Source organism: Caldimonas brevitalea (assembly GCF_001017435.1).
Taxonomy (GTDB): Bacteria; Pseudomonadota; Gammaproteobacteria; order Burkholderiales; family Burkholderiaceae_C; genus Caldimonas; species Caldimonas brevitalea.
The window spans coordinates 4009365-4124707 of sequence record NZ_CP011371.1; the positions used below are offsets into that span (position 1 = coordinate 4009365).

Genomic DNA, 115343 nt, shown 5'->3' on the forward strand with positions numbered 1-115343 from the left:
GCAAGCGCTCGGCACGCCCTTGCAGATGGGCCGCCACTTCCTCGAGCACGATGTCCAGCGACACGTGGTCGTTGACGATGTGGTGCAGCTGCAGCAGCACCAGCCAGCGCCCGCGCGCCGGGTCGGCCGCCGCTTCCAGCCGCACCAGTGGCGCCTGCTGCAGGTCGAGGTACAGCTCGCCTCGCTCCAAGCGCCCTTGCAGCACCTGCTGCGCATCCTCGCCTGCCTGCAGCTGCAGCGTCTGCACGCTCACGTCGGCCTGCCGCCACACCACTTGCACCGGCTGGCTCAGCCCGCGCCACACCACCGCGGTGCGCATCACGTCATGCCGATCGATCACCGACTGGAGCGCTCGCGCGAAGGCGTCCAACCGCTCCCGGCTGTCGAACGACAGCAACGCCGGCAGCACATACACGTCCTGGTGCCCGTTGAGCATGTGGTGGAACCAGATGCCTTCCTGCAGCGGCGCCAGCGGATAGATGTCCTGTACGTTGCGGGCCCCGCCCGGCACGCTCGCCACGATGGTGTCGATCTCCGACTGCTCCAGCGCCACCAGCGTCAACAGCTCCGGTGTGATGTGTTCGCACCCCGCCTCGATCAGGCACGGTGCCACGCGGGCCACCGTGGCCCCGTCGCGCGCCAGGCGGGCTGCGAGGTCGACCAGCACCGGGTGATTGAAGACCGTTGCCACCTCGGCCTGCCACCCCGCCTGTCGCAGCCGTTCGATCAACTGCACCGCCAGCAGCGAGTGCCCGCCCAGCGCGAAGAAGCTGTCGTGCCGCCCCACGCGCTCGATCTGCAGCACCTCCTGCCAGATCGCCGCCAGTGCCTGCTCGGCAGCGCCTCGAGGGGCTTCAAATTGCTGGGTTTGCAGCGAGTTCCAGTCCGGCGCCGGCAGTGCCTGGCGGTCCACTTTTCCGCTGGGCGTCAACGGTGGGTTGTCCAACACCACGAAGGCACTGGGCACCATGTACTCGGGCAACACCGCCTTGAGGTGGGCGCGCAGCGCATCGACGAGCACCGCGCCTGGCTCCTGGGCGATCACGTAGGCCACCAGCCGCTTGTCGCCCGGTGTGTCCTCGCGGGCGATCACGACGGCGTCCTTGACCTGCGGCTGCGTGTTCAACTGGGTTTCGATCTCCCCCAACTCGATGCGAAAGCCCCGGATCTTGACCTGATGGTCGTTGCGGCCCAGGTACTCGATGTTGCCGTCGGAGCGCCAGCGCCCGAGGTCGCCGGTCCGATACATGCGTGCCTGTGCATGAGAGCTGAACGGGTCGGCAATGAAACGCTCGGCCGTCAACTCCGGCCGCCCCAGATAGCCACGCGCCACCCCGACGCCGCCGATGTAAAGCTCCCCCGTCACGCCGACGGGCACCGGCCGGCGTTGCTCGTCGAGGATGTAGATGCGGGTGTTGGCGATCGGTCGCCCGATCGGCGGCATGCGCGGGTCTTGCGGGTCGCACAAGTAGGTCGTCGCGCAGACCGTCGTCTCCGTCGGCCCATAGGCGTTGAAGAAGCGCCGCTGCTGCCCCCATTGTTGCGGCAACACCGCGGGACAAACGTCGCCGCCGACCACCAGGGCGACGAGACTGTCCAGAACACCGCCGCGCGGCAAGGCCGCGGCAGCCGCCGGCGGCAGGATCACGTGGGTGATCTGCTCCGTTCTGAGGGTGTCCAGCAGCGCTTGCCCGGGCAACAGACGTTCGCGTGAGGCGAGGTGCAAACTGGCACCGTTGGCCCAGGCCATCGTGTATTCCCAGACCGAGGTGTCGAAGCTCAGCGAGGAGAACTGCAGCACGCGCCGATGAGGACCGAAGTCGAACTCGCGGATCTGCATCGCCGCCAGATTGCACACACCGCGGTGCTCGACCATCACGCCCTTGGGCTTGCCGGTCGAGCCCGAGGTATAGATCACATAGGCGAGATGATGCGGCTGCAAACCGATGGCGGCGGGCTCCAGGTCGGCGTCGTCCTGATCGAAGATGGCCGGCCAGTCGGCGTCGAGCGCAACCACGGGCGCCTGCGTCCTGAGGCCACCGCGCAGCCGCTGCTGCGTGACCAGCACACGCGGCGCTGCGTCGTCCAGCATGAACTGCAGGCGCTCGCTCGGATACGCTGGGTCCAGCGGTACGTAGGCGCCGCCCGCCTTCAGGATGCCCAGCACACCTACCACCATTTCCAGCGAGCGTTCCACGCAGAGCGCCACCAGGGTGTCAGGGCCCACGCCGAAGGTGCGGAGATGGCGCGCGAGTTGATTGGCCCGCGCGTTCAGCTCGGCATAGCTCAGGCGCTCTCCTTCGAAGACGGCCGCTGTTGCCGTCGGCCTGTGCCGCACCTGCGCTTCGAACAACTCGTGGATGAGGCTGTCATCGGGGTAGGGATGGGCGGTCGCATTGAAGCCGTGCAACACCAGCTGACGCTCCTCCGCGGTCATGAACGGCAGGTCCTTCAGGGCCGCTGTTGCACCGTCGAGGACAGCCTGCGCCATCAAGGACATGCGCTCCCGCATCCGCTCGACCTCGGCTCGAGGCAAACCGCGCTCGTCGTGATGAAACTCGACTCGCACATCGCCCATCTGGTGGGTGTCACGCACCACGATCTCCAGCGGTGTGCGCGAAAACTGCAGGCCGCTGCAATATTGCCGAGCCGGGCCGAACTGGCCGCCGCCCTCGACCGGCTCGAACGACACGCTCACATCGAACAAGCGTGAGCGGCGGTCCTGCCCCAGCCCCAACTGCCGCTTGATCTCGGCGACCGGGCAACGTTGGTGGCGGTAGCAGCGCCGCAGCTCCTCGGCCACCGCATGCATCAACGCCACAAAGCCCGCCTGCCGGTCGACCCGAATGCCGACCGGTATGACGGAGGAAAACGTCCCGAGCGTCTGGCGCTGCGCGGCACCGCTGCGGTTGTGGACCGGCACACCGATGACCGCTTCCTCCACGTCGGTGGTGCGGGCGAAATAGGCATAGACGAGGCCGAACATGAAATGCGCGGTCGAGCAGCCGTGGCGGGCCGAGAATTCGGCGATCCGCTCGAACAGGCTGCGCTCGAGGGGCCATTCCACCGCGTCGCGACCGCGAACCTCGGGCGCCCCCTCCAGCACACCGCACGGCAGCAGAGGGGCAGGCAAGGTCGGGAAGCGTTGACGCCAGAAGCTCAGGTCCCGCTCGTGCCGCGCAGAGGCCAGATAGGCCTGATCCTCAACCACGAAATCGACGTAGGAAGGACCCGTTTGCGCAGCGCCTGCCTCCCCCGCGACGATACGGCTGTATTCGCTGCGCACGGACTGAAAAGCCAGGGCAGTGCCGTATCCGTCCATGATCAGGTGATGGAAGAAGTGCAGCCAATAGAACCGGGCCGGGCCGACCTGGACGATACGGGCGTCCCACAGCAGATGGTCGGTCAACGGGAAACGTTTGCCGAATGCCTGTCGCACGTAATCTTCGGCGAGATTTTCGGCGTCCGGCTCGTGGGAGAAATCGACGATGGTGAGTGGAAGTTCAACCTGCCGAAGCACTTCCTGTTCCGGGATAGCGCCCTTGCTACGAAGCACCGTCCTCAACACATCGTGCTGTTCGACCACTTGTCGAAGCGCTTGAGCCAGCGCTTCGATATGCACCGGGCCGTCAATCCGCGACAAACAGCCAATATTGTAGTGAGGCAATTCCGGCGCGAGGATTTGGTCGAACCAAATCGCCTGTTGCACCGAGGACAGTGGAAGAGCGGTAGGCGCCCGCGACGGGCGCTTCTCGGCATCCGCCGATTCGACTGCGTGGGTGTACATGGTCAATTCAGGTGAGCGGGAATATTTGTTTGATCCACTCGGGAGTCAACAAGCAAATACTGCCTGCTTTCTGTTCACCACCAACCGGATCGATTCAAGCCATGCGGGCGCACGGCCTCCTCTCTGTAATAGAGACGGACCCCATCACCACAAAAGCCGCATGAAAACGATTCGCCTTCTGCCACAGCTCCTGACAGGGTTGCCGCTATTACCTTCAACGGTACCGGCACACGACGGCCGAAAGAAAACCGGTGAAAGGCGTCTCCTCTCTTTTATTAATAAGTTCCGGCAAAGTCTAGGAATGGCGCCTTACGAATGGCTTACCGCGCCACGCCGTTTCCTTTTATAACGTAATGGACCGGCAGCCCTTATCACAGCTGAGAATTAGCAATCCTCAGCAATCTTCATTAATGGCAACAAAATGCGCCGGAGATATAGCGAATGGGGTGCTGCCAGGCAATACTTATTTGACGATTTCCGATACTGGCTTGCCGGTTACCTGCACGGTATTGACGATCACCGCGACAGCTGGGCCGCCGGTAGCAATCGAACGTGCATCGAGCGCATTGGCGCGCTTTCGCCCCGGGGCAGGAACGGCTGACCGGATCTGTACTCAGGGGAATGGCGGGCAGGGCCGCCGCGCCGGCCGCCTCAGTCCTGCAGCTGTTTGTAGAGGTCGTGCGTGGAACTGCCCGGCTGCCGGGCCACTGCCGCGAGGTTTCTCTCGACGGGCGGGTCGGTTTCGCGGAACTGCAAACATTTGCCGCGCTCCAGGACACGGACGCGGCACTCGGCGATGCGCGAGTGCTGTTCGTCAGCGAGACCGTGTGGGTTCGTCACGCGGACCAGGGCTGAGAGCCCCGCGCTCCCGCGCGCCGCAGTCGGCCTGTCCGTCCCGGTGGCCGGTGCCGCGCGGTCGTGACGTCACCAGCCGGCGCGCTGCAACTGCTGCAACTTCGACTCGATGCGGCTCACCGCTTCTTCCGGTTTGATGCGACGCTCCAGCGCCTCGTGCACGGTGGTGAAAAACTCGGCGCTGACGTCGTTGTACTTCGACCCCGTCGCACTGGAGGGGCGCGCCACGGTGGCGAAGAAGCTGCGCATCAGCGCGCCGAGGTAGGGGTTGGACGCCTTCACGTCGGGGTCGCGGTACAGGTCGTTGAGCGTGGGGTTATAGGACGCCTTGACGGCCCGTTGCTTCTGCACCTCGGCGCTCGTCAGGTACAGCAACAGGTCGGCGGCGAGTGCCGGGTTCTTGGAGTACTTCGACGCCGCCAGCTGCTGTCCGCCCAGGGTCGAGGCATGGCGCGCGGCGTCGCCGCTGCCTTTCGGCAGGATCGCGATGCCGACTTTGCCCTTGATCGGGCTGTCGGCGGCTTCGGCCAGTGCCCAGGCGTAGGGCCAGTTGCGCATGAACACCGCGTGGCCGTTCTGGAACACTCGCCGCGATTCCTCTTCGCTGAAGGTGAGCACCTCCGGCGGGGAGATGGTGCCGACCCAGGAGACGGCCGTGGTCAACGCATTGACTGCCGCCGTGCCGCCCAAGGTCACCTTGCCTGTCTCGTCGACCAGCGTGCCGCCTCCGAAGCTGCTCAGCCACTCCAGCGCGTCGCAGGTCAGGCCTTCGTAAGCACGGCCCTGCCACACGTATCCCCACAGTTCCTTTTGTCCGGCGGCGCGTTCGGCGCGTTGGATGTGCTCGGCGACCTTGGTCAGCTGCTCCCAGGTTTTCGGAAGGTCCTGCTGGTATTTTTCAAGCAGATCCTTGCGGTAGAACAGCAGCCCCGCGTCGATGAACCAGGGCATGGCGATCAGTTTGTCGCCCACCGTGCCGTTGGCCACCATCCCCGCGAAGTGCTGCTTCTCGACGCCTTTGCTGTAGGGCTTGAGATCCAGCAGATGGTCCCGCAGCGAGCCGACCTGCACGACATCCAGCTGCACCACGTCGATCTTGTCCGACTTCGCGTCCAGCATCTTCTGCAGCCACGCCAGGCGCGCGCTGCCCTCACTCGGCACGGGCACCAGTTCGACCGTGTTGCCGGTCTTCGCAGCCCAGACTTCGGTGGCCGTCCTGCACAGCTCGAGTTCCACGCCGATGCCGCTGCAAGCCGCACGGATGGTGGCGGCCCCCGCGGAGCCACTGGCGAACGCCAGCGGCGCCAGCAGCGCGAGCGCTGCGGTGGATCGCACCAGGCGCGACCACGTGATCCGACTCATCCTTGTTCTCCTCGATCGATCTTCGGTGGCCGGACGCCGCTGGCGCCGGCCGCAAGCCCCGGTGTCAGCGCAGCGCGCTGGTCCGTTCTTCCTGCAGGCGGAAGGTGGACACCAGGCCGCTGAGCCGCCCCGCCTGCTCCCGCAGGCTGGCGGCCGCGGCGGCCGACTGCTCGACCAGTGCCGCGTTCTGCTGGGTCATCTGCTCGAGCTGGTTCACCGACTGGTTGACCTGCCCGATCCCCCCGGACTGCTCGTTCGAGGCAGCGGTGATCTCCGCGATGATGTCCGTGACCCGCTGGACGCTGGTCACGATCTCGTGCATGGTCGTGCCGGCGTCCTGCACCAGGCGTGAGCCGGTTTCGACCTTCTCGACCGAGCTGCCGATGAGGACCTTGATCTCTCTCGCCGCCTCGGCCGAGCGCTGCGCCAGCGAGCGCACCTCACCCGCGACCACCGCAAACCCCCGCCCCTGCTCGCCCGCTCGCGCCGACTCGACGGCGGCATTCAGGGCCAGGATGTTGGTCTGGAAGGCGATGCCGTCGATCACCGCGATGATGTCGTTGATCCGCTTGGAGCTGGCATCGATGTCGTCCATCGTCGACACCACCTGCCCCACCACCTCTCCGCCGCGCACCGCCACGGCAGAGGCGGACATGGCCAGCTGGTTCGCCTGCTTCGCAGCATCGGCGTTCTGGCGCACCGTGGCCGTCAGTTGCTCGACCGAAGACGCCGTCACCTGCAGGCCGCTGGCGGCACGTTCGGTGCGCGTGCTCAAGTCCTGGTTGCCGCTCGCCACTTCGGCGCTGGCCAGCTCGATGCTGTCCGCTGACAGCCGGATCTCGCCCACCAGACCGCGCAGTTGATCCTGCATCGTCGCAATCGCGGCGAGCAGGCGGCCGATCTCGTCCGCCGACTCCACCTGCACCGAGGAACTGAGGTCGCCCTTCGCGATGCGCTCGGCCACGCGGATGGCACGGTCCACCGGCCCCTTGACACTGCGGGTGATCCCCCAGGCCAGGAAACTGCCGGCCAGCACCGCGAGCACGACCACCAGGCCGGCGACCGCTTGCGCACGTTGCTGGCTGTCCAGCGCGGACTGATAGGCTTGTTGGTTGAGCTCGGCTTCGAGCGCGATCAGCTCGGCCACCTTGCGTCGCCACACGGCTTCACTCGGCCTGACCTCGTTGAGCAGTGTGGCGGTGGCGGCGGCGCTGGCACCGTCCTCACCTTCCTTGGCGGCACGCAACACCAGCGGCAGCGTCTGCTTCGCCGACTCGCGCAGCGCCTGCATCAGCTGGCGCTCTGCGTCCGACCCGCTGGCCTCGATCCGCTCACCCAGCGCCTGCTCGGCCTTCACGTACTGAGCGTGCGCCTGCTTCAACACGGCCACCTCGGCCTCGAGCTCCTTCACGTCGATGATGAGCGTGATGGTGCGCGCCTGCACCGCCAGCACGTTGATCTGGTTGAGCATCTCGTGGGCCAGAGCCGTCTTGGGGTCGTTCACCTCGTTGGTCTCGCGCAAGCGTGACGCAATGCTGCGAAATTCAGCACTGTTCATGGCTGCGACCCCGATCAGCATCAAGATGACACTCGCGAACCCGAAGGCGAGACGTCGACCGATCGACAGTTGATTCAGCTTAAGAAATGACATCGCGATCCTGATTTGTTGCGCACCTTGGCCCGGGCGCTGGGCCTACGTGCCCTTCGCAAGGCAGGAATATCGGCAGTTTGTGCCCCTACTTGAGGGCTGCCGTCTTTCCCGGTTGCCAAGGTGAACTCGGCGGCTCCAGTTGGGCTGACGCCCGGATCGGCGGCGGGCCGGACCATCGACGCCGGTGTGCCGTGCTCAGCCCCCTGCGCCGGTCAGCGGCGGCGGCACTTCCTCTTTGGCCTGACGATGACGGAAGACCGCGGCGCGCGCCAACAGGACGGTCGTGACCGGGGCCGTGATCGCCAGCAAGATGGCGATCAACCAGGCATGCAGCGACAGCACCCCCTCGTGAGCCGAGAAGTGGACGATGGTCGCCACCGCCACGGACCAGCTGCCCAGGGTGTAGGCCAGCGCAGGCGCGTGCATGCGAACGAAGAAGTCGGGCAACCGCACCAGCCCGAGCGCCGCCACGACCACCGCGATGCCACTGACCAGCAGCAGCACGGCCACGACGACATCGGCGAACGACGTCATTCGATCACCTCGCCGCGCAGCAGGAACTTGGCCATGGCGAACGAACCGACGAAGCCGAACAACGCGATCAGCAATGCACCTTCGAAGTACATGCGGCTGTCGTAACGGATCGCGAGCACCATCATCACGAGCAGGACAACGATGAACATGAAGTCGAGCGCCAGCACGCGGTCCTGGGCGCGCGGGCCACGCAACACACGCACCAGGGCCAGCAGCATGGCCACGGCATACAGCCCGAGGGTGACGGCGACGGCGCCGGAAAGCAAAGGGCTCATTCGAAGATCTCCTTCAGCGGTTGCTCGTAACGCGCCTTGAAGTGGCGTATGAATTCCTCGTCATGCTGCAGGTCGAAGACATGCAGCAGCAGCTCGCTACGATCGCGCGCCAACTCGGTCCAGACGGTGCCGGGAACCACCGTCGTGATGACGGCCAGTGCCGCCAGCCCGAACGGATCGCGCAGGTCCAGCGGCACCACGACAAAACGAGCGCGTGGTGGGCTGCGGCCCGCCTTCAGCACACCAAGGCCGACCTCGACGGCCGAGCGGATCACATCGGCGCCAACCGCCAGCACCAGGCGGGCCAGCACTTTCGGCCGTCGCAGCGGGCCGGCGGGCGGCCGCAGCGGTGCCATCAGCAAGGGCATCCACCAGCCGACCAGCACGCCCAGCAGCAGATGGCCTGGCGAGAGCGAGCGGTTGAGCAGCAACCACATGGCAAGCAGCGCCAGCGACAGCACGGGCGACGGGAACCAGCGTTTCATCGGCTGCCTCCGAACCGCGGCAAGGTGCCTCTTTCGGTGGGGGTCGGCACCGGCCGGGCGGCCATCACGGCACCGATGTACCCTTGCGGATCGTGCAGCGACGCCGCGGTGGCGCGCATATAGCGCAGCCCGGACTCGCCGCCGATGACGAGCACGACACACAGCCCGAGCAGCGCCGCGACCGGCAGCGACTCGGCCACTCTCAGCTCGGGAGCACCCCGCTGCTCGGGACTCCAGAACACGCGCAGGCCCACGCGAGAGAGCGCGATGACGGCGAACAGCCCGGAGAGGATCTGCAGCGCGAACAGCACCACCCCGGCACTGGCGGTGCCGATCTGAGCCGGCATCGCGAGCACCGCCGAGAGCATGGCCAGCTTCGCGACGAAGCCCGAGAGCGGCGGCAGCCCCGCCAGCACGAGCGTTCCCACCAGGAAGGCCAGCCCGAGGAAGGTGACGGCCGCCGGGATGGCCCGGCCGATCAGCGGCACCGCGAGGTCGTCGAGGTTGGCGTCGGCCGGCACAGGTTCTGCGTCCGGCTCGGCAAAACCGGGCAGACGGCCGTCGACCACCGGCATGGACGGCGGGTCGGCCTCGAGCCTGCGGGCCCTGTCCAGCAGTTCCACGAGCAGGAACATCGCGGCGCCGGCCAGCGTGGCACTGGCCAGGTAGAACAGTGCGCCGGCTGTCAGCGCAGGATCATCGAAGCCGGTGGCGGCCACCAAGGTGCCGGAGGAAGCGATGATGCTGAACGAAACCACCCGCGCGAAGCTGTGCGAAGCGAGCATGCCGATGGTGCCGAAACCCAGCGTGACGAGGCCACCCCACACCAGCGCCTCACTGCCGAACAGAGCCGAATCTCCGGCCGTCGCGGGAAAGCACAGGGTCCACAAGCGCAGCACCGCATAGACACCCACCTTGGTCATGACGGCGAACAGCGCTGCCACGGGCGTGCTCGCGGCCGCATAGGCCGGCGGCAGCCAGAAGTTCATCGGCCAGATCGCCGCCTTGGCGAGGAATGCCACCGCCAGCAACGCGGCGCCGGCATGCAGCAAGCCGCGGTCGCTGTCCGGCACCGCGGCCAGCTTGGCCGCCATGTCCGCCATGTTCAACGTGCCGGTCACGCCATACAGCAAGGACACGCCCACCAGGAACAGCAGTGACGCGAACAGATTGATGGCGATGTAGTGCAGCCCGGCGCGCACCCGGTTGCCGCCGCCGCCGTGCAGCAGCAGGCCATAGGACGCCGCCAGCAGCACCTCGAAGAACACAAAGAGATTGAACAGATCCGCGGTGAGAAAGGCGCCGTTCAGGCCCATCAGCTGCAACTGCAGCAGCGGGTGGAAGTGCGTGCCCGCGCGGTGCCAGCGCGACAGCGAGAACAGCAGACTGCACAACCCGGTGACGGCACTCAGCAGCAGCATCAGCGCTGCAAGACGATCGACCGCCAGCACAATGCCGAACGGCACCGGCCAGTTGCCGGGCAGATAGACACCGAACGCACGCGGCGCGTGCTGGCCATCCACCCACAGCAGCAGCGTGACCGCCGCGACGACCATCGCGGTGCAGGAAAGCAGCCCGAGAGCAGCATGGGCGCGGCGGCGCTGCACGCCAAGGCCCACCATCAGGCCTGCGGCTGCGAGCGGCAGCAGCACCGGCAGCAGGATCACCTGCGCCATCGACCAGCCGGAACTGTCCAATCCGCTCATGGCCGCTCTTCCTGGCCATCGACGTGGTCGCTGCCGGTCAGCCCCCGCAGCGCCAGCAAGACCACCAGGAACAGTGCCGTGGTGGCGAAGCCGATCACGATGGCCGTCAGCACCAGGGACTGCGGCAATGGGTCGGTGTAATCGACCAGGTTCGGCTGCAACCCGGCCTTGACGATCGGCTCGCGGTCGATCGCGAGACTGCCCACGCTGAAGATGAACAGGTTGACGGCGTAAGACAGCATCGACAGGCCCATCAGCACCTGGAAGGTCCGCGGCCGCAGCACCAGCCACACGCCCGCGGCGGTCAGCACACCGATGGCCAGCGAGATCACGACTTCCATCAGGGCGTTCCTTTCTTCTGAGGTACGACACGTTCCGGGCGGCGCTGCGCCCGCAAAGACTGGTGGGCAATCGCCGTCAGCAGCAGCAGCGTCGCGCCGACCACGACAGCGAACACGCCCAGGTCGAAGAAAAATGCGCTCGGCAGGTGAAGCTCCCCGATGACGGGCAGGCTGAAATGCGCGGTATGGCTGGTGAGGAAGGGATACCCGACGATGAGCGAGCCCAACCCGGTGGCGAGGGCGAGCAGCAGGCCGACGGCGATCCAGCGTGAGGGTCGCAAGTTCGTGCGTGCCTCCACCCACTGCGTGCCGCCCACCATGTACTGGGCCGTCAGCGCCACCGCCATGACCAGACCTGCCACAAAACCGCCGCCCGGTTCGTTGTGCCCGCGCAGGAACAGGTGCAGCGCCAGCACGCCCGCCACCGGCAACAGCAGTCGCACCAGCACGGCGGGCACCATCAGGTAGCCCCGCTCGTCGTCACCGTCAGCTCGGGGCTGGACCAGATCTGAGCGCACGCCGGTCGGCACGGCACGTTGCTGCGGCGGCAGCTCAACCGTCTCGCGCGGCGGCCGAAAGCGCCTCAGCAGGGAAAACACGGCGAGGGCCACCACCGCGAGCACGGTGATCTCGCCCAGCGTGTCGAAGGCACGAAAGTCCACCAGCATCACATTGACCACGTTGGTGCCGCCCCCGGCCGGCAGCGCGTTCTGCAGGAAGAATGGCGAGATGCTCTGGGGCGCAGTGCGCGTCAGCATGGCGTACGACAGCGCTGCCAGGCCGGTGCCCACGCACACGGCCAGCGCGAGGTCGCGGCGGCGCCTCCATGCGGCCCGCGGTGCGGTGCGCGGGTCGTCCTGCTCGATACGACGGGGCAACCAGCGCAGCCCCAACAGGAACAGCACCGTGGTCACGGCCTCCACCGCGAGCTGCGTCAAGGCCAGGTCGGGCGCCGAGAACCACGCGAACGTGATGCACACCACCAATCCGACGCCGCTCAACAGGATCAACGCCACCAGCCGGTGAAACTTGGCTTGGTAGGCGGCGCCCACCGCACACGCCGCGCCTGCCACCCACAGAAGGACGAAATCGGCATCGGCCGGCACCCGCTCGCGGTCGCCCCATTCCAGCGGCACGATGAGCGCCGATCCCAGCCCCGCGGCCCCGGCGACGACGACCAGCGCCAGCATTTGCGCTTGCAGCTGCCGCGTGCCCAGGAGCCTCAGCAGCGAGCGCGCCAACAGGTTGACGCGGGCCAGCCCGTTCTCGAAGATCTGCTGCCCCTCGAACCGCCGCAGCAGCGGCACACCCCGGTGCCCGCGACGCTTGAACCACGCGGCGCACGGCAAGTACAACAGCACACCGCCGGCCAGCGCCACGACGCTCATCGCCAGCGGCGCACTGAAGCCGTGCCAGACGGCCAGGTTGTAGACCGGCAATGTGCCGCCCACCACCGGTCGGGCCGCGGCTTCGAGCGCGGGGCCGATCGCCCACTGCGGCGCGATGCCCACCACCAAACAGGTCAGCACCAGCCACTCGATCGGCGCGCGCATCCACCGATGGGGCTCATGGGGAGCGCGCGGCAACCCGACCGGCGCCGGGCCAAAGAACACGTCGTGCCCGAAACGCAGCGAATACACCACGGCGAACACGCCGTAGAGGGTTGCCAGCGCAGGCAGCCCGTACTCGAGCCAGGGCCGGCCGGTGATGAACACCGTCTCCGCGAAGAACATTTCCTTGGACAGAAAGCCGTTGAGCAGCGGCACACCGGCCATCGCCGCGCAGGCCACCATGGCGAGCGCGCCGGTGTAGGGCATGAAGCGAAGCAGGCCGTCCAGGCGTCGCATGTCGCGGGTGCCGGTCTCGTGGTCGATGATGCCCACCGACATGAACAGCGACGCCTTGAACGTGGCGTGGTTCATCATGTGGAACACCGCCGCGACGGCCGCGAGGTCGCTGTTGAGCCCCAGCAGCAGCGTGATCAACCCCAGGTGGCTGACGGTAGAGTACGCCAGCAAGGCCTTGAGGTCGTTCTGAAACATCGCGGCGTAGGCGCCCAGCAGCAGCGTCGCGGCACCCGCACCAGCGACACTCCAGAACCACAGGTCGGTGCCCGACAGCACCGGCCACAGCCGCGCGAGCAGGAACACGCCCGCCTTGACCAAAGTGGCCGAGTGTAGATAAGCGGACACCGGCGTGGGCGCGGCCATCGCCCGCGGCAGCCAGAAGTGGAACGGAAACTGCGCGCTCTTCGTCAGCGCTCCGAGCAGCACCAGCACCAGCACCAGCGGATACAGCGGGTGGGTGCGAACCAGGTCACCGGCGGCGAGCACGTCGCCGAGGTCGTTGCTGCCCACGATGTGACCCAGGATCAGCACCCCGGCCAACAGCGCCAAACCTCCCGCGGCCGTCACCGTGAACGCCATGCGGGCGCCCCGGCGCGCATCCTTGCGGTGGTACCAGTAGCCGATCAGCAGAAAGGAGAACAGGCTGGTGAGTTCCCAAAACAGGACCAGCTGCACCAGGTTGCCCGACACCACCACACCGAGCATGGCCCCCATGAAGCCGAGGAGCAGCGAGTAGAAGCGGGCCGCCGGATCGTCTTCGGACAGGTAGTAGCGGGCGTACAGCACGACCAGGCTGCCGATGACCGTCACCAGCATCGCAAACATCCAGGCGAAACCGTCGATGCGCACGACGAGGTCGAGGTCGAGGCTGGGCAGCCAGCGCACCCGCTCGACCATCACGCCACCCTCGCTTATGGTGGGAAACAACGACGCCACCGATGCCACGCTGGCCAGCATCACAAGGCCGGTCCAGGCGGACTCCACGTTACGAGCTCTGGTGGGGAGCAGCGCCGCGACCAGCGCGCCGGCAAACGGCAATAGAAGCAGCAACAACAACGACATGGGCCGAGTCTATGTCCGCGGAAGCAACGAGGTGAGCAAGACCACCCTCATTGCGTAGCGCCCGTCGCAGTTCCCGCACATCGCCGGGCCGCTGCGCGATGCCGCGCACGCCGCCGCAGTACCTGCCGTGTTCAACACTGAAACCCGTGGATGGCCACCGTCCGGCAGGAGCAGGAGCACGACTGCGATCTGATCGTCATCGGCAAGCACGGCCGCGGTGCTCTGGAGGAGTTTCTGCTGGGCAGCGTGACGAACACGGTGATCGCCGCGTCAGCGGGAAACGTCCTCATTGCGACGCGCAGCGAGGCGGCGAGTGCGCCGTAGCGGCTGCACGCACGACGGCACTTCGACGGCGAGGCGCGACAAGAACGTCGCAGCCAGCGTTGCAGATGACCGGCGCCGCCACACGACCGAGCAAGAAGTTGCCGAGCGTGGCGCTGCCGTCTCGCCCGACGGCCACCAGACCGAAGTTCCCCGACTTCTGCCTGGCAAGACACGCCTCCGAGGGCACGCCGTGCGCAATGCTTGTCGTGAAGCCTGCGCTCGCCGGTAGCGCCAACGCAAGACGCTGCAGACGACACAGCGCGGTGGTCTCGTCACGGTCCTGTTGCGCGACGATGTGCTCGCGCGGAGCCGCCGCTGCACGCTCCGGCGACTCGCATTGAGGACCGACCACATGGAGCAGTTCGACCTTGGCGTCCGGCGCCAATTCGCGTGCGGCCTGTGCAGCGGCCAGCGAGCCGGCCTCGAAGTCCACGGGCACGAGAACTGTTTTGTACCGGTCGCTCGTCTGGTTCCTGACGAGCAGAACAGGCTTGGGGAACAGCCGGACGATACGTTCGGTTGCGGTGCCGAGCACTCTGTCCGCAAGCGCCCTCTTGCCGCGCACGCCGACGACAAGCAAGTCGCAGGTGTCGGCAAGGCCTAGCAGCAGGTCGATGCAGTTCCCGACCGCGACGAACGTGTCCGTGTCGATTCCGAGATCGGTCCGTAGCTTCCTGGCGGTATCGCTCATCATCGCGTTGGCGGTGTCGATCGCCGCCTGGACCGACCTGCTGCTGCCCGGCAGCTCCTGAAACGGTGACCCGGGTAAAGCCGGTATCGCGTGAAACAGCGTCAGTGGCTTTCGCAGCTGGCTGGCAACCGAAGCCCCGCGACGGATGGCATGGCTGACTCCCTGCGGCGACTCGCACGCGACCAGAACGGACGAAGGGCGCTTCGTCATTTCAGTGTCCTTTCAGTGAGTTTGCAATCGGCAGGCACTGCTGCACTGCCGTACTTGAGCGCACTCGCAGTCGGCTCAACGCGTCAACTCGCCGTTCGCTTCCGGCTGGAAGAGGACTTCTTCCAGCCTCGAGGACAGGAACGACCCATGAGGCGTTGCCCACTCCACGACGTCGCCCTCGCGCAGGCCGAGCAATGCAAGTCCGAGCGGAGAGAACACGGAGATGAACCCATGTGCCGCATCGACGGCCGCGGGATGGCACAACGTCACGACATGACGCGGCAGCCCTGCCCCACTCGACAGACGCGCCTGCGCATGCAGGGTCACGACGTCGGCGGGCACGCGCGCCGACGGCACGACAGTGGCGGTGTCGAGCAGAAGCTCAACTGTCTCGCAGATGCCGGCGGGCGGTTGGAGCCTTCGCAGCAGCCGTCGTATGCGAACGGCGTCCAGCTCGGTGAGGATACGTTCGGTCTGGGAAGAGGACATGAACTTGTGCATGACAAGTTCGTTGGGCTTGGCCGACATGGCAGCGCTCCTTCAAATGTTGCCGCTAAGGCAACGAACTGCGCTCGGACCAGGGCCCGGCGGTCGAAGGTTTGCGCTTGAGGGAGGGAGAGAGAAAGGCGACCGCCGGGCTTAAGGATGTGCGGCCGGCGGTCGGCCTGCACGGCTGTCGATGCCCACAGCGAGCGCGAGCGAAAGCTCGTACCTGCGGGATGACATTGCGTTGAAGGTCGCCATGCAGGTCAGTGTAACGGGTTGGGCTGCAGCGTCAACCGAGACAGCCCCGTGGAGAGCTGCGGTGCGGCGGACCTTCGGGTATCCGAGAGGTCGCGACGAGTCGCGGGCCTCGCATGACGGGGGTGCATCTCGGTCGTGGCCGCAGCCGTCGATGGGCATCTCGACCGCGCCGCGATGCAGCTGCAACCTGTTTTGGGAATGGACGACGGGGCCCGTCAGCCGCGCAAAGCGGCTTCGATCGCAGCGATGTCGATCTTCGTCATCTCCATCATGGCCTCGAACGCACGCTTGGCCGCGGCGGGATCCGGATCGGCGATGGCGGCCATCAAGGCGCGCGGCGTGATCTGCCACGACAGTCCCCACTTGTCCTTGCACCAGCCGCAGGCGCTTTCCTGGCCGCCGTTGCCGACAATCGCGTTCCACAAGCGGTCCGTTTCGGCCTGGTCGTCGGTCGCCACCTGGAACGAGAAAGCCTCGTTGTGCTTGAACGCGGGGCCTCCGTTCAAGCCGAGACAAGGGATGCCCATGACCGTGAACTCGACCGTCAAGACATCGCCCTGCTTGCCCGCGGGGTAGTCGCCAGGCGCGCGATAGACAGTGCCCACCGTGCTGTCGGGGAACGTCTCGGCGTAGAACTTGGCGGCGTCCAATGCGGTGCCGTCGTACCAAAGACAAATCGTGTTCTTGCTGACCATCTGGTTCTCCTGAGTTGGACAGACGTGCATACAAGCCCCGCGGGTGCCGGACGACTTCACCAACTTGCGTCCCGCAGGGCGGCGCGTGCGCGATCGGCCGCCACGGCGGCGGCGATCCATGGGCATCGTATGCGCAATGGGATCGAGCTGATGAAGGGTCTGGCGCGGAGTTGAGGGAATGCCGCCGCGTGAGCTTCGACGCTCTCTCAGCAGAGCGCGAGGCCCTGTTGGAAGAGCGCAAGATGCCTCTGCTGTCTCTTCATCCTCGCCTTGCTCCCGATCCGGGAGGCCGAGCCCGACCTTGCGCGGGCGGCTGGCACGGGCGGACCCCGCCGCGGCCACTCCCTCTCTTGGGGGAGATTCAGGGGGAGATCAGATGCGCTTCGGCCCGGCACTGGGTCCGTTTTGATTCGATGTTGACAACAAGGGGTACCTTCCGCCGCCTCCCTGCGACTCGCGACGCCTCCCGACGGCAAGACCTTGCCCGCTGCTTCAGCAGGCATCCGTGTCCGTTCGAGTTCACATACGGCCAAATGGAGTTGTTGAGCGTCAACCACCCAGCGTCGACACACCGCCGGGCACCTGTATGACGCCCGCATGAATAATTGCGGAAATCGATAGAAATTTGATTCGCATCGAAATCTACATTTCGATAGTCGACCCTCTTTCTGTCAGGTCTGCCAGCTGGTAAAGCACCTTCTAAAACCGTACCGTTACGTCAACAGTCGCGTTTCAAAAAAATTTCCAAGCAAGCCGGGGACAAAAGTCGCCACGCCGCTTTCGCTTGGCCGCGACGTATTCCGGCAGTACAGGCCCGCCTGTAGCAGTACAGGACCCACCGGTCATCGTTACTTTTTCAAGTCTCCGGTCGATCATTTTCGATCACCGGGCCCGGCCAGCTTTGGCCTTGTCGGAGGACCGCATATGCTCGGCGAATGCACGCCTCGGGATGACACCACGGATTCGTGGTACGCAAAAGCGACCGTCCGCCATACGCCGAGGATTTTCGCGCCCTCCGGGACGAACACTGAACTTGTCTATCCCACGGCACGCAGCTTTATCGTCGACCATCCGATCGTGCGATCGAAAGGCCCGGACGTTCGCTCCTTCATCCTCGCGCAGGCCGCCTACCAATTTCTGTACAACATCGCGTTGATGGAGACCAAGCTGGTCATTCGGGCGAGCCTGGCCGTCCTGCACCGGAACGCCGACGGCATCGACGATCAGCACAAGCTGGACGCGCTCACGGTGGTCATCGACGAGGGGTACCACGCGCACGTCGCGCTCGACTACATCCTGCAGTTCAAACAGCAAAGCGGTATTGCGCCAGTGCACCCGCCGGAGAGCACTCAAAAAATCGATGCGGTCGAAAGGGCTGCCGCTGTACTGCCCGTCGAACTCCATCCCGATTTCGAGTTGTTGGCCGTCACCCTCGCTGAAAACGTCGTGACCGAAGAAGTGGCCAACATGGGCCGGGAAAAAGACGTGGTCAAGTCGTTCGCGACCGTGATGAAAGATCACGTACGCGACGAGGGGCGCCATTCGAGTTATTTCGCCGAGCTGATGAAAGCACGGTGGCCACATTTATCGGAAGACACCCAAATGCAATTGGGCGCGGCACTCCCACATTTTCTGGAAGACTATCTCCACGTCGATCCGGAGCGACACGCCGAGAGACAGGTTCTGCAGGCTTGCGGTTTATTGCCGGATGAAATCGGCCCTGTCCTGGCGGATTCAGAGCAGGCGTTCACCGATTACCACACACAAGCCAGGCAAAAAACAACGTCGCGACTGCTTCGCCTGATTCGGCAGATCGGCGTTCTTGACGTCGAAACCAACCGGCAGCTGTTTGCCGAACGCGGTTACGCCATTTGACGATGCCGGGAGAACAGTATGTGCAAAACGCTGATTGTCGATAACTTCGACTCCTTCACCTACAACCTGTACCAATACATGGGAGAGGTGTGCGGCAGAGAACCGACCGTGGTCTTGAACACGGTGCCGCGCGCCAGTCTTGATCTCGACGACTACGACTGCATCATCATCTCGCCCGGCCCCGGCACACCTGCGCGGGCACAGGATGTGGGCCTCAGCGTGGCCCTGATCAAGGAAGCGCAGGTGCCCGTGCTCGGTGTCTGCCTCGGGCACCAATGTATGGCACATGTGCACGACATGGACATCGTTCATGCACCCGAGCCCGTGCACGGCCGGGTCAGCGCCATCCAGCACGACAACGACGGTGTATTCAAAGGGCTGCCGCAGAACCTGCGCGTGGTTCGCTACCACTCGTTGGTGGTCAAGCAGGTGAAGCCGCCCTTCAAGCTCACCGCATGGGGCGCTGACGGCATCGTGCATGGCATTCGGCATACAGAACGGCCCCTCCACGGCGTGCAGTTCCATCCCGAGTCGGTCTACACCGCTGCGGGCCTCGATCTGCTCCGCAACTTCCGCGACATCGCCGTCACGCACAAGCAGCAAGCCGCATTGAACGCGTGATGCTGCAAGACGGCGAACGTGCCCCACCCAGCAAGGAGCGAGCAGCGTGAACACGTTTCGACTCGAGTGCCGATCACTCGACGCATTTCCCGATCGCCCCGCGGTCTTTCGTGAACTGTTTCTTTCTTCACCACACAAGTTCTTTTTGGAGACCGGCGTCGCCAAGCCAGGCTTCGCGCGGTTCTCTTTCATGGGCGACGCGAGCGGCCCTTGGGCAGAGGTGCTGACCTACAACGCGACGAGCCGCGAGGTGACCGTGCTCAAAGGGCAGCACCGTGCCACCTCGACCATCGACAACATCTTCACGTTCCTCGATGAGCGACTGAAGAAACACAAGGTGGCAAGCCCGGAGCACCTGCCGTTCTCGTTCAACCTCGGCTATGTCGGCACCTTCGGCTATGAGCTGAAGAGCGAAACCATCGGCGCTCAAGCCTATCCCTCGCGCAGTCCGGATGCCGCGTTCCTGTTCGCGACCCGGATGGTGGTGTTCGATCACGAGGAACGCCGCTGCCACCTGCTTCATCTGGTCGCCAACGAAGGTGATCTCGACCAGGCGACGGCCTGGTTCGATTCGGTCGAAGCGCGGCTGAGATGCCTGCCCGAGAAAGGCATGCCGCCGCCCGTCTCGACCGCGGCGCAGCGCCCGCGCATGACACTCGCCGACGTCGAGCAATGGATCGCTCTCAGCGCGACGATGCGCCATGCGCGGCACGCCTACATCGAAAAGATCGCAGAAGCGCAGCGCGAGATCGTCGACGGTGAAAGCTACGAGATCTGCCTGACCAACATCGTCGAGTTTCCGTTCGACGGCTCGCCGTTCGATCTCTACTGTGTGATGCGCGAGCTGACGCCCGCCCCTCACGCCGGCTATTTCCATGTCGCGGATCTCCACCTGGCCTGTGCGTCGCCTGAGCGCTTCCTGAGCGTCGACCGTGGCGGCCGGGTTCAGGCCAAGCCGATCAAGGGAACCCGTCCTCGAGGGCGCAGCGTAGAAGAAGATGCCCGACTGATCGCCGACTTGTCAGGTGACGAGAAGGACCGGGCGGAAAACCTGATGATCGTCGACCTGCTGCGCAACGACCTGGGTCAGGTGTGCGAGCTTGCATCGGTGCAGGTGTCCAAGCTGTTCGACGTCGAAAGCTACTCGCACGTCCATCAACTGGTCTCGACGATCGAAGGGCAGTTGCGCCCGAAGGTCTCCGCCGTTCAATGTGTGCGCGCCGCGTTTCCCGGCGGCTCGATGACCGGTGCACCGAAGAAGCGCACGATGGACATCATCGATCGGCTCGAGGAGGGACCACGCGGCATCTACTCGGGCGCGCTCGGCTGGTTCGGCCTGTGCGGCGCGTGCGACTTCAACATCGTCATCCGCTCCGTCGTGGTCGACGCCCACGGTGCTTACTTCGGTGTCGGCGGCGCCATCATCGCCCTGTCCGACGCCGAGAACGAGTTCAGGGAAACCCTGGTGAAAGCGCGCGGTGTGGTCGAAGCCATCGAATGGTTGCAGGCGGCGCCCGCCCGCATGACCGCACGCGGAGAGCGCAGCGCCGGCGACGTCTCGCCGGTGCCTTCCCTCATCCCCTGAAAGAGAGCATTTGATGAGCATCGTGGATCCGCGAGGACTGAACGAGCATTTCAACGATCTGTTCCGGCAAGGCCAGCTCGACAGCATGACCGCGCTGTACGAGCCGAACGCTGTCATCCGCCTTCCGGACGGCAGCGAGATCACCGGACACGAACAGATCAAGGGCTACATCGGGCAGCTGCTGACGCTGCGCGGAGAACTCGTCGCCTCCACACCCACCTGCACGCGGCAAGGAGATCTGGCCCTCTTGACGGCCGAGTGGAGCTTCCAAGGCCGGGACGCCGAGGACCGTCCGGTGAAGCTCGAGGGCCGCTCGTCGAAAGTCGCAAGGCAAGACACGGACGGCATCTGGCGCTACGTCATCGACGCCTGACCGATCCGATCTCACCCACCCCTATCGCACTCAGCCGACCCAAGGAGGCCACATGGCTCAACACAGCAGCTATTCAGATCCCATCCTCGATTGCCCAGCCACTGAGACACCGCGTCCGGAGGAACTGATCGAGGCCGCGATGAAGTGGCACTTCAGCCCGCAGACGGGCTCGCCCTATTGGCTCGAGCGGGCCAAGTCCTTGCCCTTCGATCCCATCCGGGACGTGCGCACCTTCGAAGATCTGAAGCTGTTCCCCAACGTCGCCAACGAGCTCCGCGACGTGCGCGCGGAGGACCTGATCCCGCGCGGCTACGCATCGCTCAGCGACTTGTATGGCGTCTACGAGAGCGGCGGCACCACCGGTGCCCCCAAGCGTGTCGTGTGTATGGTCGACTGGATGGACCGTTGGCTGGCGTTCAGCCAGCGGCACCTGGACGCGCGCGGCGTGCCGCGCGGCCTCAACTGGCTGGCCCTGATGCCCGATGGGCCTCACATCTTCGGCGCGGCCCTGCGCGAAGGTGCGCGCCGGTCAAGCGGCATCCTGTTCACCATCGACATGGACCCGCGCTGGGTGAAGAAGTGCATCGCCGAGGGGCGCGCAGAAGACGCCGGTCGCTATGCCGAGCACCTGATCCACCAAGCCAGGTTCTTGTTGCAAACGCAGGATGCCGGCGTGCTCATCACGACGCCCCCGCTGCTGGAGCGCATCGCCAAATACGACGATCTGGTCGAGTTGATCAACCGGAAGATCAAGATCATCCAATGGGGCGGAGCGCACATGGATGCCGACACGCGGCGCCTGTTCCAGACCGAGGTGTTCCCCGGCATCCAGATGCAAGGTGGCTATGGCAGCACGATGGTGTTGGGCGGATCGCTCGAGCGCACCGATGCCGGTGGGACCGACTGGTGCATCTTCGATCCGCTCTCTCCCTATATCTCGTTCTCGGTGGTCGACCCCGCCACCGGCCACCCCGTGCCCTACGGCCAACGCGGCCAGGTGGTGATGAACCACATCAGCAAAGGCATGTTGCTGGTCAACAACCTGGAGCGCGACACCGCGGTGCGGGTCGAGCCGCCGCCCGGACAAATGGGTGACTCGGTCGCCGACGTGAAGCCCGTCGCGAGCTTCGACAACCAGCAGGTCATCGAGGGAGTCTATTGATGCCCGGCCACCACCAGGTCGACGCCCTGGGTCATGCCGGACCGTACCGCGCGGTCCACCGGGAGGCCGTGCCCGACGTCACCGGGGCCTGCGCGGCGGAGCTGTCCATCGTTCCGCGGCTGTTCGTGCAACGCAGCCTCGCGGCGCTGCGCCGCGGCGTCAGCCTGCCCGCCGAGGCGCGTGGCAAAGCGCTGAGCCGCGCCGCGGAGCTGTTCGCCACCGGCAACTTCGGCGGCTTGTCCGCCGAGGCCTACCAACACTGCGTCAGCCGTGTGTCGGGCCTGCCCCTCCCGGTGGTCCGGGCGGCCGCGAGCATCATCGCCGACACGGCCCGGCAAGCGCAGACGAGCGCTTACGCCGCCCTGCCGCGCGGTGCCGTGACGTCCTGGTCCGATCGCGCGACGCGCGAAGGCGCGGCGGTCTGGACCCGGCGTGGCGAGGTGTTCGCCGTCAACGCGGCCGGCAACCATCCCGGCGTGCATGCGCTGTGGCTCGAAGCGCTGGCACTCGGCTACCGGCTGGCCGTCAGGCCCTCGCGGAAAGAGCCGTTCACGCCTTATCGATTGGTTGCCGCACTGCACGAGGCCGGTTTCGGCACCGACCAGATCGTGCTGTTGCCGACCGATCACAGCGTGGCCGACGACATCGTCAACCAGGCCGACCTGGCGCTGGCGTATGGCGGCGATGACGTGGTAGCCAAGTATGCCAACAACACCCGGGTGCTGACGCAGGGGCCGGGCCGCTCGAAGATCTTGTTGGCCGGCGCCGACTGGCAGGACCACCTCGACATGATCGTCGACTCGGTGAGCAACGAAGGCGGCACCGCTTGCGTCAACGCGACCGCGGTGCTGGTTCACGGCGACCCTGCGCCGGTGGCACAGGCCATCGCCGAACGACTGCGTGCCCTGCCCAGCCTGCCGCCCGAAGACGAGCGTGCCCGTCTGCCGGTGCAACCGGTCGCCGCGGCGCGTGCGCTGGAGCAGTTTCTGCTGCGCCACGCCGAGGGCACCACCGCCTGGCTGGGCAAGGATGGCGTGGTCGAAGAACTGGGCGACGGCAGCGCGGCATTGCGCCCGGCCGTCTTTCAGGTCGGCCGCGCCGATGCACCGCAGACCGGCATCGAGCTGGGGTTTCCGTGTGTCTGGGTCGCCCCCTGGTCGCCCTCGGACGGCATCGCACCCTTGCGCCATTCGCTGGTGGTGACCGTCGTCGGCGGTGACGACACCTTGATCGACTCGCTGGTGCAAGAGCCGACGATCCGCAATGTTTATGTCGGCAACCACCCCACCTACTGGATGCGCCCCGGTGTCCCGCACGACGCCTATCTGGGGGAGTTCCTGATGAAGACGAAAGCGGTGCTCAGCAGTTGACGCGCCAACACCGAGGTGCACTGAGGCGAAGGATGACCACATGGTATTGAACCGAAATTTCACCGGGCGGTCGCACGGGCCCACCCCTGTCTATGAAGTGAGCCGGGAAAAGATCCGCGACTACGCGATCGCGACCGGTGACCTGCATCCGGCTTATCTCGATCCCGCCGTGGCCCGGCAGCTCGGCTACCGGGACGTCATCGCCCCACCTTCGTTCGCGGTCATGTTGTTCTTCCGTTTCGGTGGATGGCCGCTGTACGACCCCGAATTCGGCAAGAAGAAGGACCCGGTGTGCGTGCACCGCGCACAGCGCGCCACACACCAGCGTCCGATCGTGGCGGGTGACCGACTCGTGCAGACCACGTTCGTGAACGAGGTGGTGGAACGTGGCGAGCATGAGCAGTGGACGATGACCCACACGATCACCACGCCCGAGGGAGAACCCGTTTGCGTCGTCGTCAACACCATCGTTTCGCGTGGCACCGCTCACGAACCGGGATCGACAGCATCATGACATCGCGCATCCGCTATGCCGACGTGCAGGTCGGCACCCCCATCCCGGAGCAGACCTTCGTGCTCAAGCGCGTCGACTTGTTGCGCTATTGCGGAGGTTGCTCCGATTTCACGGCCACCCACTGGAATGAGCGTGTCGCCAAGGCGGTCGGCCTGCCCGACGTGATCGCCCACGGCACCTTGATCATCGCGGAGGCGGTTCGCATCGTGTCCGACTGGGTCGGCGATCCGGGTGCGGTCGTGGAATACAGCGTCAGTCGCTTTGCGCACCCGGTGGTCGTTCCCGACGACGACGTCGGCGCCCAGTTGCGCGTCAGCGGCCGGGTCGAACAGAAGCTGGACGCCGAGTGCGTCGTGGCCCGGCTGAGCGTCCATTGCGGCGGTCGCGAGGTGGTGGCCGGTGCACGCGCCGTGGTACGACTTGCCTGACCTCCTCACCCCCGGGGCGCCCATCGCCCTCGCTCTTTCCTCGATCCATTCGTCTCACACTGGAGTTGACATGAACCTGACCGAGTCCCAACGCAGCAAGATCCACGAGATCATCGCCGACGCCCTGGAGATTTCTCCCGAAGAACTGAAGCCGACGTTGCGTTTCAAAGAGGATTACGACGCCGACTCTCTGCTCGCCATCGACATCCTCGCCACGCTGGAGAAGACCTTCAAGATCTCCATTCCGCAAAGCGAGCTGAACCGCATGGTCAGCCTCGAGGCTGTGTACGCGGTGGTGCTGGACGCCCAGCCGCAGGTGGCCTGAGATGCAGCGCGCGTCAGCCGGCGTGCGGCGCCGAGTGGTGGTCACCGGCATCGGCGCGGTGACCAGCATCGGGATCGGTGTGTCCAACTTTCTGACCGGCCTGCGCGAAGGCCGCAGCGGTGCCAGCCAGATCACGGCCTTCGACGTCAAAGGGTTCGATCACTCGCTCGGCTGTGAAGTCAAGAACTTCGATGCCGCGCAACTGATACGCGACCTGCCGTTGGAGGAGTTCGGACGGGCCAGCCAATTCACGGCGGCCGCGGCGCGGATGGCCGTCGAGGACGCCGCCTTGCCGCTCGACCGGCTGCGCGAGATGCGCTCGATGGTCGTGGTCGGCACCACCGACGGCGAGTCGCGTGACATCGATCATCTGACGCAACTCGAGGTCACCCACGGCTGGCGCGGCCTCGACCCGGTGCTCGCAGGCCGGGTGTCCGCCGGGCGATTGTCGGTCGCGGCCGCCCGCGAACTCGGCCTGCAGGATGTGGAAGCCGTCACGCTGCCCACCGCCTGTGCCGCGGGCAACTACGCGATCGGCTACGGCTGCGACGCGGTACGCAGCGGCGAGGTCGACATCGCGCTGTGCGGCGGCGCAGACGCGGTTTGTCTGAAGACCTTCGCCGGCTTCTACCGCCTCGGCACCATAGCCCCTGTTCACTGCCAGCCCTTCGACATCGACCGCAAGGGCATCCTCACCGGCGAAGGCGCGGGCATGCTCGTGCTGGAGAGTCTTGAATCGGCACAGGCGCGCGGCGCACGCATCTACGCGGAAGTGCTCGGCTACGGGCTCAACTGCGACGCCGACCACCCAGTCGCGCCCAACGAGGACAGCTTCGCCCGCTGCATGCGGCTGGCGCATGCGGATGCCGGCGTCAGCGCCGACGACGTCGACCTCATCTCCGCCCACGGCACCGGCACCAAGGCGAACGACGTGTCGGAAGCACGCGCGGTTCGGCAGGTGTTCGGCGGCGAGCCACCGAAGATGATCTCGATCAAGTCGATGATCGGCCACACGATGGGCGCGGCCAGCGCGCTGGCCGCGATCGCCTGCATCCTGGGGATACGGGAAGGCTTCATTCCCCCGACCATCAACCACGTGCAGACGGACCCGGAATGCGACATCGATTGCGTTCCGAACGTCGCCATAGCAGCGGAGCTGGACATCGTGCAGAACAACGCCCTCGCCTTCGGCGGCAACAACGCGGTGCTCATCTTGGGGCGTTACGCGGCCGACGGCATTCACAACTCCGCAACGCGAGGTCTGTCATGAGTCTGCAAGCTCCGGTCATCTCGGCGTGGTCGGCGGTCTCGCCGTTCGGCCTCGGACGCCAAGCCTTCACCGCGGGCCTGCGCGCCGAAGTCGCCCCGGTGGCGACCCTCGATCCCGACCGCTACCCTGCCCCGGTGGCCCAGGCGTACCTCGTGCCCGCCGACAGTGCACAAGAGCTGCTGGGCCGCAAAGGCACGCGCACGATGGACCGTGCCACTGCACTCGCGGTCTCGGCGGTGGGCTGGTTGCTGCACGAGGACCTGGCCCGTCCCGAGGTCGGCGTCGATGAAAACAGCGCCATCGTGCTCGGCACCTCCACCGGCAGCATCAGCAGCATCATGAGTTTCATCCGCGACTCGCTGACGCAGGACAAGCCCTACCTGGTCGATGCGGCCCGGTTCCCCAACACCGTCATCAACTGCGCCGCCAGCCGATCCGCCATCTGGCACCATCTGCGCGGGCCCAACGTGACGGTCGCCGGCGGCCGTGCCTCGATGCTGCTGGCGCTCAACCATGCGCGCCGGCTCCTGAAGTCCGGCCGTGCCCCTGCGGCGCTGTGTGGTGCCGTCGAGGAATATTCCGCCGAGCGCGCCTGGCTGGCCTGGCACACGCGGCCCGACGGCCAAGACCACCCGATGCTGCTCGGCGAAGGGGCGGGCGTGGTGCTGCTGGAACGCGCCGAGACCAATCAACGCCGTCCCCTGGCGACGCTGCTCGCGGTCGAGGTGGGCCTGGCGCACAGCGCCAACGACGTCGGCCGCGTGCTGGCGACCTGCCTTGAACGCGCCGCCTCCGAGGCGGGGGCGTCGTGGGACGACGCACTGTGGGCCGTCGCACCGTCCGAGCCACCAGGCGAGTTCGGTCAGCGCGAACGCGAGACGCTCGAGCGTGTGCTCGGCAGCGGCGACCGGCGGCGCCTGTCGTGCATGGCGGCGCTCGGCGACACCTGCAGCGTCTCGGGTGCCTTCCAGATCGGTGCCCTGCTGGGCGAAGCGCAGCACGATGCTGCTTCGGCAGGACGGCTGGCGCTGACGACCATGGTCGACCGCGACGGCACCGTCGGCTGCGTGCTGTTGCGCCTCGCCGACGGGGTGCAGCCATGATGCCGGCGCTGTTGGCGACGCCCGTCTTGCTCGTCGAGCAGGACGGATACAACGCCACCGCCGCACTGGACGTCCATGCCGACGAGCCGGTGCTGTCGGGCCACTACCCGGGCTTCGCCGTGTTGCCCGGCGTCTGCGTGATCGACACCGTGCGGCGGGCCGCGCAATTGTGCCGGCCGGCGGACGCACAGCACGGCGTGTTCGACACGGTGGAATCGGCCCGGTTTCTCGAACCCGTGTTTCCCGGCGATCGGATGCGCATCACCTTGCGCTGGGAGCCCGGCCGCGAAGGTGATGGCTGGCGTTGCACCGGGGCCGTCACCGTTGAAGACGGCAAGGTCGCGACCATCCGGCTGCGCTACCGCGTTAGTGAGGTTTGCCAATGAGCGCCGCCCGGCCGTCCGAAGGGGCTCGCACCGCAGTGCGCAGCACGGAGGTTTTTCAATGAGCCTGATCGACATCCCCGCCGTGCTGCCGCATCGACACCCGATGCTGCTGGTCGATGAAGTCCTGCATCTGGTCGAAGGACAAGAGCTGACGGCCCGCAAGGCCATCGCCCTCGACCGGCCCGGCTACTACGTCGACCTGCCCGAGAACGCCGGCCTCGCCGGGTGTGCCTATCCCCCGGCCTTGCTGCTCGAATCCTGGTGTCAGGCGGCCGGCATCCTCGCGACGGCGCACCAGCCCAGCCCCGATGTACGGGTCGGCCGCGTGATGCTGGTCACCAGCGTCAGCCACGTGCGCGCCTGCGGCGACGTGCTGCCCGGCGACGTGATCGAACACCGGGTCCGCGTGCTGCGCGCGTTCGACGAGGCCATGACGTTCGAAGGCGAGACCGTCACCGGCGACGGCCGTCGGGTGCTGGAGGTGGAACGTGTGGTGATGACGATGCGACCGGCCGCATCCCTGCGCCGGGTTGAACAACACCAGGAGACATTCGATGATGAGTAACACCGCACGACCTGTGGCCCTGGTCACCGGAGGCTCCCGCGGCATCGGCCGCGCCGTGGTGCTCGCGCTCGCCAGCGAGGGATACGACATCGCCTTCTGCTACCGGCAGGCGTCGGAGGCGGTCGCGCAAACGGAAGCCGAGGCCGAGGCGCTGGGCGCCCGGGTGCTCGCCCGGGAGGCCGACGTGGCGGACTCGGCCGCGGTCCGCACCTTCGTCTCGGACACCGAGCGTGAGCTGGGCCCGGTCCACGTGGCGGTGACGTCGGCGGGCATCACGCGAGACAACCCGCTCGTCATGTTGCCGCAGGCGGACTGGGACGCGGTGCTGCGCGTCAACCTCGACGGGACCTATCACGTGTGCCATGCCCTCGTCATGTCGATGATGAAGCGCCGTCGCGGCGTGATCCTCAATATCTCGTCCAGCTCCGGTGTCTACGGCAACCCGACCCAGACCAACTACTCCGCCTCCAAGGCCGGCGTCATCGGCTTCACGCGGGCCCTGGCCAAGGAGGTCGGCCGCTACGGCATCCGGGCCAATGTGGTTGCGCCGGGTTTCATCGACACCGACATGACCGCCGCGATGACGCAGGACGCGAAAGGCAAGGCGGCCGAGCGGATCTCGTTGGGCCGCTTCGGTCGCGCCGAGGAAGTGGCCGAGTTGGTCGCCTTTCTGGCGTCCGACCGCGCCTCCTATATCACCGGCGCCGTTCTTCAAGTGGACGGCGGCATCGTCATCTGAGGGAACACGCCGTGAGTCGCCGTCCACGCTTCTACTTCTCCTTCCGCAGCCCCTATTCCTGGCTCGCGTACCACGACCTGCGCACCGAGCATCCGCAGGTGCTGCGCGAACTGGAGTGGCGCCCGTTCTGGGAGCCCGATGTACAGAGCGAACGTATGCTCACCGAGCTGGGCGGGCGCTTCATCTATGCGCCGATGTCGAAGGAAAAGCATCTCTACCTGCTGCGGGACGTGCGGCGCCTTGCGCAACGTCGAGGCCTGACGATCACCTGGCCCCTCGACGACGCGCCCTGGTGGGAGGTTGCGCACCTCGCCTACTTCGCCGCGGTTGATGCAGGACAGGGCCCGGCCTTCGTCGAGCGCGTCTATCGTGCGCGCTGGCAGGAAGGCCGCAACATCAGCGACCCTGACACCATCGCCGAGCTGGCCGAGTCGGTGGGTGTGCCTGGCGACGCGGCGCGTTCGGCGGTCGATCGCACCGAGATGCGTGAGCGGGGCGCCCAGGCCCTGCTGGCGATCGACCGAGACGGTGTGTTCGGGGTTCCGTTTTTCATCGACCGCTCGCAGAGGTTCTGGGGCATCGATCGGCTCAACGATTTCCTGGCGTCTTTGGGCGGCAACACCACCAGCGGCGCAGCGCTCCTCACCGACGCCTCGCCCGCGTCCGCCACCCACGATCGGCGCACCGCCGACCACGGCCACGCGGGCGGGTGCGGCTGATGGCGACCGAAGTCACCGCGGAGGGCCCGCCGCACAGCTTCCTGCTCTGGCACGGCACTCGCCAGGGGCTCGAGCCGACGCCGACACAAGCAGGCGAAGTGCGGGTGATCGATTCCTGGCTGGTGGACGAGGGCCGGGTGCGGGCCTTGTCGGCACACGCCGCACGGTTCCGCGCCTCCTGCGCGGCGCTGGCGCCTGCCCTCGGCAACGAGGTCGACGCCTTCTTCGCCGCATTGGCCGAGTGGCTGCCGGAGCGCGGGCGATGGTTTCCCCGTGCAGAACTGGTCTGGATCGATGCAGCGCCACGACTGCGGCTGTGGGTGCGGCCAGCGCCGGCGCGCGGCCTCAGTGTGCGACTGTGGGTGGCGCCGGAGCCGGACCAGCGTGTCCACCCGACCATCAAGGGCCCTGACCTGCCCTACTTGACGCAACTGCGCCAGGCCGCCGTCGAGCAAGGCGCCGATGAGGCCCTGCTGCAAACGGCCTCGGGCCATTTGCTCGAGGGCGCGTCGTCCAGCCTGATGTGGTGGCGAGAGGGGGACGTGCTGTGCACGCCGCCGCAGGCCGGCGTGCTGCCGAGCGTGACCCAGGCGATCCTGCTCGACCTTGCGGAAGCCGCCGGCGTGACCACCGATCGCTCGGTCTCACCACAAGCGGCCGAGCTGGCCGACAACGAGGTGTGGGTCGTCAACGCACTCCACGGCATCCGGCCCGTGACCGCTTGGGTCGGCACCGCCGTCTCCGCAGGTGCCGCCACACGGGCCGAGTCGTGGCATCGGCGCCTGGACGAACTGGCTGTGCCCCTCTGCCGACACTCGGCGGCCGCACGCTGAACGCTAGCCGATCGGCAGGGCCGGGCAGACCCGCACGACCGCCGTTCCGCGGTCCGGCTTGCCCAACCGAAAGCGCACCTTGTTGTAGAGCACGGTGCCCGAGACGGCGCGCCCTCGCACCAGCTCCTCGCCGGGAAACAGCGTGAAGGTCCAGCCGCCGCCGATCTCGCAATCGGGCAGTTGTTGGCCGCTTTGCAGCACTCGCGCGCCCCAGATCTGTCTCACCATCAAGTCCCGCGTGTCCACGCCATCGAGCTGATAACGCTCCGGCGCCGGATCGTTGCGTATCTCGTGATAACTGCCGAAGTGGACGCCGGCAGGCCCGGTCACGGTGGCCACGACGGTCCAATCGCGGCTGCCCGGCGGCACCACCAACTCGCCGGCCGGCAAGGCGGGGTCGACGAAGTCTTCCGAGGCCTCGCCGAATTGATCGGTGCGCATCGCCGCGTCCATCGCGCCCCGCGTGTCCAGCTTGGCAGGGTCGGGCACGAGCAAGGCACCGAACACCACCTCGTCGCCGAACCGGGCGTGATGAAAATGCTCCTGCAACGCGGCAATCGCACGATCGACCTGCTTCCAGTGCGTGGCCGAGAACTTCTGCTTCAGGTAGCGAGCCGTTGGCACCGGAAGACCTGCCCGGGCGATACCCTCGCGCACCGAGTCACAGGTGTTCCAGCCAGACTCGGCCAAGCGTTCAACGTGATCTGCTTGCGCCACGATGCGGCCTCCCATTCGATGTTCTGGTGCGAGGGTACCCGGGCCGCCGGGCTTGGGCAAGACGCACTGGGCCGTCTCAAGCTACCTCAAGCCCAGGCGCGCCAGCTTTTTGATCAGCCCGACGCGGGAGATGCCGAGCCGGCGGGCGGCTTCCGATTGGTTGCCTCCGGTTTGCTCCATCACCTCGCGGATCATCCGCGTCTCGAGGTCCGCGATGGCGGCGTCGAGCGTGCCGTCGGCCGGTGCGGGCGGGGCAGATGCCGAGGTCGAAGTGTCGGGCAGGTTCACCGACTCGCCACTGGCGAACTTCAGCAGATCCGCATCCACCGCGTCGCTGCCGGGCAGGATCAACGCTCCCGCCGACTCCACGACGGCGCGCAGCTGCCGCACATTGCCTGGCCACTCGTGCGCCTGCAGCCAGCTCAAGGCATCGGCGCTGAAGCGCGCCTGTGGCGCCACGCCGCGCAGGAACCGGGCCGCCAGCAAGGGCACATCGGCCCGCCGTTCGGCCAAGGCCGGGGTGCGCAGCACCATACCTTTCAAGCGGTAGAACAGGTCTTCTCTGAAGCTGCCTTCCCGCACCATGGCCTCCAGATCGCGGTGGGTGGCGGCCACCACCCGCACATCCGCCTGCTTCGGTTCGCGACCGCCCACTGGCGTGAAGGTGCCCTCCTGCAGAAAGCGCAGCAGCTTGACCTGCATCGGCGCCGGCATTTCGCCCACCTCGTCTAGGAACAACGTGCCGCCGTGCGCCGTCTCGACCAGGCCCGGCTGGTCGCGATGGGCGCCGGTGAAGCTGCCTTTCAGGTGACCGAAGAGTTCGCTCTCCAGCAACTCGGCAGACAGCGCGCCGCAATGGATCACCGTGAAGGGCCCGCCCCGCCGCGCGCTGCAGCGATGCAAGGCGCGCGCCACCAGCTCCTTGCCGGTGCCGGTGGGCCCGAGCACGATGACGTTGACCGAGGTGGCACCCACGCGCTGAACCATGGCGCGCAGTTGCTGCATGGCCCCGGTCTGCCCGACCAGGCCCATCTCGCCCTCGCCCTGCTCTTCTTTCGCGGCCCGAAGGTCGCGCAGCTCCTCGTCGAGCCGCGCCTTGTGCATGGCCCGCGTCACGACGAAGCGCAGCATCTCCGGATCGATCGGCTTGGTGAGGAAGTCCCACACGCCCATCTCGACTGCCCGGAGTGCGAACTCACGGTCGCCGTGGCCGCTCAGCACCACGACCACCGCCGACGCGAAGCGCGGGATGAGGGACAGGCCGGCCTCGGGGTCCATGCTGGGCGGCATCGCCAGGTCCAGCAGCACCACCTGGGGACGGTCTTCCTCGAAGGCCTGCAAGGCCTCGTCCACGTCGCCCGCCACCGACACCCGATGCCCGAGGTTGCGCAGGAAAGAGCTGCCGAGGCGCTGGTAGGCCGGCTCGTCGTCCACCAGCAGGATGTGGCCGATGGACCGGCCGTTGCTGCTGCTCGATGCGGTAGTGCTCATTCGATGATCTTCGTGCTATGCACTGCGGTGCGAGCCCCTTCGGGCTGCCGGGCGGGTGCTCATGAGAGTGATGCTTCCTGCTGCGGAAAGGTCAGAGTGAAGCAGGTGCGCCAAGGCGCACGTTCGGTGAGTTCAGCCGAGCCGCCGTGCGCGGCCATGATGCGCGCGACGATGGCCAGGCCGAGGCCGGTGCCGCCGGGGCTGCGCGAGGCAAAAGGCTGAAAGAGCTTGTCACGCAGATCGGGCGAGATGCCGGGCCCGTCGTCGCAGACGTGCAGTCGCACCGTGTGGCAGGCCCGCTCTGCGTCGAGCTGCACGCGCCGTGTGCCTGCCGCGGCGCGGGCGTTGGACAACAGGTTGCAGACCGCCTGATCAAACCGCACCGGGTCGAGCGTGGCCGTCATCGGAACGGCCAGCCCCGGGCCGATCTCGACCTCCGGCATGCGCCGGACCAAACCTTGCACACGTTGCGCGATGTCGGTCTCGATGGGCTGGATCTGCCACGGTTTGGCGTAATCCAGCAGGTCTTCGGCCAGCCGCGAGATGCGGGTGATCTGCTCGTTGACTTCGTGCCGGGTGTCATCCGGTGCCAAGGCTACCGCCATCGCGATGATGTTGAGCGGGTTGCGCAGATCATGTGCCACGGTGGCCGCCAGCGAGCCCAGCTCTGCCAGGCGGGCCTGCAACTGGCGTTCGCGTTCGCGCTGCTCGGCTGCGACGGCCACTTCGACCTGGGCCGCCGCGTCGGCCAGCATCGCACCGAACAACTCCGCCAGATGCCGCTGGCCGGGTGGTGCCTCGTCGAAGCCGATCAGGGTCGTCTGCCATTCGCCTGAAACACCTGGCTCGGCGTTCGCTGCCTTCAGGCACACCAGCGTCGGGTGGGGGCCAGCGAGCACGTGTGCGGACGCGCCGGCGGGTGCGTCTTCCACGTGTGAGCCGACCCGCACGCCGACCGCCAGCCTCATGCGCTGCGACACCAACTCGGCGGCCGTGTCCGCCAACGCCGACAGCGACGGCGCCCGGCTCAACTTGGCGCGCCAGTGCCGAAGGTCGTCGGCCGACGGCGTGCCCCCGGGATAGACCAGCCGAGAGGCCACACGCCAGACCGGCCCGCTCAGCGCGAGGCAAGTGGCCGCGACAGCCACGGCGTTCACCCACTTGGATTCGAACGGCAGCAACACCGTCAACGGCACCACCATCACGCCCAACAGAATCAGGATGGCGGACGCCAGTGCCCGTCGGGCCCACACGTTGGCCACGAAGACACGGTAGCGCAGGATGCCGTACACCAGGATGACGGGATAGGCGGGCGCCGCCAGCACCTGCCAAGGATAGAGCGGGATGTCGAGTGCCGCGAAGGTATAGCCCGACATGGCCAGCAGGCCCCATCCGCACGACACGGCCACGGCGGCGATCTGGCGGCGTCGCTGTGGTGATGCGGCACGCCACAGTCCGCTCATCAGCACCAGCATGCCGGCTGCGGCCAGGAAGGCCCAGACCAGCCCGGTGGTCCACCCCACCGCATTCGGCACAACCACCCATTCGACGCCCTCGAACGGCGGGTAGTGACGGAACTCGCCGGGCGAGCGCACCAGCGACAGCGTCATGGCCGACGCGGCCAACCCGTAGGCGCCCCAGATCCAACGTTTGCCGAGGGGCACCTCGCAGAAGGTCGCACAGAAGTGCAAGAAGGCCGCCGAGGTGAGCGGGACCGATGACAGCAGCGCCATCGCCAGCGGCGCGGCGCCGATCCCGACCCAGCTCGGCAGTTCGTTGCCGACGATCCAGGTGGCCACGCCGAGCAGGAAGACCACCAGCAGTCGGGCACCCCGCACCTCCTTCGCCCATGCCAGCAGCACGGCACTCATCGCCAGGGTTTCGAGCAGGGTGAGCAGCAGGGCGATGTGGATGGCCATGGCCGGCACTGTAAACGGCGTTGACGCCTGCCGCACCGGCGGCTGTATCCGCGGTTGACAGACGACATAAAAAGTCGAGGTAAATCAATCAGTTGCGATCTGGCATGGATGCTGCGCCAACAGCAGCATGAACACCGTGCTCCACCCCGCCGCCGCCGACCGGGCGCCCGAACTGAACTTTGCGGAGATGGTCGGCGCCGCCCAATGGCAACAGCTGTCGCTCCCGATCCGCCGACGCTTCGCAGCCGGTCATGGCGATGTTTCGTACCGCGGTTCGATGGCGCTGCGGGCCTCCCCCCTGGGCCGCTGCTTCGCCCTGCTGGCCCGGCTGCTCGGCAGCCCGTTGGCCGCCGGCCGCCAGCACGAGGTGCCGACCACGGTGAACGTGCGCCATGACGGCCGCGGCGGTGTCGTCTGGGAGCGGCTGCTCGGGCGGCCCGATGCAGCGGGCGCCCAGTGTGTGCGTTCCACCAAGCGGATGGGCCCGGACAGCACGCTCGAGGAATGCACCGACGGCGGCTTGTCGATGAGCCTGGCCGTGCGCGTGGAGGACGGTGCCCTGGTGTTCTACAGCCGTTGCTACTTCGTGCTGCTGCTGGGCCGCTGGCGGCTGCCCGTGCCGGCCCTGCTGACGCCCGGCACCTGCCGCGTCGAACACCGCGATGAAGGCCCCGGGCGTTTCCGCTTCACGCTGGACATGGTTCATCCGCTGTGGGGCCACACCTTTCACCAAACCGGCGTCTTCGCCGATCCAGAGGCATGCTGATCATGAACATGACGATAGTTTTTTCGGTGCTGACCTTCCAGGCCCTCCTCGGCGCCTTCGACAACCTTTGGCACCACGAGCTGGCCGCGCGGCTGCCACAGCGTGCCTCTGCCCGCCGCGAGTTGACGCTGCACGCGGCGCGCGAGGCCCTCTACGGGTTGCTCTTTGCGGGGCTCGCGTGGCTGCATTGGCAAGGCTGGTGGGCGCTGCTGCCCGCCAGCCTGTTGGTGGCCGAGATGTTCATCACCATCGCCGACTTCCTCGAAGAGGACCGCAGCCGCAAGCTGCCGCCGCTGGAACGCGCCCTGCACACGGTCCTGACGGTGAGCTATGGCCTGCTGCTGGGCCTGCTCGGGCCGATGTTCTGGCAGGCGTGGCGGTTGCCGTCAGGTCTGTCGGTGGTCACGCATGGGCTCTGGTCATGGTTCTTCAGCGCGGCGTCGGTGGGCGTGCTCCTCTGGAGTGTCCGCAATGTGCTGGCCGTGAGGCAGCTCAAGCGCATCAGCTCGGCGCCAGGGCAGCAGCATCCACCGGCAGCGCAGGCGCTGGGCGGCGCCACCGTGCTGGTGACCGGCGGCACGGGCTTCATCGGGTCTGCTCTCGTGTCGCGGCTGCTGAGCCAGGGACGCCGCGTCATCGTGCTGACCCGCGACCCACTGCAGGCGCGCGCCAGCCTCGGCCCTCGTGTCTGGGCGGTGGACCGGCTGGACGACATCCCGGCGGAAACCCGCATCGATGCGGTCGTGAACCTGGCCGGGGCGACCATACTCGGCGCACCGTGGACAGCATCGCGCCGGCAGGTCCTGCTCGAAAGCCGTCGCCGCACGACCAAAGAAGTGCTCCGCCTGATGCAACGCCTGCATCAACGGCCCGAGGTGCTGGTGAGCGCCTCGGCGGTCGGCTACTACGGCGTGCCGCCCGGCATGGCACCGATTGATGAAACAGCGCCCGCCGAGCCGGGCCGATTCCAGTCCGACTTGTGCGCGGCCATCGAAAGGGAAGCCCTGAAGGCTCAGCACATCGGCGTGCGGGTGGTGTGTTTGCGCCCGGGCATCGTGCTGGGACGCAACGGCGGCGCCTACCCTGCGCTGGCGCTGGCGGCCCGTCTGGGCTTCGCTGCCACACTGGGCGGCGGCCGGCAACCGGTGCCCTGGATCCATCTCGACGATGCGGTCGGGCTGATGCTTCATGCGATCGCCGAGCCCGTGCTGGAGGGCCCCGTCAACGCGGTCGCGCCACAGACGCCCTGCCAGGCAACTTTCACCGACATCATGGCCGCGGCCTTCGGTCGTCGCGCTCGACTGCACGTGCCTGCAGCGGTCCTGCGTGCCGGGTTGGGGGAGATGTCCGAACTGCTGCTGTGCGGCCAGAACGCCGTGCCGACCCGGGCCCTCGCAAGCGGCTATGTGTTCGCGCATCCCACGCTTCAAGAAGCCTTGGATCAACTGGTCGGCTCGGCCAGGCCTCCAAGGTGCAGCGACGGTTTTATTGTTCGGCGTCTCTGAACACTTCAATCGGCGGGCGGTGCTTTATCGGCAGTACCCCGCCCCATAAGCTGCTCCCCACATTTCACCCAAGGAGCCACTCATGACCCGCAAGATCGCGCTCATCACCGGCGCCAGCCGCGGCCTCGGCCGCAATGCGGCGCTTCACCTCGCCCGGCACGGCGTCGACCTGATCCTCACCTACCGCCGCCAGCAGGCGGAAGCCGACGCGCTGGTCGCCGAGCTGGACCGCCTCGGCGCCTGTGCCGCCGCGCTGCCGCTCGACGTCGGTGACAGCACCTCGTTCCCGGCGTTTGCCGACGCCGTGCGGGCACTGCTGGCGCAGTGGCAGCGCGAGCGCATCGACTTCCTGGTCAACAACGCCGGCATGGGCGCGCGTGCGTCGTTCGTCGACACCACCGAGGCCCAGTTCGACGAGCTGATGAGGGTCCACCTGAAGGGCCCGTTCTTCCTCACGCAGACACTGCTGCCGCTGATCGCCGATGGCGGCCGCATCCTCAACATCTCCAGCGGGCTCGCGCGTTTCGTCGAACCTGGTTATGCAGCCTATGCCGCGATGAAGGGCGGCATCGAGGTGCTGACACGCCACTGGGCCAAGGAGCTGGGCGCGCGGCAGATCCGCGTGAACACGCTGGCGCCAGGCGCGATCGAGACCGACTTCGGCGGCGGCGCGGTGCGCGACATCCCCGACCTCAACGCCTTCCTCGCGTCCAACACCGCGCTGGGCCGGGTGGGCTTGCCCGACGACATCGGGGGTGTGGTGGCGGCGCTGCTGGCGGGCGACACGGGCTGGATCAACGCGCAGCGCATCGAGGCATCGGGCGGCATGTTCGTTTGAGGTTGCGGGGCCCGATTCCAGGGTGACAGGCCATTAGAGCCCCGCGATGCGGAGCCGGCATCGAATCCCGCCGGGCAAGGTCTGCCGCTTGTTGTCCAGTTCCACCAGCACGCCGAAGGTGCCGGCAGCAGAGTCGATCAGACGGTCGACCGTCTTGATGCGGGTCTGCACCTCACCCTTGAAGGGCGCTTCCGGCACCACCGTCGCCGCACCGCCGGCCTTCACTTGCGGAAACACGCGAAACGGCAGGATCGCCCGCACCACCAGCGGGTCGGTCTGGGCGATCTTCAAGATCGGCTTCTTGCCTTCGCCGCTGTCCACCAGCGCACCGGGGTACAGGTATTGGTCGACCACCACGCCGTCAAACGGGCTGCGCAACACGCGCCGGTTGAGCTGGTCGACCGACTGTCGGTGCTCCAGCTTGGCCAGTTGTGCGTTTTCTTCGGCCGTCTTCAGCTCTGCCTGCGCGGTCCTCAGTTCCGCTGCGGCGTCGTCCCGCGCCTGGGCCGAGACGAACTCCTCTTCGTACAGGTCTTCGTAGCGGCGCGCCTTCTCGCGTGCCGCCCGCAGCTTGCTCTGCGCCAACAGCAGGCTGCCTTGCGCGCCGGCACGGAAGCGCGCCGTCTCGGAGGCACTCTGCTCGACGCTCGACTCGATGCTGACCAACAGCTGGCCGCGGCGCACGCTCTCGCCGCGCCGCACATGCACCTGCTGCAGCAGCCCGACCACCGGGCTGCGCACCTCCACCACCTGCGCCGGCTCGATCATGCAATCGAACTCGCCCGCACTTGCGCTCGCGCGGGCCGGCGTGGCCATCACCGTCGCCATCAGCACCGACAGGGCGGCCAGCGCCCCGCTCACTCGACACATCTTCATGTCACCCGTCCTGCAAATCCGATCAAACGATTCAAATCGCGGTCTTGCTTCAGCGTCTGGAGGCGGCCTCGCCAGGCTCGGCGCTCCGCACTGCGCTGCGCCCACGCGACGGCGCATTGCAACAAGGTCCGCTGGGTCCTCCCCCGCAGCGTGGCGAGCAGATGCCGCACCAGTGCCGGCTGAGGCTCGAACACGCTGTCGTGCGCACAGACGACGGCGCGAGCCGAGCCGGGGTCGCCCTGACGGCCGCTGCGTCCGAACAGCTGCCGGTCGACGCGGGCCGACTCGTGGAACTCGGTCAGGATCACGTGCAACCCGCCCGCCGTTCGCGCCTCGGCGGTCGGCTTGATGTCGGTGCCCCGACCGGCCATGTTGGTCGCCACCGTGATGCGACCCGCGCCACCGGCCTGCCCCACGATCTGCGCTTCGGCCGCGTCCTGGCGTGCATTGAGGACCACGTGCTCGACACCGCGACGCGTGAACTCGGCACTGATCTGCTCCGACGCTTCCACGCTGCGTGTCCCCACCAGCACCGGTTGCCCGAGGGCGGCCACCCGGCACGCCTCGTCGGCCACCGCCTGCCACTTCTGCTCGGCAGTGGCCGTGCAGACGGACGGCAGTTGCAGGCGCCGGTTGGCGCGGTTGGGGGGAATGGGCTTGACCCTCAGGCCGTAGACGGCCCACAGCTCGCGTGCCGACTCGGCCGCCGTGCCGGTCAGCCCGGCCAACAGGAAGTAGCGCCGGAAGAAGCCCTGGAAGGTCATCCGGGCCATGGTCTCGCGGCCCGAGGTCAGCTCCAGGCCCTCTTTGGCCTCGATCAGCTGGTGCAGCCCCTGCTCCCACGACCGATCGGCCATCACCCGCCCGCTCGACTCGTCGACGATCTGCACCTTGCCTTCGGCCAGGATGTAATGCTGATCCAGCGAGAACAGGTGCAGCGCGGTCAGCGCCTGCCGCAGCAGCAGCTCGCGCCAGGTGCGGGCCCGCCACACCGGCCGCACGCCGTCGGGCGGCAGGCCTGCCGCGTCCACCGCGGCGGGCAGCAGCTCGAGTTCGCGCGCCTTGCCGATGCGGAAGTGCACCTCCGGCTGCAGGCGGCGCGCCGTTTCGATCGCCCATGCCAACAGCGGCGCCTCGTACATCGCCGGCGCTTCGCGCGAAATGATCATGGGGGTGCGCGCCTCGTCGATCAACACGCTGTCGGCCTCGTCGACGATGGCGAAGTGCAAGGCCGGGATCAGCGGCGCTTGCTGCCCTGCAGCATCGGCCCCCGCTTCCAGCTGGCGCAACTGGCCCACACGGCTGGGCAGCACCCCGTGGCCGGCCAGCTTGTCTTTCAGGTAGTCGAACACCAACTCTTTGCCGCTGACGTAGCACACCGAGTGGGCATAGACGGCCCGGCGCTCGTCGGGCTCCATGCCGCCCTTGATGGCGGCGCCGGTGAGCCCGAAGAAGGCGAACAGCGGCATCATCTCTTCACAGTCGCGCTGCGCCAGGTAGTCGTTGGTGCTGATCACGTGCACCGCAGCGCCGGAGCCCGCCATCGCGGTGGCCGCCAGACCGGCCACCAGTGTCTTGCCCTCGCCCGTGCGCATCTCGGCCAGCCGGCCCTGGAACAACACGCGGGCACCGGCGAACTGCACCGGGTGAGGCCACATCTTCAAGGTGCGGCGGCTGGCCTCGCCGACGCAGGCCAGCACGGCCGCCAGCAGCCGCTCTTCACCGGGGGCCTGCTTCAGGCGCGCCACTTCCAGCCGGTAGCGCTGCACCACGATGTCGTCCGGCTGGTCCCGCAGCTGCTGCGCGACGCCGGACACCACCTCGGCAAAACGCGCCACCGACCGCGCGCTCTCGCGCCGCGGCGGCAAGTAGCCGGGCAGGCCATGCAGGAAGTCTTCCACCGCATGGCGGCGCGGCGCGGCGCGTTCGTCGCGTTGTGTGTCGGCCCGCCGGAAACCCGGGCCGGCCAGGGCGCGGACCAAGGTGGGGTCAAACATTCAAGCGCGCCAAGAAAAGCTGCCGCAGCCGCAGCGCCCATTGCCAGCCGAGCGGCGCCCAGCCGAGATCGAAACGCACATAGGCACGGTCGCCGAACACGGCGGTGGACGAGTGCCGCTCCAGCAGCACTTCGACGTCGAACACCCGGGCCAGACTGCGGGTGCCGCCCTGCTCCGCCGGGTCCACCGCAATCTCGCCACCTCCGGTGGTGCCGAGCGCGGGCGACACCAGGTCGGTCGCGCCCCCCGGCACCTGGCGCCGCACCGTGCCCGCCACTGAAGTGCGCATGGCGTGGGCGAAGCGCACGTCCACCCCTTGCACGCGCGAGCGGATCAGGTCCATGTCTTCCTGGGTCACCGCCGTACGAACCAACCGCGACGGCCCGGCGACCACATAGCCCAGCACCTCACCTCGGCGCACGTGACGACCCACCAGCTCGGTGGGTGCCGCGGGGGTCCAGCGGCCTGCGGCCTGCGCGCGCACGTTCAGGGACTCGACCCGCCGCTGCATCTCGTCGAGCCGCGCTTGCTGCATCGCCAGTTCGGCGCGCAAGGCCTGCGCTTTCACCGGGTCGTCGACCTCCGCCTTGCGCAGTTGTGCCGCGGCGCGCTGCACGGTGCTATCGGCCACCGCATGCTCGGCCTGCAGGTCGAGACTGTCCAGGCTCATCAAGGCTTGCCGCGCCTCGACACGCTGGCCGGCCTTGACCGGCGCGGCCGAGACCTGCCCGGGCGCTTCGGCGCGGACGATGGCCTCGTCGGGCAGCCACACCACGGCCTGGTGCACGGAATAGAACGGCAAGGGCAGCAGCGCGACCCCCACCACCAGCAGCGCCAGCGCCGTCAGCGTGCGGCGCAGCGCCAGCTCGCGTCGACGCGCCAGGCCGGGGCTTTCGCGCAGGTGCTTCCAGCCCTTCCACAACGGCATCACGAAGGCCGTCCAGGCGCCGAACAGCGCCATCACCACGCCGAGGATCAGGTATTCGGAAGCGATGAACAGCACCAGGCCGATCGACACGCTAAGGCGATAGAACGGCGCCACCGCCCCGTAGAGCGCCAGCAGCCAGCGCTCGCCGGTCGACTCGACGGGCGGCTGCGCATCGGGCGAGTTGAAGGCATGGCGGTCGATCAGATAGGCCCAATATTGGGTGGCCCGCTGCGCCAGGTTGGGAACCTCCAACAGGTCGCAGAAGATGAAATAGCCGTCGTAGCGCATCAAGGGGTTGCCGTTGACGACCACCGTTGAGACGCCTGTGATCAGCAACACGTTGAAGGCGATGGCGCTGACCAGCCCCGACTCGCTCAACAGCCACACGTAGACGGCCAATGCGCCCAGCAGCAGCTCGGCCAGGATGCCGGCCGCGGCGACCGCGGCGCGGGCCCACTTGGACGGGAAGCGATACGACGACGAGGCGTCCACATACGGCACCGGCGTGAACACCACGAACATCAGCCCGATCTCGCGCACCGTGCCGCCCCAGGCCTTGACCGCCATGCCATGCGCCCACTCGTGCACCGCTTTGACGAGCGGGTAGGTGAACCACAGCAGCGCGACGTTGCTGGCCGACAGCACGCGGTCCGACAGGTTCTCGGTCAGCGCGCTCCAGTGTTGCGCGGCGAGCACGGCCGCCGGTGTCACGATCAGCAGCCACAACGCCGCCATGCCCCAGGAGAACAGCGCACGGGCCATGCCGGCATGGCGCTCGAACCAGGCGTCGGGGTACAGCAGCGGCAGCTTGAGGCTCATCGGGTTGAGCCACGACTGCTTGAGCTTGGCGCGTGTCTGCCGCTTGTAGCGGTCGAACACCTCGGCGGCGTCGGGCGCCACCTGGGTCTGCAGCAGGTCGTTGGCGTACAGCGACGACAGCAGCTGCACCAGCTCGTGCTGCGAGATGGCGGCCTGGTCGGCGCCGCCCTCGGGGTTCACCTGCTCGCAGGCGGCGTCCCACACCGCGTCCAGGTCGCGCGTGCCGTCCAGCAGTTGCAGCACCCGCCACACCGAAGGCGTGACACGATGGAAGCGCTGCGTGACCGGGTCGGCCAACAACACCCAGGGCCGCCCGCGCAGCCGCCGGTGCAGCGGCTGCACCCCTTCGCGCAGCCGGGGGCGCAGGAAGCGCACGGCGTGCCAGTGCTCCGACAACAGCGTCTGCATCGCTCAGCGCCTCACCACCACCAGCTCCACAGCTTCAGCCGCAGCCAGTCCAGCGTGGAGCGGGTCCACACGGTGAGCAGGTTGGCTTCACCGACGGTGATCTTGCCAACGCCCTGCATGCCGGGGCTGAGCGACGGCGCTTGGGCGTCCCATGCGGCCTCGACCCGAAAGCCGTTGTTGCCGTCCTGCACGCTGGCCGTCGCGGTCACCGTGGCCACCTTGAAGGCATAGCTGTGCTGCGGCTGACCGGTGAGGCGCAGGGCGCCCAACTGCCCTGCCCGCACGCGGGCGATGTCCTTGTCCTGCACATGCAGCACAACCCGGAAACCGTCGGCCGCGGCGATCTCGAACATCTCTTTGCCCGTCTCGACCGGCCCACCGATCTGCTGCACCCAGTCGCCGCTGACCACCAGGCCGTCCATCGGTGCGGTCAGTGTGGCGCGCGCCAGCTTGGCCTCGACCAGCGCCAGCTGCGCCTCGGCCTGGCGCACTTCGGCCGAGGCCAACGCGACGGCCGGCGCGTCGTGCTCGGCCATCGCCTGGCGCAGCTTGCCGGCGGCCTGGTCGCGTTCGCTCTGGTATTTGTTCTGCTCGAGCTTCAGGTCACGCTCGTCCAGCCGCGCCAGCACCTGGCCCTGGCGCACCCGGTCGCCGGGACGCACCAGTGCCTCGCGGACGAAACCGTCGAACGGCGACGTGACCAGCTGGCGCACGCGACCTTCGATGACGAGGTTGGCGGTGACACGGTCCGGCACCGGCCACAACAGCAGCGCGGCGAGCGCCAGCGTGATGGCCCCGGCCGCCGCTTTCCAGGTCAGGTGGCCGGGCTCGCGCAGCTTGCGCCAGGCGCCGCGGGACGCGTCGACGATGTGACGCGGCAGCGAGCGGCCGGCCTCGCGCCAATGGCGCAGCAGGGGCTCGCCGAGCCCGGCGCTGGCGCGCAGCACGGCCATCGCCGGTGCCGGCCACTCGCCACCGTCGCAGCGGGCGACCAGCACGGCCGAAGGTTCGCCGTTGTCCAGCAGCGGCAGCGCCCACCAGGGGCCTTGCTGCAGCTCGCGCATCTCGACCGCGGCGCGCAAGGCGATCTCGCTGCTCTCTTGCACTGCTGGCGAGGCTTTTTCGGCCCAGGCGGTGTCGGCGCCGACCCACCAATGCGGCACGCCGCGGCGCACCTCGAACAACGAGAGCGACAGCGAGAACCCCGCGGGCGCCTCGCTGCGCGCCCAGGCCGCGCTGCGATTGACCCACTCCTGCGCGGCAGCCCGCGCCTCGGTCTGCGAGGCCACGTGGCCGAGCAGCTCGAGCAGGCGTGCCGAATGGAGGTGCTTCGAGAAGGTCTGCGCCGACAGCGTGAGTTGCAACCAGCCGAGGGACAACAGCACCAGCTGCACGGTCCGCTCGTTGTGCGGGGGCGGCAGGCAGATGCCGATGGTGCCCGACGCGCCGCTGGGCAGCTGCAAACGGGTGGCCATCAACAGCTCTTGGCCGGTGGCGCCGGCCACTTTGACGAGGGCCACCGGGTTGTCGGGCGTGACACGTTCACGCAAGGCCGGCCAGGCCGCGACGAGTGCGGCCTCGGCGGGGGGGAAATCTTCGGTCCAAGCGGCATCGTCGCTGTGGAAGGCGGCCGCGCGGCACGGCATGCCGGCGGCGGCGAGGCGGGCGCGCCAGGCGGCTAGCAGGCGGGCCAGCTCGCTCGGCGGCGCGGCCGGCGGGGGCGCGTCAACGGGGGGCGCGGTTGGGCCAGCTTGCTGGGTGGTGGGGCCGGTCGGCGGCGCCGTGGGGCCGGAGGTTGCGGCGGTGTCACGCGGCGGCGTGTCGCTTGCCGTCGGCTGGGGGGCCTGGGCGGCTTGGGTTGCGGGGTTCACTGGCGCCCCTCTTTGGCACGCACGGGGGCGTCGGGCGGGGTGAGCAACGGCACCACCACCAGCAGCCCGTCCAGCTCAGCCAGATCGATTTCGCTGAGGCGACCGGCCATCGCCTTGAGCTTCAGGTACTGGGTCCACGCGTCGTACCGGGCACGCGACAGATCGCGCCGCGCTTCGAAGAGGCGCGTCTGTGCTTCCAGCACTTCGCTGTTGACTCGCATGCCCACCGCGTAGCCGCGCCGGTTGGCGCGCACCGCCGTCTCGTTGGACTGCACTGCGGCCTCGAAACCACGCGCCTGGCTGGCGGCGGACAGCGTGGCCGAGAAGGCTTCGCGCAGGTCCAGGCCCAGTTGCCGGCGGGCCGCGTCGACGTCGCTGCGCGCCTTGTCGCGCAGCGCTGCGGCTTCGCGCACCTTGGCATGGGTCGCGAAGCTCGCGAACAGCGGAATGTTGACGTTGACGCTGACCTGCGTGTGGTGGCCCTTACGGCCAAACAGCGTGGTGGGCGAGCCGTTGTCCTTGTTGCGCATGTAGCTGTAGTTCAAGTCGGCCGTCGGCGCGTGGCCGTACCACGCCTTGCGCACCTCGGCGTCGCCGGCCTCGAGTGCCTGGCGTGCCGCTTCGAGCTGGGCGTTGTAGGCCTGCGCATCGGCGATCCAGGCGGGCAGCGACAGCGGCTCCACGGCCGGCAGCCGTTCCCCGGTCAGGCCACGTTCCACCAGGCCGTCGACCCGCTGGCCCACCAACTCGTCGACGATCTGCTGCCGCAGGTCGAGTTCATACGACGCGGCGACCAGCTGGGCCGCGACCGTGTCGGCTTTGGCTTGCGCTTCGCGCACGTCGGTGACCGACACCGTGCCGACCTGGAAGCTGCGTTGCGCGGAGGCGAGTTGTTCGCTGGTGGCAACACGTTGGGCTTGCAGGAAGACCACTTCATCACGCGCCTTCAGCACGCCGAAGCAGGCCTCGACGAGCCGCTGCATCGCGTCGGTCTCGGCCTGCTGCAACTGCGCCTGGGCTTGTTCGAGCTGCGCGTGAGCCTGAGCGAGGCTGGGGTAGAGCGCGTCGCGTTTCAGCGGCTGGGTGAGTTGGGCGCCGTACTGCTTCGACTCGAGGTTGCGCTCGTCGTACTCTGGCGCTTCGCGGTAGTTGCCTCTGGACTTGGTGCCGGTGAGCGCGACGGTCGGCCCGAAGGCGGCGCGGGCTTGCACCACACGCTGCTCGGCGGCGCGGACCTGGGCTTGCGCGCCGGCGACGGCGGGGTCAACGGCAAGCGCCAGGCGGTAGAGCTGCGGCAACGGCTGCGCGACGACCGCGACGGGCAGCACCCACAGCAACGCTGCGCACAGACGTGCGATGCCGGCACGAGTTGCCCCTCGGTGCAACGCGGCCAGCTGGCCACAAATCCCCACGACGATTCCCTCAGGCGGCGCTCGGCGGTGCCGGGCGCTGGTTTTTGGTTTGAGGTGGTCGGTCCACCGTTCGGATCAGGATCGATGGATCGAGACCGGGTTTGTTGACAGCGCGCGGGTGAAGATGCGGAGGGGTAGGACGAGCGTCTGCGCCTTAGCGGCTTGCCGGTCCGTATCCCTGTGCATTGCACCCTGGTGCGTGTCTCGCGGCGGAGTGTAGGGGGTGCGTATCTAGGTGTAACCCCCATGGGTGAGTGGGCGGGCGGTTATGACCGGCGAGGGTCCTTCAAAACCGTTCGGTCTCGTCCGACGGCGGTTCGTGATATTCGTCACGAAGTGGCGGTTCGAGAGGGAATAGAGGCGCCGATCACTGGCCCTACTCAGCGAACTAGAGGGTCGGCAACAGCCGAGCTGAGTAGACCCTCGCCCGTTCTGCTGACGGGGGAGCGAGAGCATGGCGCGGGCCCCTGGCGTCAGTTTTTGACGCCGTCGTGATAGGTGAACACGTCGGGGATGTGTTTCCCGCAGCCCGTGGTGCACCTCAAATACTTGCGGGCGACGCTGTCCTTCTTTTCTATGAAGTACCCTTTGTAAGTCGCCGAGCCCAATGGGGACTCTTTTGAGCACGTCATGGCGAATGCATTGACCGTGCAGTGACTGTCCATGAATCTTTCCTGCTGCCGTCGCGTCGCTGAAGACAAAACGGCAACCGTCGGGTTTTCTGTCGCGTAAAACCCACCCGGCACCTGAACAGAATTGCCGCTGTCCATGACGATCCTGAATCTCACGCCCGTCTTACTGGTGCCTACATAGTCACCCGGAGTCTCTGCGGCAGCATGGCCGCATAGCACAAACAGGAGATACGCGGCGTAGCGGTTGATCGTTGGCTTCGGCATAGAAACGTCAATAGGGGGATGGGGGGGAACGGCAGCGCAGGGGGCCCCTCCCCACCGTTGCCAAACTAGCATTCCTCGGGCTCTTCTACGAAAAGAAGAGGTACGCGCTTCGGCTCGCAACCCCGTATGCACTCGTAGATTTTGGCCCCTCTGCCGCAGGCGTGCGGTGCTCGGTGCTGAAACGAACCCGATAGTAGGCGGCAGCCAAAGGAGAAGCCACACCGCGCGAGCAGTCGATGAACTTGCCTGCGAACAGTGCAGCCATATCTCCACATTCGCCCTCGAACGAAACGACGGAGACGATCTCGTCCGTACGGTGACCGGCCGCGTCGTTTTTGAAGACATAGATGCCGTCGTATAGGTAAACCGTCTGCCCCGTCCTGTTCGTGCCCCAAGCCCCGCCGGAGCCGCCAGCGTAGACGTGTGGAGGAACCATGGCGAGCAGGAGAAGCGGAACGAGCAAAGCTTGTTTCGCAAGGCCACAGCCGTCGGGCGCGGCCACACTGATGGTGGCCAGCATCGAGAAGGCGTGGTCCGTCACCCGCACGAGAGCCTTATGCCGACTGCCCTTTGGGAGCGCAAGACGCAAACGATACTTTTGAGAGGTTGAGCCTGTAGGAGTTCGGTGTGGCATAGATGCCGATTGCAGAAGCTGCGACGCCGTCCTTTACTGGAAGTAATGCCTCCTTGCGGTGTGAGAATGCGATCCCATCATGGAGCTCCGCACCTTCGTAATGGCAATTCTCTCCCGGCATTCCGCGTTCTGGTGCGGTCAATGTGCTGTCGACGAGGACAGACACAACGCGCTCTCCGTCTACCGCAATTGACGCCTCGATCTCTTGCACATATCCATCGCTTCGCACTCGCTGCAAGGAGCAGGAATGCCAGACGGCGTCTGCTCCAAGGGTAGAGCCGCTCAGAGCGTTCAAGTGGCCCCTCTTCGTTCCGGGCCTCGTCGCGCCAAAGCGAACAAAGTCGCAGTCCTGCTGCCCATCCTGGCGCTCATTGATAACCTTACTCACCAATAGATCGATGGTCAAAAGCACCCGTCTCCCATTCGCATCTACCGAAAAGGACACCTTGTCTTTGCCGACATAACCAAAATCTGGAACGAGCCTCCAATACGGGTAGCTACCGCTCACCTTTACCACAGCCCCATGCTGAGGACCAGACACCACCTCAACTTGATCGGCGATCCTCTTAAAATCATCAGGCGAAATAATATATTCACCTTTACCTGGATCGTACTTGTACCCCAGGGCGCCGGCTACTGCCTGCACCACCATTAGCGAATTCACTCCCTCAGCGTCAACTTCACTCTCGACATCCTGGCAAATTTTGCTTTCAAAGCGTTCACTCACGCCCAGCTCAGAAACCTGCGTGGCCACAGCCCCGAAAGCCGTCTGCCAAAGCACAAGATCGTAGCGGTCCCCGTTGTATTTGACTCTGGCCGCCACTCCCTTCTTCTTGTCGTTTCGTCGAGTCGCAAGCCTTAGATCGGCGAAGCCGTTGGTTGAAGTCGGCTCCACCGAGATCACGACGTTGGCTTCTACGTGAGGAATATCCTCTCCGCCGCAGCGATTGCCGTCTCCATAGCGCCAATGGGACATGGTTTCAGTGAGGATCGGCCTGATAGTCCGCCCTTCGACAATGTAGAGGGTGAGTTCGCCGTCAAAGCCTCCCTCGTATTGACATCGGTCACGGAAGGTGTGGAGGCGAAGTGCGAAGGCTCTCGTGGTTTTCGAAAGGGTGTATCGCGCCGTGTCGAGCTTCAAGGAATAGCTCGTGACTTCGCTCGCCCCGCCCTCGGCTATGGCACCTCTATGGGACGCAATGACCCTATCGCCTCGGGCGTCGACTATCGCCAGCAGCAGCTCTTTCTGGTACTCAACCCCGCCATCGTAGGCGAATGCGGCAATAGTTCTTGAGCTGTTCGTCGGCCAAGATTTGCAGATGCTAGCCACCAAACGGCCGCCGGTCTCAACACTTGGATGGATGAAGTGGCCAAGATGGAAGTGTTCCCCCACGCGCTTCACCATTGCGTCGTTGCAGCGGTTCGTGTCGTCCTCAGACTGGGGCTGCGCGTGGGCAGTTTGATGTGGCGCCAAGGCGATGAATAAGATCGCGCTGAAGATTGTCCTGAGAACCGGCATACGTCTCGTCCATTGGAATGCGTCCGCCCCGCCAAGTTGAACGGACGCTCGCGATTTACGAATCATCGATCATCGTGCCGCGTCCGCGTGGACGCAGAGACCTGCTCGGGCTGCGGTCAGCGGATCTTGGACCTCTCCGCGTCCGACAGTCGTACGGTTCTTCCGCCCCGGTCCGTCGTTTTGCGTAGACCTAAACCTTCCAACAACAGCTTGAGTTCCACAATCCAGAAGGCCGCAACGAGCATCCCGTGAGCCGACTTTCGCGCCAGGCTCACTTGGCCCAAGGTGACGGCGTTGACGAACAAGTCCAGGACGACCTTGCCCATCAACAGAGGCGGCAGATTGAGCGTAACCTCGAGGGCGATGAGCATGATCGCGGCCCCAGCGAGCAAACGCTCGATCGGGCCGAATGCCGAAGGCGCCGGCGTAGAGGACGTGGTGAAGTGGCGCCACAGGTGACGGGCGCTCAGCACGACGGCGACCGCGCTGAGCACCTCCAACGGCCCGCCTCGACGGCATGTCACCGGACAGACCGCCCCACCGCCGGGCACACCGATGTCTTGCAACGCATTCACCAGCTCGAAGGGGAGGACGTTCATCAGCCAGATCGAAGGGCTGGGAGCGAGGTACCAGTCCAACGCGGTCACCAGGGTCGTGACGAGAATGACAAGTTGGAATGTGGCGAATAGGAATCGTGTCATTGGTACGCACCCTGCTTGTGCAGACTGTCGTGGCGAGAGTCGGAGTGGTGGTCGTTGTAGTGCCGCGGCGGTTCACTCCGCAGGCAGGCATCCGCGCTCGGAGGCATAAGGCGGATCGTTCTTCGGATCGGCCAGCTCGGGCTCGTACCGAAACTCCATAAAAGTTCGAGTGGGGTCCCCCGAGCTTCCCCTCATTGGAAGTTCGATGTCCGCGGGGGTGCCAGCTCGATACCAGAAATAGCCACTGCCAATCACAGGCGCTCCGTAGATCTCGGCCGCCGCGTGGCACAAGGCGTTGAAATGCGGCCCGTGGAAATGCACGAACATCCGGCTGAGACGATGCTGGTTGCTGATGTAGAACACCAGCCGCGCAGACCTCGCGTTGAACGGTCCGAGCGCCCGACGGTGAGGCGGGATGTCACACTGGACCTCCTTCGAAATCGAACTGGTCTCCTTGCAGTTGATTGCGCCGGCGCCCTTGGCATCCTGCAGCGACATCCCGGGATAGAACCCATTGAATGCCGCCCAGCTGCCGTCCGTCGGCTTGGCAGGACAGGCGGTCAGCGCCAACGCAGCCACGACCACCGACCCCAGCTTGGCGCCACCGCTACTCATGCTGGCAGCCCACCGGCTGGCCCTACCCGTCCCGTCCATTCCAAACCGACTGTTGGCCTCGATGTGGTAAGTGTCAAAGGCAGCGCGGTAGACACCGCTCCAGGCCGCCGGACCTTCGTCAGCAGCCAGGGCTTTGCGGAAGAGGCAAGGAGCAAACCGCCGCCCTTCCCGCCCCGTGCCTCGCGTAGATCGTCGTCATCGGGATCGACGTTCACGCGTCGCGACTTCGCCCCTGCCCTCATCCCACCAAAGCCTCCCAGTTCGCCCGGGCAAACTGCTCCAGCTCCTGCAGCCACTCCTCATTGAGGGCGCTGCTGCGCTCGCGCTCGGCGGCCTCCTCTTCCTCCCACGTACGAGGCGTGCTGAGTGCCAGCGAGATGGTCAGTGCCCCGGTTTCGTCCACCATCGGTCCCACCACGATAGGCGTTGCAGACACTGTGCCTGTCGCCGCGGCGGTCGTCGTGCTGCTCGTCCCGGCCGTCAGCACGACGTACGGGTTGACGCCGACCGGGGTGTCCACCGGCGTGCCGCCGAGCACGCAGACCTGCAAGCTCTGCGTGACGCTGGTGCTCGAGCCGTTCGACGCTTCAGTGCTGGTCGCCCTCACCTGCAATGACAGCAGGCCAGGGCATCCCGCCGGCGGCGTCAGGCTCAGCAGGGCCAGGTTCCAGCCACTGAGGTCGACGCTGCCCGCACTCGTGAGCGTGACCGACCGGGTGCCGTCCGACACCGTCGCCCCCGCCGGCAAGCCGAGCAGTTCCACCTTCAGCGTCTCAGACCCGTCGGTGTCCGTCAGGCTCGCATTGACGATCGGCAATGCGATCGCCGTGCCCGCTAGGCCATACACCAGGTGGTTGCCGGTCGGCAGCGTCTCGACGATGCGGATGTCGTCGATCATGGCGCCGCGCCCATGGTTCGCCGTCGGTCCCCCTTCGATCCGGATGCTGATCTCACGCTCGCAGCCGTTGCCGGTGAACTGGAAGCTCAGCGCGCGCCAGTTCAGCGCCGTGGCGCCGCTGGTATTGGCATAGCTGCCCACCAGCTGGCCGTCGACATAAATGCCGACCCGCGTGTTGGCTTCGGGCAGGCCCAGAGCCCCGGCGTAGTCGAAGCTGAGCGTGTAGATCGCACCGGCGATCGTCTGCACGTCGCGCTCGATCCCCAGCGTCTGGTGCCCTTCACCGATACCGTTGTTCAGCTCCAGCCAGTTGCGGCCATTGCCGGCCGCCGCCTGCACCGTCACGAACTGGCCCGCGGCATTGCGCATCTGGTCGCCGCTGCTCCAGATCTCAAACGCCGTCTGCTTGCCGAACTCGGCATGCATCACACGCCAGCCTTCCAGTGTGCTCCACGGCGCCCCGGCCACGATGGTGGCGTTGCGGTTGCGATTGGCCACGCTCTCCCAGCTGGTGCTGAGCATCTCGCGGCTGACGTCGACGTCGCGTGCCGTCAGGGTCAACACCGGGGCGTCGGCCACGGCAGCGACTTGCACGGCCAACTGCTTCGAGACGGTGGCGCGGCCGCCGGTGGCCGTCTCGATCGCGGTGGCTTGCACCTGCAGCTGGAGCACGCCGCTGAAGTTGGCCGGCGGTTGCAGCGCCAAGGTGGCCGTGTTCCAACCCGACAGGTTGGCGACCCGCGCCGCCTCCGTGACGGTGAAGCTGCGCACGCCGTCGCTCAGCACGCTGCCGATGGGCAGGCCCATCATCGTGAGCACCATCGTCTCGGAGCCGTCGTTGTCGGCCAGCGCGGCGGCGATGCCTTGCAGCGGAATGCGGCTGTCTTCGCTGCCGCGGTTGAGCTGCGTGGTCTCGCTCAGCGCGATGTCGTCGATCATCGTGCCGCGGCCGCCCTCGTGCAGACGGGTGGCCTCGCTGACGATGCGCAGCCGCTGCGCCCCACCGGTACCGGTGAAGCTGTAGCTGAGCGTGCGCCAGTCGAGCGAGCTGCTCGGGCTGGTCGGGCTCACCGAGGCCAGCTTCACGCCGTCGAGGTAGACGGCGATGCGGGTGTAGTCCGAGCCGAAGCCCAGGCGTCCTGCGACGTCGAAGCTCAGCGTGTAGCTGGCGCCAGCGACCGTCTCCACGGTGCGCTCGATGCCCAAGGTCTGGTGCTGGGCGCCGCCGGCGTTGTTCAGCTCCAGCCACTGGTTGCCGTTGCCCTCGCCAGCCCGCACGGTGCGCAGGTTGTTGTAGGCGTCGGCCATCCGGTCGCCGGTGTTCCAGACCTCGAAACCGTCCTGGCCGCCGCAAGACGGGTCCGGATCGGTGATCAAGCGCCACCCGTCGAAGACGGACTGCTGCACCAGCGTCGACTGGGAGTCGACGTTGGGCGCACCTTCCCAACCGGTGCGGAACAGCTCGCGGGTGCTGCTGTTGGCGCCCGTGAAGTTCAGCGTCGGTGCATCGGCGAGCGCGGTGATGTCGAGGTTCACGAAGACCTCGGCGGTGTCCACCAGGCCGTCGCCGGCCACATAGCCCAGGCGGGCATAGTGGCTGCGGCGGTTGCCGTAGCCGGCGTGGACATACCCCTCGCCGCCGGAGGCGTTGGCTTCAGGCACGAAGTGCAACACACCGGCTGTGATCTCGGCCTGGGTGAAGGTCTCGCCCGCCACCACGTCGAGCCATGTGCCGTCGGCGGTATGCCGCTGCAACACACCTTCGGCCGGCAGCGTCGTGATGCGGATCGCCATGGCGTCACCGTCGACATCGACCACATCGAAGTCGCTCCAGGCCAGCACCAGCGCCTGGTCTTCCTCGCCGATGGCCGTGCTGTCGAACGCGACCGCGGCGTCGTTGACCGCCTCGATGTTGACGCTGACGCTGGCCACCGCCGAGGCGGCGGGCCCGTCGCTGACGCGCAGGCTGAACGTGTCGACGCCGTAGAAGTTGGCGTTGGGCACGTAGGTGTAGCTGCCGTCAGGATGGATCGTGACGGTGCCGTGGGCCGGGCCCTCGACCAGTTCGAGCGTCAGCACGTCGCCGTCGACGTCGGTTGCTTGGGCCAGTGCATCGGCGGTCACACTGCCGTCCTCGGCCATCTGCAGCGTGCTGTCGGCCAAGGTCGGTGCGTCGTTGACGGCGGCCACGGTGATCGACAGGGTTGCCTCGTTGGAGCCGAGTTCGCCATCGCTCAAACGGAAGCGGATGGCATCGGTGCCGTGGTAGTTGGCATGCGGCACGTAGACATAGCGGCCATCGTCCCCACGCACCAAGCTGCCATGTGCCGGGCCGTCAACGATCACGGCGGTGAGGGCCGCGCTGCTGTCGACGTCCAGGCCGTAGGCGGCGAAGTCGATGTGGAGCGTGCCGTCTTCGTCGAGGGCAAGGGCAGCATCGCGGGCCACAGGGGCGTCGTTGACCGACTGCACATTCAGGGTCACCGTGGCCACGTTCGAGTCCACCGTGCCGTCGCCGACGCGGTAGGTGAAGCTGTCGGTGCCATTGAAGTCGGCCGCCGGGGTGTAGCTGAAGCTGCCGTCGGCGTTGACCGTCAAAAGGCCGTGCGCCGCGCCGGCGATCACCGTCGCTGTCAACGTGTCACCGTCAACATCGCTCGCACCCGCCAACAGGTCGAGCCGCAGCACGCCGTCTTCGGCCATCGCCAACTGCGCGTCGGCCAGCACCGGGGCATCGTTCACCGCGGTGACCTCGAAGCTGAAGGTGGCTTCGTTCGAGACGAGCTCACCGTCGGTCAGCGCGAAGCGCAGGCGGTCACTGCCGTTGAAGTCGGGCGCCGGCGTGTAGGTGTAGGTGCCGTCGCCGTTGTCCATCAGCGTGCCGTGGGACGGGCCCGCCACCACCAGGCTCTGCAATTCGGCGTCGGCGTCGACGTCGAAGCCGAGACTGCGCAGGTCGATCACCACGCTGCCGTCTTCGGTCACCATGGCGCTGCCGTCTTGTGCCACCGGTGCGTCGTTCACCGCGGTCACGCCCAGCGTGACGGTGGCGAGAGTCGACGCGCCGGCACCGTCGTCGACACGGTAGGTGAAGCTGTCGCTACCGTTGAAGTCGGCCACCGGCGTGTAGGTGAAGCTGCCGTCGGCGTTGACGCTCAGGCTGCCGTGCGCCGGGCCGGCGACAACGGCTGCCGTCAGGGCGTCCCCGTCGACGTCGGTCGCGCCTGCAAGCGGGTCGATGTGCAGCGCACCGTCTTCGGACACCGTCAGATGACGGCCCGCGACCACCGGGGCGTCGTTCACCGGCACCACCGTCAAGGTGACGGTCGCCAACTCGGAGCCACCCTGCCCGTCGCTGACGCGGTAGGTGAAGCTGTCGCTGCCGTTGAAGTCGGCCACCGGCGTGTAGCTGAAGCTACCGTCGGCGTTGACACTCACGCTGCCGTGCGCCGGGCCGGCGACGATGGCCGCGGCCAGTGCGTCACCGTCCACGTCGCTGCTGCCTGCCAGCGGATCGACACGCAGCACCCCATCTTCGTCCACCGTCATGTGGCTGTCGGCGACCACCGGGGCATCGTTCACCGCGGTGACGTCGAAGCTGAACGTCGCCTCGTTCGAGGTCAGTTCGCCATCGCTGAGCGTGAAGCGCACACTGTCTCGGCCCTTGAAGTTGGGCGCGGGCGTGTAGGTGAAGGTGCCGTCACCGTTGTCCACCAGGGTGCCGTGCGACGGGCCGGCGACCACGACGGGCTGGAGCTGAGCGCCCTCCACGTCGAGGCCCAAGGCACGCAGGTCGACCACCACCGCCCCGTCTTCGTCCAGTGCGGCCCGGCCGTCTTGGGCGACCGGCGCATCGTTGACACCCGTCACGGTCAGTGTGACCGTCGCGAGATTGGACGCCTCAGTGCCATCGCTGACACGGTAGGTGAAGCTGTCGCTGCCCTCGAAGTCGGCCGTCGGCGTGTAGGTGAAGCTGCCGTCGGTGTTGAGGCTCAGGCTGCCGTGCGCGGGGCCGGCAACGACGTCCGCACTCAAGGCGTCGCCATCGACGTCGGTCACGCCGGCAAGCGGGTCGATGCGCAGCACACCGTCTTCGGACACTGTCAGGTGTCCGTCGGCGATCACCGGTGCGTCGTTCACCGCCGTCACGTGGAACGTGAAGGTCGCCTCGTTCGACACGAGGTCGCCGTCCGTCAACGCAAAGCGCAGGCTGTCGCGGCCGTAGAAATTCGGCGCGGGCGTGTAGGTGAACGTGCCGTCGCCGTGGTTCAACAGCGTGCCGTGCAACGGTCCGGTCAGGACCACGGCCTGCAACACCAGGGTGTCCACGTCGAGGCCCAGGGTGCGCAGGTCGATCACGGCGCTGCCGTCCTCGGCCAGCGTGGCACTGCCGTCCTGGGCGATCGGCGCATCGTTCACCGGCGAGACGGTCAGCGTAACCGTCGCCAGTGACGACTCGCTCTGCCCATCGCTGACGCGATAGGTGAAGCTGTCCTCCCCGTGGTAGTCGGCGTGGGCCGAGTAGCTGAAGCTGCCATCGGCGTTGAGCGTCAGGCTGCCATGCCGCGGCCCGCTGACCACCACCGGCGCCAGCACGTCTGCGTCCACGTCCTGCGCTCCGGCCAACAGGTCGACGCGCAAGCTTCCGTCCTCGGCCAGCGTGGCGGCCTGGTCTGCCACCACCGGAGCGTCGTTCACCGGCATCACGGTCAGCCACACCGTCGCCACCTGCGACTCGCCCTGGCCATCGCTGATGCGATAGGTGAAGCTGTCGCTGCCGTGGAAGTCCGGAGCCGGCGTGTAGGTGTAGCGACCCTCCGCGTCGGTGGTCAGCACACCGTGGGCCGGAGCCGCGACGATCACCGGGGCCAGCGAATCGCCGTCCACGTCGATCGCACCGGCCACCAGATCGAGGTGCACGCTACCGTCCTCCTCGACACTGGAGGTAATGTCTTGCACCACCGGCAGGTCGTTGACCGGTCGCACGGTCATCCGGACCGTCGCGATGGTCGACTCCAACTGGCCGTCGCTGACGCGGTAGCTGAAGCTGTCTTCACCGTGGAAGTCGGCTTGCGGCTGGTAGTCGAAGCTGCCGTCCGCCCGCAGCGTCAGGCTGCCGTGTGCCGGCGGCGTGACGAGGTGCGCGGTCAACGCGTTACCTTCCGCATCGCTCGCTTTTGCCAGCGGGTCGAATTGCGACACGCCATCCTCGCCGAGCTCGACGTGTTGCTGCTGCTGCAGCACCGGCGCCGTGTTCAGCGATCCGAGCAGTTGGACGTCCTTGAGCTTCACATAGCCGTCGGCAACGCCGAAGCCGATCAGGTCGAACGACAGCTCCAGCGCGGTGCCCCGCGCCACCTCCGTGATGTCGACATAGTAGGTGGTCGAGCCTTGCGTCTTGCCGTCACGGGCCAGCACCCCGCTGGAGAGGTACTGCTGCCCGCCGCCCTGCTGGTTCAGACCTGCGTCGGTGCGCGACAGCGCCAGGGACGGCAACACGGAGCGGCCGTCAGCCGCGTCTCGCAGCGCAAACTCGAACGCATCGGCGATGCTCGCGCCGCCTTCGCCGAGTCGATGGTCCGACACGGTGAAGGTGAGGTAACGCTGGCCTTCCATCACGACGAAGGTCTGACGCAGGCCGCTGTGGACGCGGTCGCTCTCGTGCAGCACGGCGGCGCCGCCGTCTTGCCAGTCGATGGTGCCGCGCGCTTGCCAGCTGGTCGCGTCCTCCAGACCCTTCATCTCGTGCCCGGTCGCCGGCACACCCGCAGCGCTCGCAAGGCCCGTCTCCGGGGTCGTGGAGAAGCCCAGGAAACCGCCGGAGTCCGTCGGCTGGTCACCTCCGGAACCTGTCGCGGCTTCGCCCTCGGAAGGGGCGAAGTTGACCCGCCTGCCGTTGGACAGGTTGTACAGGTATTGGATGACCCCGTCGATGTCGCTCGCCGCCACTGTGCGGCCCCGCAGGGACCCATGCTCTGTCGTCTCCAGCAGGCCGTGGTTCGGGGCGTCAAGCGCGAGCGCCAACAGGTTCTGCTGAATCGGCGTCAGGTTGCGCATGCCGAACTGGGACATCAGGGACTCCTGAAGGTCCAGAAGTTGACGCACCCCCCCGCTCTGCACATAGGCGTCGGGCAGGCCCAGGTTGTGCGCGAACTCGTGCGCAGCCACCCAGCCCACTCGCTGGCCCAGGCGCTTCCAGGCCAGGTCTGTGTCCGCGTCGCTCGGCAGGTCCACCAAGACGTCTCGAAGCACCTGCCCCAGATACAGCATCGCCCGCTTGGTCGGGTCGGAAAGCGCTCCTGCCCGGTCCCCGTTGAGCACCTTCGACAGCAGGTACAGCTTCTGCTGCGGCTGCAGATCGGAGCGGACACTGTCACCGCTCATCAGCAACCGTTGCAGTTCGCTCACCCAGAGGTCCTGACCGGCCGTACCCGCAGTGCCAGTGAATTCCCCCTCACCCTGCCATTTCACAAGCAGCGAGTTCTCATTGCTCGCCGGCGCGCGGGTCGCTGTGCTGATCTCGAGGTCACCGCGTGACCACAGTTCGTGGAACACGCCCTGGAGTCCGTCACCGCCCTCGTAGAGCACCTCCCGGACCGCCGTCGAGAAGGCCTGTCCTTGGAACGGCGCCAGCAAACCGGGTTGAAGCAGCGCAAGGCGCTGCAATTGCTCGGAGGTCAACGAAGCCTTGAAGGCGTCCACGACGAGCAGCTCATCCAGCCGCTGTCGATCGCTAGGCCACATTTCGCCCTGCGCCTCCAGCTCGCGCAGCCTGTCGATCTGGGCACGGGTGTCGCCGACGAGGTAGCCGACAAATCGCTGGACCTGCGCGGTAATGTCCGCGCTGTTGACGTGCAGCCGCTGAGGTTCGACAAGTACGGCTTGCAGCTTGGGCTGTGCAACCACCACGCCCGCGGCCTTCATCGTCAGGTCGACCGACAGGTTCGAGCCGAGCAAGGACCTCGCATCACCCCCTTTGACGATGATCAGCGTGGTGTCTTTCTCGCGCTTCTTTGCTGCAGCCGCAATCGCAGGCGGCAGCGCCGAGGCGGGATCGTCAACGCGCATCTGGTCGATCACATCGGGAAGGTTCTTGACCTCCACCAGATTCAACGGCAAGCCCGCGCCTGCGACCGGCGCGATCTCCATGCCACCGGGGTTGTAGACCCGCAGCGCGCGCTCTCCATTGGGACCTCCCAGCATTCCTCCTGTGAGGTTGACGTCGGTACCCGTCCTCAGGTCGCGCATGTGGACCACACCGTCCTTTCGGCTGGCGTCCGATAGATCGATCATGTAGTAGAGGCTCACCGCGTCCTTCTGCACCACGCCACTGCCCACCGGGCTCGTTTCCACCTGCAGACGAGCGAAAGCGATCGCGACGTCGTACGGCAGGGTGTTGTAGGTGCCGCTCTCTTGATCGTACCCGGCGAGCTTCTTCAGAAGATCCTCGTTGGCATGGGCGCGCAGGTCGAGGACGTACTCCTCGCCTGGCTCAAGCACGCGTGCGAACTCCCAGTTGCCGTCCATCAGCTGGCTGGTAGTTGCGCCGGTGCTGGCGTCCGTGGTGCGGTGCTGCAAGAAGGCGTCTCCGTCCACCTTCAGGCGGATCTGCGCCCTCTCAGCACCGCTGTTGCGCAACGTCACCTTGTGCTGGTCGACGCCGTGTTGCTGCACACTGACGAAGGGATCGGTGGTCCGGAGATCGCCCACGTTGGCCTGCGGGTCCACGTCGACAAAGTCTTTGAAGAAGACGATGCGGTCCTTCGCCTGGTCGGCGTTCCCTTCCGCTGCACTACTGTCGGTGATCTCGAGGTCGGAGCCCAGGCGGATGTTGTCGATATAGAAGCTGCCCCACGTGTCGTCGGACACTTTGAAGTAGAACGTTCCTACTTGGCCGCGCAACGCCTCCGGCACGGCGATCTTGATCTGCTGGTAGGCACCGTCCAACAAGGCCACCGGCTTCTTGTCAAACGAGAACCGCAATCCAGACGGAGGAGTTGCGGCGGTTCCACCGACACTCCAAGGCTCGAAGACCACCTCCAGCGTTCCGGTTTCGAGGCTGTCGCTCGCCAGATCGAAGCTCAACGACGTGGCGTCGATCGGGAAATACATCCGGTTGTGCCAGAGTTCGTCGCCGCCCCCCAGCTCGACTCGATGCTCTGCGATGCTTTGATATCCATTCAGGAAGTTGGCCACGAGCGATGGGCCGGCGCCGAGGAAGAAGGCCGCCGAGGTCAGATTCCTGATGTTGGCCCCAGGGAACTGTTTCGTGCCGTTCGCCGCAACATCCAAAAACTTGTTGATCGCAGAAACGACCGTATTCACTCCCCCAGGCACGTTGTGGCGCGCAAAACTCGCCATCATTCGTTGCCTGAACCCGTCGAAGGCGTCCACGACCGCGTTGACCGATACCTCCAACGGATCTAGGCCGAGCTTGCCCGTCGCCAGCGGGGTCTTCCTCAACTTCCCGAGCAACTCGCCGATCGATTGATAGATATCGCTGTACAGGCCGGCAGTGAATCCCGGCAGGTAGTCGCGCTTGAAGGCGTCCCACCAATCCTGGCGCAACCCGTTCCAGTCGAGCACATCAACCCCCTGGTCCAGGTCATTCGACAGACGTTCCTTGTACTCGTCCAGCAGCTGCGGCGTGTTCACCGGCTTCGTCCAATTGTGGCGCGACCAGCCCGGCAGGTTCCAGCTGAAGATTGGGAAGCGGCCAAACTGCGTGCGGTCGCCCGCCTCAAAGTTGCCGTTGAAGACACCGGGGACGGCTTCAAGGTCGCGTCCGCGTTCGGTGTTGTCGGCAATGACCGGCTCGCGGCCCTCGAGCGGTCGCAGCCCCGCCCTCGAATCTGCGCCGTACAAGCCGCCGCCCTGTACCGAGTACGCCCAACCCTCTCCCAAGCCTTCCTGAACCACAGTCGAGGTGTAGTCGCCGTGTGCCTGGACGAAGGCGGCGGTGGCGATCGTCTGATTGCTCAGCGTATTCGAGACGCGATAGCTGTACCAGGGCTTCCAGTCCCGCAACGAGTCGAAGGTGTAGTTGTAGTTGCTATAGAGCCAGTCGCCGCCGAAGGCGTCCACCTTTCGTCCATAGTCTTGCAAGCCCCGCAGGATGGGGTCCGCCTTTCCTTCCGCAGGGTGAGGTTTAGTGTCGCTAAAGCGACGCAGCGCCAGGTTTGCCGTGCCCAGGTACCAGGTTGCGACGCGCTGGTGCAGCGTGCCGATACCGTTGATGATCGGGTACTCATCGTCATTGCCGATGTGGAATCCGTAACGCCCATCGAGTCGGACATCGATCGCGGCACCCGCGTTCCACATGGAATGACCGTAGGGCGTGCCCGTGTGCTGAGTGTCGATACTCGTATACAGATACTCGACCACCGGGACGTTGGTGAACCACTGGTCGCCGGGTTGCTTCGGAATCTCCTGGTAGTAGTTGTCCGCGAAGGTGACGTTCTCCCAGATCTTGATGTCGGGGTCCTTGTAGTCCCCGGCCGCGATCTTGTCCAGGCCGTAGGGCTTGAGTACGGCGTCGACAAAGAGGCCGCCCCAGTTGGCGATGGCGATAGCCCACCGGCCAGCAAGCGCAAGGGACCCGCTCAACGTCGCCGCCGTCCCTACAAGCGCCAATCGGCCGAACATCGCCCCAAAGTCCAGCTCCAGAGAACGCTGCTCGCCGTCGAACGGATCGAGCGTGGTCATGTGAAGGTCAAGACGGTTGGAGGGATCGTCGCTTTCGCGGTTCACACCTTGAACCTGTTGTAGCGAATCGGCGTAGCGTCCCAGGCGTTGGATGATCTCGCTGTTGACCACAGCCCCACGACCGTGCCCGATGAAGTGCAGGTGGGAGTTCAGCAGACCCCCGCGGAAGCCGGCTGCTGCGGTGCCACGATGCAACTCGACCAGGCTCGCGAAGAGCGCGTCCGCGGCGCCTTCGGCAAAGCCGGTGTCCGTGGTCGACGCATCACTGAGCCAATTGGCGATCAGGATCAGCGCACCACCATTCTTGGGAATGCGGTTGATCGAGACGTCAGCCCAGCGAGTGCCCTTGGCGCCGATCCATCCCCCCGTGCGCGGGTCGTACTCCAGCACCGTTGCTCCAGACTTCTCGGCCATCGCCGCCGCCATCAGCCGTGTCCCCGTCAGCGTGTCATTGCCTTCGAAACCCAGTGAGCGGGCGAACTCGGGCAAATACGTTCCGCCGATGATCTCGTCGACGGCAAAAGGCGTCTGGAGCGTCGGCGTCAAGATCGTGACGCTTGAGAACTGATTCTCGAATTCAGCCTTGACTGGCGCCACCGTGAACTGCTTGTAAGTGCGCACGACCGAGCCGGACGCGGTTCGGCCCTCCACGCCCACCCAGTAGGTCTGGCCTGCTGTCAGCTTCACCTGCCGACCCAACACTTCGGCCAGGTCGACCCGGAAAGGATCGTCGCTGGCCGCTTGCGACCGGTTGACGTGGGCTGTGGCCACGCGCCCGGGATTGCTGTCGGCCAGCAATTCGCGCTGCAGGAGGCTCAAGTCACCCGAGGCATCGGAGCCGCCGAACAACGAGAACAGTTCCAGCGGCTTGTCTTGCGGCCACAACCCGTCACCTGGGCCGAAGGTGCTGACGTAGACGCTGTATCCGGTGAGCGGAACACCGGTCTGCAGGTAGAACACCGGTTCACCATGGGCGGGCGCGGTCATCGCGTCGCGAGCAAGATGACCGCTGCCGACTAGACTGCCGTCCGGGGAACCGTTCGCCGACACGATGTTCAGCGTGGCACGCTTCGGCGCCATGCCGACCACGTGGCCGCCGTACTCGTGCGGCGTCACACTGGGGATCTGATCGCCCCCGCTGTTCATGCGATCGAAAGGCAGCGGTGCGGTCTGGCTGCGGTTGTTCAGGGAATTGACCTGCGCATGAATGATCAAGTCCTGCGCGTCAAACACCAGCATGCCGAAGCTGATGGTGCCAGTCAGGCCCCCCTCGTCGTGCATGTAGGTGGCCCACAGCTGGCTACCGTCGGGGCTCAACGTCAGCTTGTCGAGTGTGCCGCCCTTGAACGGCGTCGTGGTGCCCAGAAACTCCGGTTGGCCGTTGCGGCCGAACGGGTCTTTCACCACCGCGATCTTGCCGCCCACCTGGCGGCCCGCATTCGAGAGGTCGAGGTAGGGCAGGTGGTAGTCGGCGATGAAAGCGTACTCGTTGCCTTGGAACTCCGTCACAGCCACGCCCTGCGTGCGCTGGAAGTTCAGGCGGTACTTGCCCACCGTGAAGAGACCGCTCGTGTCCAGGTTCAGCACGCGTGTCGTCGGGGTGGCGCTGAGGCTGCCATCCTGGGGATCGAGCGCGAAGCTGACGGACACGGCGCCGCGTGCGCCGTCGAACGCATTCGTGAACAGGAAGTCACCGGGCCGGCTGCCGGAGACGACAAACTGCGTGCCCCGCCCTCGACTCTCGGGATGGACGATCTCTCGCAGCGAACGCGAGGCCGTCAAAGAGGCAGACCATCTGGCGGTACCCAACTGGTTCTCAGCCTCCAGCCCCACCAGGTCGAGGACAAACGCCTTGCCGATCTCCATGTCGTATCGGTTGATCCCCAGGGCGCCGGTCGCCACGGTCACCGCCAGGTAGCGCGGCCGCCCTTGCGCATCTCGGTTGACCGCCAGGTCGGCATAGCCGCCGACGGTGTTGGACAGCGTGCTGGGCAAACGGATCTGCTGCACGTGGCCGTAAGCCTGCGGCGCGGACAGGTCGATGTTCACGCGCATCAGGCGGTAGCCGCCCTCCGGGCGCCCGGCAGTGACGTATCGATCGCCTTCAGCGATGTAGAGGTGGTCGCCGGCCACCGCAATGCTCGCGATGTTGGTTGAGCCGCCGCCGACTTCGATGATGTCGACGAGGTCGAGGCTCGCCATGTCGAGCACCATCACTCGTCCGTTGTACGAAGCGATGAACGCCAAGGTGCCGGCGTCGTTGAAGGCGATCTGGTCGGTCTTCCAACCGCCCACCGCCGCGCTGACGCTGGACCGCAGCTCAAGGGGCAACCGAGAGAACGCCTCGGCCCAGGTCTGCTCCTTCACCAGCTGCAGTTGCTGGTCGGGGCCGGTCAGCGTGCCATCGGCGTTTCTCACCGTGTTCGCGACGTGCTTGAAGAACCGGATGCCGAACGCCGACGTGGTGAACGACACGTCGGTCTTGGGCTGGAAGGTGGCGGCGCCGCTGCGCGAGCCTGTGCCCGCTTCCTGGAACTCGAAACGCCCAGGAGACGTCTCGACCTTGACCAGGCGCTCCACGTACAGTTCGTGAGCAGACAGCGCCACTCCAGGCGGAAGCGCCACCGTCAGGCGTGAGCCGCTCCACTGGGCCTCGATCGCCTGATAAAGGCGGCCATGCGCCGGCTCATCCCAGCTCGCCTCGTCCGGCCCGGGCGTGTAGCCCACCGGCTTGATCCACACGACGAACTTCGTGTTGTCCGGCGTGACTTGACTCTGCGGCGTCGGCGCCAGCTGACCCATGTCGATGTTCAGCACACCGTCGTCGAGCGAAATCTGCTCGATGACCGGCGCGTCGGCAGTGCGGTCGTTGAACTCGGCAACCCGGATGCGGACCGTGTTCGTGGCAGGGTCGCGCACCAACTCGACCGGCGCTTGCTGGAAGACACCATCAAAGTTGCGCTGGCCGATCCACGTGCCCCCCGGACAACCAGGTGCCGGCCATCAGATCAAAGCCCGCCAGACCGACGGTCCCCATCGATAGGCCACCATTCAGCAGCGAGAAGGTGGTGTCGGCCGACCAGGTCCGGGTCGCCTCGACGGCGCCGGTACTCTGGTCGTACTTGTACTTGACCGCGACGTAGCTGCCGGAATCATGGGCACCGTGGTAAGGCGGGCTCGCCGTCCGCGCGATGCCATCCGCTCCGACCACACCGTTGTCGACCAGCCACCAGCTCGGCTGTTCGGTGCCATCGGGCTGCAGCACCGTGCCGAGGCGGAAGAACAGCACTTCGTCACCTGCGCTGACCGTACCCTGCGTCAGATCGACCGGCAACGCGAACTGCAGCGAGCCGTTCAGGGTCTTGTCGCCTACATCCAGCGAGAACGCGGCCAGCGGCACCAGCGGGTTGTCGGCCGGGTTGCGGCCCGGCTGGTTGAAGAAGCTGGCAGCCGGTGCCTCAAAGCCCGTGGCCTCGACCAACTGCTCCAGCGGGATGGTCTCGATGCGCACCGGCACCGCCTCGGTCAACGCGCCGGGCGGCACCTGCACCTGGTAGCCCTGCTCGTTCTCGACCACGGCGCCACCCGCATCGACCACCACCGCGGGCTGCGTCGCGCCCATGCGGCTGGGCGCCACAACCTTCAACGTCACGGTGGACTGCGCGAACTTGCGCACCACCGTCACCGTGGTCTGCCCTTCCTTCAACGCCGTGATCAAACCATCGGCAGACACCGACGCGACGCTGTCGTCACCGACGAAATAGAGCGCGTCGCCCGCCTCGATCTGGTGGCCCACCAGGCCATCCCACAACTTGAGCTGGCGCATGCCGGCCGGCGAGTGCTCCGAAGGCGCGACGATGCTGACCGCTCCCGGATAGACGTCGAGTCCGCCGACGACCAGCGCCACGTCTTCCAGGCCGGGCTCGCCGACGGCGAAGGCGCTGACCCCGCGGATGGTCCCGTTCGCCGTGGTGCGTGTGGCCAGCAGCACGCCGTAGCCGTCGCGCTGCGCAGTAAAGACCGTGTCGAGATCGCTCGCACGCACACGAGCCGCCGCCGTGGCGGCGCCGTCCGTGTTCAGCACCTGCCATTGCAGGTAGTCGGGCGACAGCACGACACCCTGCTCGTCCGCGAAGTCGCCGACGGCGACCACGCGTGCCTGCTCGCCGGCACGCAACCGGGCCAGCGTGGTGAGCTTGACCGACAGCAGTCGGGCGTCGCTGACATGCACGCTCAGCTCGATCACGCCGCTGCTGGCAAAGCCGTCATCGGCCTGCAGCCGCACGCGCGCTTCGCCGGCAAAGCCGGCCTCGGGCGTGAACAGCAGGGCTTCGCCGTCGGCGCTCAGGCGTGCGGTGCCATGGTCGGCCCCCACGATGCGCCAGAACACCGCGTCACCTTCGAAATCGCGGGCGATGGTGTCGAGCCCGCGTGCCGTACCGAGGTCGGTATGGGTCTTCAGCGCAGGGCCGGCCGGCTGTGCGAGCGCGACGGGCGCCTGGTTGGCGCGCCAGCCGTAGTTCGCAAACAGCACCTGACGGTCGCTCGCCGTCGCCTGCCCGTCGCCATCGAGGTCGGCCCTGAGACCGCCCGTCGCAGCAGCCGCTTCCCACGCCGCGCTGTCATCGCCGTCCACGGCGCCGTCGCGGTCGAGGTCCCCGGCCAGCGAGACGCGCACGCTCGCGCTGCCGCTCCCCTGCAGGCTCAGCAGTTTCAGGCCGGCCTCGGTCACACGCAGCAGCGTCACGGTGGTGGCCCCGCTGACGCTGCGGCCGATCACGGTCGCACCCTCGGCCTGCAAGGTGACGTCGTCGCCCTGGGTTTCCACGGCGACGATCACCGCGCCGGCGGCACCGGGCGTCTTTACCGTGGAGGCGAGTTCGCTCTCACGCACCGCGAAGCTCAGGTTCACGGGCTGTGCACCCTGCAGCGTGCCGCTCCAGGTGTGCGTCGGCACTGTCGCGTCCGCGCCCCAGCCCACGGCCGCCCCGAGGTGGGCGGTGACGGTGTCGGCGATGAGCTGTCCGTCCTGACGATAGCCATACATCGCGCCGCTGTCCGCGGAGTACAGGCTGCGTGCCAGCGACAAACGCCCTTGGCCGTCGTAGCGGTACGCGATGGACTGATGCTCGCCGCTGCCGAGCGGCCCGGACACGCGTTCGATACGTCCGTCCTCACGGCGCCGCAGTTCGACGCGCTCGGCACTGTCGGGCGCGCCGACGAGCGCCACACCGGCGTCGCTGACCAGCCATTGTTCGCCGTCGGCAAAACGCACCGAGAGCACCGCGCCGTTGGCATCCAGGCTGTAGCGCGTGCCATCCGGCCCGGCCAGCAGGTAGCCCTGCGGCACCCACGGCAGCCCGGTGATCTGGTCGTACAGGCGCTGGCCTTGGCGCTGCAGCGCCACGGGTTGCGACGCGTCGCCGCCATGCGCCTGCAGCGTCCAGCCCGGCGTGCCGCTGAACAGCGGACGCACGACCGCCGGTGCGCCGGGCTGGGTGCCCAGGGCTTCGGTCGTCGTGCTCAGCGTGAAACTGAGGTGATGCAGGCCGGCTTGCGCCTGCGAGAGGCTGGCCGGCACTTGCAGCCACACCCGCGCACCCTCGCGCCACGGCGCGGTGGTGCCTTGTGCCGTGCGCAGCGCCTGGTCGTGCGTCAGACGCGTTTCGAGCAGCGGCAGGGTCCAGTTGCCGAAGTCGGCGGAAGACCCATTTTGGGCGTCGCTGCCGAACACGGCGGTGTTCGGCAGCACGCGGGTCAGCGCCAGCGCATGCTGGCCGAGCTGGAACACCGCGTCGGTCACCATCGCTTGCGGCGCCGTCTTGACCGGCGCATCGATCACCACCCGTGCCTGGATCTCGGTCGTGCGACCGCTGAGGTCCCAGGCGCTCAGGCGCAGCAGGTAGACGCCGTTGGCCAAGCCAGCCGGGTCGAGCGTCGCGAGCGACAGCAAGCCCTGGGCGCCGATGGCGGCCGAGCTTTCGCTGGCCAGCACCTGCCAAGCGCGGTTGTCCACGCCGGCGCCGGTGGCCGGGGCGATCTCGAGCCGCCAGCCCATCAGCTGTTGCTCGGTCAATCGGGCTTGCAGCACGGTGGGCTGTGCAAAGGTCGGCGGCGGCGTCTCGACGCTCGCGTCCTGCAGGGCCCCGCCCCACGCCAACAGCGGTGCGGCCGTGTCGAGCGGATCGCGCACGCGCACGGTCTGCGTCTGAACGGCCTGGAAGCCGTCAGCGTCGGTCACACGGGCGCGCACCTCGACCAGGCCGGGGGCCGTGGCGGTGAGCCGCAAACGCCCGGTTTCGTCGAGCGCGACGGTCTGCCAGTCGGACGCCCCGATCGCACCGCCGCGGACCTGGACCAGGATGTCCTGGATCGGGCTGAACGCCTCGGCGCGCACGGTGGCGACGACGGTCTGGCCGGGCAGCACCGGAGTCGACGGTGTCGTGTTGATGAGGATCTTCGGCGCGTTGGCCGCCGCCTCGGGCACGACACGCAGGGTGAAGCTCTGCCAGTTCGTGTTGCGGCCATCGCTGACGCGCGCCATCACCGTGAAGTCACCCACCTGACCGGGGCCCGGCGTCCACAGCAGGCGACCGGCGGTCGCGTCGTAGTGAGCACCTTCGGGGAGCCCGTCGAACGACACGGTCAGCGCCGCTGTCTGTGCGGCGCCGTCGGCGTCGCTCACGCGGATGCCGCCGTTCGCCGCACCGGCGCCCTTGGTCACCGGCAGGCTGAAGGTCTCGCCGACCACCGCAGCGTGGCTCGTGGTGGCGATCTGCGGCGCCCGGTTCACGTCGAACACACGGACCTGCACGGTGCGCAAGGTCGTCACTTTGCCGTCCGTGACCGAGAACGTGAAAGTGAACGGACGGTCGTCGCGGTGCGCGTTGTCGACCACGTCGGCGCCGGGCGTCCATTCGAAGTAGCCGTTGGCGGCATTGAAGCTCACGCCCGACGGCGTGTCGGCGTCATGCACCAGGCCGAGCCGCACGGCGTCGTTGTCGGCGTCGGTCGCCAGCAGCGTGAACGCGAGCGTCTCCCCTTCCTGCACCAGTTGCAGCGGCATCGGAGACAGGCGCGGTGCCTGGTTGACGTTGCGCACCACCAGGTCGATCTCGCGGGTCGCGAAGGCATGGCCGTCGCCGGCCTTGACCACCAGGCGGTAGCGCCCTGGCGTGCTGCCGTTCGTGTTGTCCGCCTGTGCAGCGAACAGCCCGGGGGTCCAGCGCACGGCCAGACGTGTCTGGCCGTCGGATCCGGTCACCGGCTCCAGCCTCATGCCCTCGACCAGACCCTGGACGCTCCAGTGGACGAAGTCGAAGTCGGGTTCCCGCGCCGACAGTTCGATCACCATCGGGACGCCCTCGTCGGCCGTCACCGTGGTCACCGCGCCGGCGAGCGCGTCGGCGGCAATCACCGCGCCGTTGGCCTGTACCGCGATCAGTTGCGGCGCCTGGTTGGCGGTGCGCACCACGATCCGCAGGTCTTGCACGGTGACGTTGGGCACGGGGACCGCGTCGGGGTCGGGGATGTAGCCGGCGCCCTGCGGGGGCAGCCCGCTGTCGCTGACTTCCAGGCTGACGTCGTGCACGCCCACCTGTGCGGCCGTCGGCGTCCAGGAGATCCAGGCACGTCCGTACTGCGGCTCGGTGACGATACGCGCACCGGCCGGCAGCCCCTGGGCCGCATAGCTCAGAGCATCCATGTCCAGATCGCGCACCTCGATCGGGATGCGGACCTCCTGGCCCACCACCGCGACCGACTGGGACGGCACGCTGACCTGCGGCGCCTCGGTGTCGCTGCGAACACTGACGACAAACGACTTGGCTTGCGACAGCACCTCGTTCGGGTTGCCGGCCCCATCGTCCTGCGCGACGACCGTGATGGCGTAGTCGCCACGGTGGCCGGTGCCCGGCGCGAAACGGATCACACCCGCGCCGCCGGCGGTCTGGGTGAAGGTCGCGAACGGCGGCAGACCGGCGACGGTCAGCGTCAGCGGGTTGCCGTCGGCGTCGACGGCGTGGACGGGGATCTCCAACACGGCGCCGCGGTCGACGAACGCATTCGCGACGTCGCCGATCTCCGGCGCACGGTTCGCCTCACGCACCACGATCGGCAACGTGATGCGGCTGACCAGCGGAACGCCGGTGCCATTGCCGTCATCGGTCGCTGTCACCTGCACGTGATAGGTGCCCGCCTGGGTGTAACCCGGCGTCCACACCAGCTCCAGCGTCTCGCTGTCGAATGAGGCGCCAGGCGGCAGACCGTCGACTTGGTAGGTGACGCTGGCCGGCACAGTCTGCTCGCCGATGGCGGAGCCGGTCGACACGAGACGGACTTTGGGCTCGAAGCTCGGGTTGTCGGGGTCGAAGGCGAACACGCTGACGCGCAGCGCCTGCCCTTCCAGTACGTTCCACGTCTCGGCCGGTGCGAACACCGGCGCGCCGTTGGCGTTCAACACCTCCAGCACCACTTCACGCGTGGCACTGGTGACCACCGGGCGGCGTCCGTTGGCCGGGGTGTAGGTGGCGGTGACGACCACCGGCAGGCGGTAGGTGCCGGCCTGAGCGAAACCGGGTTTCCACTGGAACCAACCGGACTCGGGGTTCAGGGTCGCGCCGCCCGGCAACCAGGCGCTGTCGTAGCGCAGCGTGACCCGGGTGCCGTCGGCCTGCACCACGCTGCCCGGCAAGCTGCCCGGCAAGCTGCCCGGCAGCTGCAGCGCGAAGCTCTCGCCTTCGCGCAGCGTCTGGGTCGCCACGGGCGCGATCAGAGGCTTGGCGTAGCCCTGCAGCACCAACAGGTTGAACTGCTCGATCACCGTGGTCTTGCCGTCGGTGGCGACGACGGTGATGTCCTTGTACTCACCGGCCTGGTCGTAGCCTGGCGTCCAGCTGAGCACACCGGTGCCGGCGTCGAACAACGCGCCGGCGGGCAGGTTGCGCACGGTCAACGTGAGGGTGTCGCCGTCGGCGTCGACAGCGGTCAGCGGCAGCCTCAACGGCTGTCCTTCGATCAAGGTGATGTCGCGCACGGTGTCGATCACCGGCGCCTGGTTGGCACCGGCGACGTTCAGCGTGAAGCGACGCAGCGCGACGCCGCCTCGGCTGTCTTGCACCCGCACCAGCACCTCGGTGTTGGCCAGGTCACGAACGGTCGGCGTCCAGTTCAGCGTGGCCGTGTGGCGGTAGCCCGTGGCCGTCGCTTCGACGCTGGCCGACGGCGTCAGCGTCAGGCCCGCCGGGCCCTGCACCAACTGCCAGAAGAACAACGAGCCGTCGACATCGTCGGCCTGCAGCACGGCGCTCCACGGCTGGCCGGCCGCAGCGGCGGGCAATTGGTTGGATTCGGCGTCCTCCACACCGGCCACCTGCACCGCGGGCGGGGTGTTTTCATAGGGCAGCGCGTAAACACCGTGGCCCAGATTGAACTTGACCAGCGCGTCCGTTCCCGGCGTGGTGCCGAACTGGCTGGCGGGGCGCACGCTGACGGTCTGGTGGGCCAAGGTCGCGCCGACAGCCAGACGGCCGCCGGTGGCCTGGAGGCCGGCGCTCAGGTCGAGCACCCAGAGGTCTTCGGCATCGCCCTGTCCTTGCGCGCCTGCGACGATTTGGCCGCCGAAGTAGCGGCCGGGGTCGAGCAGCAGCATCAGCGGACCGCGCAGGTCGTCGAAGCCAATGTTGGTGATGCTCACGTCGTAGCTGACTTCGCCGGTCAGGCGGTCGGCACGCGTGTTGGTGAACTGCAGCGACACCCTGCTGCTGAAGTCCATCACCGCGGTGAACGTCGTGATGAACGGCTCCGCCAGGCGAACCTGCGTGCCGCTGCGGATGTCCGTCGCGACTTCGAGGCGCCATCCCCCTGCCGGTAGCGCCGGCAGCGTGAGCAGGGCCGAGCGGGTCGCGGGGTCCCAACGGACGGACTGGGGCTGCAGCGCCAGGCTGCTGTTCGCGCCGGTGGCCACCAGGCGGAAGTTGGCCGGGTTCAGTACGCTGGACAGGTCGCTCGTGTCGTTGCCCGACAGGCCGGTCCACATCGCCTGGTCGAACGTGACGGCGATCTGGTTGACCGGCAGCGGCAGCAGCGCGCCGTCAGCGACGCTGGCGCCGAGCACACGCGGCGCCTTGATCGGCGCGATCTCGTCGATGTGCTGGGTCTGCGCGACGAGGATACGGCCATCCTGCGTCGTCAGCAGCGCCTCGCCGCGGGTGCCGCCAGTGGCCAGCTGCAGGACGCGACGCGACTGCAGTTCGACCATCCAGACGGACGTCGTGTGGCCGACCTCGCTCACGCCCGGGATCACCGGGCGCTGGGCCGGCGTGCTGGACGCGAACATCAGGCCCGCCAGCGGGGTGCCGGCGGCACCGAAGGCGATGCTGTCGATCGTGCCCGACAGGCGGTATTCCACCTCACCACGGCCCTGGTTGCGGCCGCTCATCGGGAAGCTGACGATCTCGGTGCTGCTGCCCGGCACCGCGGCGCCGATCTCGGAGCCGGTCCAGCGCACCGCCCACAGGCGGCCGTCGGGCCCGAAGGCGAGGTCGCCGACGCGGGTGTTGGAGAAGTGCTTCCACACCTTGCTCGGGTCGGCCGCCTTCGGATCGAAGATCTCGATGCCGTTGCCCGAGGAGACATAGATCAGGCCCGTGTCGGGCTGGATCGCCAGGGCGTGGGTCAACGGGTCCTGGCCCGGGCCCGTGTAGCGGTCGATCACGGCGCCGCTGTTGGCGTCGATGCGCAACAGCTCCTTGCCGGTCATCACCCACAACTGCCCATAGGCGTCGAGCGCCATGTCGAGCACCGGGGCGTCGAGCACGAACAAGGGGGTCGTCGACCGACCGCCGTCCTTGCCGAAGCGGAATACCTCGTTGCGCAAGACACCGGCGCTGGCGAGCACCGACCCGTCCGCGAGCTGCACCATTGCGAGCGCACCGATACCGGCGTCGCTGGATGCGAAACCGCTGCCGAAGCTGCGCACACTCATCGGTGCGATCACCGTCTGCAGATCGCCCTTCTGTGCCGGGGCGACCGAGCCGGGCAGTCCCAGCGAGGCCTGCTCGAACAACTCGCTGCCTGCGTAGTTGCGGTCCGGGGTGGCGGCGGGCAACTCGGCCGTGCCGGTCAGCTCTTCGTTGACCCCCAGCTGCTGCTGGGCGTCCTGGCGGCTGCCGTCGTCGGGCAGCACCGCATTGGCGATGATCGCCGCCTCGCGGTTGCCCGCATGATCGGTCGCGACGGCCAGAAACTCATAGGTCTTGCCGGCTTCGCCGTTGAAGACGGCTTGGCTGGCTGCACCGGCCACCTGCTTGAGCCAGATGCGGAAGTCGCCGCCGTTCTCCGAGACGTAGACGGTGACGTGCTTGACGCCACTCGCATCGTCGTTTGCCTGCCATTGCACCTCATAGGTGGGCGCGTCGCCGGCCGTGGCCGTGATCGTGCGGACCTGCAAGGTCGTGCTGGGCGCCCCGGCGTCCAGGGTATGGCTCACACTGCCGCTGTCGATCGGCGGCGCCTGGTCGAAGACAACACGCGCCTGAGCGCTCAAGGTCGCGCCGGTGGGGGCATCCGCCAGGGCGCGCACGGTGTAGCTGACGAAACCGCTCGCCGCCTTGCCGTCGGCGCCGGGCAGCAGCAGACCGCGCGACGGGTCGCGCAGGACTTCGCCCGTGTCGGGGTCGATCGCCTGCAGCAGCCAGGTCGCGATGCCGGTCTCGGCATCGACGCCGGCGCTCACCCGCAGCACGTAGCCCTTGCTGCCGGTGAAGTCGAAGTCGCCCTGGAAGACGGCCCGGTCACCCGGGATGTGGACGTTGATGTCACCGATCTTCAGGTCGTTGAGCCGCAGGCTGCGCGGGTCGAACTCGCCGTCGAGTTCGGTCACGATGCGCAGCTCGCCCACCGCACCTTCGGTCGGATTGCTGAACTGCACCTTGTACGGCAGCGCCAGATCGGCAGGCACATAGGCCTCGCCCGTCGCGGTCGGCAGCGTCTGCGGGCCACGCACCGAGACCACGGCTTGCGCGCCCGCCTCGCGGGCGGCCGCCTGCTGCAGGTACTGCGTCAGGTTCAACGCTTGCGGTCCGACCGGGGCGAACTTCTGGTCGAGCAGGCCGATGTGGCGCAGGTACTCGAGCTCGGCGCGGGCGCCGGCGAACACGTCGAAGCTGATGAAGTGGGTGTCCGCCGTCGCCGCACGGTCGTAATCGGCGGCGTCGGGTGCCACCGGGACGGGGACGGTGACGACGTCGCCGTTCTCCGTTTCCCGCACCTCCATGTAGTCCACGTCGGCGGCTCGGGCCTCTGGGTCGCCCGCCCACCGCGCCGTGTCGCCGTACCACTCCTGCACCTTCGCGAAGAAGCCGAGCAGGTCGGCCTGGGTCCGGTAGCTCTCGCCGCCTTTGCTCAGCAGGATGCCGGTGGCCAGCGCGGTGTTGAGGCTGACCACCTGAGGGGTCAGGCGGATCGGCGGTGCCTGGTCGACAGGGCGCAGCAGGCCCCCCGCCTCCAGCGCGGCCAACCATCCCTGCACCCACTGCGCCTCATCCGCCGCCAGCACCCCCAAGGTGCTCGGGGCGCTGGCATCGGCAAGGATGGCGAGTCTCAGCCTCCTCGCATGGTCGCTCTGCTCCTCGATGAACTCATCGCGTGTGAGCGGTGTCGCCGCCCCCAGCGTGTCGAAGCGGAACGGGATCGCCAGCGCTTCGATGTCCGTCAGGTGTTCCTCCGGGTCGCGCGACAGGAACTTGCGCGTCAGACCCTGCTGGATCTTGTCGAGGTCGGCCACGCCGCCGTCCAGCAGGCCTTGCGCCCTCCAGTCCGGGCGGATCCCGTAGAGCCGGGTGCGCAGCCCCTCGAAGTCGTACGCCAGCCACTCCTGCAGGCCGGGGTAGGTCTGGACATTGAAGCTGAAGCCGACGAACCCTCCGGCCGTCACGTCGAAGGCGTAGCCCGGCGCCAGGTTGTAGCCAGAGGTGTTGACCGCACCGTCCAGCGAGGCCCAGGGGACGTTGGTCGCCACACCGGTCGTGGGTGTGGCCTCGTACTGCTGCGTGTTGCCACCGGTCGATGTGATGGCGCCCTCAGGGCGCCCACCCACGGTGGACGAGAACACAACGAAGGGCAGATTCAGCCCGTCGAGCAGGTACTGGTTGCGACCCATCTCGGAGGCGCCCACGTCGAAGCGGACATACGGCGTGTCGACGTTGGTCAGGCTTTGCAGCACCACGCTGTAGGTGTTGCTGGAGCCTGGCACCACACTTCGGTCCCCGCCGATGCCGATCGTCACGTCGGCTTCGATGGCACGCTCGACCAGGTAGCGATAGGCCTCGGTGACGCGCTGACCGTCGGGGTTGATGACGGTCACGTCGTAGAGCCCGTGCGGCACGTGGCGCAGGTCGAACACGGCGCGGATGTGCGTCGCATCGATCACCTGCCAGCGTTCCGGCTCGATCTCGAACACGCCCGGGCGGCTCAGCTTGACCAATGCGCCAGGCGAGAACCGGGCGCCTTCGATGTCCATCGTGACCCAGCGGTGGGCATCGTCGCCGGTGCCGCCCTGATCGGGTGTCACGCGGGTGATCGACAGCGGCAACAGGTCCGCGCGCAGCGTGGCGGTCGTGGCGACCGGCGATTGGCGCGAGCGCACCAGCACGTAGTAGTCACCCGCCTTGGTCGTCGGCAGCAACACCTGCTGGTCTGCGGCGACCGGGTTGGTGTAGGCCGCATCGTAGGCGTAGCCGGTGGGGATGTCCCCGTAGCGCACGAACAATTCGTTGGCGCCGGCAGTGGCGTCGGAGTCCAGGTGCAAGCGCAACGTCTGGCCTACAGGCACGGTGACCTTGTAGAGCTGCACGTCGCCGGTCGACAGCGAGGTGGTCTGCGGCGCACCGACGGTGAGCACCGGCACTTCGACGCGCAGCGTCGCGCCCGAGGCCACGCGGTTGTTCGCTTCGCCGGGCGGCAAGTTCAGGCCGGTCTCGGTGTAGAGGATGCGACCCTCGAACACCTCGTTGTACAGGTCCGGACGCACCACCACGCGCCACTGGCCGTCTTTCAACGGCGGCAGCTTGGCCTTCAGCGTGCCGGTGTAGGTTCCGTTGGCCGCCAGGTCTCCCCGGTGCTCGACCTTGCCCAGCAGTTGATCGCCGAGGTCCCAGCTGTTGTCGGCCGACAGGTAGAGCGCGTCGGTCCAGCGACCGTAGGCCGGGTTGATGGAGGCATTGGTCACCGTGAAGGTGATCTCGACCTCGTCGCCGACCTTCGCGCTGCTCGGCACGTCCACCTTCGTCACCTGGAGATCGGCCGGCGGCGGGGTTTCGATGAGCATCGGCTGAACGGCGGCCGACGCGTTGTTGTCGTCTTTGCCGAATTCAAGCACGGCGCCGTGTTCACCGGAACTCCAGGCACGCGCCGGGTCAGCTACCACGAACACGTAGTAGGCGCCCTCCATGTCGCGGGGGGCGGTGAAGTGAAGCGTGGCGTCGTAGCTTCCACTCGCGTCCAGGCCACCGTTGTGCGCCAGGTAGCCGAGATAGCGGTCCTTGTTGAGGTCGAGGAAACGGTCCTTCGAGAGGTAGACGAGGTCGTTCCAGCGCTGCTGGTCCTGCGGAGTCCTGCCTCCCTTGTTCTCGACTTTGTAAGTCACGCTGAAGGACTGGCCGGCGAGGACCGACTGCGGCACCGACACCTGCGTCACCTGCAGGTCCGGCGGCGTGGCCAGCGTGATCGGCAGCAGGATGGACGAGACGTTGTTGCCTTCGTCCTGGAACTCGAGCACGGCACCGGGGCCGCTGCCTTCCAGGGTGTCGAGGCCTTCGCGAATGCTGCTCTCCACCTTGTGGTCGACCCACTTCGCGGTGGAGGTATCGGCCTTGACGATCACGTGGAAGTCGCCGCTGATCGACGAGGGCAGCGTGAAGGTGGTCGAGTTGGTGTAGGACTCGCCCGGCTGCAGATAGCGGGGCTTGCCGTCGGGACCGAACAGATACGTCTGGCGGACACGGACTCGCGTCTCGATCTCGCTCCACCTGTCCACCAGGGGGTAGTCCGACATGTCGAGGCTGGCGTCACGCGACAGGAAGACACCATCCATCCAGCCCGACACACGGGTTTCGCGGTCACCGCGGTTGGTGACCGTCCAGCTCACGGTGATCGTGTCGCCAGACATGGGGTTGGGGTTGGACACGGTGATCTTGTCGATCTGCAGGTCCGGCTCCCGATACGTCACGTTCAAGGTGCCGCGGCCGACGTTGTTGTCGTTGCGCGCGCCTTCGAAGACGCTGGTCGCGTAGTGTTTGTCGCGTGCCGGCTCGTTCTCTTGCTTGCGGTCCAGCAGCTCCTGCGCCGCGCGGTTGGTGACGGTCGGCGACAGCAGCTGGCCAGACGCACCGGTATCGGTGATCACGTAGATGTAGTACGGACCGTCGGTGCCGGGGGGCAGCCTGAACTTGGCCGACGCCGTGTAGCTCGCACCGGCCGCGAGCCCCGTCGCATTCGAGTGCACCAGGGCCCCGAGCGGGGTCGCACGCTGAACGTTGAAGACCGGGTCGGGGCTGAAATACACGCTGTCGACCCAACCCTGGGTGCCGGACCAGACGTCGCTGCCGAAGTTGGTGACGGTCCACGTGACAGTGGTTTCCTCGCCCGAGAAGTTCTGCGGCTCGGTGACCACCGACGTCACCTGAAGATCCGCAGGAAGCGTGGTCACCGCCGAGGCAGCAGAGCGCGTGTTGTTGGCCTCGTCGAGCTCCTTGATCTCGCCACTCCCGTCGGAATTCGCGTCCGTCGTGACGACGAGATACGCCCCGCGCACCGCGGGCGCCAGCTGCACCGTCTGCGACACCGTGTAGGTCTCGCCGTTGCGCAGGCTGCGATCCTGGGTGTACTCGCCCAGCAGCCACTTCACGGTGGCCTTCGACAGGTCGACGTTGTCACTGACCCAGACGCTGTCGGTCCACGTCCCGTCGAACTGGTCACCGCGGTTCTGCACGGTGTAGGAGAAGCTGTAGTCGGCGCCGGCCGTGGCCTGCGGCACCGCGGCGACCTGGCTGACCACCAGGTCGGGAGGGGTGATGCCGAGCACGCCGATCGGGCGCGCCTTGTAGTTGTTGTTGTCGATCTGGCCGGCGTCGTCGGGGTTGACGTAGGCCGCCAGCGTGTCTTCCAGGATGGCGTCGTAGCTGTCGCTCCAGACGGTCAGGTAGTACTGGCCGGAGCGCATGCCCTCGGGAATTTGCACTTGCAGGGTGCCGAGATAGTCCTCGCCCGGGGCCAGGTTGCCGGTATGCGTGACCTGCCCGATGCGGATGTCAGCCTTGGCAGGCGACGGCCGGCGCGGGTCGACACTCAGCCAGACGGTGTCGGTCCAGCTGTTGACACTGGCGGCATCGCCGCGCGTGGTCGCCACGCCGCGGTTGGTCACCTTGTAGCGGACCTCGACGGTCGCACCGTGCACCACCTGGTCGGGCGCGACGACGTCGCTCGCCACGAGGTCGGCAAACGGCACCGTGTCGACGTGGAAGCGCTCCGCTCGCACGTTGTTGGTCTCGTTCGGGTACTCGTCGACACGCCCGCTGCCGTCGGCTGCGACGATCAGATAGGCGTCGCCGCGGTAGCGGATCGGAATGTCGATCGTGCTGGTCTCGGTGGTGTAGCTCTCGCCCGGCGCCAACGCCGCCCCGCTGGCCAGCCGTGCCAGCAGCACGTCGTCGCCCGTGAGGTTGCCGTCCAGCGACAGGTACACATAGTCGGACCACTGCGCGGTGGTGGCTTCCGACCCCATGTTGGTGACGGTGAAGCGGAGCGCTGCGGACGTGCCGGCGGTGACGTTGGCCGGCACCACGAGGGCGCTGACCCGCAAATCGGGCCGCGGGTTGAGGTGGACCGCAGTGGCCTGCGTCGAGGTCGTCGTGTTGTTGTCGCGGGCGGCCCCATGCTCGTACACCTGCGCCTGAGACGAGGTGCCGAGCGCGCTGTTGGTGATCACGCGCAGGCGGTATTGGCCTTCGATCTTGGCCGGCAACCGCACCTGCTCGGTGCGGGTGTACCGCAGACCCGCGTCCAGACCCCGGTCATAGGTGAAAGTGCCGAGCACCACCGCATTGCCGCTGCCCGAGGCGGGCACCAGCACGACCATGTCGGTCCACATCCCGCCGGCCCTGCCGGCGCCCTGGTTCGACACCGTCCACGACAGGTCGACCAGTGCCCCCTCTTGCGCCGTTTCGGGGGCGCTGACCGTCTCGACCACCAGGTCGGGCGACGGCGACAGTTGCACCGGCACCCCCAGTGAGATGGCCGTGTTGTTTTGGTTGTACGTGAACTCGAACGGGCCGCCGGTCGAGACGTTCAGGTAGTAGGTGCCGGAGAGGCCCTCGGGCAGCATCAGCTGGACAGTGCGGGTGTAGCGGTCTTGAGGCGACAGCTGGCCGATGTGCGAGGCGGATCCCAGGTAGATCCGCTGACCGCTGCCGTCCGCCTGGCTGCTCAGCCACACCGTGTCGGACCACTGGCCCGAGTTGGTGATGCCGATGCCACGATTGACCACCGTCCAGCTAACGGTCAGCGGCCGGCCGCTGTGGGCCTCGCTGCCCGCGGTGACCGACTCGACCTGCAGGTCGGCATACGGAATCGGCATCACGTCCAGAGGCTGCGCGGCCGACGCCAGGTTGTTCGCCTCCTGGCCGTTCTCCCACACCGCGCCGGCGGCGTCGGTGCGAACGAACACCTTGCCGTGGCGAGAGAGCCCGGGGCCGAACTGATAGGTGACGCTGCCCGTATAGCTCGCGCCCGCCAACAGGCCGCCATCATGTTGACGGGTGCCGAGCAGGATGTCGTCGTTGTCGCCCAGCACATCGTTGGACGAATAGATGACCTGGTCGGTCCACGACAAGGTGCGACCAGCCCCGGTGCCGAGATTGCGGACGGTCCATTCCACGGTCACCGTGGCGGGATCGTCGATGACCAGGGTCGGCGCCTGCACCGAAGTGACTACCAGGTCGGCGAAGTGGTCGCGGGCAACCTGGATCGCCAGGCTGTCGGTGTTGTTGCCCTCGCCGGCCGTGTTCTCCTGCTGTTGTTGGAGGCTGTCGGTGACGACGATCAAGCGCCAGTCGCCTTCGAGGTCGACCGGCAGGCGGAACACCAGTTCGCTTCGGACACTGCCGCCAGCCGTGAGGGCCGCATGGCTCACCTCACCGAGCTTGATGTCGGTGCTGTCCACCGTGCCGTTGCGTGACAGGTAGACCGCCTCACCCACACCGGACGCACCGGTGGTGCCGGCGTTGCGCGTGGTCCACGAGAGAGTGACCGACTCGCCCCCCTGCAGCAAGCCGGTCGTCGCGAGCTGGCTCACGACCAGGTCAGGGTGGACCACGGCGATCTGCACCGAGGCGCTGTTGTCAGACTCCGAGCTTTCCGTGACGGCGCCATGGCGGTCGGCCACCACCTCCAGGCGCCAGTTCCCTGCGGGGATGGCCGGCACCGTGAAGCTGAGGTTCTGGGTGTAAATGGCGCCAGGCGCCAGGGTGCGGCTGCTCGCCGGGCTCCCGAGGGTGACGACACGAGACGGGTCGTCGACGGCGACGAGCCGCACTTCCTCCACCAGCCAGGCACTCGCCGTGTCGTTGCCTCCGTTGCGCACGGTGTAGCCGACTTGCACTGTCTGGCCGACCTGCCATGTGCCCGACGACCCGAGGCCTTCGACGACAAAGTTCGGGCGGGGCTCGGGCTTCACCGCGGTGGCGGCCGGCGCGGCCGCGACGTTGTTGCCGGTCCGACCCAATTCGTAGACCGCACCGAAAACGTCGGTCTTGACGATGAAGTACATCGTGCCCGTCACGCCGCGCGGGATCACGGCATCCAGTGCCGCGCCGTAGCTGGCGCCGCGCTCCAGCGCGCCGACATGCGTGACCGAGCCGAGCAGCACGGCCTGGTCGGTCAGCGTGGGCGTGCTGGACAGGTAGACCCGGTCGACCCAGCGGCTCACGTCGGTCGCGACCGTGCCGTCGTTGCGGACGGACCACTCCACCCGCGCAGTACGCCCTTCGAACACCTCGGTGGGTGCCACCGTCACGCTCGGCACCAGGTCGGCATAGGTCTGCACGACGTTCACCGTGCCGGACAGACGCAGGTTGTCCGCCCGCGTGTCGGGCTCGCGCACGCTGCTGTTGGCATCACTCAGGACCGCAATGCGGTAGGCCCCCTCGATGCGGCTCGGGATCAGAACCGTCGCGCTGTGCGTGTAGCTGGCGCCGATGTCGAGCGACGTCGAGCGCTTGACGTTGGCCAGCACGATGTCGTCGGCATTGCCGATGACGGCGTCGCGGCTGAGGACGATACGGTCGGTCCAGGTGCCGGTCGCGGTCGCATTGCCGGCGTTGGCCACCGTCCAGGTGACCGTCGCCTCTGCACCCGATTCCACGCTCGCGGGCACCACCAACTCCGTCACCGACAGGTCGGCATACGGGCGCGCGGTGGCCGAGAAGCTCCCTGCAGCGCTGTTGTTGGTCTCGGCATTGCCGGCCAGGTTGGTTTCGAACAAGATGCCGGCGCCAGCGGCGTTGCTGTCGGCCGTCACGGTGACGTCGAAGCTGCCGGCGCCCAAGGCGCCCTCGGGCAGCGTGAAGGTGAGCGAGCGTCCGCGCGACTGACCCGGCCCCAAGGGCAGCGCTGCATCGCCGCTGAACACGACGACGGTGTTGAGGATCACCGCACCCGGCGATCCGTCGGCGTTGCGTTGGCGGACGACCACGCGGTCTTGATAGGCGGGCGGCGTCGGCACGTCGCCCTGGTTCACGTCTTCCCACACCAGCGTGACGGTGTCGCCGGCTTGCGGGGTGGCTTCGAGCAAGGCCACGTTGCGCGTGACCAGGTCGGGCCCCGCGACGAACTGCTGTTGCGCCGTGTTGTCCGACTCCAGCGCCCCGGTGCTGTCGTACTCGGGGAGTTGGGCCAACGCGTCGACGGTGACGCGCAGGCGGAACTGACCGATCGCGTTGAGCCCCTGCGGCCAGGTGAGCGACGCCCTGCGGGCATCCTGGGCGCCGGCGGCGATGGCCTGGGCCTGCAGTGCGAGCGCCTGCGTGAACACCACCATGCCGGTGCTCAGGTTGACCAGTTCGACACGTTCAGTCCACTGCCCCACGGCCGTCGCGTTGCCGCTGTTGACCGTGTTCCAGCGCACCGTGACGGTGTCGCCCGCCTGCCACTGGCCGGCAGGCTCGAGGCCCAGCCCCGTGACCTGCAGGTTGGCGTAGGCCGCGAGGGCACTGGAGAACGAGGCGAAACCGCGGTTGTTCTCCTCGGCCGCCCCACCCTCTTCCTGGGTGTTGCTGGCGTCGGTTTCGATGGTGATGCTCAGGTCGCCGGCGCCCGTCGGGCCGTCCGGCAAGCGCAGAACGGCCGAGCGGGCCACGAACTGGCCCGGCAGGAGCGGGCCGTGTCCCTCGGCGGATTCGAGGTAAGGCACCGCCATTTGCGCGACCACCTCGCCGGTGCTGGCGCGCCGCACGATGATGCGGTCGGTGAAGTCGCCGAAAGTGGCCTCGACGCCGCGGTTGCGCACCGTCCACTGCACACGCAGGGAAGCACCGGAGGTGATGTCGCCGCCGGTGGTGGCTGGCTCTACGCTCACGCCGTCAACGGCCAGGTCCATGGCTTGGGCCGCGCCGCCGAGTTCAATCGTGCGAGGCTCACTGGGCCCGTAGACGTAGACCGCCATACGATAGGGCACGGGGTCGTCGTAGACCAGGCTGTCGTCGAGCAGGATGGTGTAGCGACCACTGACGGTCGCCACGAGTTCCGCGTCGCCCAGCTCTGCCAGAGAGACGGCACGACCATAGGGGTCGATGATGCGGAGGCTGGCGGTGTAGTTGTAGCGCCACTGGCCCCGTGCCGTGTCGTAGAAGTGGATGCGCTCGGCCAGGTTGCGCAGATCGACGTAGATGCGGTCGCCTGCGTTCGCCTCGATGCTGTAGGCGACGGTCTCTCCTGTGCTTTCCAGCCGGCCTTCGACGACGACGCCGCTGGTCAGCGGTGTCGCTGCGCTGACGTCGAGCAGACGGAAGGCATAGCTGCGGTCGGTGAAGCTGCTGGTCGACATGTGCAGCGCATATCGGCCGGGCGCGAGATAGAAGCTCGGTTGATCGGGCGTGTCGGTGCCCCCGCTCACGCTGCCGCTCGCCACGGTGCTGCCGGTGACGACGTCCACCAGACGCCAGCTGCTGCTGGCGCCGGTACCGCTGTTCAGGCGGTCGAACTGAACCGTCTTCGCTTCGGTGAGGGTCAGGCTGTACTCGACCGACTGCGTGGTCGCGTTGAGCGTGCCGGAAATCGTCTGGCCCAAGGCCACCGCCGGCACCTCCTGGCCGGCGATGTTGTCGACCTGGAAAGACACGGCACCGCTCGACGTGCTGTAGCTGTAGTTCGTCCAATCGAACACGAGGTACACCGGCCCGCTGCGGTTGACCCGCAGGCCCGCACCATCATCGGATGCGTCGACGCTCGCGGTCAGCGGTTGGCCGTACTCGTTCAGATAGGACCAGCGGGGTGCGCTGCCGGCCGTGCCGAGCGCGTTGAAGCGCAGGACATCGCCGGCCTGAGCGTCGACGCGATAGAGCCGCGCCGGGTAGTTCGAGGCCGACGGAACGCTGATCGACTGACCATAGGTCAGCGTCGGCACCTGCGCGCTGTCGAGGCGCCGCAAGATGAAATCGTAGGCGCTCGAAGACTGCGTCTGCTTGAGCGTGATCGTGTAGCTGCCGGCGGGGAGCCAGCGGGCCTGGTCGTAGTCGGCGATCACGACCGCGCCTTGAGCGTCGGTCACCGTCGCGCTCTGGTAGTAGTAGCCGTAGTGGTTCGGCGTGCTGCGATCGTCGAAGTACCAGAGCCCGGCTTCGGCCAGCTCGAACTGGTACGTCAGGGTCTCGTCGCGCGCGATGGCACCGGCCGCACTGAACGTGGAGACGATCGGCGCGACGGTCTCTGCCGTCCCCCAGGTGGCCGTGAAGGTCGCGCCTGCGCCCAGGCCGGCAGTGGTGTCGATGCCGTTGCGCACCAGGCGCAGCAAATACGTGCCGCTCTGGGTCAGATCGATGCCTTGCGCGGCGGCGGTCGCCGGTGTCCAGGTCTTGAGCAGGTTGCCGTTCGGCGCTACGAGCTGCGCCGACCAACCGGCGGGCCACGACGGGTTCGCGGCGAGTTCGAGGTGGTCGCCGGCACGAGCATCGAGCGTCCACAAGGACACGAGGTCGGTGCCGGTGTCTGCGGAGATGGTGCGGGCCACGCCGCCCTGACGGTCGAGGCGCTGTGAGGCCGCCACTTGGCGGGCCGTGAAGTGCACTTCGCCGGCCACGTCCGCATTGCTGACGACACGCACGGCGTAGACGCCGGCCTGAAGGTATTGAGAGATCAGCCCGTTGCCGGTCGCCGAGTAGCTCTGGCGCGACACCACCGTGCTGCCGTTGGGCTGCACGATCTGCAGTTGCGTCGAGGTGCTGGGGGCGCGAATGCCCTGCAGTTCGATCCAGCCGGGTTCGGTCAGCTCGAACAAATAGGTCGATTGGTCCTGATGGGTCGCCAGGGTGACGGCGACGTCCGTGTTCCACGGCAGCGTCGCACTGGACTGCAGCGGCTGCCGGACGGTCGCTTCGAAATGGATCGGCTTGGTGGAGGCGTAGTACTGCTTCGCGACCAGGTAGACGGGGCCGACGGCGGGGCCGCTGAATGCGACGGAAGCGTCGCTGGTCCAGCTGGCGTTCGACAAGGTGCGACCGTAGGCGTCGACCAGGGTGTAGCGGAAGTAATCCGGATGCTGGACCGGCGTCGTGAAATCGAGGTTGTAGGCGGTTTGCGGGGCGACGTCGATGCGGTGCGCCACGAGGGCGCGACCCGCCGGCAGGTCACCCGAGATCTGCGTCGTGCTGCCGTGATCTTGTGCGGCCGCGGCGAGGTCGAACAGTCGGAAGCCGAAGTTCGGCGTGGTGCTGCCGGACGCGCTGACGGAGACGGTGTAGGTGCCCGCCTTGAGGCGGCGCACGTAGTAGCTCTCGACGCTCTGCAACGAGACGTTCAGCTCCTCGCCGACCGGACCGGTCAGCACGAGGGTGGCCGCCCCACCCTGCGGGTCTAGCAGGACGGTGGTGTCTTCCGTGAGCGTGAAACGGTACTGGTTGACGTTGCCAGGCGCGGTGATGGCGCTGCTGATCTGGTCACCCAGCGTGATGTTCGTCAGCGGTGTGCTGACGGTGGAGACGCGCAAGGTGCTGGTGCGGGGCCCGACCGCATCGTCGTCCCCGTAGAGGTACAGCACATGGGTGCCGTTCTGGGCTAGGCGAACCTTGGTGGCATAGTCCCATTGCGCGTTCTGCCAGCCCGACGCGACCTGCGCGCCGGAAGGGCCCACCAGCGCCCAGTACTGCCACGTGCCGGCACTGTTGCGCGGATCGATCAGCAGGTCTTGCCCCGCAGTCCCGTCCAGCTGCCAAGCCGTCGCCTGACGGCCTTCGGCGACAGACGTGGTGGCCGTCTCCCCGAGCACCAGGCGCGGGAGGTCGCTCACGGCTGAGGTCGCGAAGTGGTAGGCCCCGGGCGCCCCACGGGTGGGAACGAATCGGAAGGCATAGCTGCCTGCCGCCAGCTCGATAACGCTCCGCTCGTCGTTCGATGTGATGTCGCGGTCGGCGAACACGACGCCGGGGATGTCGGTGCGCAACAGGCTGACGCGGTAGCGGTCGCCCGATGCGTTGAGCCAGATCCGGGTCGGCTCGCTCAGCGTGAAGGTATGTCGTGCCTCGTCGGCGGGGTGGTCGAGGGCACCCGAGATCACATCGCCGAGGAAGCTGGTTTGCTCACTGCGCTGACCCGCAGAAAGGCTGAAGGTCGCAGCACCGGTGCTGCCGCCGCTGGTGTACGCACTGATCACAGCGAACTGGACTGTGTACGTGCCCGCAGCGCCTGCATGCACGGCGATGCCGGATTGGCTGTTCCAGTAGCCACCGGAGAGCCCACCGCGCGACACCTCGCGGCCCAAGGGATCGAGCACACGATAGTCGAGGCGGTCGTCGTAGTCGATCGGGGTCTGCGCGGCCAGCCAGCGTGACTCGCCCTGCTCCATCTCGAACGTGATCTGCTGGCTGGGAACACCCGCGGCCCAGGTGAGCGACGCGGTTGCGCCCACCGCAAGCGGCACCGCCGGGGCGACGAAAGACGCATTGAAGGTGTACGACACCGGCACCGTCGGCGCGGTGCTCGACGGATAGCGCACGCGCACCGTGTAGGTGCCGGCGCCCAGTGCGTAGAGAGAGCCGCCGCTCAACGCCGAGGCGTTGAGCTTGGCGATGACGTGACCGCCCGCATCCACCACCTCGTAGGTGTTGGCCTGGCCCGAGGTCTGCGTCTCTTTGATCTGCAGTTGCGTCGGCGCCGCGGCGGTGAAGGTGTAAGCATGCACTTCCGAGCCAGCGACAAACCGGCCGCCCTGCGTGCCGGGCTGCAGCTGCAGGGTCTTCGGCGTTTGCACCACCTCGAAACGCACCGCGGTGCCGCCCATGGCGCCGAAGGCGTTGCGCGCCACCACCAGCACGTAGCGGCCGTCACGCGGCACCGTCAGCCGCTGAGCCCCGGTGCGCGCCGGGTCTCCCTCGTCGACCGCGACACCCGCCGGGTCGTAGAGCCTGAAGTAGTTGCCGCTCGATGCGCCCGCGAGCGCGCGCAGCCACACATCGCTATCAGCCTTCAGATCGATTTCGAAGGCCAGATAAGACTGGTCGGCCGGGATCTGCGCCGAGACCTCGGCATTCGGCTGAATGTCCTGTGCCGAAGCGAGCGTCTGCACGCTGAAGCGCGCCTGGCCGGAGCCCTCGGACAGGGTCAGCACGTAGTGGCCGGCCGTCAGCCAGCGCACGGGCAGTTGCCAGGTTCCCGTCTGGCCGAAGCCGGACGCGGAGAGATGCGTGAAGGTTTCGCGCAGGGACTGCACGGCTTCCACGCCGGACGGGCCGGTCAGTTGCCAGCGCTCCCAGTCGCCGCCCTCCCAGGCCAGCGCCACCAGGCCGTCGGCCGGGATGTCGAACTCGAAGCTCAGGTCGGACGACGCGGCCCACTCGACCTGATCGCCCAGCTGGATCGGCTGGGCATTGTTGGTCTGCAGCGTCACGCCGAGGCGCTCGACGACGACCGTGGCCTCGGTCACCGGTTCGTCGGTGATGCGACGCACCGACAGGTAGACGGGGCCGTCGCGCCAGGCTTCGACCCTCACCTCACCTTGCCCCCAGTTGTCCGCGGGCTGAGGCCACAGCACATAACGCCCGTAGGCGTCGATGACGGTGTATTCGAATCCACCCGAGGACGTCGGGGTGCCGTCGAGGCTGGCCTCCAGCTTCAAGCGCAGCTGCTCACCCGCTTGGACGTTCAGCGCATACCAGGCCGTCTCGCCGACCGCCAGCTGCTGAACGGCCACGCCTGCATCGGGAAGCTGCGGCGACGCCGCGAGCGGGATCAGGCGCAGCAGGACCTCGGCCTGGGTCGCGTCCTCCGCGTCCAGGATCACCGTGTAGCGTCCGGCCTCGAGCAACTGGATGTTGTCGATGCCGTCGCCGGACAGGCTGCTCCTCCAGATCTTCGTGTCACGCGGGCCTTCCAGCGTGCCGATCACGACGGCATCGCCAGAGCCGAGGTGCAAGGACCACGGCCCGGTCACCGGCACCTCGAAGGTGATGGTGACAGTCTGATTGGGCGCCGTCACGATGGTGAGGTCGGTGGGCGCGTCGACCGGCAGTGCGCCATGCGCCTCGGTCGTGAGGCTGTGGGCGAAGCGCTCGCTGGTCAGCTCGACCGAGCTGTCTTCGGTCCCGTTGTAATGGACGGCCAGCACGTAGTGGCCGGCGTCGTCGAAGCGGCCGGCACTCGTCGTGCCCAATTCGCCCGACCAGACCCGCTGGCCCGACATGTCGTACAGCTTGTAGCTGCCAGCACCTTGCGTCGGCGCAGTGGAGGTCCAGCGCCACAGGTCTCCCGCGGCCAGCTCGATCGAGTAATAGGCCACCCGCTGCTCAGCACTCAGGGCGGCGGTTTGGGTGACACCCGGCTCGAGCACCGGGAGGGCGTCGAGCTTGATCACCCGCACGCGCACATCCGCATCCCAAAAGCCGAGACGGTACTCGCCGGCGGACATCGACATGACGCTGTTGGCGTTGGCGTAGGAGATCGACGTACCATCGGCGCCCCACAGCTGCCATGCCCCGTCGTACGGTTCGTAGACGGGCACGTCCGCCGTGCCGCCGACACGCCGCTCCATTTCCACCGCGAACATGCCGGTCGACGGCACCGAGAGGGCGTACTTCACGGAGCCGGACTCGGAGGCGCCGGCTTCCACCCATTCCCCCGGCACCAGTTCGCCGTCACTGGCCACCGGCGTGCCCTGCGTGCGTTCGACCAGCACCTGGACCGGCGTCGGGCTGGCGCCGTCGCGGGCGCGCAGCACCACGTAGACGGGGCCGCTGAGGTACGAGTGTCGGAACTGGAGTCGCAGGTCTTGCGAGCCCTCTTCGGTGCTTTGATCGAACCGCACGTAGTTCCATTCACCGTCCAGCACCCAGACGTCGTACGGTTGCCAGGCGTCGCCGGACATCAGCCGGACGTCGTAATCGTCGCCCGCCTGACCGTTGAGCTGCAGTGCCACCGCCTGGTTGGCGGTCACGGCCCCCAAGTCCACCGGTGATCCCGGCGTCACCTCCGCCACCACTTGCGCAGGCACCAGCGAGACGGAGTAATTCCCGGCGACGCTGCCCTGGTTGTAGAAGGTCAACTCGTAGGAGCCGCTCGACAGGCTGTAGTCGGTAGCCGGCGCGTCTTCCCCGGGCCACGTCCAGATGCTGCCGAGGTACTCCCCGTCGCTCGGCCGCCGCAGCTCCCAATAACCTTCGCTGGCGCCCGAGGTGTCAGTGAGTAGCGTCCACCAGCTGTCCTGCGCGACGTCGAAGCGAATCGTCTGCTGCGCTCCCGACGCAAGCTGGTCCACCGCGAGGGTATTGACCTCCGTCAAGCTGAGCTGGCCTTGCTCGATGGGTCCGTCGGCCCCCTGGTCGACGGAACGGGCGGTGGCGAGGAGCTCGAAATGGATGCGCGTCGGCTGCGCGTCGCCGGGCAGTGCCCGGCAGACGACCATGGTGTAGGCGCCATCGACCGCCGGGCGCCAGACCCCGCCGGCGTCGGACGCGGGATTGCCGCCGAAAACGGACTGACCGTAGCGATCGAAGATCTGCACGGCCAGGTCACTGGCACCACCGGGCAGGTTGGCGAGCCGGTAGTCCATGTCGGCCACCGCATCGAGGCGGAAGGTCGCCATGGTCTGGTCGCCGACCAGCACCGTGTCGACCGGCTGGCCGGTCGCAAGGGCGGTCGCCTGGCTCCCATCGTGGAGCATGAACGAGAAGTTCTGCTGCGCGTCGAAGAAGGTCAGCTTGTACGGTCCACCTGCTGGAAGCCAGGGCATCACGGCCGGGCCGGGGACATCGGTGGTGCCGTTGTGCCACCAGGAGGGGATCGTTCCGTAGTCGACGCCAAGCGGCCCTTCCAGCATGAACCACCTGGCCGCGCCGCCACGGGGTTCAACGAACAGCGGGCCGTCCTGCGGCATCGTGAAGGTGTACACCGGTGCGAGCTGTCCGCCGGCATCCGCCGTCACCGGCTGCCCCAGCTCGACAGGCGTGCCCTGCGGTCCCACGTCTTGCGCCGGGGTGCGTTCGATCGTCAGTTCGGCCGCAGCCGAACCGGGTGCGACGCGGGTGACGCGGATGAAAAGATCCCCGCTGGCGCGGGTGTGTTCGAAGCTGCCGGTCGCGGCGGTAGAGTCGTAAACGACCTGCCCCAGTGCGTCGAACGCCTTCAGGTTGAACCCGCCCTCGGCGGCCTGCGTGATCGTGAAGGCATCGAGAGGCGTCGCTGTCGTGCGAAGCAGCGCCGACTCGCCGGTGGCGAGCAGCGGCAGCGCCACGGCGCCGGAAGGTGTGACGAACGCCTGTTCGATCGACGTTGCGGTCAGCGTGAGGGGCGCCGAAGTGTCGCGCACGAGCAGGCGGTAATCGCCTCGCGCGAGACGGACGGGTGCCGCGGCGCTCAGCTGAGAGTCCGAGAAGGTGCGCCAGTCCGACACCACGCCACGCGGGCCGCTCAACTGCCATTGACCGCTGGCGGTGTTTGCCACTGTGTCGAACAGCCAGGTGCCGTCGGCTTCGACGTGCAGGTCGATCGCGTGCACCTGCCCGGGCACCAACGCCGCGACCTCGAACGGCGTCGGCGCCGCCGTGCTCAGCGTCACGGCGACAGGTGTCTGGACATCCCAGTGGCTGATTCGAAGATCGCCTGCCACGCCGCCGGCGGCCAGCGTCCGGTCGACCCACACGTAGTAGCTGCCGGCCGCCGGCATGGCGACCGTGGTGGATTGCTGCGCGGTCAGACCGCCGGAGGCGATCGGCGTCCCCGACGCGTCCGTCACCCGCCACACCGCGGCTGAGGGACCAGCATTCGGGTCTGCCGAGGTATAGGCGATCGAAAGCCCTCCCGGCCCGGTCGCATCGATGCGCACCACGTGGCCGCCGCGCTGTGGGGCAACGGAGCCCGGCAACTCGACGACGGCTCCAGCCGCCGGCGCGTCAGCCGACGCGAGCAGCCGGAAGCCGGCTTCGCCCGTCCACCGCGCTTGGGCCTCAAGACGCAGCAGATAACGCCCGGCCGTCAGCAACATCGGCGCCGACGTGCCGTCCCGCACGCTCAGCTGCCCGCTGCCGACCTGGGTGCCGCTCTCGTTCAGCAAAGACCAGCGTGCGCCCGATGTGGCGGCCGACAGCTGGTCCCAGGCGACGTGTGTCGTCTCGTCCAAGGTGAACGAATAGAGGGCGGCAGAGCCGACGGTGGACAGGTCGGCCACATAGGACGCCCCCAACACCAGCTCCTCCTGCACGGGCCGGCTGCGATGCAAGGTGAACGCATAGTCGGCCGCTGCGGTGCTGCCCGACGCGCCCTCGATGCTGACCCAATAGGTGCCGCTGCGATCGGCGGTGAAGGCACCGCCGTCACCCCATGAACGAGTGCTGCTGACGATGTTGGCCTTGGGTCCGAACAACGTCCAGTTCGTCGAGCCGCTGGTCGCGCCGGCCTCGAAGTACAGACGGTCTCCCGCCTCTGCAGTGAACGAGTAAAGAGCCGCCTGTGTCCCGGACTCGAGGCGTCCGCTCACGGGTTGGTTGACCGGCAGCGCCACGGCCGCGTCCTCACCCACCAGACGGAAGCTATAGCTGCCGGTGCGGTCCTGCAGGCCGTCGACGGTCAAGCGATAGGTGCCGGGGTCGAGTTGGAGGAACCGGTCCCCCGAGTCGCTGAGGCTCCTGCTGTTGAAGACGGTGTTCCCGCCGGCGGACAGCTGCCATTGCGTCTGCTCGCCGTCGACACCGTCGAACAACAGTCGGGTCTGCGAGTCGACGACAAACTCGTAGACGTCTTGTTCACCGGGTTGCTCGATGGCGCCTTCGATGCGGCTGACACCGGGCATCGCGTCGGCGGACATGAGCAGCTTGGGCTCCAGCGTCTCGATCTTCCAGCCCTGCGCGGGCGCCGGCGCCTTGGCGGCGGTGGCTTGACGCGCCTTCTCCACCATCGTCTTGGCAGACTGCGCCAGGGGTTTCACAACGCCGCGGAAGACGTGCTGGGAACGGCGCAGGGCTTGAGACGCGCGTGCGCGCGGGGACTTTTTTGCTCGCATGGGGGACCCTCAGGAATCTTGTATTCGCGGCCTTCTCTCGAATGAAGAAGGCATCCGCACGCTTTCAAAGCGTTACTAATTGGATTCTCGGCGGAAACCGGGGTCGGACCGGCCGTGACGGCCCCCTTGGTCGGGGGGGCTCGGGAGCAGAATCCCAGAGGGTGCGTACTCACACGCAGAATATTTCTCGAATGGGATTTGCGCGAGCGGAGCCGGCGCTCACGTCAATTTCGTATGTTCCGTTTCGCCCAATAAGTGTTTGGGCTGCGCCATGTGTTGTCGTAGATCAAATATCGATTTGGTTTTCGACAAGGAACCGCGGTGCCGGCGTCGGAACGCTGTCAGAACAGAATCGAGAACCGGCCGGAGAGAAAAATCAGCCCGCCAACATCGAAGTCCGCGATACCTGCGAGATAACGCAATCGTTTGCTGTAGGTCGGCGCCCGCCCGTCCGCCTGTCCGCCTCGCGGCACCTCCTCCTTCTCGGGGCTCATGTCAGCAAAGCAAATCGCCGGATGGCGATACACCGTCGGCGTGGGTCCCGTGGGTCCCAGTCCTATGCTTCTGCGTAGTGGCGCCAGCGCGCAGGCCGACTAAGTTGAGTTTTGTGGCAGCTTCGCCATGCGCCTTGTCCTGGAGGCCCCATGCCCGTTCAACTCGGCTCCGCCCTACCCCTCTCGTACTTGCTTCAGGGTCGCCCCGATGCGTTTGCAGGCCCAGCCGTTCGCACGCCTGCGGCCCCGCGCCCCCCGGAGTCACTGCAACATCTGAAGACGCTGCAGGCCGGCTTCGGGGCATTCGACACCGCGCACGAAACAGTTCATGGGAACTCATTGCTCGGCCAGCTTTTCTCGGGCCCCGACAACCGTGTCAGCTTGGACGATTTGAAGGCGGTGGCCGGCGATGGGCAGAACGGCCAGTACAAACACTTCAGCGCGGAGCAAGTGGCGGCTGCGCGCTACCTGCTCAGCCATCCGGAAGAACTGGGGCGACTGGACCTTGCCGCCGGTTCGCCAGAGGGCCGTGCCGAGCGGCTGCCTCACCCGGACGACATCATCGGCCAGCAAGATGTCAATGCGGCGGTCCGGGACACCGAGGCGTTCGCGGGCAGCCAGACGTTCATCAGCCGCAAGCCGGCCATACCGGGCCATGAGACCGGAGACCGGACGCCAGCGCAGCAGGATGCACTCGATACGCTGTCCGATCCCCTGTGGGAGCACGACCCCCAGCTGTTCCTTCAAACGCTCAAGGAGCACCGGGGCGACATCGAGTGGCTGCGCAACTACGCGCGGGCGCTCGGGTCCGACAGCAGCGGAAAGTTGTTCTACCAGTCGCTCGCGGCGGATGGTGAAGACCAGGCCGTGGCGAGTGAGGCGCTGGACAGCCTGACCAAGACGATGAGTGCGTCCGACCTCGACCTGTGGCAGTTCAAGCCGACCCGTGCCAGCCAAAGCGAGGTCCCGATGCACACGCTGTTGGAGGCCGACCAGGTCAACCAGGCGATCGATCAGCGACACGAAACCCTGAGCCGAGCGCCGCAGTACCCATTCAAAGACACCCGGATCTACGACCCCTACGATGCGATGCTGACGGTACGTCACCCCGACAACGCGGCCATGATCTCGGACATCGCCAAGCGGTACGACCTGCCAGCCCCACTGCTCGGCGGCGTTGTCGCCGCCGAGATGGACTTCGACCATGGCCCCGAGGATGTGGTGCAGGACGGTTTGTGGAGACACGGCGTGGCCCTCAGGGTGGGGCCTGGTGTCAACAGCGTACACACCGACACGCTGGAATGGGCCGTGCGGTACCTGGAGGATCACGGGCTGCCCCAGGCAGCGGAGGCCAAACGCTATATGGAGGCGAACCCACAGCGGAAGTCGGCTGCCGACCTTCCCTCTTCGACGGAGGAAGCGGCCATCGTGCTGACCGCCATCGACCATTTGAGAACGGGCGGCGCCAATGACCCCATGTCGTCGACCGACATGGCCTTCATGTGGGGAGCCTTCCGCACCGGCGTCGAAGGCCACATGCCCAACGCGAAGGGCTTGAGCGTCGACGAGTTGCGCGCCGGCCGACTCGATTCGGAAGATGCGCAGGCGCTGGTCAGCGCGACGGGCAACGAGCACGCCCGGATCGGCGGCAACGCCTACCAGTCAGAGCCCTACTTTGAGGCCTTGAACCAGGCCTCGCCTTGATCCGCACTCCGGCACCGGCGAGAGGTGCCGCGGCGAGAGGTGCCGCGGCGAGAGATGGCGGGCCCGAGGTGTCGATCTGCACCGATCTGTTCACCTTCGATTACTTTCGATGTGAAGCGCCACCAGCGGCGCCAGCCACGCTCCGGCGCACGCTTGAGCCTCTTTCTGCTTGGTTTTGGCAATGATTCATTGAGGCGCCGGCCGTTTATCTTCAATCTGGGCATCTCTACAGTTCATCCCATCGATGAGCGCAAAACGAATCACGCATGCGACTCAGCGGTGGGCCAGACGGCATACCCCGCCCGACCCGGACCTGTCACCTGATTGAAGAACGGAGAGCACCATGAATGTCCAGAAGAACCTGATCGTCGCCCTGATGACCACCTTTGCCGCCGCCGGCGCCTTTGCAGGCGAAGCCAATGACTTCGACCAGACCTGGACCCTTGAGCTGCCGTCGGTCAAGACCCGTGCCGAAGTGAAGGCCGAGCTGGCCCAAGCTCGTGCCCGAGGTGAACAGCTGGCGGTGTTCAGCGGCGAGGCCAGCGAGTTCTCGGACGCTGCCCGCACGGCCACCGCTCGCGGCGGCGACAACGACAAGGCCCAGGCCTCCACTGCGGGCAAGACCCGCGCTGAGGTGAAAGCGGAGCTGGCCGAGTCTCGTGCTGCAGGCCCGTTGCCGGTGTTCAGCGGTGAAGCCAGCGTGTTCCCCGAGCCGGGTCGCACCGCGACGGCACGCGGCGGCAACGACGTGAAGCGCACGAACGTCGGCGGTTGAGCGTTGCCGCGAAAAGGCCCCCAGGCAGAGCAACAGGGGCTGCGGTCGCCTCGCAGCCCCTAGTTCTCATGCCATGCCGGACCCATGCGGCTTGCCGGCCGCACACTGCCAGTGCAAGCTGTCCTGCGGTATCAAGGCCTTCTCAGACGCTCTATGTCACGAGTTGTGCGTGAGCCAGCCATCGCGAGCGGCGCTACCGCGGCCGCCGCTGGCGCAACCATGCGAGGCCACCGATGCCGAGCGCGAGGAGCAGCCAGGACGACGGCTCGGGAACAGGCGGAGGCACGAAAGGCGACGGATCGGCCCCCACCTCGGTGCCGCTGTGGAAGTGGATCGATCCGTTGACGGCGACGCCGGTGTCGTTACGCAGCGACAGCTCCACCAGCCCAGATCGCTCCACCGTGTCGATGAAGCTGTCCTCGGAGGTCACCACGTGCAGTTGGGTCGCCTGAAAAGGGTCGCCCGTCAGTTCGCCTCGCAGGGTCAGCCTGCCCTCGGCGTAGGTTTCCACGTCTGCGAGCAGGCCGACATCGCTGATGCGAATGGTGCCGACAGACGACACGATCAGTTCTGTGTTCGGGTTGATCACCACACCGAACATGCCGAAAGGCGCGCCTTCCCTGCTGTTGTGTGAGGTGAACGCCTCGCTGTAGACGACACCGGGGGCCGTGAGATAGCTGCTGCTCTGAATGCCGAGCGTGGCATCGACAACCGCCGTCCCGCCCTTGTGTGTGTCGGACAAGGAGTTGGTGACCGTCTTCAGGAAGCCCTCCGCGCGCTTTTCCGAATGGTGCGCAGGATCGAACTGCATGTAGGCATCGGGGTCGTCGCCCAGCGTGATCGCCGTCACCGACCAAGCTTCGTCCAGGCTCTCGCTGCTCATGCTGTACCCAGCCGCAATGCCGTCGTTCATGTTCAGGTCGACCACCGTGAAGCGAGGTGCGCTCCACGAGGCAGAGGCGGTGACCGGCGCGCCCCACGCAGCACCGTGCATCGAACCGGCGCCATACACCGCACATAACATGAAGAGCGACACCACCCTGCGCTTGGTGCCGCCCCGTGGTCGCCACACCAGAAGGCGCCTCGCATGCGGACTAGGTCTGTCGGCCGGAACGACGGGGTGGTCGCGTTTGTTGAGGTCTGCCATGTGAGCCTTGTGAGGGCCGGTGGTCGAGAGCTGCGACCGATGACGGTGGACAGGCCAAGGAACCACCAGCTGAGGTGGTGACAGGAAGAATAGGAGCCGCACCGGCGATTGAAAGCCAGCAAGGCACCGGTTTGCGGGAAGGGAAAACCTGTGGCTGCCGGCGAACAACGTCATCTGCAGAGGGCCGGCGCGCTCGGTCGAGGCATGGCGAGGCCGCGCGATAGGACCTGCCGTCGATGTGGGACGCTTGTCATGAACAACAAGCGCAGGCTCTCCGGCGTCGGCCGATCTACGCTGGCCTATCTCACCCAGTGCGGGAAATACCCCAGCCCGCTTTGCACCGGGCCGTCGTGAGCCGGCACCACCACCAGCTTGGGGTCGCGTTGCATCACGGCACGGATCTTCTCGATGGCGGCCTGCGTGAGGGCCACGTCGTGATCGACGATCCGACGTGCGGCCCAGTTCTTCGGCCGGCCCTCCTGCAGCGCGCGCACGTTCCACACCACGTCGCCGACGAAGAAGTAGCGCGTGCCCGACGTGACCGTGACGAACAGGCCGACCGACCCCGGCGTGTGGCCGTACAGCGGCACCAGCACGACGCGCCCGTCGCCGAACAGATCCTGGCTGCGCTCGAAGCCTTCATGCGGGCCGTGCTGGAACTCGATGTCTTTCCAGCGCACGCCATGCGCCACCTGAGAGGGCCAGGGGCTGCCGGCGGACGACCCGGCCTCGCCGAGGAAGTGGTGCTCTTCACTCGACAGCCACACCTCGGCCTCCGGAAAATCGGCCAAGCCGCTCAGATGGTCCCAATGAGCATGGCTGACCACGATACGCTGGACCGGCGGGATGCCCGCCTGCTCCAGCTGTCGGCGCACCGGCGTGACAGGATTGTCGTAGCGAAAGAACGGGCGGTTCCACCACGGCATGTCGGCCGCGTACTGCTCGGCCACCTGGCTGCCCAGGCCGGTGTCGAACAGCAACGACGTCTGCCCGTGCTGGACCAGGACGGCCGAGAAGACGATGTCCACCTTCTCGCTGAAGCGACCGCCGGAGAACAGCATGCGCTCACGCGTTTGCAGCTGAGAGGTTTTGACGATGGCAAAACGTACGTCGTTGGCAACCTCCGACAACGTGGGAGGCAGGGTTCCCGGTGCCGCTGGCGCGGGGGTGGGCGGTTGCGCGTGAGCGACCAAAGCGGTGACGACAAGCACGATGGCTGCGAGCTGTTGGAACATGGCGATGAACACCTGTGAGTTGAAGTCGGACTGACGGCGAACCCGAAGGCTAAAGCTTGGAGTAAGCTCGAAGGTCAAGTCACTTCAACGCTCGCCCTGCGAAACGAGCCCACTGCCATGAACATCGGCGCCCTGGCACAACTGACTGGCGTCAGCACCGACACGCTGCGCTACTACGAGAAGGAAGGCCTGCTGGAGCGGCCTGCCCGCGCTGCCAATGGCTATCGTGTCTACGGCGAGGTGCACGCGGAGCGGGTGCGTTTCGTGCGAGGCGCCCAAGCGCTTGGTTTTTCGCTCTCGGAGATCCGCTGGATCCTTCCCAAGCTCGACGCCGGCCAGGTGGTGCGGGCGGACCTCGAAAAGTATCTGATGTGCAAGGTGGCCGAGATCGACGCGCACATTCGGCAGCTGCGGGCCTTGAAGAAAGACCTGCTGGCCACCTTCGGTTCGATGGGGTGTGCGCCCGAACGTGCGGTGACGGTCAAGCACGCCACCAACAAGTCTACGCCCCGCGAACGCGCTGGTACCGCGACCACACGCCGGTTGCATCCCAAGGAACGGCGCTCGGCAGGCAACACGAGGTCCGTGCGATAGGCGCTTGCGAGCCGTCGACACGACGGCCCGGTGCAGCTGGCGACGGGACCGTAAGCAGGGATGGCCGCGGCTCGCCACCCGGATCTTCTCGTCCGGGGCCACCCTCCCCGCCACAGGAGGGCCTTCCATTGCTTTCCAAGTGGTTCACTCCAACGAACGCGACAGTCATACTTTGCTTCAGACCCGCGGAGTGCACTCAACAGTGACTACGCTGGGTGCACTTCGTATCGAGCCCCGGCGGAAGTTCGAACGCCGGATCGCAGCTTCGCGCTCGCCCAGCGGGCGGCTGAGCATTCCTGTGGTGCAGCGCAGCCGGTAGACGGGCTGATGTGGAAGGACCACTGGGCGGACCTGGAAGGCATCAGCTATCTCGCGGTCTTGTTTGCAATCTCGTCCAGCATGATTTGGTACAGGATGCGCGCGCTGAGCTTCAGGTCTTCGATCGGCGCGCCCTCGCCCAGGCCGTGGAAATTGATCGGTGGCCCGAACCCTAGGGTGAAGAGCGAGCCGGCCGCCACGAGATTGACCTGCCCTTTCGCGTCCGTGCCCCCGCCGATGGCTGCCAACGGCATCGGCGTGCCGACCACCCGCTCATATGCGGCGCTGATCCGTTGGAACCGCGGGCTCTGCGGGTCGCGCACGTCGGGTGAACCAGCGTTCACAGTCGTCACCGTGACGGCCTGACCCGGCCGGTCCTGCTGAAAGCGGCTCACCAGTTGCCCGAAGACATCGGGAAAGATGCTGGTGCCCGGCAACTGCCCCTCGGTCTTGCCGTCCCACGCCACGCCGTGATGGCCGAGGGCATAGCGGATGTCGATCTTGAGGGTCGCATCTTGCGGGCTGGTCGTGACGCGCGTCAGCGCGTAGGTTGTGCCGTTGCCTTGCTCGAAGACCTGATCGTGGCGTTCGAGCAGGTCGGGATGCTTCTCGCCGAAGACAGTCGTGCCCCAACCCCAGGCCATGAACTGCAGCATCCGCCCGACGCCGTTCGGCGCGAGCGTCCCGTCGTCCACCAGGTGAGCGAGAAAGTTCGCAAGCGAGACGACCGGATTCGCCCCCTTCGCGCGGTTCTCCTCCGGCACCGACCCGTGTTGGGCGCCGATGACCTTGGTGGTCAGGACCACTGCCTTTGCGTCGCGTGTAACCTCGAGCGGCGCTCGCCGATACTGCGGATCATCGAAGCCGTATTGCTGGTAGAGATCTGCGACGTTGGCCGCCAGGTGGTCGAGCGCGACCTCATCGTCGCCGTTGATGCGCGCGGTCACCGTATCCGGAATCTGATTGGTGGCCCCGGGGGCGCTGTTGAAGGCCTCGATGAAGATGCCGTTGCTCGGCGCCGCGCCGAGCGGGACGGTGAAGATCGGCCGCTCGATCCCCTTCTCGGCGCGGACCGTCCACGCCGCGTCGAAGACAATGCCGAAATCGGGCACGCCGACCTCCTCGAAGTAGTACGCGGTCGAGAAGTCGGTCTCCTCGGAGGTGTCGAAGATCAGTTCGATCGTCAGCCCGTCGAGTGCGTCGGTTCCGTCGTAGAGGTTCGCCAGCGCCCGCATCACGATGAACCCAAGGACGCCTGGGCCCTTGTCATCCACCGCCCCTAGGCCCACCAGGAAGGGCTGGGGCGCGCCGCGGTAGTCGCGAGTCTCGACACGCGGCTCGAAAGGCCGCCAATCTGCATTGCCGGGCGGCACCGTGTCCAGGTGCGTCAGGATCGCGACCTTCTTCGGCCCGCTGCCGAGACGGAACCCGAACACCCATTGGGTCTGGGACGGGCCCGCCCGGCGCCACTCGAACGGCTCGAGCTTTAGGGTTCTCTGCCCCCGATTGAACTCCTCGGCAAGCCCCATCAGGTAGCTGCGCGCGCTCGCCAGATTGTCAACCACCCGCTGCTCGCTTTGCGGGTCTTCCGTACGGTACGTCTGCAGCGTGACGAGGTGGCTCGCCTCCGAGACGAATTGCTGCGCCAGCATCCGCTCCAAGAACGAGCGGCTGTCGTCGCCATCCGAACCGCTGCAGCCAGCAAAGAACACAAGGGCAGCAACAGCCAAGCGAGCGTGATGCACAAGGACGCGTTTCATGCAGCGAAGCATAGACGGAAAAACCTGCGGTGTGTTCACGTCGCGCGCCTGCTGGATTCTGACGCTTTCCGAGCCTCAGCCCACCTACCCGGCACTACTGCTTCGCGTCAGCTCGTTGATGAGCAGCGCAACGGTCGTGGCCTCCATGTGCATCACGATGGGCAGCGTCAGCGCGCCGGACCGAAGCCGAGCCAGCGCCAACGCAACGGCCAGAAAGAAGAACAACACCAGGGTGGACGGATTCACGTACTGCCGGTGCATTAACACAAATGCCACCCGGTATCGACCCCGACCGGCGCACCCGCGATCATCACCATCTGGGCGAATCGAAATGCCACGTATTTCTGAGACAGGACACTAGCCGGTCACCGGCTGTTCCGCCGACTCCTGCTGCGCTTTGCAGTTGAAGCTGTAAGTGGCGTTCGGCGTGAGGCCGTTCAGGGTGAGCGTTCGGTGAGAGAGCCCGCCCGTCACGGTCACCTCGAGGTGGGCTCACCACTCCAGCGCCCCGCCGGGATTTGGGCGCTACGACACAAACCAGAATTGGGCGCTGCTCCCGCGGGCGTCGAGGTCGCAGTGCAAGGTGGACGACGTCCGTCCCACGCTGATTGCAGCTTGCGCCGTGAGCACCGGAGGTCCTGAGAACAGCGTGCCCGTGGTGACGGAACGCCAGGCCTCCCGGCTGGTCGCGTCGTTCAATCGGTAGTCGCCCCCGACCGTCGAATGAAGGATGGCCGCGGCTCGCCACCCGCGGTCTTGTCGTCGGGCGGCCACCCTCCCCGCCACAGGAGGGCCTGTCTCAATGCCACGGCAGGGTGTCGCTCAGGGAAGTGTTCGGAACTCTCGATACTCGCTGGTCACCGGCTGTTCCGCCGACTCCTGCTGCGCTTTGCAGTTGAAGCGGTAAGTGGCGTTCGGCGTGAGGCCGTTCAGGGTGAGCGTTCGGTGAGAGAGCCCGCCCGTCACGGTCACCTTGGGGTGGGCTTGCCATTCCAGCGCCCCGCCGGGATTGGGGCGCCACGACACAAACCAGAATTGGGCGCTGCTCCCGCGGGCGTCGACGTCGCAGTGCAAGGTGGACGACGTCCGTCCCACACTGCTGGCAGCTTGCGCGGTGAGCACCGGAGGTCCTGAGAACAGCGATCCCGTGGTGACGGAACGCCACGCCTCCCGGCTGGCCGCGTCGTTCAATCGGTAGTCGCCGCCGACCGTCGAATGAAAATAGGTGACGAACACGGCCCGGTTTCGCGCCCAGTGTCCCAGACCGGTCAGCCAGTCGGGACGGCCCTGGATGCATTCCTTCGAGCCGATCTCCGCGATCGCGTATTCGTTGCCTTCCGCCTGCGTGATGCGGTAGGCGGGTCGCTTGGCCTCGTGTGCCTCCATCGACTGGTAGGTGCAGTTGGAGGCAGCGACATAGTTGTATTGATCCCACGCCTGTACGTCGATGACACCTGCGCCCGGATAGTAGTCACGCCAGTTACGACCGGACGCAGCATCCAGTGTCCAGTCCATCAACACCTGCGTGGTGCGCAGCATCGGGTTGTTTGCTTCATCGGCGAGTCGGTCGAGACGCTGGAAAGCGGCCCGGTAATCCGCTGCCGTGAACTCCCCTGCCTGGATGTTGTCCTCGGGTTCGTGCCAATAGACCCACCAGACCTTTCGATCGCGTGGCGCTGCTGCGAACCAGCTTCGCATCGGCGCGTCGTGGAGGCCCCTGAGCACATCAGGCGGATGCAGCTTGAACGACACCACAACGGCACGGCCGTGGTTCAGCGATGCATGGGTCCACGGCTGCGGCGCGCCTGCGGAGAACAGCCTCAGCACAGGCAAAGGCCCGAACAGCGCCTCATGTCGCCCGATGGCGTTGGGCCACGATTCATCCGCCGGCTCCCGGTAGATGCTTGATCCGAACAGGGTGTCGGCCGTGGCGGTGCCGGCAACGGCGGACAGCATCGCGAGGGAGAGGCCAGCCATGCCTCGTCCCGTCAGCAGCGCGTGTAAGGCTGGCCCCGCGGAGCGGGTCCAGGATGGGCCAGATGATCTTGCGGCATCAGGTGTCATGTGCATCACGTTTCTCTCCTTGATAGGCCCTCGTGCAGGGTGTTGGGCCTCCAAACGGAGACCCCTGGGGCCGGATTTGCTTAGGACACGCTCCGGCGAAAGGAAGCAACATGGTCAGGTAGCTCAGGACGATGACCGACGCGTTGAGCGTCGCCGCAGTCCTTCACGCCGTCTTTCTGTTACCGCACAACGGCGGGACATCGACGTCGAACATCGCTTCTGTTGCGCTATTCGCCGGAGCATCGACACATCGGAAGCCCGATGGGTGAAGGCGACTCCAGCCAGCGCCGCCAACAGGAGCCGCGGCGGGATGCACAACTTGCGAGTGGGTGAGGTTACGCTCGGCCTTGGAGGCAGTCGAGCCCCCGCAAGCGCGGGGGGCAGGCATGCCGGCTTGGGCATAGTCTGCACACCCGATGTTGTTCGGAGCGAGACATGAAAAGGACGCCATTCGTTCAATGCTGGCCCCTTGCGCTGTTGCTGTTGACTGGGCCGGCGGATGCCGCCATCACGGTCTACCGCGACGTCCAGACGTATCTTGCTGCAGTTGGCGGACTGCATCAGCTCATCACTTTTGAGGGAGGACCGACGCCGGGCATCCAGGTCCCCGGCGACCGCTTCAGCAGCGAGATGACGTTTGAAAGCTGTGCCAAGCCCGGCCCCAACTGCTGGCAATCCAGCCCAACGGTCACGTGGTTCGACAACGCCATCGCATCCCCGGCGCAAGGGACGCAGGCGAGAGCGGTCACTGGCGCCCTCCTACCGTCTGGCGATGTCCACCCCACTACGACCTCTCTAGCGCTCGGGATCTACGGCAACACCACAGGCGCCAGCATCGGCATCTCATTCTTCGGCGAGTTCTTCGATGCCGTCAGGCTCAACGGCGAGACCGGCTTCTTCGGCATCGTGAGCGATGTGGCATTCGATGCATTTGAGGTAGGACTGTCCGGCCCCCATGACGAGGTGCCGCCGTTTTTCATCAATGGGGTGGCATTCCCCTCGCCGTCCGGTGCCCCGACGCTGGACTGGCCAGCGGCGCCGGTTCCCGAGCCCAGCACCAACCTGCTGCTCATCGCCGGCGCCATGATGTTGCTGATCCTGCACCGCGTCAGGAGAGCGTTCTTCAACGACGGCAAGATCTGAATGCGTGACACGGCCCTTCTCTCCACTGGCGGGAATGGCCATCGGCCTGAGCGCGGCCCGGGGTTCCGGGCTAACGCGGTCGTCGAATTCAAGCGGCGACATCTCCGCCAATCCAGGCGGCAGGAGAATGCAAGCATCACGGGCGGCTTTGGAAGTCGACCCTGCACGACGGCGGCGCTCGGGTCGGCCTGACCCGTACACTGATGCGCCGCACCGCACAGGATGAAGCCCAATATGCCGCCGCACATCGTCCCACTTCAACCGGACCACCGAGACGCCTGGGAGCGTCTGGCGCGAGGCTACAAAGACTTCTACCGGACGCCGACGTCCGACGAGGAGTACGAAGCGGCCTGGCAGCGGCTGCTGCAGCAGCGCGACGTCTTCGGTCTGGGGGCGGTCCTCGACGGGCAGCTCGTCGGCCTCGCGCACTATCTGTTCCACGGCAGCACCTGGTCGCCCCGCGTTTGCTATCTGCAGGATCTCTTCACCTCCCCCGAGGCTCGCGGGCAAGGGGTCGCGCGGATGTTGATCGAGGCCGTGGCCGATGAGGCCCGCCGGCACGGCGCGGCCCGTTACTACTGGCTCACGCAAGAGCACAACGAGACGGCCCGCAAGCTGTACGACCAGGTGGCGAAGTACAACGGGTTCATCCGCTACGACCAGACGCTGTAGGCCACACACCAGGCGGCGAACAGCGCTCCGATTGAAACTTCTGCCCTGCCCGGGAGCCGTTCGCAAATGTCCCAGCGCGCCTTACTCGCAGCCCTTGCTTTTGTTGCTTTCACGAGCCTGGGGTTGCCGGATGGCCTGCTGGGTGTTTCGTGGCCCTCCATACACGCCGCCTTTGCGCTTGCGCTCGACAGCCTCGGCTTGCTCGTCGCGGCCACCACAGCCGGCTATCTCACCGCCAGCTTTTGCAGCGGCATGGTGCTGCGTGTGTTCCCTATCGGCGCAGTGCTGGCCCTTTCGACTTTTGGTGCGGCCGTCGCACTCCTAGGTTTCGCCTTCACGCCCTCCTGGTGGCTGATGATCGCGCTCGGCTTTGTGGCCGGTCTTGGCGGCGGTGCGATCGACGCCGGCCTCAATTCATACGGCGCCAGACACTTCAGTCCGCGGACGCTCAACTGGCTCCATGCCTTTTTCGGCCTGGGCACCACCATCGGGCCTCTTATCGTGACCGCAGTGCTCGACGCGGATCGGGTGTGGCGGTTGAGCTATCTGATCGTCGGAACGGCTCAAATGGCACTGGCGGCGACGTTCTTCCTGACCCGTCATCGCTGGGTCGACGTGCCAGAGACCAGTGACAACCCGGCACCTCTGCCTTCGGCCGCGCCCACCCTGCACACCTTGCGACGCCCGGTGGTGTGGCTGGGAATGCTGATGTTCTTCTTCTACAGCGGCATCGAGTTGGCAGCGGCCCAGTGGAGCTATTCCTTGCTAACGCTCGGCCGCGGCGTGTCAGAAACGACGGCCGGGTTCATCGTGAGCCTGTATTGGGGAAGCTTGATGGTGGGACGGATCATCTTCGGCTTTGTCGCGAACCGTGTCCCACTCGTGAAGACCTTGCGGCTGTGCATCATCGGCAGCATCGTCGGCGCCCTCCTCTTCTGGCTCAATCCCACCCTCCTGCTCGGTGTCGCTGGCCTGATGATGGTCGGATTCTTCTTCGCGCCGATATTCGCCTCGCTGATCAGCCTGACCCCGCAGCGGGTGGGCCACGAGCATGCCACCAGTGCCATAGGCTTCCAGGTGGCATCAGCCGCATTGGGGGGTGCCACGCTCACGGCTTTGGCAGGCGTGCTCGCCGACGCCTATCGGCTCGAGGTGATCGGAGCGGCGATTTTTGCCGCGGCCGTGCTGCTCCTGTTTTTCTATGAGGCCTTCATGCGCGCGGGGAACGCCGCGGCACCGGTGCGTGCCCCTCGCGAGCCGGTGCCGTGAGGCAAGCGGTGCACTATGGCGCCGCTGCGGCCAACTGCTGCTCCAGCGGCGCCAGGCGGATGGCTTCGTCGCTGGTCAGGCGGAAGGATTGCAATGCGCTCATGGCCTCGGCGCGGACTTGCGGATCGGCCTGTGGATCGAAGCAAAGTCCAAGCAACTGCGACTTGGTTTCGGGCGACCGAATACCGGCGTCGATCGCAGCCCCGATCGCCGCCACTTGCACCGAAGGGTCCGTGTCCGCCAAGGCCTGGCGCAGAACCGGCTCTACCGCGCCGGTGCGGTCGGCTTGAATCAAGGCCGCGACACTTTCGCGACGAAGCTGGGGGTCGGTGCTGCTTGCGTATTGCCGCAACTGCTGCACCATCGCTTCATCGGTGCGCATCGAGGCCAGGCCTCCCGAGGCCCGCAATGCTTCGAGCGCGTTGGCCAGGGCCTGCGGGTTCCCCTCGGTCAACAGCGCTTGGCGTGCTGCAGCCGCCACAGCCTTGGGCGGATCAGGCAGTGACGACAACAGATCGAACGCCTGCTGTCGGGCGTGAACGTCGGCGTTGCGCAGCAGCACCTCGGCAGACCGCTCCAGCAGCGCGGGCTGTGCTTGCGCCAGCGTCATCGCCAGAAACTGCCGCAGCTCCGGGTCGGCCTTGCCGCCGCGCATGATCTGCTCGGCCATCGCCGCCGCAAACTTCGCGTCGCCTTGCACGCGCCTCGTCAGCTCGTCCGGGTTCATGGCCTGAAGCGCTTGCCATCCTTCCGGTGTGGAAGGAGGAAGCGCGGTATGCGAAGGCGAGCTCACCTCGCGCGGCGTCGCAACCGGTGCCGTCTGCACCCCTGCGGCGAGCCGGCTGCCGGTCCCGAGAGCCGTGCTCGCTGTCGACGGCGCAGCAGCCGCCGCATGTGTTTGCCCGCTCGCGGGCGCCGGCCCTGCGGCGGTGTCGCCACTCGCCATGAACCATCCCAGTGTGACGCCAGCGCAAAAGCTGAGGACCGTCGCCACTGCCACGGTCTGCCCACTTTTCGACGATGTGTGGTGGTAGAGGATGCCCACGTTGTCCTCCTCGCTCCAATGAAAATGGAGGGTCGGTGCGACGCCGCCGCACCGACCCTGGACCCGATCAGCTCAGGCAACAAGCATCACTTGACCTTCTTGTACCGATAGGGCTTCGCCACATGGGAGCCGACCCTGTAGTTGACGGCGCGGACATGTTTGGTCGCACCGACGCCGCCCCTTTGCTCCAGCGTGTGGAACTTGGTGTGAGCCTTGTTCGCCCAACCGTTGAAGATGACCACGTGCCCATTGGCGCCACCGGTTCCGCTGCCCAGCGTGCCGACGATGTCTCCCTTGCGCAGACTGCTCCAGCTGATGCGCTTGACGTAGGTCGGCAGGCTGACCGTGTTCGGGCTCCAGGACAGATGGAAGGCCATCGCCACGAACCCCGAGCAGTCGGTCCGGTACCGCCTGCCCTGCGGGTCGCGGTAGGTCTTGTACATGCTGTAGGGCACGTCCTTGTTGACCCAGTACATGGCCCGGCTCATCACCTCCGACCGTTTGATCGGCCCGTCGACCTTGGAGACCGCCGCCGCCAGCAGTTCTGGGCTTTCGCCCGGCAGCACCTGCGTCTCGACCTCTGCCTGGACCTGCTCCTGCGCCTGCGCGCCTGTGGTTGCAAACAGGGCGCCCGAAACCACCAACGCTGCCGCCATGAGCGCGCGCGAGACACCGTCTCGGGTCGCAGAGCGGGTGTTGTGCTCGTCCCTCAACCGCTGCTTGTCAGAGTCCTCCGCCATGGCCGGCACTGTCGCTGCCGTTGACAGGATACGTACAGCATTCATCAATCGCTTCTCCTTTGTGTTGTGTGTCGAGTGCCTTGCGCGCGCCGGTTGAGCGCGGCCCATTCACTTTAGGAAGCGTTGACTCGGTGATGCATTGGTCGATGTGAAATTTGAAACGCCGTTTCATTGGTTTAGAAACGCCATGGAGAGGACTGGCGAGAGCTGCACCGGGGCGCGGACTGGCCTCGCGGGCAGTTGTTGCGCCCACCTGGGTCTTGCCCTGGGGAAGTGTGGACCGGCAGGCATTTACACAATGCAGCGCTGCCGATGGGTGCAACGCTGGAAGGACGATCACCCTTTTCGACCATGGGTTCGAGCAGCCTGTGACCCCCCACGAGTGGTTCTACGACGTCTCGTCGCGCGCCGAACTGACGTTCCTGACCCCGGCCAACGACACACCGCAGCTGACGGAAGACGAGTTGTTGAGCTTGTTGCAGCGACGGCTCGGCACCGCGATCGGCGGTCGCCTCTATGTCCAGAACTCGCGCATCGGCGGCGGGCCGCCGACCAGGGAGATCTATTCCGGCGAGTTGGAAGTGTTGAACGCGCAGGTGATTCCCGAACCCGACACCCTGGTCTTGTCCCTCGTGGGCATGGCCGGGCTGGTGGCGCGGCGTGCGCTGCAGCGGCAACGGGCCAGCGGCTGAAGCCGATCGCCGGCCGCCGTTGTCGGCGACCGGCCGCTGATCCTCAGGCCACCACCGCTTCCACGTAGTCCGCCACGAAGCTCCGCGTCCGGCCGTCGGGAAAGGTGATGCGCACGCTGTGCGCATCGGCCGTGACCACCTCCCCATCGCCGTAGCGCGGCACCCGCACGACATCGCCCGGGCGGAACGCAGAGCGGGGCGACTCGTGGATGGCAATCTTCGACGCGGGTGTGGACGTGCCCGCCTCGCCTTGGTGCTGGCGGGCCTGTTCGGCCTCGGCGTGGGCCTGGTTGCGCAAACAGTTGTCGCACTGCTGGCAGCCCTGCTCGAACGGCGGTTCCTCCTCGAAATGCTCCAGCAGCACCTTCCAGCGGCAGTAGCCGGTGCGGGCGTAGAACACCATACGCTCGAGCATCTCGCGGTCGCGTTCGGTCTTCTCTCGGTACGCGCCGACCATCTCGGCGATGTGGCTCGGGTCGAGCCGGTCGAGCCGGACCTTCAATTCTTGCTTGCGGTTCTGCGACACCGCGCCGACGTCGCGCAGCAGCTTCAACGTGACCTGCAGCTTGTTGCGCGGCATGCCGCTGCGCTCTTGCAACTCGGCGAGCGTGCGCGGTGGCGGCTCGCTCAGCAAGGCGTCCCAGGCCTGGCCCACCTCCTCGTCGCCGGGGTAGCGGCCGGCCATCAGGAACTGCTGCACCGACTTGTCACGGTGGCCGTACAGGAGGATGCAGCGGGCGCTGCGGCCGTCACGGCCCGCCCGCCCCGCTTCCTGGTAGTAGGCATCCAGGCCGCCCGGCATCTGGTAGTGCACGACAAAACGCGTGTCGCGCTTGTCGATGCCCAGGCCGAAGGCGTTGGTTGCCACCATCACCCGCGCCTTGCGGTTCATGAAGAGGTCTTGTTGCTCATGGCGCTCACGCGACCCGAGGCGGCCGTGGTACCGCGCCACCGAGACGCCGGCCGACTTCAGGGCCTCATAAACGGCGTCGACCGCCTTCACCGTGGAGGTGTAGACGATGCCCGGGCCTTCGGTCGCCGCCACCAGGGCGAGCAGGCGCTGATGGCGCGCGTCTTCGCCGGTGAACTGCTCGACGCTGAAGTGCAGGTTGGGCCGCCAGGCACCGGCATTGAGCACCTCGACACCGGGCACCTTGAGTTGGGCCACGATGTCTTCGGCCACGTCGGGCGTCGCCGTGGCCGTCAGCGCGAGCAAGGTCGGCCGGCCCATCATGCGCCAGCCGCTGGCGATCTCCAGGAAGGCGGGCCGGAAGTCATGGCCCCATTGCGAAACGCAGTGAGCCTCGTCGACCACCAGCAGCGAGACCACATGGTGCTGCAGCAGCGCCCGAAAGTCGGGGTCCGCGAGCCGCTCGGGGGTGGTGAACACCAAGCGTGCGGTTCCGTCGGCGATGGCCGCCTCGGCCTCCGCGGTGTCGGCGGCGTTCAATGCGCTGTGGAGTTCGAACGCCGCGATGCGGCGCTTGCGCAGCTTGTCGCACTGGTCCTTCATCAACGAGATCAAGGGCGAGACGATCACCGTGCGGCCCGGCAGCAACAGCGCCGGCAACTGGTAGCACAGCGACTTGCCGGCGCCGGTGGGCATGATGGCCAAGGTGGACTGTTGCGTCATCACGCGCTCGATGACGCCCTTTTGCGCCTCTCGCAAACGGGTCAGGCGAAAGGTGTCCTTGAGCAGCCGCTCGGCCTGGCGTCGCCAGGCTCGCGGGGCTGCAGCTCGTGGGGTGGGCATAAGGGTGTCGGTGCAGGGAAGAAAGAAGAGGAGGAGAGAGAGGCAGAGAGTGGTGGGGGAGGCGGCACTGCCGGAGCCAACCGTTCTGATCGGCTTGACAGCGAAGAGCAGGCGTTCAGCCGGGCGGCCAGCTTAAGGCAGGAGGATCGCAAGCAAATGCTAGCGATCCTCGATTCTGTAAACCGCTCTTACGTTCGTTGTCACCCTGCAAGCACGTTGCGACGCGTGCTTGGCGCGGACGCAGGCACGCGTCGCTTCCACCGCACGCGGCGGGCCAGTGGCGCATGCGACGCTGCCTGCGCTGGCTCAGCCGAAACTCAGGTGCTGCTGCAAGAAGTCGACGAACGCAGTTGTCTTCGGCGCCAGCCAGTGGCGGGCGGGATAGACGGCGTAGATCGGGGGGCCGTCCGGCAGCGAGTAGTCGGTCAACAAGGGCTGCAGCGCGCCGCTTTGCAGTTCACGCTGCACCAGCAGGCGGTCCAGCAGCACGACACCGCCGCCGGCGACGGCAGCGTCGGCCAACGCCCCGCCGTCGTTCATCTGCATGCGGGCGGGCACCTGCACCGTGATGCGGCCGTCGGGCCCGTCGAAACGCCATTGGTCGTAGCAGCGGCTGGCGTTGCAATAGACCAGGCAAGCATGGTCGCGCAGTTCGTCCGGCGTGCGCGGCGCGCCATGTCGCGCCAGGTAGGACGGCGCGGCCACCACCACACGGCGGTTGTCGACCAGCTTGCGCGCCACCAGGCTGGATTCCGCGAGATGGGCGGTGCGCAGCGCCACGTCGATGCGCTCGGCCACCAGGTCGACCAACCGGTCTTCCGATTGCAGTGCGATCTGCACTTGCGGATGCCGCTCGCAGAACTCGATCACCACCGGCACCAGCACCCGGCGGCTCGCCATCGAACAACCCACCCGCAAGCGCCCGCGCACCTCCTGCTGGTAGGCGTCGGCCATCTGTTCGACGTTGAGCAGTGCCTCGCGAATGCGCAAGGCCTCTTGCAGCACCTGCTCGCCGATCTCGGTGAGCGACAGCCGGCGTGTGGTGCGTTGCAGCAGGCGAGCGCCCAACTCGGCTTCCAGCTTCGCGATCTGGCGCGAGACCACTGATTTGTCGACACCGTGGCGCACCGCGGCGCGACTGATGCTGCCCGCTTCCACCACCTTGGCGAAGAGGTCGAGTCGCTGGGGATCGGCCATCTGTGTCACCCGTATTGTTGCTCGTTGAGCAACACATTACCGACCGTCCAGCGTCTGAGCAAGAGGGCCGCCGCCCGGCACACTGAAGCCCGTCGTGCTCCCGCACGGCGCCCCTATCCCGTCACTCCTGCGAAAACTCCGATGACCACCGCACTCCCTCAAAACAATGCCCGCTTCCTGCTCGCCGCCCGCCCTGTGGGCGCGCCGAAGGCGAGCGACTGGCAGTACACCACCCAGTCCGTGGAGGCACCGGCCGACGGTGAGGTGCTGGTGGAGGTCCTCTACATCTCGCTCGACCCGGCGATGCGCGGCTGGATGAATGAAGGCAAGTCCTACATCCCGCCGGTGGCCCTGGGCGAGGTGATGCGTGCGCTGGGCATCGGGCGCGTGGTGGCCTCGCGCCATCCCGGCTTTGCCGCCGGCGACCACGTGACGGGCTTGCTGGGTGTGCAGCAGTACGCGCGGGTGGCGGGCAGCGGGCTGACCCGGGTCGATCCGGCCCTGGCACCGCTGCCGCGCTACCTCGGCACGCTCGGCATGCCGGGCGTCACCGCCTACTTCGGTTTGCTCGACATCGGCCGTCCGCAAGCCGGGCAGACCGTGGTGGTGTCCGGCGCGGCCGGCGCGGTCGGCGGCGTGGTGGGCCAGATCGCCAAGCTCAAGGGATGCCGCGTGGTCGGCATCGCCGGCGGCGCTGACAAGTGCCGTTATCTGGTCGACGAACTGGGTTTCGACGCGGCCATCGACTACAAGACCCAGGACTTGAAGGCCGCGCTGCGCGAGCACTGCCCGGACAGCATCGACGTGTTCTTCGACAACGTCGGCGGCGAGACCCTGGACGCCGCCCTGTCCCATCTCGCCCGCGGTGCCCGGGTGGTCATCTGCGGTGCCATCTCGCAATACAACAACACCGAGCCCACCCGCGGGCCGGCCAATTACCTGTCGCTGCTGGTGAACCGCGCCACCATGACCGGCCTCGTCGTCGGCGACTACTTGCCGCGTTGGGGTGACGCGATCCGCGAGATGGCGGGCTGGATGGCGCAGGGGCAGTTGAAGGCGCGCGAGGACGTGGTCAGCGGGTTGGAGAACTTCCCGACCGCCTTGTTGAAACTCTTCAAGGGCGAGAACCACGGCAAGCTGGTGCTGAAGGTCTGACGATCGGGGCGCGGCGCGGCGCGGCGAGGGCCGATGGGTGTGCCCTTCAGCTTCGCCGGGGCGGTGTTCTGGTTCCGGCCGAGAGAGAAGAACCGCGAGGCGCTGCCGTTTCGCTGCCCGCTGGTGCCCCACCCTCCCTTGCTGGCCCCGCTGTGTCGCCGCTGGAACTGCCTGCGGCGTCGGGCAGGTAGAGCCGCACGGTGGTGCCTTTGTCCACCTGCGATGACATCTTGATGTCGGCTCCGATGAGGTCGAGCAAGCGCTTCACGATCGACAAACCGAGCCCGTAACCCGTCCCACCCGGCGCTTCAGCTGGCTGCTCGTGGACCTGGTAGAACGCGGCGAAGATGCGGTGTTGTGCCGATTCAGGGATGCCGATGCCGTTGTCCAGCACGAGCAGTTCGACACCCGCCGCCCGGCGCCGCGCTGCCACCCTCACCTTGCTCCGAGAGAACTTGATCGCGTTGGATATCAAGTTCTCGAGAATGCGATACAGCAATTTTTCGTCTGTCGCAGGTTCTAGCGCGGTATAGCGGAACTTCAAGTCCACCCTTCTGTTCTCGGCTGCGTCTTCGAATTGAAGCTCAAGCCGCTGGAACACGTCCTGCAGCGAAAACTGCTGTACGCAAGGTCGCACCGAAATCGTCTCCAGTTTCGTGATCTCCAGAAAATTGCCGAGATACCTCTGCAGGTCACCGATCGCGGACTTCACCTTCGGCAGAATGATGTGGAAGTCCCTGGCGTTGTTTTGAATCAGCGCGGTGACGAACAATTGCATGCCGTGTAGGCGCTGGCGAAAGTCGTGGCTGGCTTCATTGAAGAATTCGGTCTTGATGCGCAGCTGATGCTGTGACTCCACCCTGAGCTGCTCCAACACCTTGTTTTGTGCCTGTATCTTGTCGACCAGGCCGCGGGTCAAGATCCACACCAGGGCGCACACCGCGAGCGTGGCCAGCACCAGCACCATCGCAAGATTGCGCGCCAGTTGGTTGAACGACTGGAACGCCTCGGCTTCGGGATACACGCTGACGATGATCCAGTCGGTGCTGCGTATCCGTTTGAACGTGGAGAGGGACCGCCGCCCCTTGTCGTCGATCGACATGCCGGTGCCTTCGAAGCCGAGCAGCGATTTCTCGAACAGCTCGTTCTCGCCCGGGGCAAACGCGCGCGTCAGCAACCGGCTTCGGTTCGGGTGCATCACCAATTTGCCGTCAGCGGTCACCAAATACATGAAGCCTGTTTTGCCGATCGCCGTTTTTGCGATGTTCCCCAGCAACTTCGGGTTCGAAAGACCGAAGCTGCCGGTGTTGATGGCGATGATCTTCTTGCCGTCTTTCGAGAACACCGGCGTTGCGAACATGATCACGACGTTGTGGTCGTCCTTGGTCGTCACGAAGGGCCGCGAGATCACCGGGCCCCGGGTCCGCACCGCATCCTTGTTGTATTCACGCCAGCTGAAGTCCTGCCCGCGCCGCCCCGGCAGGAAGGGGCGTTCCGCAATCAGCCGCCCTTCGGGCGAGAATAAAAAAACGCTACGTTCGAATATCGCATTCAGCCCCGCGTTGGTATCGAGATACCGTTGAGCCGCGTCACTCGATGCAACATCGGCTTCGGTGACGGCAAGCGCGCTGAGCAACAGCGCGTTTTTCAGCGTGACCAATTGCTGATCGAGGTTTTCGGCAACGCTCGTCGTGAAGGTCGACTGCTCCCTGTACAAGGTTTGCTCGAGATTGTTCCGAAACAGCCACAACTGGACCGTTGCAATGAGAAAGGTCATCAGCGCAAACGCCAGTGCCGAGGTCGCAGCAATCTCGGTCGAGAGATTCGAGTGACGAAGTTTCAGAAGGCGTCGCACTCATGCCCCGTGTTGCTCGATGTAGCCCAGCTGCACCCCGAGCGCGACGGCGTGCGTCCTGTCATTGGCACGCAGAGCGCGAATCAAGGCTGACACATGGTTGTCGACCGTACCTGGTGAAAGTGCCAGGCGACGGGCCACCTCTTTCGTCGAGCAACCGCGCCACAGCAAATTCAGGATTTCGATCTGTCGCCGGGTCAAGTGGCTTTCATGCGTTTCGGTCGTCAAGGTCTCGAAGCACATCCGCCCTTCCAGAATTTTCTCGATCGCCGCGCTGAACGCCTCGACGCTGGCCGTCTTCACGACGTAGCCCAAAAATCCCATGCTTTGGACCTCGGCGCGCCACTGTAAATTCTCATAGGCCGTAATGATTGCTGTGCGAGGCGCCAGCCCCTTACTATGGACATGCCGGACGAGCGACAGTCCGGTGGCCCCGGGCACGCCAATATCAAGTAAGACGCGAAACCAATAGTTGTCAGCCGCGATCGCGGCGGCGGCCTGTTCGGCGTCTTTGCATATCACCACGCGGTCGACCATCGCCGCAAACAGCGACCGGGTTGCTTCCGCCACCAACGGGTGGTCCTCGATTATCAGGATGTTTTTCATGTTTGACACTCCTCTCCTGAAGGGAACGACCGCCATGATCCTGCACTGCGCCGTGTGCGCCGGGCTCTTCCCGATGCCCGTCTCGGCCGATGAGCTCTCGAGACACGAGGAAGTCGTCCCGATCGAGCAGGAGCCCAATCATCGCCTGGTGTTGAACCGGGACGCCCTGCGCGTGTTCGACGTGTCCTTTGTGCCCGGCGCAACGTCGCTTTGGCATCGGCACGACAAAGACAGTGTCCTGCTGTGCATCGACGGCGCAAACATGCCGGCTGAAGAGCCAGGTAAGCCTCTGCAACTGCGCCCTCCCATACAGTCCGGCCAAATCTATTACAGGGGCTATGCACGGGAGCCCTACGTCCACCGAATTCGCAATGCCGATAAAACAGTGTTCAGGATTCTCGACATCGAGGTGCTGAGCCCCCCGCGCCCGGCAGGCGCCCCCCTTGCGGCGCTCGATAGCCCCTGGCAGGTGATCATCGACAACGATCGCGTGCGCGTCTCGCGTATTGCGCTCGCCCCACGAAAGGGTGCGGCGCCGGTTCGTTTCACCGGGCCGCGTCTTTTTGTGGCGATGACCGACGGCCTCTATGCTATCGAAGGTAACGCCCAACCCGAACGGCGGCTGGTGGTCCGCCGCGGTGATCTTTTTGCGATGGACACCGCGGGCACCGAGACGCTCCGAAACCTGGCCGAGACCGGATTGGAACTGGTTGTTGTCGAAGTGAAATAAATCGGGCACTGCAACAGTTCATCGCGCCCCCCGGATGACTCGGCGGCCATATCCTCTCCCTGTGTTGGCTCGGCGCCATATTAGAGCCAGACCGAACGGCCGAGATTTGAAAACCATCCTTCTCGGAAGCCCTCTGCTTCCGATTCTGCTGGTCGATGACATTTCTCGTCCCGGTCCTCGAAACATGCTGAAAGCTCGGGAAATGGTCCGTTATCCTGCGACTATTTCCAGGATATGCCAGCGGAGCACCCCTAGGCCGGTCCGTCCAATTGAATACCTGCGCCTGTTCGCCACCTTGCCGCGCCACGGTCGGGGCGCTGGTGGCGAACGGACCCGAAGGGATACGTTGTGTGCCCACCGGGGGGAGCCCCCACTGAGTTTCCCGCACCTCCAGTAAGTCGCAGACGCAGATCGCTGTTGCGGTGCGGTTGGGTCAGCGTTGAAGAACGAGAGGATGTCCGCCGTTCCTTCCGCGTCCCGGGATGAAGGCGCGGGCGACACGCCGAATGTGCAACCAGGCATCACCGCATGAGAATTTGCATATTCCGTCGAGTCGCTCGAGCCGACACCATGGCATTCCTCAGAACGAGTCGAAGGGAGGATCCATGGAGCCGTTCATTCTCGGGGACACGAGTTCGGGCCCGAGCCCAGGAATCACGCCCGTCTGCAGTGCGGACGAGATCGACTACCTGCTATGTGAAAGCGAGATGCTGACCGGGCTGCCCGGGCGGAAGTTCATCATCGCTGGCGCTGACAGGCTCAGCTATCGCATCCGCGCCTTACCCCGCGGCTATCTCGTGCAGCGGCTCGATGACACGGACCAGCCGGTGTGGACGGTGTCCATGCGGTGGTTCGAGATCACGAGCCATTTCATCGGGGACGCGATGTTCTCCGGCCAGTTGTTCGCGACAGGGGTCAGTTAAGACGGGCAACGGGTGGCGCGCTGAAAGCGTGCACCCGGTCGTTTCAGCCGGGCCAACTCACCGGCCACAACACTTGATGCTTCGGAGGAGGCGACACGGCCGCGCCGCCGCGGCGCGGCGCGGCGGGCTCCCCCGGGCGTGAGCGTGCGCGTCAGTCCGCCCTGGCGCCTCCCCCAGCTTATGAGGCCCCGGCCGCCAACAGAAGCGCCGGCGTGTCCACCGCTCCCATCCGCTGCGCCGCCTCCAGCACGCTCACGCCGCCCGCATCGCGGGCATCGGCTCGGGCGCCGCGACGCAGCAGCAGTTGCACCACATCGACCCGGTTGAACATCGCCGCCATCATCAGCGCCGTCTTGCCGTCGGGCGACGCGCCTTCGACATCGGCGCCATGGTCGAGCAGCAGTTGCACCATCGCCACGTCGCCCTTGAAGGCCGCGCCGGCCAGCGGCGACTGACCTTGGTCATTGCGGATCTCGGGGTCGCCGCCGTGTTCGAGCAACAGCCGGGCCGCATCGAAGTGCCCGTGGTAGCTCGCCAGCATCACCAGGCTGTCACCTTTGTGCGTCAGCAGATTGGAGGGCAAGCCTTGGTCGAGCCATGCGGCAAGCGTCTCGCTGTCGCCGGCCCGCACACAGTCGAAGACGCGATGGGCGAAGTCCAGCGTGGCGGCGTCGAGCGTCGGCTTGCTGCGGGGCGGATCGGCTTGAGGTTCGGTGGACACGGCATTCCTCGTTGATTCGTGCAGGGCACCCATGGCTTGGCATCAAC

At 66.7% G+C, this 115343-nt stretch carries 71 protein-coding genes (1 of these 71 only partly in view); 30 read left to right on the forward strand and 41 right to left on the reverse strand.

The window, feature by feature from the left end; translation table 11 throughout:
- From AAW51_RS16830 to AAW51_RS16875, 10 genes are all read right to left on the reverse strand, one after another.
- Nucleotides 1-3787 carry the 5' portion of a non-ribosomal peptide synthetase gene (locus tag AAW51_RS16830; protein ID WP_053013657.1) on the reverse strand. It extends 5969 nt beyond the left edge of the window, so the window shows 3787 of its 9756 coding nt (coding positions 1-3787); its start codon is at nt 3785-3787; the stop codon falls past the left edge of the window.
- A gap of 651 nt (nt 3788-4438) precedes the next feature.
- Nucleotides 4439-4627 carry a hypothetical protein gene (locus AAW51_RS30015; protein WP_157359927.1) on the reverse strand — a complete coding sequence of 63 codons (189 nt, stop codon included), beginning with the start codon at nt 4625-4627 and terminating at the stop codon, nt 4439-4441.
- Between the two features lie 84 nt (nt 4628-4711).
- On the reverse strand, nt 4712-6004 hold the full coding sequence (locus AAW51_RS16840; RefSeq protein WP_047195525.1) for an ABC transporter substrate-binding protein: 1293 nt from the start codon (nt 6002-6004) through the stop codon (nt 4712-4714).
- Between the two features lie 64 nt (nt 6005-6068).
- Nucleotides 6069-7562: a methyl-accepting chemotaxis protein gene (locus AAW51_RS31195; protein ID WP_269465144.1), complete on the reverse strand. Its 1494-nt coding sequence runs from the start codon at nt 7560-7562 to the stop codon at nt 6069-6071.
- Between the two features lie 288 nt (nt 7563-7850).
- Complete coding sequence (locus AAW51_RS16850; RefSeq protein ID WP_047195527.1) at nt 7851-8189, reverse strand: Na+/H+ antiporter subunit G; 339 nt, start codon at nt 8187-8189, stop codon at nt 7851-7853.
- Nucleotides 8186-8464, reverse strand: coding sequence for a K+/H+ antiporter subunit F (locus AAW51_RS16855; protein ID WP_047195528.1), 279 nt, complete (start codon nt 8462-8464; stop codon nt 8186-8188). The genes AAW51_RS16850 and AAW51_RS16855 overlap by 4 nt, the downstream gene beginning before the upstream one ends.
- Nucleotides 8461-8949: a Na+/H+ antiporter subunit E gene (locus tag AAW51_RS16860; protein WP_047195529.1), complete on the reverse strand. Its 489-nt coding sequence runs from the start codon at nt 8947-8949 to the stop codon at nt 8461-8463. The genes AAW51_RS16855 and AAW51_RS16860 overlap by 4 nt, the downstream gene beginning before the upstream one ends.
- Nucleotides 8946-10655, reverse strand: coding sequence for a monovalent cation/H+ antiporter subunit D (locus tag AAW51_RS16865; protein ID WP_047195530.1), 1710 nt, complete (start codon nt 10653-10655; stop codon nt 8946-8948). The genes AAW51_RS16860 and AAW51_RS16865 overlap by 4 nt, the downstream gene beginning before the upstream one ends.
- Complete coding sequence (locus AAW51_RS16870; protein ID WP_047195531.1) at nt 10652-10996, reverse strand: Na+/H+ antiporter subunit C; 345 nt, start codon at nt 10994-10996, stop codon at nt 10652-10654. The genes AAW51_RS16865 and AAW51_RS16870 overlap by 4 nt, the downstream gene beginning before the upstream one ends.
- Nucleotides 10996-13905, reverse strand: a complete 2910-nt coding sequence (locus AAW51_RS16875) for a monovalent cation/H+ antiporter subunit A (RefSeq protein WP_047195532.1) — start codon at nt 13903-13905, stop codon at nt 10996-10998. The genes AAW51_RS16870 and AAW51_RS16875 overlap by 1 nt, the downstream gene beginning before the upstream one ends.
- A 150-nt stretch (nt 13906-14055) precedes the next feature.
- Here AAW51_RS16875 and AAW51_RS29325 point away from each other — a divergent pair, with 150 nt between their 5' ends.
- On the forward strand, nt 14056-14229 hold the full coding sequence (locus AAW51_RS29325; RefSeq protein ID WP_083438360.1) for a universal stress protein: 174 nt from the start codon (nt 14056-14058) through the stop codon (nt 14227-14229).
- On the opposite strand, the gene AAW51_RS28275 is transcribed toward AAW51_RS29325, so the two are convergent.
- The 3 genes from AAW51_RS28275 to AAW51_RS16890 all read right to left on the reverse strand — a co-directional run bounded on the left by AAW51_RS28275 (nt 14192) and on the right by AAW51_RS16890 (nt 16569).
- Nucleotides 14192-15130 carry a universal stress protein gene (locus AAW51_RS28275; RefSeq protein WP_053013658.1) on the reverse strand — a complete coding sequence of 313 codons (939 nt, stop codon included), beginning with the start codon at nt 15128-15130 and terminating at the stop codon, nt 14192-14194. The genes AAW51_RS29325 and AAW51_RS28275 overlap by 38 nt on opposite strands.
- Before the next feature lie 75 nt (nt 15131-15205).
- Nucleotides 15206-15658, reverse strand: coding sequence for a GreA/GreB family elongation factor (locus tag AAW51_RS16885; protein ID WP_053013659.1), 453 nt, complete (start codon nt 15656-15658; stop codon nt 15206-15208).
- A 431-nt stretch (nt 15659-16089) separates the two neighbouring features.
- The gene (locus AAW51_RS16890; protein WP_047195533.1) at nt 16090-16569 is read right to left on the reverse strand and encodes a VOC family protein; all 480 of its coding nucleotides are present in this window, start codon (nt 16567-16569) and stop codon (nt 16090-16092) included.
- Between the two features lie 924 nt (nt 16570-17493).
- Here AAW51_RS16890 and AAW51_RS16895 point away from each other — a divergent pair.
- The 16 genes from AAW51_RS16895 to AAW51_RS16970 all read left to right on the forward strand — a co-directional run bounded on the left by AAW51_RS16895 (nt 17494) and on the right by AAW51_RS16970 (nt 30437).
- A complete protein-coding gene (locus tag AAW51_RS16895) occupies nt 17494-18444 on the forward strand; it encodes a diiron oxygenase (protein ID WP_047195534.1) in 951 nt (316 codons plus the stop codon).
- Nucleotides 18445-18462: 18 nt separating this feature from the next.
- Nucleotides 18463-19065 (forward strand): anthranilate synthase component II, encoded by a 603-nt coding sequence (locus AAW51_RS30865; protein ID WP_047195535.1) that lies wholly within the window; start codon nt 18463-18465, stop codon nt 19063-19065.
- Between the two features lie 46 nt (nt 19066-19111).
- Nucleotides 19112-20650, forward strand: a complete 1539-nt coding sequence (gene pabB, locus AAW51_RS16905; RefSeq protein ID WP_238947619.1) for an aminodeoxychorismate synthase component I — start codon at nt 19112-19114, stop codon at nt 20648-20650.
- Nucleotides 20651-20663: 13 nt separating this feature from the next.
- A complete protein-coding gene (locus AAW51_RS16910) occupies nt 20664-21023 on the forward strand; it encodes a YybH family protein (RefSeq protein ID WP_047195536.1) in 360 nt (119 codons plus the stop codon).
- 52 nt (nt 21024-21075) lie between these two features.
- Nucleotides 21076-22185 (forward strand): acyl-CoA synthetase family protein, encoded by a 1110-nt coding sequence (locus AAW51_RS16915; RefSeq protein ID WP_047195537.1) that lies wholly within the window; start codon nt 21076-21078, stop codon nt 22183-22185.
- The gene (locus AAW51_RS16920; RefSeq protein ID WP_047195538.1) at nt 22185-23555 is read left to right on the forward strand and encodes an aldehyde dehydrogenase family protein; all 1371 of its coding nucleotides are present in this window, start codon (nt 22185-22187) and stop codon (nt 23553-23555) included. The genes AAW51_RS16915 and AAW51_RS16920 overlap by 1 nt, the downstream gene beginning before the upstream one ends.
- A gap of 40 nt (nt 23556-23595) precedes the next feature.
- Nucleotides 23596-24069, forward strand: coding sequence for an FAS1-like dehydratase domain-containing protein (locus AAW51_RS16925; RefSeq protein ID WP_047195539.1), 474 nt, complete (start codon nt 23596-23598; stop codon nt 24067-24069).
- Nucleotides 24066-24497 (forward strand): MaoC/PaaZ C-terminal domain-containing protein, encoded by a 432-nt coding sequence (locus tag AAW51_RS16930; protein ID WP_047195540.1) that lies wholly within the window; start codon nt 24066-24068, stop codon nt 24495-24497. The genes AAW51_RS16925 and AAW51_RS16930 overlap by 4 nt, the downstream gene beginning before the upstream one ends.
- A gap of 70 nt (nt 24498-24567) precedes the next feature.
- Nucleotides 24568-24822 carry an acyl carrier protein gene (locus AAW51_RS16935; RefSeq protein WP_047195541.1) on the forward strand — a complete coding sequence of 85 codons (255 nt, stop codon included), beginning with the start codon at nt 24568-24570 and terminating at the stop codon, nt 24820-24822.
- Nucleotide 24823: 1 nt separating this feature from the next.
- Nucleotides 24824-26092 carry a beta-ketoacyl-[acyl-carrier-protein] synthase family protein gene (locus AAW51_RS16940; RefSeq protein ID WP_047195542.1) on the forward strand — a complete coding sequence of 423 codons (1269 nt, stop codon included), beginning with the start codon at nt 24824-24826 and terminating at the stop codon, nt 26090-26092.
- Nucleotides 26089-27195 carry a beta-ketoacyl synthase N-terminal-like domain-containing protein gene (locus tag AAW51_RS16945; RefSeq protein WP_047195543.1) on the forward strand — a complete coding sequence of 369 codons (1107 nt, stop codon included), beginning with the start codon at nt 26089-26091 and terminating at the stop codon, nt 27193-27195. The genes AAW51_RS16940 and AAW51_RS16945 overlap by 4 nt, the downstream gene beginning before the upstream one ends.
- The gene (locus AAW51_RS16950) at nt 27192-27581 is read left to right on the forward strand and encodes a 3-hydroxyacyl-ACP dehydratase FabZ family protein (RefSeq protein ID WP_083438361.1); all 390 of its coding nucleotides are present in this window, start codon (nt 27192-27194) and stop codon (nt 27579-27581) included. The genes AAW51_RS16945 and AAW51_RS16950 overlap by 4 nt, the downstream gene beginning before the upstream one ends.
- A 58-nt stretch (nt 27582-27639) precedes the next feature.
- Nucleotides 27640-28146: a 3-hydroxyacyl-ACP dehydratase FabZ family protein gene (locus AAW51_RS16955; protein ID WP_047195545.1), complete on the forward strand. Its 507-nt coding sequence runs from the start codon at nt 27640-27642 to the stop codon at nt 28144-28146.
- Nucleotides 28136-28885 (forward strand): 3-oxoacyl-[acyl-carrier-protein] reductase, encoded by a 750-nt coding sequence (gene fabG / locus AAW51_RS16960; RefSeq protein WP_047195546.1) that lies wholly within the window; start codon nt 28136-28138, stop codon nt 28883-28885. The genes AAW51_RS16955 and fabG overlap by 11 nt, the downstream gene beginning before the upstream one ends.
- An 11-nt stretch (nt 28886-28896) precedes the next feature.
- Nucleotides 28897-29604 carry a 2-hydroxychromene-2-carboxylate isomerase gene (locus AAW51_RS16965; RefSeq protein WP_047195547.1) on the forward strand — a complete coding sequence of 236 codons (708 nt, stop codon included), beginning with the start codon at nt 28897-28899 and terminating at the stop codon, nt 29602-29604.
- Entirely contained in the window at nt 29604-30437 is an 834-nt protein-coding gene (locus AAW51_RS16970) for an aminotransferase class IV (protein ID WP_047197943.1), read from the forward strand. Before AAW51_RS16965 ends, AAW51_RS16970 begins: the two co-directional genes overlap by 1 nt.
- A 3-nt stretch (nt 30438-30440) precedes the next feature.
- Here AAW51_RS16970 and AAW51_RS16975 read toward each other — a convergent pair whose 3' ends face one another.
- The 3 genes from AAW51_RS16975 to AAW51_RS16985 all read right to left on the reverse strand — a co-directional run bounded on the left by AAW51_RS16975 (nt 30441) and on the right by AAW51_RS16985 (nt 34564).
- Nucleotides 30441-31169 carry a hypothetical protein gene (locus AAW51_RS16975; protein ID WP_047195548.1) on the reverse strand — a complete coding sequence of 243 codons (729 nt, stop codon included), beginning with the start codon at nt 31167-31169 and terminating at the stop codon, nt 30441-30443.
- Between the two features lie 66 nt (nt 31170-31235).
- A complete protein-coding gene (locus AAW51_RS16980) occupies nt 31236-32645 on the reverse strand; it encodes a sigma-54-dependent transcriptional regulator (protein WP_047195549.1) in 1410 nt (469 codons plus the stop codon).
- 59 nt (nt 32646-32704) lie between these two features.
- Entirely contained in the window at nt 32705-34564 is a 1860-nt protein-coding gene (locus AAW51_RS16985) for a sensor histidine kinase (protein ID WP_047195550.1), read from the reverse strand.
- A gap of 127 nt (nt 34565-34691) precedes the next feature.
- Here AAW51_RS16985 and AAW51_RS16990 point away from each other — a divergent pair, with 127 nt between their 5' ends.
- The 3 genes from AAW51_RS16990 (at nt 34692) to AAW51_RS17000 (ending at nt 37673) form a co-directional block, all read left to right on the forward strand.
- Nucleotides 34692-35330, forward strand: a complete 639-nt coding sequence (locus tag AAW51_RS16990) for a DUF4166 domain-containing protein (RefSeq protein WP_047195551.1) — start codon at nt 34692-34694, stop codon at nt 35328-35330.
- Nucleotides 35331-35332: 2 nt separating this feature from the next.
- Nucleotides 35333-36835 (forward strand): TIGR01777 family oxidoreductase, encoded by a 1503-nt coding sequence (locus AAW51_RS16995; protein WP_238947620.1) that lies wholly within the window; start codon nt 35333-35335, stop codon nt 36833-36835.
- Between the two features lie 82 nt (nt 36836-36917).
- Nucleotides 36918-37673 carry an SDR family NAD(P)-dependent oxidoreductase gene (locus AAW51_RS17000; RefSeq protein WP_047195552.1) on the forward strand — a complete coding sequence of 252 codons (756 nt, stop codon included), beginning with the start codon at nt 36918-36920 and terminating at the stop codon, nt 37671-37673.
- Nucleotides 37674-37706: 33 nt separating this feature from the next.
- On the opposite strand, the gene AAW51_RS17005 is transcribed toward AAW51_RS17000, so the two are convergent.
- From AAW51_RS17005 to AAW51_RS30025, 13 genes are all read right to left on the reverse strand, one after another.
- Nucleotides 37707-38549: an efflux RND transporter periplasmic adaptor subunit gene (locus tag AAW51_RS17005; protein WP_053013661.1), complete on the reverse strand. Its 843-nt coding sequence runs from the start codon at nt 38547-38549 to the stop codon at nt 37707-37709.
- The gene (locus AAW51_RS17010; protein ID WP_047195553.1) at nt 38546-40546 is read right to left on the reverse strand and encodes a preprotein translocase subunit SecA; all 2001 of its coding nucleotides are present in this window, start codon (nt 40544-40546) and stop codon (nt 38546-38548) included. Before AAW51_RS17010 ends, AAW51_RS17005 begins: the two co-directional genes overlap by 4 nt.
- Nucleotides 40539-42701: a site-2 protease family protein gene (locus AAW51_RS17015; RefSeq protein ID WP_047195554.1), complete on the reverse strand. Its 2163-nt coding sequence runs from the start codon at nt 42699-42701 to the stop codon at nt 40539-40541. Before AAW51_RS17015 ends, AAW51_RS17010 begins: the two co-directional genes overlap by 8 nt.
- 11 nt (nt 42702-42712) lie before the next feature.
- On the reverse strand, nt 42713-44572 hold the full coding sequence (locus tag AAW51_RS28280) for an RND family efflux transporter (protein WP_157359928.1): 1860 nt from the start codon (nt 44570-44572) through the stop codon (nt 42713-42715).
- Complete coding sequence (locus tag AAW51_RS17025; RefSeq protein WP_238947916.1) at nt 44569-45900, reverse strand: TolC family outer membrane protein; 1332 nt, start codon at nt 45898-45900, stop codon at nt 44569-44571. Before AAW51_RS17025 ends, AAW51_RS28280 begins: the two co-directional genes overlap by 4 nt.
- A 557-nt stretch (nt 45901-46457) precedes the next feature.
- Nucleotides 46458-46754 carry a hypothetical protein gene (locus AAW51_RS30020; RefSeq protein ID WP_157359929.1) on the reverse strand — a complete coding sequence of 99 codons (297 nt, stop codon included), beginning with the start codon at nt 46752-46754 and terminating at the stop codon, nt 46458-46460.
- 211 nt (nt 46755-46965) lie between these two features.
- Nucleotides 46966-47400, reverse strand: coding sequence for a hypothetical protein (locus AAW51_RS17035; RefSeq protein WP_157359930.1), 435 nt, complete (start codon nt 47398-47400; stop codon nt 46966-46968).
- 34 nt (nt 47401-47434) lie between these two features.
- Nucleotides 47435-49033, reverse strand: a complete 1599-nt coding sequence (locus AAW51_RS17040) for a PA3715 family protein (protein WP_047195557.1) — start codon at nt 49031-49033, stop codon at nt 47435-47437.
- 116 nt (nt 49034-49149) lie between these two features.
- Entirely contained in the window at nt 49150-49734 is a 585-nt protein-coding gene (locus tag AAW51_RS17045) for a hypothetical protein (RefSeq protein ID WP_047195558.1), read from the reverse strand.
- 72 nt (nt 49735-49806) lie between these two features.
- Nucleotides 49807-50349, reverse strand: a complete 543-nt coding sequence (locus tag AAW51_RS17050; RefSeq protein WP_157359931.1) for a hypothetical protein — start codon at nt 50347-50349, stop codon at nt 49807-49809.
- Nucleotides 50350-50587: 238 nt separating this feature from the next.
- A complete protein-coding gene (locus AAW51_RS17055; RefSeq protein WP_157359932.1) occupies nt 50588-63871 on the reverse strand; it encodes a tandem-95 repeat protein in 13284 nt (4427 codons plus the stop codon).
- Between the two features lie 31 nt (nt 63872-63902).
- The gene (locus AAW51_RS17060; RefSeq protein ID WP_169788044.1) at nt 63903-90629 is read right to left on the reverse strand and encodes a CARDB domain-containing protein; all 26727 of its coding nucleotides are present in this window, start codon (nt 90627-90629) and stop codon (nt 63903-63905) included.
- Between the two features lie 416 nt (nt 90630-91045).
- Nucleotides 91046-91198, reverse strand: a complete 153-nt coding sequence (locus AAW51_RS30025; RefSeq protein WP_157359933.1) for a hypothetical protein — start codon at nt 91196-91198, stop codon at nt 91046-91048.
- Between the two features lie 150 nt (nt 91199-91348).
- Here AAW51_RS30025 and AAW51_RS17065 point away from each other — a divergent pair, with 150 nt between their 5' ends.
- Nucleotides 91349-92902 (forward strand): hypothetical protein, encoded by a 1554-nt coding sequence (locus AAW51_RS17065; protein WP_157359934.1) that lies wholly within the window; start codon nt 91349-91351, stop codon nt 92900-92902.
- A 343-nt stretch (nt 92903-93245) separates the two neighbouring features.
- Nucleotides 93246-93677 carry a DUF4148 domain-containing protein gene (locus tag AAW51_RS17070; RefSeq protein ID WP_053013665.1) on the forward strand — a complete coding sequence of 144 codons (432 nt, stop codon included), beginning with the start codon at nt 93246-93248 and terminating at the stop codon, nt 93675-93677.
- 193 nt (nt 93678-93870) lie between these two features.
- Here the strand turns inward: AAW51_RS17070 and AAW51_RS17075 are convergent, their stop codons facing one another.
- Together AAW51_RS17075 and AAW51_RS17080 are read right to left on the reverse strand one after the other, a co-directional pair.
- A complete protein-coding gene (locus AAW51_RS17075) occupies nt 93871-94824 on the reverse strand; it encodes a PEP-CTERM sorting domain-containing protein (protein WP_169788045.1) in 954 nt (317 codons plus the stop codon).
- Nucleotides 94825-95123: 299 nt separating this feature from the next.
- Entirely contained in the window at nt 95124-96059 is a 936-nt protein-coding gene (locus AAW51_RS17080) for an MBL fold metallo-hydrolase (protein WP_157359935.1), read from the reverse strand.
- A gap of 117 nt (nt 96060-96176) precedes the next feature.
- On the opposite strand from AAW51_RS17080, the gene AAW51_RS17085 reads away from it, so the two are divergent.
- Nucleotides 96177-96653: a heavy metal-responsive transcriptional regulator gene (locus AAW51_RS17085; RefSeq protein ID WP_053013666.1), complete on the forward strand. Its 477-nt coding sequence runs from the start codon at nt 96177-96179 to the stop codon at nt 96651-96653.
- Between the two features lie 365 nt (nt 96654-97018).
- On the opposite strand, the gene AAW51_RS17090 is transcribed toward AAW51_RS17085, so the two are convergent.
- The 3 genes from AAW51_RS17090 to AAW51_RS17095 form a co-directional block, all read right to left on the reverse strand.
- The gene (locus AAW51_RS17090; RefSeq protein ID WP_083438712.1) at nt 97019-98731 is read right to left on the reverse strand and encodes a M20/M25/M40 family metallo-hydrolase; all 1713 of its coding nucleotides are present in this window, start codon (nt 98729-98731) and stop codon (nt 97019-97021) included.
- An 84-nt stretch (nt 98732-98815) separates the two neighbouring features.
- Nucleotides 98816-98977 carry a hypothetical protein gene (locus tag AAW51_RS30030; RefSeq protein ID WP_157359937.1) on the reverse strand — a complete coding sequence of 54 codons (162 nt, stop codon included), beginning with the start codon at nt 98975-98977 and terminating at the stop codon, nt 98816-98818.
- 576 nt (nt 98978-99553) lie between these two features.
- The gene (locus AAW51_RS17095; protein ID WP_157359938.1) at nt 99554-100708 is read right to left on the reverse strand and encodes a hypothetical protein; all 1155 of its coding nucleotides are present in this window, start codon (nt 100706-100708) and stop codon (nt 99554-99556) included.
- Between the two features lie 522 nt (nt 100709-101230).
- Between AAW51_RS17095 and AAW51_RS17100 the strand changes: the two genes are divergently transcribed.
- The 3 genes from AAW51_RS17100 (at nt 101231) to AAW51_RS17110 (ending at nt 103879) form a co-directional block, all read left to right on the forward strand.
- On the forward strand, nt 101231-101938 hold the full coding sequence (locus AAW51_RS17100) for a PEP-CTERM sorting domain-containing protein (RefSeq protein WP_047195564.1): 708 nt from the start codon (nt 101231-101233) through the stop codon (nt 101936-101938).
- Between the two features lie 234 nt (nt 101939-102172).
- Entirely contained in the window at nt 102173-102610 is a 438-nt protein-coding gene (locus tag AAW51_RS17105; protein ID WP_047195565.1) for a GNAT family N-acetyltransferase, read from the forward strand.
- A gap of 66 nt (nt 102611-102676) precedes the next feature.
- The gene (locus AAW51_RS17110; protein WP_053013667.1) at nt 102677-103879 is read left to right on the forward strand and encodes an MFS transporter; all 1203 of its coding nucleotides are present in this window, start codon (nt 102677-102679) and stop codon (nt 103877-103879) included.
- A 13-nt stretch (nt 103880-103892) separates the two neighbouring features.
- Here AAW51_RS17110 and AAW51_RS17115 read toward each other — a convergent pair whose 3' ends face one another.
- Both AAW51_RS17115 and AAW51_RS28285 read right to left on the reverse strand, forming a co-directional pair.
- Complete coding sequence (locus AAW51_RS17115; RefSeq protein WP_047195567.1) at nt 103893-104606, reverse strand: HEAT repeat domain-containing protein; 714 nt, start codon at nt 104604-104606, stop codon at nt 103893-103895.
- A 404-nt stretch (nt 104607-105010) separates the two neighbouring features.
- Nucleotides 105011-105709: an NlpC/P60 family protein gene (locus tag AAW51_RS28285; protein ID WP_157359939.1), complete on the reverse strand. Its 699-nt coding sequence runs from the start codon at nt 105707-105709 to the stop codon at nt 105011-105013.
- A 323-nt stretch (nt 105710-106032) separates the two neighbouring features.
- On the opposite strand from AAW51_RS28285, the gene AAW51_RS17125 reads away from it, so the two are divergent.
- Complete coding sequence (locus tag AAW51_RS17125; RefSeq protein WP_047195568.1) at nt 106033-106356, forward strand: PEP-CTERM domain protein; 324 nt, start codon at nt 106033-106035, stop codon at nt 106354-106356.
- A gap of 43 nt (nt 106357-106399) precedes the next feature.
- Here the strand turns inward: AAW51_RS17125 and AAW51_RS17130 are convergent, their stop codons facing one another.
- Both AAW51_RS17130 and AAW51_RS17135 read right to left on the reverse strand, forming a co-directional pair.
- Nucleotides 106400-108109: a RecQ family ATP-dependent DNA helicase gene (locus AAW51_RS17130; RefSeq protein WP_047195569.1), complete on the reverse strand. Its 1710-nt coding sequence runs from the start codon at nt 108107-108109 to the stop codon at nt 106400-106402.
- A 306-nt stretch (nt 108110-108415) separates the two neighbouring features.
- The gene (locus AAW51_RS17135) at nt 108416-109306 is read right to left on the reverse strand and encodes a LysR family transcriptional regulator (RefSeq protein WP_047195570.1); all 891 of its coding nucleotides are present in this window, start codon (nt 109304-109306) and stop codon (nt 108416-108418) included.
- Between the two features lie 141 nt (nt 109307-109447).
- On the opposite strand from AAW51_RS17135, the gene AAW51_RS17140 reads away from it, so the two are divergent.
- A complete protein-coding gene (locus tag AAW51_RS17140) occupies nt 109448-110461 on the forward strand; it encodes an NADP-dependent oxidoreductase (protein ID WP_047195571.1) in 1014 nt (337 codons plus the stop codon).
- A 46-nt stretch (nt 110462-110507) separates the two neighbouring features.
- On the opposite strand, the gene AAW51_RS28290 is transcribed toward AAW51_RS17140, so the two are convergent.
- Both AAW51_RS28290 and AAW51_RS17150 read right to left on the reverse strand, forming a co-directional pair.
- Nucleotides 110508-112316 (reverse strand): sensor histidine kinase, encoded by a 1809-nt coding sequence (locus AAW51_RS28290; protein ID WP_157359940.1) that lies wholly within the window; start codon nt 112314-112316, stop codon nt 110508-110510.
- Entirely contained in the window at nt 112317-112922 is a 606-nt protein-coding gene (locus tag AAW51_RS17150) for a response regulator transcription factor (RefSeq protein WP_047195572.1), read from the reverse strand.
- Between AAW51_RS17150 and AAW51_RS17155 the strand changes: the two genes are divergently transcribed.
- Both AAW51_RS17155 and AAW51_RS17160 read left to right on the forward strand, forming a co-directional pair.
- A complete protein-coding gene (locus tag AAW51_RS17155; protein WP_047195573.1) occupies nt 112921-113652 on the forward strand; it encodes a cupin domain-containing protein in 732 nt (243 codons plus the stop codon). The genes AAW51_RS17150 and AAW51_RS17155 overlap by 2 nt on opposite strands.
- 605 nt (nt 113653-114257) lie before the next feature.
- A complete protein-coding gene (locus AAW51_RS17160) occupies nt 114258-114575 on the forward strand; it encodes a hypothetical protein (RefSeq protein WP_047195574.1) in 318 nt (105 codons plus the stop codon).
- Between the two features lie 178 nt (nt 114576-114753).
- On the opposite strand, the gene AAW51_RS17165 is transcribed toward AAW51_RS17160, so the two are convergent.
- On the reverse strand, nt 114754-115296 hold the full coding sequence (locus AAW51_RS17165) for an ankyrin repeat domain-containing protein (protein ID WP_238947621.1): 543 nt from the start codon (nt 115294-115296) through the stop codon (nt 114754-114756).
- Nucleotides 115297-115343 lie beyond the last annotated feature (47 nt).

Excerpts from the sequence above, each read along its gene's own strand:
- AAW51_RS16970 (WP_047197943.1), top strand. The coding sequence starts at position 29,604 with ATGGCGACCGAAGTCACCGCGGAGGGCCCGCCGCACAGCTTCCTGCTC.
- AAW51_RS17110 (WP_053013667.1), top strand. The coding sequence starts at position 102,677 with ATGTCCCAGCGCGCCTTACTCGCAGCCCTTGCTTTTGTTGCTTTCACG.
- AAW51_RS28285 (WP_157359939.1), bottom strand. The coding sequence starts at position 105,709 with ATGAATGCTGTACGTATCCTGTCAACGGCAGCGACAGTGCCGGCCATG.
- AAW51_RS16980 (WP_047195549.1), bottom strand. The coding sequence starts at position 32,645 with ATGAGCACTACCGCATCGAGCAGCAGCAACGGCCGGTCCATCGGCCAC.
- AAW51_RS16920 (WP_047195538.1), top strand. The coding sequence starts at position 22,185 with ATGCCCGGCCACCACCAGGTCGACGCCCTGGGTCATGCCGGACCGTAC.
- AAW51_RS17065 (WP_157359934.1), top strand. The coding sequence starts at position 91,349 with ATGCCCGTTCAACTCGGCTCCGCCCTACCCCTCTCGTACTTGCTTCAG.
- fabG (WP_047195546.1), top strand. The coding sequence starts at position 28,136 with ATGATGAGTAACACCGCACGACCTGTGGCCCTGGTCACCGGAGGCTCC.
- AAW51_RS16940 (WP_047195542.1), top strand. The coding sequence starts at position 24,824 with ATGCAGCGCGCGTCAGCCGGCGTGCGGCGCCGAGTGGTGGTCACCGGC.
- AAW51_RS17160 (WP_047195574.1), top strand. The coding sequence starts at position 114,258 with ATGGAGCCGTTCATTCTCGGGGACACGAGTTCGGGCCCGAGCCCAGGA.
- AAW51_RS17155 (WP_047195573.1), top strand. The coding sequence starts at position 112,921 with ATGTTTGACACTCCTCTCCTGAAGGGAACGACCGCCATGATCCTGCAC.
- AAW51_RS17000 (WP_047195552.1), top strand. The coding sequence starts at position 36,918 with ATGACCCGCAAGATCGCGCTCATCACCGGCGCCAGCCGCGGCCTCGGC.
- AAW51_RS17115 (WP_047195567.1), bottom strand. The coding sequence starts at position 104,606 with ATGAACCCGGACGAGCTGACGAGGCGCGTGCAAGGCGACGCGAAGTTT.
- AAW51_RS16870 (WP_047195531.1), bottom strand. The coding sequence starts at position 10,996 with ATGGAAGTCGTGATCTCGCTGGCCATCGGTGTGCTGACCGCCGCGGGC.
- AAW51_RS17135 (WP_047195570.1), bottom strand. The coding sequence starts at position 109,306 with ATGGCCGATCCCCAGCGACTCGACCTCTTCGCCAAGGTGGTGGAAGCG.
- AAW51_RS16910 (WP_047195536.1), top strand. The coding sequence starts at position 20,664 with ATGAGCATCGTGGATCCGCGAGGACTGAACGAGCATTTCAACGATCTG.
- AAW51_RS17005 (WP_053013661.1), bottom strand. The coding sequence starts at position 38,549 with ATGAAGATGTGTCGAGTGAGCGGGGCGCTGGCCGCCCTGTCGGTGCTG.
- AAW51_RS31195 (WP_269465144.1), bottom strand. The coding sequence starts at position 7,562 with ATGAACAGTGCTGAATTTCGCAGCATTGCGTCACGCTTGCGCGAGACC.
- AAW51_RS17140 (WP_047195571.1), top strand. The coding sequence starts at position 109,448 with ATGACCACCGCACTCCCTCAAAACAATGCCCGCTTCCTGCTCGCCGCC.
- AAW51_RS16850 (WP_047195527.1), bottom strand. The coding sequence starts at position 8,189 with ATGACGTCGTTCGCCGATGTCGTCGTGGCCGTGCTGCTGCTGGTCAGT.
- AAW51_RS17150 (WP_047195572.1), bottom strand. The coding sequence starts at position 112,922 with ATGAAAAACATCCTGATAATCGAGGACCACCCGTTGGTGGCGGAAGCA.
- AAW51_RS16855 (WP_047195528.1), bottom strand. The coding sequence starts at position 8,464 with ATGAGCCCTTTGCTTTCCGGCGCCGTCGCCGTCACCCTCGGGCTGTAT.
- AAW51_RS16865 (WP_047195530.1), bottom strand. The coding sequence starts at position 10,655 with ATGAGCGGATTGGACAGTTCCGGCTGGTCGATGGCGCAGGTGATCCTG.
- AAW51_RS16840 (WP_047195525.1), bottom strand. The coding sequence starts at position 6,004 with ATGAGTCGGATCACGTGGTCGCGCCTGGTGCGATCCACCGCAGCGCTC.
- AAW51_RS17080 (WP_157359935.1), bottom strand. The coding sequence starts at position 96,059 with ATGTTCCAACAGCTCGCAGCCATCGTGCTTGTCGTCACCGCTTTGGTC.
- AAW51_RS16975 (WP_047195548.1), bottom strand. The coding sequence starts at position 31,169 with ATGGGAGGCCGCATCGTGGCGCAAGCAGATCACGTTGAACGCTTGGCC.
- AAW51_RS16985 (WP_047195550.1), bottom strand. The coding sequence starts at position 34,564 with ATGGCCATCCACATCGCCCTGCTGCTCACCCTGCTCGAAACCCTGGCG.
- AAW51_RS16990 (WP_047195551.1), top strand. The coding sequence starts at position 34,692 with ATGAACACCGTGCTCCACCCCGCCGCCGCCGACCGGGCGCCCGAACTG.
- AAW51_RS30865 (WP_047195535.1), top strand. The coding sequence starts at position 18,463 with ATGTGCAAAACGCTGATTGTCGATAACTTCGACTCCTTCACCTACAAC.
- AAW51_RS30025 (WP_157359933.1), bottom strand. The coding sequence starts at position 91,198 with ATGAGCCCCGAGAAGGAGGAGGTGCCGCGAGGCGGACAGGCGGACGGG.
- AAW51_RS17075 (WP_169788045.1), bottom strand. The coding sequence starts at position 94,824 with ATGGCAGACCTCAACAAACGCGACCACCCCGTCGTTCCGGCCGACAGA.
- AAW51_RS17095 (WP_157359938.1), bottom strand. The coding sequence starts at position 100,708 with ATGGCTGGCCTCTCCCTCGCGATGCTGTCCGCCGTTGCCGGCACCGCC.
- AAW51_RS17085 (WP_053013666.1), top strand. The coding sequence starts at position 96,177 with ATGAACATCGGCGCCCTGGCACAACTGACTGGCGTCAGCACCGACACG.
- AAW51_RS17130 (WP_047195569.1), bottom strand. The coding sequence starts at position 108,109 with ATGCCCACCCCACGAGCTGCAGCCCCGCGAGCCTGGCGACGCCAGGCC.
- AAW51_RS17100 (WP_047195564.1), top strand. The coding sequence starts at position 101,231 with ATGAAAAGGACGCCATTCGTTCAATGCTGGCCCCTTGCGCTGTTGCTG.
- AAW51_RS16950 (WP_083438361.1), top strand. The coding sequence starts at position 27,192 with ATGATGCCGGCGCTGTTGGCGACGCCCGTCTTGCTCGTCGAGCAGGAC.
- AAW51_RS17035 (WP_157359930.1), bottom strand. The coding sequence starts at position 47,400 with ATGCTGGCCACCATCAGTGTGGCCGCGCCCGACGGCTGTGGCCTTGCG.
- AAW51_RS16930 (WP_047195540.1), top strand. The coding sequence starts at position 24,066 with ATGACATCGCGCATCCGCTATGCCGACGTGCAGGTCGGCACCCCCATC.
- AAW51_RS16915 (WP_047195537.1), top strand. The coding sequence starts at position 21,076 with ATGGCTCAACACAGCAGCTATTCAGATCCCATCCTCGATTGCCCAGCC.
- AAW51_RS29325 (WP_083438360.1), top strand. The coding sequence starts at position 14,056 with ATGGCCACCGTCCGGCAGGAGCAGGAGCACGACTGCGATCTGATCGTC.
- AAW51_RS17040 (WP_047195557.1), bottom strand. The coding sequence starts at position 49,033 with ATGCCGGTTCTCAGGACAATCTTCAGCGCGATCTTATTCATCGCCTTG.
- AAW51_RS28275 (WP_053013658.1), bottom strand. The coding sequence starts at position 15,130 with ATGACGAAGCGCCCTTCGTCCGTTCTGGTCGCGTGCGAGTCGCCGCAG.
- AAW51_RS16955 (WP_047195545.1), top strand. The coding sequence starts at position 27,640 with ATGAGCCTGATCGACATCCCCGCCGTGCTGCCGCATCGACACCCGATG.
- AAW51_RS16995 (WP_238947620.1), top strand. The coding sequence starts at position 35,333 with ATGAACATGACGATAGTTTTTTCGGTGCTGACCTTCCAGGCCCTCCTC.
- AAW51_RS16935 (WP_047195541.1), top strand. The coding sequence starts at position 24,568 with ATGAACCTGACCGAGTCCCAACGCAGCAAGATCCACGAGATCATCGCC.
- AAW51_RS17050 (WP_157359931.1), bottom strand. The coding sequence starts at position 50,349 with ATGAGTAGCGGTGGCGCCAAGCTGGGGTCGGTGGTCGTGGCTGCGTTG.
- AAW51_RS17045 (WP_047195558.1), bottom strand. The coding sequence starts at position 49,734 with ATGACACGATTCCTATTCGCCACATTCCAACTTGTCATTCTCGTCACG.
- AAW51_RS17090 (WP_083438712.1), bottom strand. The coding sequence starts at position 98,731 with ATGAAACGCGTCCTTGTGCATCACGCTCGCTTGGCTGTTGCTGCCCTT.
- AAW51_RS16885 (WP_053013659.1), bottom strand. The coding sequence starts at position 15,658 with ATGTCGGCCAAGCCCAACGAACTTGTCATGCACAAGTTCATGTCCTCT.
- AAW51_RS17070 (WP_053013665.1), top strand. The coding sequence starts at position 93,246 with ATGAATGTCCAGAAGAACCTGATCGTCGCCCTGATGACCACCTTTGCC.
- AAW51_RS30020 (WP_157359929.1), bottom strand. The coding sequence starts at position 46,754 with ATGGACAGCGGCAATTCTGTTCAGGTGCCGGGTGGGTTTTACGCGACA.
- AAW51_RS16860 (WP_047195529.1), bottom strand. The coding sequence starts at position 8,949 with ATGAAACGCTGGTTCCCGTCGCCCGTGCTGTCGCTGGCGCTGCTTGCC.
- AAW51_RS17010 (WP_047195553.1), bottom strand. The coding sequence starts at position 40,546 with ATGTTTGACCCCACCTTGGTCCGCGCCCTGGCCGGCCCGGGTTTCCGG.
- AAW51_RS17105 (WP_047195565.1), top strand. The coding sequence starts at position 102,173 with ATGCCGCCGCACATCGTCCCACTTCAACCGGACCACCGAGACGCCTGG.
- AAW51_RS16890 (WP_047195533.1), bottom strand. The coding sequence starts at position 16,569 with ATGGTCAGCAAGAACACGATTTGTCTTTGGTACGACGGCACCGCATTG.
- AAW51_RS16945 (WP_047195543.1), top strand. The coding sequence starts at position 26,089 with ATGAGTCTGCAAGCTCCGGTCATCTCGGCGTGGTCGGCGGTCTCGCCG.
- AAW51_RS16875 (WP_047195532.1), bottom strand. The coding sequence starts at position 13,905 with ATGTCGTTGTTGTTGCTGCTTCTATTGCCGTTTGCCGGCGCGCTGGTC.
- AAW51_RS17015 (WP_047195554.1), bottom strand. The coding sequence starts at position 42,701 with ATGCAGACGCTGTTGTCGGAGCACTGGCACGCCGTGCGCTTCCTGCGC.
- AAW51_RS16925 (WP_047195539.1), top strand. The coding sequence starts at position 23,596 with ATGGTATTGAACCGAAATTTCACCGGGCGGTCGCACGGGCCCACCCCT.
- AAW51_RS16895 (WP_047195534.1), top strand. The coding sequence starts at position 17,494 with ATGCTCGGCGAATGCACGCCTCGGGATGACACCACGGATTCGTGGTAC.